At 72.9% G+C, this 115,343-nt stretch carries 87 protein-coding genes, 1 rRNA gene, 1 other RNA gene and 2 pseudogenes (1 of these 91 running past the window's edge); 34 read left to right on the top strand and 57 right to left on the bottom strand.

Features of this window, described 5'->3' with window-relative positions; all coding sequences use genetic code 11:
- Positions 1-319, top strand: partial view of a MarR family winged helix-turn-helix transcriptional regulator gene (locus DTL70_RS29115; RefSeq protein WP_114024988.1) — the 3' portion only. 179 nt of this gene lie to the left of the window's left edge; 319 of the gene's 498 nt are visible here — the last part of the coding sequence; the start codon falls outside the window, past its left edge; its stop codon occupies positions 317-319.
- 625 nt (positions 320-944) lie between these two features.
- On the opposite strand, the gene DTL70_RS29110 is transcribed toward DTL70_RS29115, so the two are convergent.
- The 3 genes and pseudogenes from DTL70_RS29110 to DTL70_RS34565 form a co-directional block, all read right to left on the bottom strand.
- Entirely contained in the window at positions 945-1,247 is a 303-nt protein-coding gene (locus DTL70_RS29110; protein ID WP_114024987.1) for a DUF3039 domain-containing protein, read from the bottom strand.
- Between the two features lie 128 nt (positions 1,248-1,375).
- Complete coding sequence (locus tag DTL70_RS35210) at positions 1,376-1,918, bottom strand: YqgE/AlgH family protein (RefSeq protein WP_425470423.1); 543 nt, start codon at positions 1,916-1,918, stop codon at positions 1,376-1,378.
- 162 nt (positions 1,919-2,080) lie between these two features.
- Positions 2,081-2,353, bottom strand: a pseudogene (locus DTL70_RS34565) (YqgE/AlgH family protein); the annotation flags it as partial.
- A 363-nt stretch (positions 2,354-2,716) separates the two neighbouring features.
- Between DTL70_RS34565 and murA the strand changes: the two are divergent.
- Positions 2,717-4,045, top strand: coding sequence for a UDP-N-acetylglucosamine 1-carboxyvinyltransferase (gene murA, locus DTL70_RS29095; RefSeq protein ID WP_114024986.1), 1,329 nt, complete (start codon positions 2,717-2,719; stop codon positions 4,043-4,045).
- A gap of 90 nt (positions 4,046-4,135) precedes the next feature.
- Here the strand turns inward: murA and sph are convergent, their stop codons facing one another.
- From sph to DTL70_RS29070, 5 genes are read right to left on the bottom strand one after another with little or no spacing between them, the layout of a single operon-like run.
- On the bottom strand, positions 4,136-5,119 hold the full coding sequence (gene sph / locus DTL70_RS29090) for a sphingomyelin phosphodiesterase (protein WP_114024985.1): 984 nt from the start codon (positions 5,117-5,119) through the stop codon (positions 4,136-4,138).
- 29 nt (positions 5,120-5,148) lie between these two features.
- The gene (locus DTL70_RS29085; RefSeq protein WP_114024984.1) at positions 5,149-6,294 is read right to left on the bottom strand and encodes an ABC transporter ATP-binding protein; all 1,146 of its coding nucleotides are present in this window, start codon (positions 6,292-6,294) and stop codon (positions 5,149-5,151) included.
- A complete protein-coding gene (locus tag DTL70_RS29080; RefSeq protein WP_114024983.1) occupies positions 6,291-7,154 on the bottom strand; it encodes an ABC transporter permease in 864 nt (287 codons plus the stop codon). The genes DTL70_RS29085 and DTL70_RS29080 overlap by 4 nt, the downstream gene beginning before the upstream one ends.
- Entirely contained in the window at positions 7,142-8,071 is a 930-nt protein-coding gene (locus DTL70_RS29075) for an ABC transporter permease (RefSeq protein WP_245979947.1), read from the bottom strand. Before DTL70_RS29075 ends, DTL70_RS29080 begins: the two co-directional genes overlap by 13 nt.
- Complete coding sequence (locus tag DTL70_RS29070; protein WP_425470419.1) at positions 8,071-9,234, bottom strand: ABC transporter substrate-binding protein; 1,164 nt, start codon at positions 9,232-9,234, stop codon at positions 8,071-8,073. The genes DTL70_RS29075 and DTL70_RS29070 overlap by 1 nt, the downstream gene beginning before the upstream one ends.
- A 337-nt stretch (positions 9,235-9,571) precedes the next feature.
- Between DTL70_RS29070 and DTL70_RS29065 the strand changes: the two genes are divergently transcribed.
- Both DTL70_RS29065 and DTL70_RS29060 read left to right on the top strand, forming a co-directional pair.
- A complete protein-coding gene (locus DTL70_RS29065) occupies positions 9,572-10,315 on the top strand; it encodes a GntR family transcriptional regulator (RefSeq protein ID WP_114024980.1) in 744 nt (247 codons plus the stop codon).
- A 140-nt stretch (positions 10,316-10,455) separates the two neighbouring features.
- Positions 10,456-11,130 (top strand): HAD family hydrolase, encoded by a 675-nt coding sequence (locus DTL70_RS29060; RefSeq protein WP_281278737.1) that lies wholly within the window; start codon positions 10,456-10,458, stop codon positions 11,128-11,130.
- Between the two features lie 273 nt (positions 11,131-11,403).
- Here the strand turns inward: DTL70_RS29060 and DTL70_RS29055 are convergent, their stop codons facing one another.
- Both DTL70_RS29055 and DTL70_RS29050 read right to left on the bottom strand, forming a co-directional pair.
- Positions 11,404-11,685, bottom strand: coding sequence for an HU family DNA-binding protein (locus DTL70_RS29055; protein WP_114013781.1), 282 nt, complete (start codon positions 11,683-11,685; stop codon positions 11,404-11,406).
- A 360-nt stretch (positions 11,686-12,045) separates the two neighbouring features.
- Positions 12,046-13,491, bottom strand: coding sequence for an NAD-dependent malic enzyme (locus tag DTL70_RS29050; protein WP_114024979.1), 1,446 nt, complete (start codon positions 13,489-13,491; stop codon positions 12,046-12,048).
- Between the two features lie 292 nt (positions 13,492-13,783).
- On the opposite strand from DTL70_RS29050, the gene DTL70_RS29045 reads away from it, so the two are divergent.
- Entirely contained in the window at positions 13,784-13,990 is a 207-nt protein-coding gene (locus tag DTL70_RS29045; protein WP_114013783.1) for a cold-shock protein, read from the top strand.
- Between the two features lie 278 nt (positions 13,991-14,268).
- Here DTL70_RS29045 and DTL70_RS29040 read toward each other — a convergent pair whose 3' ends face one another.
- The 3 genes from DTL70_RS29040 to DTL70_RS29030 form a co-directional block, all read right to left on the bottom strand.
- Positions 14,269-16,644 (bottom strand): HelD family protein, encoded by a 2,376-nt coding sequence (locus DTL70_RS29040; protein ID WP_114024978.1) that lies wholly within the window; start codon positions 16,642-16,644, stop codon positions 14,269-14,271.
- A gap of 74 nt (positions 16,645-16,718) precedes the next feature.
- Entirely contained in the window at positions 16,719-17,354 is a 636-nt protein-coding gene (locus DTL70_RS29035) for a hypothetical protein (RefSeq protein ID WP_114024977.1), read from the bottom strand.
- A 287-nt stretch (positions 17,355-17,641) separates the two neighbouring features.
- The gene (locus DTL70_RS29030; RefSeq protein WP_114024976.1) at positions 17,642-18,385 is read right to left on the bottom strand and encodes an SDR family oxidoreductase; all 744 of its coding nucleotides are present in this window, start codon (positions 18,383-18,385) and stop codon (positions 17,642-17,644) included.
- Between the two features lie 155 nt (positions 18,386-18,540).
- Here DTL70_RS29030 and DTL70_RS29025 point away from each other — a divergent pair, with 155 nt between their 5' ends.
- On the top strand, positions 18,541-19,467 hold the full coding sequence (locus tag DTL70_RS29025; RefSeq protein WP_114024975.1) for a LysR family transcriptional regulator: 927 nt from the start codon (positions 18,541-18,543) through the stop codon (positions 19,465-19,467).
- A 17-nt stretch (positions 19,468-19,484) separates the two neighbouring features.
- Here the strand turns inward: DTL70_RS29025 and DTL70_RS29020 are convergent, their stop codons facing one another.
- Entirely contained in the window at positions 19,485-19,904 is a 420-nt protein-coding gene (locus DTL70_RS29020) for an ATP-binding protein (RefSeq protein ID WP_114024974.1), read from the bottom strand.
- Positions 19,905-20,015: 111 nt separating this feature from the next.
- On the opposite strand from DTL70_RS29020, the gene DTL70_RS29015 reads away from it, so the two are divergent.
- The 3 genes from DTL70_RS29015 (at position 20,016) to DTL70_RS29005 (ending at position 22,846) form a co-directional block, all read left to right on the top strand.
- A complete protein-coding gene (locus DTL70_RS29015; protein WP_114025039.1) occupies positions 20,016-20,837 on the top strand; it encodes a helix-turn-helix domain-containing protein in 822 nt (273 codons plus the stop codon).
- Positions 20,834-21,109, top strand: a complete 276-nt coding sequence (locus DTL70_RS29010) for a DUF397 domain-containing protein (RefSeq protein ID WP_114024973.1) — start codon at positions 20,834-20,836, stop codon at positions 21,107-21,109. The genes DTL70_RS29015 and DTL70_RS29010 overlap by 4 nt, the downstream gene beginning before the upstream one ends.
- An 804-nt stretch (positions 21,110-21,913) precedes the next feature.
- Entirely contained in the window at positions 21,914-22,846 is a 933-nt protein-coding gene (locus DTL70_RS29005) for a D-alanyl-D-alanine carboxypeptidase family protein (RefSeq protein WP_114024972.1), read from the top strand.
- A gap of 33 nt (positions 22,847-22,879) precedes the next feature.
- On the opposite strand, the gene DTL70_RS29000 is transcribed toward DTL70_RS29005, so the two are convergent.
- Positions 22,880-23,464 (bottom strand): TetR/AcrR family transcriptional regulator, encoded by a 585-nt coding sequence (locus DTL70_RS29000; protein WP_114024971.1) that lies wholly within the window; start codon positions 23,462-23,464, stop codon positions 22,880-22,882.
- Between the two features lie 50 nt (positions 23,465-23,514).
- On the opposite strand from DTL70_RS29000, the gene DTL70_RS28995 reads away from it, so the two are divergent.
- On the top strand, positions 23,515-24,342 hold the full coding sequence (locus DTL70_RS28995) for a class I SAM-dependent methyltransferase (RefSeq protein WP_220183668.1): 828 nt from the start codon (positions 23,515-23,517) through the stop codon (positions 24,340-24,342).
- Between the two features lie 61 nt (positions 24,343-24,403).
- Here DTL70_RS28995 and DTL70_RS28990 read toward each other — a convergent pair whose 3' ends face one another.
- The gene (locus DTL70_RS28990) at positions 24,404-25,285 is read right to left on the bottom strand and encodes a LysR family transcriptional regulator (protein ID WP_114024969.1); all 882 of its coding nucleotides are present in this window, start codon (positions 25,283-25,285) and stop codon (positions 24,404-24,406) included.
- A gap of 69 nt (positions 25,286-25,354) precedes the next feature.
- Between DTL70_RS28990 and DTL70_RS28985 the strand changes: the two genes are divergently transcribed.
- Positions 25,355-26,443 carry an EamA family transporter gene (locus DTL70_RS28985; RefSeq protein WP_245979945.1) on the top strand — a complete coding sequence of 363 codons (1,089 nt, stop codon included), beginning with the start codon at positions 25,355-25,357 and terminating at the stop codon, positions 26,441-26,443.
- A 30-nt stretch (positions 26,444-26,473) separates the two neighbouring features.
- Here DTL70_RS28985 and DTL70_RS28980 read toward each other — a convergent pair whose 3' ends face one another.
- Positions 26,474-27,310 (bottom strand): TetR/AcrR family transcriptional regulator, encoded by an 837-nt coding sequence (locus DTL70_RS28980; RefSeq protein ID WP_245979943.1) that lies wholly within the window; start codon positions 27,308-27,310, stop codon positions 26,474-26,476.
- Between the two features lie 125 nt (positions 27,311-27,435).
- On the opposite strand from DTL70_RS28980, the gene DTL70_RS28975 reads away from it, so the two are divergent.
- Positions 27,436-28,371, top strand: coding sequence for an alpha/beta fold hydrolase (locus tag DTL70_RS28975; RefSeq protein WP_114024968.1), 936 nt, complete (start codon positions 27,436-27,438; stop codon positions 28,369-28,371).
- Positions 28,372-28,399: 28 nt separating this feature from the next.
- Here DTL70_RS28975 and DTL70_RS28970 read toward each other — a convergent pair whose 3' ends face one another.
- Positions 28,400-29,020 carry a TetR/AcrR family transcriptional regulator gene (locus DTL70_RS28970; protein WP_114024967.1) on the bottom strand — a complete coding sequence of 207 codons (621 nt, stop codon included), beginning with the start codon at positions 29,018-29,020 and terminating at the stop codon, positions 28,400-28,402.
- A gap of 128 nt (positions 29,021-29,148) precedes the next feature.
- Between DTL70_RS28970 and DTL70_RS28965 the strand changes: the two genes are divergently transcribed.
- The gene (locus tag DTL70_RS28965; RefSeq protein WP_114024966.1) at positions 29,149-29,922 is read left to right on the top strand and encodes an SDR family NAD(P)-dependent oxidoreductase; all 774 of its coding nucleotides are present in this window, start codon (positions 29,149-29,151) and stop codon (positions 29,920-29,922) included.
- A gap of 155 nt (positions 29,923-30,077) precedes the next feature.
- Here the strand turns inward: DTL70_RS28965 and DTL70_RS28960 are convergent, their stop codons facing one another.
- The 7 genes from DTL70_RS28960 to ftsE all read right to left on the bottom strand — a co-directional run bounded on the left by DTL70_RS28960 (position 30,078) and on the right by ftsE (position 36,032).
- Complete coding sequence (locus DTL70_RS28960) at positions 30,078-31,007, bottom strand: oxygenase MpaB family protein (protein WP_114024965.1); 930 nt, start codon at positions 31,005-31,007, stop codon at positions 30,078-30,080.
- Between the two features lie 64 nt (positions 31,008-31,071).
- Positions 31,072-31,716: a GOLPH3/VPS74 family protein gene (locus tag DTL70_RS28955; protein ID WP_114013798.1), complete on the bottom strand. Its 645-nt coding sequence runs from the start codon at positions 31,714-31,716 to the stop codon at positions 31,072-31,074.
- A 242-nt stretch (positions 31,717-31,958) separates the two neighbouring features.
- Positions 31,959-32,331, bottom strand: a transfer-messenger RNA (tmRNA) gene (gene ssrA, locus DTL70_RS28950).
- Between the two features lie 137 nt (positions 32,332-32,468).
- On the bottom strand, positions 32,469-32,996 hold the full coding sequence (smpB, locus tag DTL70_RS28945) for an SsrA-binding protein SmpB (RefSeq protein WP_114024964.1): 528 nt from the start codon (positions 32,994-32,996) through the stop codon (positions 32,469-32,471).
- Positions 32,997-33,014: 18 nt separating this feature from the next.
- A complete protein-coding gene (locus DTL70_RS28940; RefSeq protein WP_114024963.1) occupies positions 33,015-34,340 on the bottom strand; it encodes a S41 family peptidase in 1,326 nt (441 codons plus the stop codon).
- Between the two features lie 68 nt (positions 34,341-34,408).
- Positions 34,409-35,320, bottom strand: a complete 912-nt coding sequence (ftsX, locus tag DTL70_RS28935) for a permease-like cell division protein FtsX (protein WP_114024962.1) — start codon at positions 35,318-35,320, stop codon at positions 34,409-34,411.
- 22 nt (positions 35,321-35,342) lie between these two features.
- Positions 35,343-36,032, bottom strand: coding sequence for a cell division ATP-binding protein FtsE (ftsE, locus tag DTL70_RS28930; RefSeq protein WP_114024961.1), 690 nt, complete (start codon positions 36,030-36,032; stop codon positions 35,343-35,345).
- Positions 36,033-36,320: 288 nt separating this feature from the next.
- Between ftsE and DTL70_RS28925 the strand changes: the two genes are divergently transcribed.
- Positions 36,321-36,515 carry a hypothetical protein gene (locus DTL70_RS28925; protein ID WP_114024960.1) on the top strand — a complete coding sequence of 65 codons (195 nt, stop codon included), beginning with the start codon at positions 36,321-36,323 and terminating at the stop codon, positions 36,513-36,515.
- A gap of 149 nt (positions 36,516-36,664) precedes the next feature.
- Here DTL70_RS28925 and DTL70_RS28920 read toward each other — a convergent pair whose 3' ends face one another.
- From DTL70_RS28920 to DTL70_RS28895, 6 genes are all read right to left on the bottom strand, one after another.
- Positions 36,665-37,489, bottom strand: a complete 825-nt coding sequence (locus tag DTL70_RS28920) for an LPXTG cell wall anchor domain-containing protein (protein WP_114024959.1) — start codon at positions 37,487-37,489, stop codon at positions 36,665-36,667.
- A 241-nt stretch (positions 37,490-37,730) separates the two neighbouring features.
- Positions 37,731-38,846, bottom strand: a complete 1,116-nt coding sequence (gene prfB / locus DTL70_RS28915; RefSeq protein WP_114024958.1) for a peptide chain release factor 2 — start codon at positions 38,844-38,846, stop codon at positions 37,731-37,733.
- Positions 38,847-38,882: 36 nt separating this feature from the next.
- On the bottom strand, positions 38,883-39,656 hold the full coding sequence (locus DTL70_RS28910) for a 2OG-Fe dioxygenase family protein (protein ID WP_114024957.1): 774 nt from the start codon (positions 39,654-39,656) through the stop codon (positions 38,883-38,885).
- A 12-nt stretch (positions 39,657-39,668) separates the two neighbouring features.
- Positions 39,669-40,820 carry an iron-containing redox enzyme family protein gene (locus DTL70_RS28905; protein WP_114024956.1) on the bottom strand — a complete coding sequence of 384 codons (1,152 nt, stop codon included), beginning with the start codon at positions 40,818-40,820 and terminating at the stop codon, positions 39,669-39,671.
- A gap of 107 nt (positions 40,821-40,927) precedes the next feature.
- Positions 40,928-42,190, bottom strand: coding sequence for a serine/threonine-protein kinase (locus DTL70_RS28900; protein ID WP_114024955.1), 1,263 nt, complete (start codon positions 42,188-42,190; stop codon positions 40,928-40,930).
- 131 nt (positions 42,191-42,321) lie between these two features.
- Complete coding sequence (locus DTL70_RS28895; RefSeq protein WP_114024954.1) at positions 42,322-44,097, bottom strand: serine/threonine-protein kinase; 1,776 nt, start codon at positions 44,095-44,097, stop codon at positions 42,322-42,324.
- Positions 44,098-44,671: 574 nt separating this feature from the next.
- Between DTL70_RS28895 and DTL70_RS33935 the strand changes: the two genes are divergently transcribed.
- From DTL70_RS33935 to DTL70_RS28865, 4 genes are all read left to right on the top strand, one after another.
- Positions 44,672-49,069, top strand: coding sequence for an FtsK/SpoIIIE domain-containing protein (locus DTL70_RS33935; RefSeq protein WP_220183667.1), 4,398 nt, complete (start codon positions 44,672-44,674; stop codon positions 49,067-49,069).
- A gap of 566 nt (positions 49,070-49,635) precedes the next feature.
- A complete protein-coding gene (locus DTL70_RS28875; protein WP_114025036.1) occupies positions 49,636-50,985 on the top strand; it encodes an ABC transporter substrate-binding protein in 1,350 nt (449 codons plus the stop codon).
- A gap of 137 nt (positions 50,986-51,122) precedes the next feature.
- Positions 51,123-52,667 (top strand): carbohydrate ABC transporter permease, encoded by a 1,545-nt coding sequence (locus DTL70_RS28870; protein WP_114024952.1) that lies wholly within the window; start codon positions 51,123-51,125, stop codon positions 52,665-52,667.
- Positions 52,664-53,629: a carbohydrate ABC transporter permease gene (locus DTL70_RS28865; RefSeq protein ID WP_114024951.1), complete on the top strand. Its 966-nt coding sequence runs from the start codon at positions 52,664-52,666 to the stop codon at positions 53,627-53,629. Before DTL70_RS28870 ends, DTL70_RS28865 begins: the two co-directional genes overlap by 4 nt.
- Before the next feature lie 2 nt (positions 53,630-53,631).
- Here the strand turns inward: DTL70_RS28865 and DTL70_RS35205 are convergent, their stop codons facing one another.
- From DTL70_RS35205 to DTL70_RS28850, 3 genes are read right to left on the bottom strand one after another with little or no spacing between them, the layout of a single operon-like run.
- A complete protein-coding gene (locus DTL70_RS35205) occupies positions 53,632-54,471 on the bottom strand; it encodes a GtrA family protein (RefSeq protein ID WP_114024950.1) in 840 nt (279 codons plus the stop codon).
- Positions 54,472-54,512: 41 nt separating this feature from the next.
- The gene (locus tag DTL70_RS28855) at positions 54,513-55,571 is read right to left on the bottom strand and encodes a decaprenyl-phosphate phosphoribosyltransferase (protein ID WP_114024949.1); all 1,059 of its coding nucleotides are present in this window, start codon (positions 55,569-55,571) and stop codon (positions 54,513-54,515) included.
- The gene (locus DTL70_RS28850; RefSeq protein ID WP_425470418.1) at positions 55,564-56,091 is read right to left on the bottom strand and encodes a phosphatase PAP2 family protein; all 528 of its coding nucleotides are present in this window, start codon (positions 56,089-56,091) and stop codon (positions 55,564-55,566) included. The genes DTL70_RS28855 and DTL70_RS28850 overlap by 8 nt, the downstream gene beginning before the upstream one ends.
- Before the next feature lie 132 nt (positions 56,092-56,223).
- On the opposite strand from DTL70_RS28850, the gene dprE1 reads away from it, so the two are divergent.
- From dprE1 to DTL70_RS34555, 6 genes are all read left to right on the top strand, one after another.
- The gene (dprE1, locus tag DTL70_RS28845; protein WP_114024947.1) at positions 56,224-57,687 is read left to right on the top strand and encodes a decaprenylphosphoryl-beta-D-ribose oxidase; all 1,464 of its coding nucleotides are present in this window, start codon (positions 56,224-56,226) and stop codon (positions 57,685-57,687) included.
- A 64-nt stretch (positions 57,688-57,751) separates the two neighbouring features.
- Positions 57,752-58,525: a decaprenylphospho-beta-D-erythro-pentofuranosid-2-ulose 2-reductase gene (dprE2, locus tag DTL70_RS28840; protein WP_114024946.1), complete on the top strand. Its 774-nt coding sequence runs from the start codon at positions 57,752-57,754 to the stop codon at positions 58,523-58,525.
- A gap of 236 nt (positions 58,526-58,761) precedes the next feature.
- Entirely contained in the window at positions 58,762-61,236 is a 2,475-nt protein-coding gene (locus DTL70_RS28835; RefSeq protein WP_114024945.1) for a bifunctional glycosyltransferase/CDP-glycerol:glycerophosphate glycerophosphotransferase, read from the top strand.
- Positions 61,131-63,455, top strand: coding sequence for a bifunctional glycosyltransferase/CDP-glycerol:glycerophosphate glycerophosphotransferase (locus tag DTL70_RS28830; protein WP_114024944.1), 2,325 nt, complete (start codon positions 61,131-61,133; stop codon positions 63,453-63,455). Before DTL70_RS28835 ends, DTL70_RS28830 begins: the two co-directional genes overlap by 106 nt.
- A 113-nt stretch (positions 63,456-63,568) precedes the next feature.
- Entirely contained in the window at positions 63,569-63,781 is a 213-nt protein-coding gene (locus tag DTL70_RS28825; protein ID WP_114025035.1) for a type II toxin-antitoxin system CcdA family antitoxin, read from the top strand.
- A complete protein-coding gene (locus DTL70_RS34555) occupies positions 63,781-64,098 on the top strand; it encodes a type II toxin-antitoxin system PemK/MazF family toxin (protein WP_114024943.1) in 318 nt (105 codons plus the stop codon). Before DTL70_RS28825 ends, DTL70_RS34555 begins: the two co-directional genes overlap by 1 nt.
- A gap of 40 nt (positions 64,099-64,138) precedes the next feature.
- Here DTL70_RS34555 and DTL70_RS28815 read toward each other — a convergent pair whose 3' ends face one another.
- The 7 genes from DTL70_RS28815 to DTL70_RS28785 form a co-directional block, all read right to left on the bottom strand.
- Positions 64,139-65,239, bottom strand: a complete 1,101-nt coding sequence (locus DTL70_RS28815) for a glycosyltransferase family 2 protein (RefSeq protein ID WP_245979940.1) — start codon at positions 65,237-65,239, stop codon at positions 64,139-64,141.
- Positions 65,236-66,570: a nucleotide sugar dehydrogenase gene (locus DTL70_RS28810; RefSeq protein ID WP_114024942.1), complete on the bottom strand. Its 1,335-nt coding sequence runs from the start codon at positions 66,568-66,570 to the stop codon at positions 65,236-65,238. The genes DTL70_RS28815 and DTL70_RS28810 overlap by 4 nt, the downstream gene beginning before the upstream one ends.
- Positions 66,571-66,581: 11 nt before the next feature.
- Positions 66,582-68,300, bottom strand: coding sequence for a glycosyltransferase family 4 protein (locus DTL70_RS28805; protein ID WP_342776521.1), 1,719 nt, complete (start codon positions 68,298-68,300; stop codon positions 66,582-66,584).
- Positions 68,301-68,408: 108 nt separating this feature from the next.
- The gene (locus DTL70_RS28800) at positions 68,409-71,273 is read right to left on the bottom strand and encodes a glycosyltransferase (RefSeq protein WP_114024941.1); all 2,865 of its coding nucleotides are present in this window, start codon (positions 71,271-71,273) and stop codon (positions 68,409-68,411) included.
- Positions 71,270-72,421 (bottom strand): Gfo/Idh/MocA family protein, encoded by a 1,152-nt coding sequence (locus DTL70_RS28795; protein WP_245979988.1) that lies wholly within the window; start codon positions 72,419-72,421, stop codon positions 71,270-71,272. The genes DTL70_RS28800 and DTL70_RS28795 overlap by 4 nt, the downstream gene beginning before the upstream one ends.
- 197 nt (positions 72,422-72,618) lie before the next feature.
- Positions 72,619-73,728: a DegT/DnrJ/EryC1/StrS family aminotransferase gene (locus DTL70_RS28790; protein WP_114025032.1), complete on the bottom strand. Its 1,110-nt coding sequence runs from the start codon at positions 73,726-73,728 to the stop codon at positions 72,619-72,621.
- A 504-nt stretch (positions 73,729-74,232) separates the two neighbouring features.
- The gene (locus tag DTL70_RS28785; RefSeq protein WP_245979985.1) at positions 74,233-74,889 is read right to left on the bottom strand and encodes an acyltransferase; all 657 of its coding nucleotides are present in this window, start codon (positions 74,887-74,889) and stop codon (positions 74,233-74,235) included.
- A gap of 397 nt (positions 74,890-75,286) precedes the next feature.
- Here DTL70_RS28785 and DTL70_RS28780 point away from each other — a divergent pair, with 397 nt between their 5' ends.
- Positions 75,287-77,176 carry an arabinofuranosyltransferase AftB family protein gene (locus DTL70_RS28780; RefSeq protein ID WP_114025031.1) on the top strand — a complete coding sequence of 630 codons (1,890 nt, stop codon included), beginning with the start codon at positions 75,287-75,289 and terminating at the stop codon, positions 77,174-77,176.
- 21 nt (positions 77,177-77,197) lie between these two features.
- Here DTL70_RS28780 and DTL70_RS28775 read toward each other — a convergent pair whose 3' ends face one another.
- From DTL70_RS28775 to DTL70_RS28765, 3 genes are all read right to left on the bottom strand, one after another.
- A complete protein-coding gene (locus tag DTL70_RS28775; protein WP_114024938.1) occupies positions 77,198-78,142 on the bottom strand; it encodes a class I SAM-dependent methyltransferase in 945 nt (314 codons plus the stop codon).
- Between the two features lie 139 nt (positions 78,143-78,281).
- The gene (locus tag DTL70_RS28770; protein WP_147266832.1) at positions 78,282-79,448 is read right to left on the bottom strand and encodes an acyltransferase family protein; all 1,167 of its coding nucleotides are present in this window, start codon (positions 79,446-79,448) and stop codon (positions 78,282-78,284) included.
- Positions 79,449-80,407: 959 nt separating this feature from the next.
- Entirely contained in the window at positions 80,408-81,676 is a 1,269-nt protein-coding gene (locus DTL70_RS28765) for an acyltransferase family protein (RefSeq protein WP_245979937.1), read from the bottom strand.
- A gap of 588 nt (positions 81,677-82,264) precedes the next feature.
- Between DTL70_RS28765 and DTL70_RS34860 the strand changes: the two genes are divergently transcribed.
- On the top strand, positions 82,265-84,943 hold the full coding sequence (locus DTL70_RS34860) for a glycosyltransferase family 4 protein (protein ID WP_114024936.1): 2,679 nt from the start codon (positions 82,265-82,267) through the stop codon (positions 84,941-84,943).
- On the opposite strand, the gene DTL70_RS28755 is transcribed toward DTL70_RS34860, so the two are convergent.
- From DTL70_RS28755 to DTL70_RS28740, 4 genes and pseudogenes are all read right to left on the bottom strand, one after another.
- On the bottom strand, positions 84,901-87,000 hold the full coding sequence (locus DTL70_RS28755; RefSeq protein ID WP_425470422.1) for a hypothetical protein: 2,100 nt from the start codon (positions 86,998-87,000) through the stop codon (positions 84,901-84,903). The two genes, DTL70_RS34860 and DTL70_RS28755, sit on opposite strands and share 43 nt — an antisense overlap.
- 225 nt (positions 87,001-87,225) lie before the next feature.
- Complete coding sequence (locus tag DTL70_RS28750; protein WP_114024935.1) at positions 87,226-92,334, bottom strand: NAD-glutamate dehydrogenase; 5,109 nt, start codon at positions 92,332-92,334, stop codon at positions 87,226-87,228.
- Positions 92,335-92,870: 536 nt separating this feature from the next.
- Positions 92,871-93,503, bottom strand: a pseudogene (locus tag DTL70_RS28745) (HAD family hydrolase); the annotation flags it as partial.
- Positions 93,504-93,744: 241 nt separating this feature from the next.
- Positions 93,745-94,308 (bottom strand): DUF6912 family protein, encoded by a 564-nt coding sequence (locus tag DTL70_RS28740; protein WP_114024933.1) that lies wholly within the window; start codon positions 94,306-94,308, stop codon positions 93,745-93,747.
- A gap of 311 nt (positions 94,309-94,619) precedes the next feature.
- Between DTL70_RS28740 and DTL70_RS28735 the strand changes: the two genes are divergently transcribed.
- The gene (locus tag DTL70_RS28735; RefSeq protein ID WP_220183666.1) at positions 94,620-95,090 is read left to right on the top strand and encodes an Rv3235 family protein; all 471 of its coding nucleotides are present in this window, start codon (positions 94,620-94,622) and stop codon (positions 95,088-95,090) included.
- A gap of 259 nt (positions 95,091-95,349) precedes the next feature.
- Here the strand turns inward: DTL70_RS28735 and secA are convergent, their stop codons facing one another.
- Positions 95,350-98,199 carry a preprotein translocase subunit SecA gene (secA, locus tag DTL70_RS28730; protein WP_114024932.1) on the bottom strand — a complete coding sequence of 950 codons (2,850 nt, stop codon included), beginning with the start codon at positions 98,197-98,199 and terminating at the stop codon, positions 95,350-95,352.
- 197 nt (positions 98,200-98,396) lie between these two features.
- Here secA and DTL70_RS28725 point away from each other — a divergent pair, with 197 nt between their 5' ends.
- Together DTL70_RS28725 and DTL70_RS28720 are read left to right on the top strand one after the other, a co-directional pair.
- Positions 98,397-98,981: a GNAT family N-acetyltransferase gene (locus DTL70_RS28725; RefSeq protein WP_114024931.1), complete on the top strand. Its 585-nt coding sequence runs from the start codon at positions 98,397-98,399 to the stop codon at positions 98,979-98,981.
- 182 nt (positions 98,982-99,163) lie between these two features.
- Entirely contained in the window at positions 99,164-100,372 is a 1,209-nt protein-coding gene (locus DTL70_RS28720) for a winged helix-turn-helix domain-containing protein (RefSeq protein ID WP_114024930.1), read from the top strand.
- Between the two features lie 106 nt (positions 100,373-100,478).
- On the opposite strand, the gene DTL70_RS28715 is transcribed toward DTL70_RS28720, so the two are convergent.
- The 7 genes from DTL70_RS28715 to mtnA all read right to left on the bottom strand — a co-directional run bounded on the left by DTL70_RS28715 (position 100,479) and on the right by mtnA (position 109,077).
- Entirely contained in the window at positions 100,479-101,231 is a 753-nt protein-coding gene (locus DTL70_RS28715; protein ID WP_114013827.1) for a response regulator, read from the bottom strand.
- A 173-nt stretch (positions 101,232-101,404) separates the two neighbouring features.
- Positions 101,405-102,106 carry a ribosome hibernation-promoting factor, HPF/YfiA family gene (hpf, locus tag DTL70_RS28710; protein WP_114024929.1) on the bottom strand — a complete coding sequence of 234 codons (702 nt, stop codon included), beginning with the start codon at positions 102,104-102,106 and terminating at the stop codon, positions 101,405-101,407.
- A 311-nt stretch (positions 102,107-102,417) separates the two neighbouring features.
- Entirely contained in the window at positions 102,418-103,026 is a 609-nt protein-coding gene (locus DTL70_RS28705) for a ComF family protein (protein ID WP_245979933.1), read from the bottom strand.
- A 379-nt stretch (positions 103,027-103,405) separates the two neighbouring features.
- Complete coding sequence (locus DTL70_RS28700) at positions 103,406-105,292, bottom strand: LpqB family beta-propeller domain-containing protein (RefSeq protein WP_114024927.1); 1,887 nt, start codon at positions 105,290-105,292, stop codon at positions 103,406-103,408.
- On the bottom strand, positions 105,289-107,262 hold the full coding sequence (mtrB, locus tag DTL70_RS28695; RefSeq protein WP_281278736.1) for an MtrAB system histidine kinase MtrB: 1,974 nt from the start codon (positions 107,260-107,262) through the stop codon (positions 105,289-105,291). The genes DTL70_RS28700 and mtrB overlap by 4 nt, the downstream gene beginning before the upstream one ends.
- 1 nt (position 107,263) lies before the next feature.
- Entirely contained in the window at positions 107,264-107,941 is a 678-nt protein-coding gene (mtrA, locus tag DTL70_RS28690; RefSeq protein WP_114013830.1) for a two-component system response regulator MtrA, read from the bottom strand.
- Complete coding sequence (mtnA, locus tag DTL70_RS28685) at positions 107,938-109,077, bottom strand: S-methyl-5-thioribose-1-phosphate isomerase (RefSeq protein ID WP_114025030.1); 1,140 nt, start codon at positions 109,075-109,077, stop codon at positions 107,938-107,940. The genes mtrA and mtnA overlap by 4 nt, the downstream gene beginning before the upstream one ends.
- Positions 109,078-109,209: 132 nt before the next feature.
- On the opposite strand from mtnA, the gene DTL70_RS28680 reads away from it, so the two are divergent.
- The 5 genes from DTL70_RS28680 to DTL70_RS28660 are packed head-to-tail and all read left to right on the top strand — an operon-like array spanning position 109,210 to position 114,894.
- Positions 109,210-110,598 carry a DUF7847 domain-containing protein gene (locus tag DTL70_RS28680; RefSeq protein WP_114024926.1) on the top strand — a complete coding sequence of 463 codons (1,389 nt, stop codon included), beginning with the start codon at positions 109,210-109,212 and terminating at the stop codon, positions 110,596-110,598.
- 4 nt (positions 110,599-110,602) lie between these two features.
- Positions 110,603-111,343 carry a DUF4129 domain-containing protein gene (locus tag DTL70_RS28675; protein WP_114024925.1) on the top strand — a complete coding sequence of 247 codons (741 nt, stop codon included), beginning with the start codon at positions 110,603-110,605 and terminating at the stop codon, positions 111,341-111,343.
- Complete coding sequence (locus tag DTL70_RS28670; RefSeq protein WP_114024924.1) at positions 111,340-112,602, top strand: DUF4350 domain-containing protein; 1,263 nt, start codon at positions 111,340-111,342, stop codon at positions 112,600-112,602. The genes DTL70_RS28675 and DTL70_RS28670 overlap by 4 nt, the downstream gene beginning before the upstream one ends.
- On the top strand, positions 112,599-113,564 hold the full coding sequence (locus tag DTL70_RS28665) for an AAA family ATPase (protein WP_114024923.1): 966 nt from the start codon (positions 112,599-112,601) through the stop codon (positions 113,562-113,564). Before DTL70_RS28670 ends, DTL70_RS28665 begins: the two co-directional genes overlap by 4 nt.
- Before the next feature lie 19 nt (positions 113,565-113,583).
- On the top strand, positions 113,584-114,894 hold the full coding sequence (locus DTL70_RS28660; protein WP_114024922.1) for a DUF58 domain-containing protein: 1,311 nt from the start codon (positions 113,584-113,586) through the stop codon (positions 114,892-114,894).
- Positions 114,895-115,226: 332 nt separating this feature from the next.
- Here the strand turns inward: DTL70_RS28660 and rrf are convergent.
- Positions 115,227-115,343 (bottom strand): 5S ribosomal RNA (rrf, locus tag DTL70_RS28655).

The raw sequence follows: 115,343 nt of genomic DNA, 5'->3' as shown, positions 1-115,343 counted from the left end.
CCAGGTCAATGTCTCCACCATCAACCGCCAGGTCAGCCCCATGCTCAAAATGGGTTTGGTGGAGCGCATCCCCGACCCCGACGGCGGCATGGCGCGCAAGTACCGGCCCACCACCCTGGGCCTGGAGCGGCTCAGAGTCGACCGGGAGATCAGCCTCGAAGGCGCCGCACGCCTCATCAGGACCACGGAGTGGACGGACACGACGACTCAGCACTTCCTGACCCTGCTGAGTCAGCTCAACCAGAGCATCGAACGACTGGAAGGGCTGTCCTTGGACCGCTCACCCGAGACGAGCACCCCCACCGACCCGGCTCACTGACGCTTCGCGCCACAGGTCTCGGTGCTGTTCGGTCTTCCCGGGAAGAGAGCGCCGAGTCGAGGTGTCGGAACGATCGCTCAGCGGGGTGGAAACCGCTCAGCGGGTAGCCCGTGGAAGCCGACGCCCAACCCCTGGGCCGGCAGGGCACTGTGGCCCTGCCCCCGCCGCTCCCGAGGGGCGGCCTCTTTCTGGGCTGGTGCGGGTCGTGCGGCTCAGAAGACAGTGCGGCTCTGCCGGGCGGAGAAATTATCTGAGCTCGCCGTGAACTTTTCCGCGGGGACCGCCATCGAACTCCTCGGTACCGAAGATCGGTCCTCTCGTTCCGGGCAGCGACGTCCAGTCGCGTTCGTCCGGGGAGGGGGCGGGATTCGTGGTGGGGGGCGCTCTCAGGGACGGGGACGCCTCCCGCCGCTCCCCCATGCCCGGGCCGGGCAAGGCCGGGCCGGGCCGGGCCAAGAGCCCACCACGCACTCAGCGCGCGCCGCGCGGCAGGCAGCACACGCCGCGCCCCGACCCGCTCTCCCGGAAGAGGGCGGACGAGGCGCGGTTCGCATGCTGCGGCACTACGCGGGTGCGCGCGGGCGCGGGGCGCTCAGCGCTGAGCCGGCGCTGACAGGCCCGGGGGCTACTTCTTGCCGCCGCCCTTGCCGTCCTTACCGCCCTTGCCGTTGTCCCCGTTGGGGCCCATGGTCTCGTAGATCTCCTTGCACATGGGGCAGACCGGGTACTTCTTGGGGTCGCGCCCCGGGACCCACACCTTGCCGCAGAGCGCGACGACGGGCGTACCGTCCATCGCGCTCGCCATGATCTTGTCCTTCTGGACATAGTGGGCGAACCGCTCGTGGTCGCCGTCACCGTGCGATGTCTGCGGGGTCGGTTCGACGAGTGTGCCGGTGCCCGCCCCGCGCTCGGGCTCAAGAGTGCTCATGCGGTCCAAGGGTACTCATGCGCCCGTGACACGTCAGGCATGGGCGGTGACCCGCGTCACCCCTGCGGGGCCCTGCCGCGCCGGGCGTACCGCCTCGGGGGCCGGGGCCCCGGGCCATGGGGCTGCGGTCAGTTCAGGGAGGGGTCGTCGGGGTACGTCGCGACCAGCGCCAACTCGCTGCGCTGCCGCCGCAGTACCGACCGCCACAGCCGCTCGGGGTCGGGCGAGGAGACGTCGCCGGGCTCGGACTCGACCACGTACCACGCGCCTTCGGACAGCTCCTTCTCCAGTTGCCCGGGGCCCCAGCCCGCGTACCCGGCGAAGATCCGCAGGGAGCCCAGTTCGGCGGCGAGCAGTTCGGGCGGGGCCTCCAGGTCGACGAGGCCGATGGCGCCGTGCACCCGGCGCCATCCGAGGGGGCCGTCGGTGTCGAGCACGGCTTCCATGGCCTCCATGGCCTCCATGGAACCCGCCGCGTCCCCGGCCCCGCCGGTGTCCGGCTCGACGGTCCCGTCCCCGGCCCCGGACCCGGCATCGGCGCCGGCCTCAGTCCCGGGTCCTGACCCGGTTTCCGACCCCGCCTTGGAGCCGGATCCGGCACCCGTGCCGGCAACCGCTTCCGCACCGGCACCCGTGCCGGCAGCCGCACCCGAGCCCGTACCCCCGCTCACATCCCCACCGGGCTCGGAGCCGCCCTCCGCAACACCGGCCCCGGCATCGGCCGCGCCGCCGCGAGCGCCGCCGCCACGAGCAGTGCCGCCCCCGTCGCTCTCCTCTTCGCCATCGGCGCCCGCATCCGCATCCGTGCCGGTACCCACGTCACCGTCGCCCCGCCCCGTTCTTCGGGAGGGGACCACGGCGACGCCGAGGGCGGCGTCGAGGGAGACAGGGCCGCCCTGGAAGACGACGCCCGGCTCGCCGGCGAGGGGAGCCCACGGCTCCAAAATGTCGCCGACGTCCACCGGGGTGGGGCGGTTGAGGACGACGCCCAGTGAGCCCGCCTCGTCGTGGTCGAGGAGGAGCACCACCGCGCGGTCGAAGTTCGGGTCGGCCAGCACCGGTGTGGCGACGAGCAGCCGCCCGGTGAGCGAGGACACCTCGGTCATACCGCAATGATCCCGCACCCGGGCCTTTCGCGGGGACCCAACGGCCGGATCGAAGGGCGTTCGGGGCGTGATCGGGGGCGAAGAGGGGGTGGAAAAGGGGGTGGGAAGGGGGCCGGGGACGTGCCGGCCGTCCCGCCGTGGCACAGTGGCCGCCCCGTTGCAGACCCGTCGTGGCCCCGTCGCGACGGGGCCGCCTCCGCGGTGGACCCACCCGTCGCAACACGGTACGCAACGGACATCTAACCCAGCGTGTTATTGCTTACCTGTGACAGTCGCAGGCCCCCTTCGGGCTTGGGTTCGCCCCGGACGGGGCCATTACGCTTGCCTGTTGTCCCATCCCGTCTCGCGGAATCGCGGAGATCCATGACCGACAGCCCAGCCGACGTACTCCTCGTCCACGGTGGCGCCCCGCTCGAGGGTGAGCTCCGTGTGCGGGGTGCGAAGAACCTCGTTCCCAAGGCCATGGTCGCCGCGCTGCTGGGCGGCGAACCGAGTCGCCTGCGCAACGTGCCGGACATCCGCGATGTCCGGGTCGTACGTGGACTGCTCCAGCTGCACGGTGTCACGGTGCGTACGGGGGACGAGGACGGCGAGCTGGTGCTCGATCCGTCCCATGTGGAGAGCGCCAACGTCGCGGACATCGACGCGCACGCGGGCTCGTCCAGGATTCCGATCCTGTTCTGCGGTCCGCTGCTGCACCGGCTCGGTCACGCCTTCATCCCGGGTCTGGGCGGCTGCGACATCGGCGGGCGTCCGGTGGACTTCCACTTCGACGTGCTGCGCAAGTTCGGCGCGACGATCGAGAAGCGCGCGGACGGGCAGTACCTGGAGGCCCCGCAGCGGCTGCGCGGCACCAAGATCCGGCTGCCGTACCCGTCGGTCGGCTCGACGGAGCAGGTGCTGCTGACGGCGGTGCTGGCGGACGGCGTCACGGAGCTGTCGAACGCGGCGGTCGAGCCGGAGATCGAGGACCTGATCTGCGTCCTGCAGAAGATGGGCGCGATCATCTCGCTGGACACGGACCGTACGATCCGCATCACGGGCGTGGACAAGCTGGGCGGTTACACGCACCGCGCCCTGCCGGACCGGCTTGAGGCGGCCTCGTGGGCGAGCGCGGCGCTGGCGACCGAGGGCAGCGTGTTCGTGCGGGGCGCCGAGCAGCGCTCGATGATCACCTTCCTGAACACCTACCGCAAGGTCGGTGGCGCCTTCGAGATCGGTGACGAGGGCATCCGCTTCTGGCACCCGGGCGGCCCGCTGAACGCCATCGCGCTGGAGACGGACGTGCACCCCGGTTTCCAGACGGACTGGCAGCAGCCGCTGGTGGTCGCGTTGACGCAGGCCTCGGGGCTGTCGATCGTGCACGAGACGGTGTACGAGTCGCGTCTCGGCTTCACCTCCGCGCTCAACCAGATGGGCGCGCACATCCAGCTCTACCGCGAGTGCCTGGGCGGCATGCCGTGCCGTTTCGGGCAGCGCAACTTCCTGCACTCGGCGGTGGTGTCGGGGCCGACGAAGCTCCAGGGCACCGATCTGATCATCCCGGACCTGCGGGGCGGCTTCTCGTATCTGATCGCCGCGCTGGCCGCGCAGGGCACCTCGCGGGTGCACGGCATCGACCTGATCAACCGCGGTTACGAGAACTTCCAGCAGAAGCTGGTGGATCTGGGCGCCAAGTTCGAACATCCGTGACCGCACGCGTCACCGCCGCGGGCCCGCTCCCTTGCCGGAGCGGGCCCGCGTGCGTGCGCGCAGGCCACACGTGACGGCGGTCTGCCCGCGTCAGCCCGCCGTGAGCGGGTAGTGGTCGGAGAGGTTGCCGTAGGTGTACTCCTTGCCCCAGCTGGTCACCGTCCAGGGCTCCGTCCGCTCCTTGACCACGTGGTTCGTCCAGTTGTCCGGGCGGGCGTGGCCGCGGCGGTGCAGGACGTGGTCGAGGTCCTCGGACGGGTCGTCGGGGTAGCGGTCGGCGGCCACGGAGTTCTCCTTCGTGTCGAAGGAGTAGGGGTGTCCCGTGCGGGCGTCGGCGGGGACGAGACCGGCGTCGGAGAGCATCGAGGCGTACGCGTCGCCGTGGCGGTCGACGTTCAGGTCACCGGCGACGACGACCTGTTCGTCGGCCGGGATGTGCTGGGCGTCCAGGAAGGTGTCGATCTCCTTGAACTGGCCGGCGCGTACGGAGACGTCCTCGCCGCTGCCGCAGGAGGAGTCGGTGGCCTGCGTGTGGGTGCCGACGACGTGCACTCTGGTGCCGCGCACGTCCAGCACCGCGTAGAGGAAGCCCTTGTTGGAGAAGGCGTCGGAGCCGCAGCCGTCCGTGAAGATGTGCTGTTCCTTGTGCAGCACGGGCCACTTGCTGAGCAGGGTGACGCCGCCGTCCTCGGGGGTGACAGCGGAGTACGCGCCACTGGTGGCGTCCCAGCCGCTCGTGCTCCGGCCCACCACCGGGGTCTGGTACGGGTAGCGGTCGGCGGCGTTCTTCTTGAGCGCGTCGGAGGCGGAGTTGTCGAACATCTCCTCCAGCACGACCACGTCCTGGCCCTGGAAGAAGTCCGCCTTCGGGATGGCCTCGGCCCGGTGGTCCTGGCCCCAGTTGGGGTAGAGGTTCTTGCTGAACAGGAAGGTGTTGTAGTTGAGCACCTTCAGCCGCGGGGTGTCGGAGGAGGGTGCGGCGGCCGCTGCCGGGGTGGCGGCGCCGAGCGCGGCGGTGACGGCCAGGACGACGGTGCCCAGGGCGGCACGCGAGCGGCGACGGGAACTGTTCACGCGGTCTCCTCCTCCACCGGAACGGAATCTCACGCGGTCTCCTCGACGAGAACGGGGTGGTCGTGCGGGGTGAGCGTGCACCGGGATCCCGGGGTGAGGGAGCCGGCCTCCCAGCTGGGCAGGTCGGCCTTGGCCTCGGCGCCGGAGGCGGTGGTCAGGTGGAGGCGGGTGGTGCCGCCGAGGAACGTGGCGACGCGCACGGTCGCCGCCTCGCCGGGGCCCGCGCCGTCAGCGGTGACGGCCGCGCCGGGCTTCCCGCCCTCCCCGGCGCTGACCCGCAGGCTCTCGGGCCGCAGCAGGACCTCGACCGCGTGTCCGGCGTCCGGGCAGTCGCCGTGGACGGGCAGCCGCTGCCCCAGCACCTCAACGGTGCGCTCGTCGCCCATGACGCCGGGCAGCCGGTTCATGGTGCCGACGAACTCGGCGACGAACGGCGTGGCGGGCCGCTCGTACAGCTCGCTGGGGGGCGCGCACTGCTCCAGGCGGCCGTCCTTCATCACGGCGACGCGGTCGGCCATCGACAGCGCCTCCTCCTGGTCGTGGGTGACGAAGACGGTGGTGATGCCCAGCTCCAGCTGGAGGCGGCGGATCTCCTCGCGCAGTTGGAGGCGCACCTTGGCGTCGAGTGCGGACAGCGGCTCGTCCAAAAGCAGGACGCGGGGCCGGATGGCCAGCGCGCGGGCGAGGGCGACGCGCTGCTGCTGGCCGCCGGAGAGCTGGTGCGGGTAGTGCTTGTCGCGTCCCGGCAGCCCGACGAGTTCCAGCAGTTCGGCGGCGCGTTCGGCGCGCTCGGCCTTGGGGGCCTTGCGGACGCGCAGCCCGTAGGCGACGTTCTCGGCGGCCGTCATGTTGGGAAAGAGGCTGTAGGACTGGAAGACCATGCCGATGTCGCGCCGGTTGGCGGGGGTGGCGGTGACGTCCTCGCCGCCCATCAGGAGTTCGCCCGCGTCGGCGGTCTCGAAGCCGGCGATGATGCGCAGTGCGGTGGTCTTGCCGCATCCTGAGGGGCCGAGGAGGGCGACGAGTTCGCCGGGGGCGATGTCCAGGTCGAGTCCGTCGAGCGCCGTGGTGGTGCCGAAGGTGCGGCGCAGCCCGCCCAGCCGCAGGCCGACGCCGCCGGAGCGGGTCTCGGCGGCCGGCGGGCTCTGGTGCGCGGTCGTGGCGGTGGTGGTCATGCGGTGGTCTTCCTCCCCTTACGGGCCCGCCCGCCGGCGAGGTTGGTGAGCAGGAGCAGCAGGCCCCAGGTGATGAGCAGGCTGAGCATGGCGGCGGCGACGGAGAGCTGCGCCTCGTACTCGCCGACGTGGACCATCCACACGGAGAACGGCTCGAATCCGAGCACCGTGGCGACGGTGTACTCGCCCAGCACCATGGCCAGGCTGAGGACGGCGCCGCTGACGAGGGCGGGCCGCAGGTTGGGCACGACGACCCGCCACAGGGTGGCGAGGCGGGAGGCGCCGAGGCTGCGTGAGGCCTCCACGAGGGTGGCCAGGTCCACGGCGCGCAGACCCGCGTCCAGCGAGCGGTAGAGGAACGGCAGCGACATGACGGTGTAGACGAGGACGAGCACCAGCGGGAAGTTCTTGTTCACCAGCACCTGGAAGGTGCCCCACAGGGGCGTGTCGGCCAGGTCCTGCTGCCAGGACAGTACGGTGCTGACCCCGGCGACCAGGGCGACGGGCGGCACGATGAGCGGCACCATGCACAGCACTTCGACGACGCGCCGCAGCTTGGGCAGCCGCAGGGTGACGACGACCATGGTGGGCACCATCAGCAGCAGTCCGAGGGCGACGGTGGCCAGGCCCAGCCGCAGGGAGAGACCGAGGCTGGTGGCCATGCCGTCGTCGCCGAGGCCCTTGGCGTAGGCGTCGAGGGTGACGCCCTTGGCGGGGTCGTCGACGGTGAACCAGAGCGAGGCGGCGACGGGGACGAGGAAGTAGAGCCCGGCCAGCAGCAGCACGAGGGCGCTGCCGTACGAGCGCTTCCGGCGCGCGGGGCGTGCGCGGCGCGCGGGGGTCACGGTCAGCCCAGCCATCGGTTGCTCCGTCGTTGCAGCGGGATCTGTACGGCCATGACGAGCAGCGCGATGACCACCATGTTGAGGCTCATGGCGAGGGCGAGGTTCTCCTGGCCGACGAGGACGTTGCCCGAGAGGGCGTTGGCGATCTGAATGGTGATCAGCGGTACGGAGCTGCCGGTCATCACGGCGGCGGTGGCGTGCGAGGCGAAGGCGGTGCCGAACATCAGCACGGCGCCCCCCAGCAGCGAGGGCATCAGCACGGGCAGCCCCACATGGCGCCAGAACTGGGCGCGGGTGGCGCCGCAGGAGGCGGCGGCCTCCCGCCACTGTGCGCGCACGCCGTCCAGCGCGGGCAGGATGGTGACGATCATCAGCGGCACCATGAAGTACAGGTAGGCGAGCACCAGTCCGGCGAACGTGTAGAGGCTGAAGCCGGTCGCCTTCAGGTGCAGCAGCCGCGTCACGGTACCGGTGGTGCCGAGCGTGGCGATGAAGGCGAAGGCGAGCGGGGCGCCGCTGAAGTTGGCGAAGACACCGGAAGCGGAGACGACGGCCTTGCGCAGGGCGCTGCGGCGCGAGGCCAGTACGGCCTGGGCTATGACGGTGCCCAGCACGGTGGCCACCACCGCGCTGAGCAGGGAGAGTTTGACGCTGCCCGCCAGGCCGGTGGCGTACGCGCCGGACAGGGAGGTGCGCACGTTCTCCAGGCTGTGGTGGCTCGCGCCGGTGTCCGGGTCGATGACGGTGAACGCGTTGTAGGCCAGGGTGCAGGCCGGGAGGCCGAAGCAGACGGCCATGAAGGCGAAGAACGGCACGACGGCGGGCCAGCGCCACCGGCGCACGGCCGCGCCGCGCCGGCGAGCCGGGCGCGCGGGCGCCGGTGGTGCCGGCTCCTCGCTCGTACGGGCGGGGGCGGGGGTCGTCACAGCCATCAGCTGACCGCCGCGCCCCAGCCCTGGCTGATGGTCTTCTGCGCCTTGGCCTCCTGCTCGGCGCTGGGGAACTTCGGCGTGCCGTCGACCTCGGGCAGCTTGGCCGCGGCCTTCTCGTCGGCGGTGCCGTCCTTCTCCATCTCCTCCAGCAGCGCCGGCCGGGAGAAGCCCCGCAGCCAGATGTTCTGGCCCTCGGGGCTGTAGAGGAACTCCAGCCACAGCCGGGCCGCGGCCGGGTGGGGCGCGTACTTGTTGACGCCCTGGTTGTAGTACTGCGAGTACTGGCCGTCCTGGGGGACGTTCACCTTCCAGTCGACACCCTTGGACTTCAGCTCGGCCCCGTAGCCCAGGTTGAGGTAGTCCCAGTCGATGGAGATGGGCGTCTCGCCCTTCTGGATGGTCGCCTTGGTGGACTCCACGGGCACGTAGTTGCCCGCCTTCTTGAGCTTCTTGAAGAAGTCGAGGCCGGGCTGCACGTCGTCGAAGCCGCCGCCGTTGGCGAGGGCCGCGGCGATGATCGCGGAGAACGCCGAGGAGGACTCGTTCGGGTTGCCGTTGAGAGCGACCTTGTTCTTGTACTGCGGCTTGAGCAGGTCCTCGAACGTCTTGGGGCACTCCTTGACGGCCTTGGCGTCGCAGCCGATGGAGATGTAGCCGCCGTAGTTGTTCATGTAGGACGCGTCGGGCTGCTTCTGCGAGTCGGGTATGTCCGCCCAGCCCTTGACCTTGTAGGGCGTCAGCAGCTTCTTGGACTTGGCGGCCCGCATGAAGGAGGTGCCCAGGTCCAGGGCGTCGACGGCGCGGTCCTGGCCCTTGCGCTTGGCGGCGGCGTTCAACGCGCCCTGGCTGCTGCCGCCCGGATCCTCGTTGTGCACCTCGATGCCGTACTTCTTCTCGAAGGCCTTGATCATCTCGCCGTAGTTGGCCCAGGTCGGCGCGAGGGCGTAGACGTTGAGCTCGCCCTCCTTCTTCGCCGCCTCCACCAGCTTGTCCATGCCGCCCAGGTCCGCGGCCGAGCGGGCCTTCGCCGCCTCGCTGTCGCCACCCTGCGCCGGTGCCGAGCCGCAACCCGTGGCCACGGCGGAGAGGGTGACGGCCGCTGCCGCGGCAGCCAGCACTCGGCTGCCACGGAGGCCTCGGCGGCTGTGATGGTGTGCCTTCACGTCTCTACTCCCGGGGTTCGCGCCCGCCACCTGTATGGACAAGCTCGATTCATTGAGCTTGGGCAAGCTAACAGCACCCACCCGGCGGCGCAAAGCCTGGGGCATCCTCAAACCCCCAGCTCAAAGCGTTATTTGCGAACAGGTTTAGCACCGCTGAACTGGGGTTATACGCATCTGCCACACCCGTGGATGTGCACTTCGTTGCGCACAGGTGGCATGATCGGGCCAAGCCCGCGCACCAGCACAGGACCCCGCACCACCGACGAGACCGCGCGCACACACCGACGAGCGCGCGCACGCACCGACGAGACCGCGCAGCACCACGAGGAGCCGCCCCATGTCCGAGCCCCGGCGCCACGAGCGGATCGCCGACGAGTTGCGGCGCGCCATCGCCGACGGGCACTATCCGGTCGGGGCCGCACTCCCCTCCGAAGCCGAACTCGCCGCCGCGCACGACGCCTCACGCGGCACCGTGCGGCAAGCCGTCGCCGCGCTGCTCGCCGAAGGCCTCATCGGCTCCCGGCAAGGCGCGCGCCGCGTCGTCCTGTCCACCACACCCAGCCAGAGCTTCACCGAACTGCGCAGCTTCGCCCAGTGGGCGCGCGCCGGCGGACGCACCGCGGGCGGCCGGGTCCTGGCCTCCTCCTGGGACACCGCCCGCACCGACGAGGCCGGCCTGCTCCAGGTACGGCACAAGGACCCCGTCCTGCGCGTGCTGCGGCTGCGCACCCTCGACTCCGAACCGGTACTGCTGGAGCGCACCGTCTACGCCGAATGGATCGGCACGGCCGTCGCGGCACTGCCCGAGGACTGCGAATCGGTCACCCAACGGCTCTACGACGACACCGGACTCGTCCTCGCCCACGGCGAACACCACCTCGACGCCGTCGCCGCCGGCACCGCCGACGCCGACCACCTGCGGCTGCGCCGGGGCAGCCCGCTGCTGCGCGTACGCCGCACCACCACCACCGCCGAAGGACGGCCCGTGGAGACCTCGGACGACCGCTACCGTCCAGGATCCGTCGTCTTCACCGTCCGCAACTCCACCCAGACCAACCCGCTCGCGCGCACCCGCGCCTGAGCGGCCCGGGCCGGGCCCCCGGGCCCGCGCCGGCCCCCGCCTCCGCCCGCGCCCGCGCCCGGCCCCGACCCGGGGCCGGGGCCGGTGGTCGCCTGGGCCCGATCCCGTCCGCCCCCTTCTCGGAGAACTGCGAGCACGCATTGCCCACCACCCTCACGCCCGCCGCCCTGCCTGCCGCCCTCCTGTGCGACATGGACGGCACCCTCGTCGACACGGAACGCGACTGGCTCGCCACCCTGGCCGACCTGCTGGCCGCACACGGCGCCGACGCCGACGAGGCCGCGCTGAAGCCCTTCGCCGGGCTCCCGCTCGACGGAGCGGGAGCCCTCGTCGCCGAGCGCACCGAGATGGCGGCCGAGGCCGCCGAGGCCCAGCTCGGCGAGACCTTCACCGCACGGGTGCGAGCCGGAGTGACGGTGCAGCCGGGCGCCCTGCGCCTGCTCGACAGCGCCCGGGCCCTGGGCGTGCCTGTGGCACTTGTCACGGCGTCCGAACGCGTGATCGCCGACCTCGTGCTGGACACGCTCGGGCCGCACCGCTTCACCTGCTCGGTGGCGCACGGAGAGACCGAACGGGGCAAGCCCCACCCCGACCCCTACCTCGCCGCCGCGCGGCTCCTGCGGGTGGCTCCCAAGGCCTGTCTGGCCGTCGAGGACACGCCCACGGGGGCCGCGTCGGCGCGGGCCGCCGGGTGCCGGGTGGTGGCCGTCCCCACGGTCGACGGTATCCCCTCCGGAGCCGACACCCTCCTGGTCCGGTCCCTCGAAGAGGTGGACCTCACGCGGCTCCCCTTCCCCGCGCCCCTTTTGCCCTAGCCGGGCGGGCTCTGTTGAGAGGTGCCCTGGCCGGGTGGGCTCCGCCTAGGGAGTGCGCCTCGCCCTCGCGGGCGCCCCTGCGGGTGCGCCCCGCAGGGGCGCGGGGAACTGCGCGCTCAGCCACGACGCACCGGCAGTCGGCCCGCCAGGGCCAGGGGCACCCCGGTGGCCCCGGCCCCCGACCGGGGCTGTGGGAGGCGGGCGCCCCATGGGGGCGCGGGCGCATGCGAAAGGGCGGCCTCCCCGGAGGGAGGCCGCCCTGGGTGCTGAGGCTTACTTGCCCTTCGCAGCTTCCTTGAGCTTGGAGCCCGCCGACACCTTGACGCTGTACCCGGCCGGGATCTCGATCGGGTCACCGGTCTGCGGGTTGCGCGCGGTGCGCGCAGCCCGGTGGGTGCGCTCGAAGGTGAGGAAGCCGGGGATGGTGACCTTCTCGTCGCCCTTGGCGACGACCTCGCCGACGGTCTCGGCGAATGCCGACAGGATCGCGTCGGCGTCCTTACGGGTCACCTCGGCCCGCTCGGACAGAGCGGCCACCAGCTCACTGCGGTTCATAATTCGTACTCCCGTGTTCTTCTTGCCGATGAGGCGTGCCACGCGGCAGAGCCGCATTTCGGACCAAGCGAAGCCGATGCTGCCAGGGCCCTACGACAGTCTCCGGACCCGGGTCCGCCTTCGGGCCCGCGCGCCCCGTGGGGTATCCCCCCGGACGACGTCCTCGGCGGGGTTACCCCCTCGGACAAGTCCTTGGGAATGCATCCTGCCCCTACCTGCGGCGGGAAAGCCAATCCGATGTCTTCCGGACGTCTCCGGTTGCGGCCACCCTAGAGGGCCGCCCGGGTGAACCTTCCCACGACGCGCCGGGCCGGGGGCTCGGGTGAGCCCCCGGCGGAGCGGGGCGGGGCCCCGGCCGGGTCAGGCCTGGGTGGAGGTGGCCCTGGCCGGCTCGCTCAGGGCGCTCTTGCCGGTGGCCTGTACGGCCTCGCGGACCGCTCCCGCGACCGCGCCGGAGACCTTCTCGTTGAAGACGCTGGGGATGATGTAGTTCGGGTTCAGCTCGTCCTCGCCGACGACGTCGGCGAGTGCGCGGGCTGCCGCCAGCATCATGGTGTCGGTCACGGTGCGCGACTGCGCGTCCAGGAGGCCGCGGAAGACGCCGGGGAAGACCAGCACGTTGTTGATCTGGTTGGGGAAGTCGGAGCGGCCCGTCGCCACGACCGCGGCGGACTCGCGGGCCGCCGCGGGGTCGACCTCGGGGTCGGGGTTGGCGAGCGCGAAGACGATGGCGCCGTCGGCCATCTTGGCGACGTCGTCGCCGTCGAGCACGTTCGGGGCGGAGACGCCGATGAAGACGTCCGCGCCGACCACGACCTCCTTGAGGGTGCCGGTGTGGCCCTCGGGGTTGGTGTTGTCGGCGACCCACCGCATCGGCGAGTTCTGGTCGGCGTCGGCGACGTCCTTGCGGCCCGCGTGCACGACGCCGTGGATGTCGGCGACGACGGCGTGCTTGACGCCCGCCTCCAGCAGGAGTTTCAGGATGGCCGTGCCGGCGGCGCCCGCGCCCGACATCACCACGCGGATGTCCTCGATCCGCTTGCCGACCACGCGCAGCGCGTTGTAGAGCGAGGCGAGGACGACGATGGCGGTGCCGTGCTGGTCGTCGTGGAAGACGGGGATGTCGACGGCCTCCCGCAGCCGCGCCTCGATCTCGAAGCAGCGGGGCGCGGAGATGTCCTCCAGGTTGATGCCGGCGAAGCCAGGCGCCAGGGCTTTGACGATCTGCACGATGGCGTCGGTGTCCTGGGTGTCCAGGCAGATCGGCCAGGCGTCGATGCCGGCGAAGCGCTTGAAGAGGGCCGCCTTGCCCTCCATGACGGGCAGTGCGGCCTTGGGGCCGATGTTGCCCAGGCCCAGCACGGCGGAGCCGTCGGTGACGACGGCGACGCTGTTGCGCTTGATCGTCAGGCGCCGGGCGTCCTCGGGGTGCTCGGCGATCTGCGTGCAGACGCGTGCCACGCCGGGCGTGTAGATCATGGACAGGTCGTCACGGTTGCGAATCGGATGCTTGGACGACATCTCGATCTTGCCGCCGAGGTGCATCAGGAAGGTACGGTCGGAGACCTTGCCGAGTGTGACGCCCTCGATGGAGCGCAGCTCGGCCACGATCTCGTCGGCGTGCGCCGTCGAGCTCGCGGCGATCGTCACGTCGATCCGCAGCCGCTCGTGGCCCGAGGCGGTGACGTCGAGGCCGGTGACCGAGCCGCCGGACGACTCCACGACCGTGGTGAGCTGACTGACCGCCGTCCCGCCTGCGGGGACCTCCAGGCGGACCGTCATCGAGTAGGAGACGCTTGGCGCCATTGCCGACTTCCCTCTGCTTTCCCTTGTCACGTTGTGCACGTGCGCGCCCCACTCCGCCGCGTTTTTTACGGCCAGCGGCGCGGCACGTCAACAGATATTCCCACCTACCCCCCGGTACGCGGTAACGCGTCCCTGGTTTCGGAAATCGTATTCCACCATCCGAGAGGCTGTCACCCCCGCAGGACCCCCCACTCCTTCGCAGGAAAATCGCCATCAATCTCCCTGAAACAGACAGAATCCGGCCTAAGATCGGCCCGCACACTGCCTCTGCACTTCATGGGAGACCCGCAACATGGCTCAGGGCACGGTCAAGTGGTTCAACGCCGAGAAGGGATACGGCTTCATCGCTCAGGAGAGCGGCGGACCGGACGTCTTCGTGCACTACAGCTCGATCGACAGCGAGGGATACCGGAGTCTCGAGGACTCCCAGCGCGTCGAGTTCGAGATCACCCAGGGCCGCAAGGGGCCCCAGGCCGACGGGGTCCGCGTGGTCGGCTGACGCCGAGGCACCCCCGCACGACGAGAGGGCTCCCGCCGTGGTGACGGCGGGAGCCCTCTCGCTCCGCGAATGTTTCAGTGACACCGACCCGCCAGCTCGCCTCGCGGCAAGTGGGCGCTCGAAGCGCCTATGGTTGGGCCCGGGGGCATGGATCGGGCCGGTGCCACCTCCAGGCTAACAAACCACCCCGGGCTCGCACTTCCCCTCGACCGGTCCTCCTTGAACGGACGGCTCCACCCGCAGGTCGCCCCCCGTCAGCCCGCCGGTCGGCCCACCGGTCAGTCGGCCCGCAACAGGTCGGGGGCGCCCGTCTCGTCGGGGAGGTCCGCTGCCGTGCTGAGGACCTCGAGGCGCTGGGTGGCGCGGGTGAGGGCGACGTACAGGGTTCGCAGCCCGGCGGGCGACTCGTCGGCGATCTGGGCCGGTGAGACGACGAGCGAGGCGTCGTACTCGAGCCCCTTCGCCTCCAGGCTGCCGAGCGCGACGATCCGCTCCCCGAGCCCCGCGAGCCACCCGCGGGCCTCCTCGCGCCTGGCCATGGCGACGACGACGCCGACGGTGCCCTCCACCTCCTCCAGCAGTTGTGCGGCGGCCTCGCGGACGGAGGCGCCGAGGTCGTCGCCCGCCACGGTGAACCCGGGTTCGACGCCGGTGGAGCGCACGGCGCGCGGCGGCGCTGTGCCCGGCATGGCCAGGGCGAGCACCCGGTCGGCGAGGACAGCCAGCTCGGCCGGGTTGCGGTAGTTGACGGTGAGCTCGAAGCGGCGCCTGGGCCGCTTGCCGAGGGCTTCGTCGCGGGCGGCGGCGGCCTCGTCGGGGTCGGTCCAGGAGGACTGCGCGGGGTCGCCGACGATCGTCCAGGTGGCGTGGCGTCCGCGCCGCGCCACCATGCGCCACTGCATGGGGGTGAGGTCCTGGGCCTCGTCGACGATGACGTGCGCGTACTCGGTACGTTCCTGGGCGCCCCCGCCCGGGCCCTGGTACGCCCGCCGCGCACCGGCGTCGCGGTCGGCCGCGGTGGTCAGCTCCTCCAGGCCGGACAGCTGGTCGAGGGGGTCGGCCTCGCGTTTCCTGGGGCGGGCCGGGGTACCCAGGAGGGTGCGCAGTTCGTCGAGGAGCGCGATGTCGTGGACGGACAGTTCGCCCTCGCCGAGGGGGGTGAGCCGGGCGGCGAGCGCGCGGGCGAGGGTGCGGACCTCCGCGGGCCGCAGCACGCGCCGGGCCCAGCGGGCGAGCCGGCTCTCGTCTGCCATGGCGCCGAGGACCTGGCGCGGGGTCACCTCGGGCCACCAGGCCTCGAGGAAGGCGGTGAAGTCGTCCTCGCCCGCGATGTCCTCGTCGAAGCCCGCCCGTAGCTCCGCCGCCAGTTCGGGGTCGTCGTGCCGGCGGCGGGCACCGGACTTGTCCCACAGGGCGTCGAGCAGGAGTTTGCGCGCGCGGGGGCGCATCAGGTTGACGGGCGCCGTGCCGCCGAGGACCTGCTGGCGTACGGCGGCGAGCTCGGTGGCGTCGAGTTCGACGCGCGCCCCGAACGCGACCACGCGCAGCCGCTCGGGCACGGGGGCGCGCAGGCCCATATCGAGCGCCCCGCGTGCGGCTTTGCGCAGCACCTTCACCATGCGCGCCGAGCCCTTGACGCGGGCGACGCGCTGTGCGTCGTACGTGGTGGCCGTGGCGCCCGCCGTCTCCTGAGCGAGGGAGCCCAGCGCGCGGATGGCGACCTGCCCCTCCTCCCCGAGGGAGGGCAGGACACCTTCGGTGTAGGAGACCAGGAGCGGGGTGGGCGAGACGATGAGGATGCCCCCGGCGTAGCGGCGCCGGTCCTGGTAGAGCAGGTAGGCGGCGCGGTGCAGGGCGACGGCGGTCTTGCCGGTGCCGGGGCCCCCTTCGACCTCGGTGACGGAGGCGGCGGGCGCGCGGATCACCTCGTCCTGCTCGGCCTGGATGGAGGCGACGATGTCGCGCATGGTGTGGCCGCGCGCCTGGCCGAGGGCGGCCATGAGGGCGCCGTCGCCGACGACGGCCAGCGCCTCCCCGTCGAGCCGTGCCGTGGCCTCGGGGCGCAGCAGGTCGTCCTCGACGCTGTGCACACGGCGGCCCTTGCTGCGGATCACGCGGCGGCGCACCACGCGGCCCGGAGCGACGGGTGTCGCGCGGTAGAAGGGGGCGGCGGCGGGGGCGCGCCAGTCGATGACGAGGGGCGTGTAGTCGGCGTCGAGGACGCCGAGACGGCCGATGTGCAGGGTCTCCGCGATATCCGCGATCTTGACCGTGCCCGTGCCCCCGTTGCCGTTCGCGTCGGTGTCGGTGGCCTCGCGGAGGGCGCCGTCGGCGGGCTCCACCGAGATGTAGGCGCCGTCGGGACCGCGTTCGCCGGTCTTGCCTTCGAGCAGGTCGATACGGCCGAAGAGGAAGTCCTCGAACTCGCTGTTGAGGCGGTTGAGGTGGATGCCGGCGCGGAAGACCTGCGCGTCGCGTTCGGCCAGGGCGCCGGGCGTGCCGACCTGGCCCCGTTTGGAGGCGTCGTCCATGAGGAACTCGGCCTCGTGGATCTTCTCCTCCAGCCGCAGGTAGACCCGGTCGAGATGGCTCTGCTCCGCGCGGATCTCGCGGTCGCGGACGCTCTGTGGCTCCGCTGTGTGCTGCGCGTTCAACGCGGCGGCCCCCTTCTGCTCTCCCTAGGGCAGCCGTCAACCGTACGCGATTCCGCCCCGCCGGGCGGCCCCTGTCACCGAGCCCCGGGCGCCAGCGGGTGACTCCGCAGGCGCACGCCGTGGTGGCGGCGCAGCCTGCGGGTCTCCAGCAGGCCGAGAGCCGTCACGGTCACCGGCGCGCCGAGGATGAAGACGACGCCGAGTCGCAGGCCGAGCCCGTGGAGGTCCCCGGTGACCAGATCGGGCACGGCCGTCAGCCACGCGGTGACCGTCGCGAGCACCGGCGGCAGGGCGCGGTGCACGGCGGCCGTACCGAAGAAGTTGGCGTTCAGCCGTACGGCGGCGCAGCCCAGGAACGCCAGCAGCCACAGGCCCAGCGGGCCCAGGAGCAGCACGAAGAGCCCCGACGTGGGCGCCACGCGCAAAACGGTGAAGGTCAGCAGCGCGGTCCCCACGAACCGCAGCAGCAGGATCAGCGACCCCCACAGCGAGCCGCGCAGCGGCCGGATGGGGCCACCGGACCGCCACACCATGAGCAGCACCCCGACGGTCAGCGGCGTGACGACCAGCAGCACCAGCGAGGCCACCACCACGTTCTCCAGCGCCTCCTCCAGGGAGAAGCCACCCGCGACCACGGTGTAGACGCCCAGAGCGGTCACCAGCCCGGCGACGACACGGACGCGTTTGAGGCCTTCGACCAGGGGGTCCACCGGTTCCGGTATCCACGGCGGGTCGAAGACGCGGCGCGCCGCGTTCTGCGGCCGTGCGAGCCGGCGCCGTGGTGCGGCGCCCCGCCCGGGCCCGTGGCCGTACGCGCCCGGGCCGGGTCGGTGGCCGTAGGCGCCCGGCCCGGACCGGTGGCCGTACGTGCCCGGGCCGGACCGGTGGCCATGGGGGACCCTGCCGTTGCCGTAACCACCTTGGCCAGTCACGTAGTTCGCCCCCCGTTCGGCCGCTCCATGATCGGCAGGTGAGTCTAGGCCCCGACAGGGCGGGCCTACAGCTGGGAGCCGCCGCCGTCGACGACCAGCTCGGCGCCCGTGGTGTAGGTGGCGTCGAAGGCGAGGAACACCACCGCCCTGGCGATCTCGGCCGGTGTCCCCATGCGCCCCATGGGGTTGTCCGCGGCCATCCCCGCCTTGGTCTGCTCGGCGGCGTCCTTCGGCATCGACTTCTCCAGGATCCCGGAGTCGATGGGGCCGGGGCTGACCGCGTTGACCCGGATGCCGTGCGGCAGGAGTTCCCGGGCCATCGAGCGGGCCATCGAGCGCAGCGCCGCCTTGCCGGCCGCGTAGGCGCTGAGCATGGGCAGCCCCAGGGCGTTGGCGACCGAGGTGGTGAGCACCACGCCGCTGCCCGCGGGCAGCAACGGAACGAACTTCTGCACCGTGAAGTACGGGCCCTTGGCGTTGATGGTCATGAGCTGGTCGAAGAGTTCCTCGCTCGTCTCCCCGAACGGCGCGAACCCGTTGACGCCGGCGTTGGCGAACAGGGCGTCGACCGTGCCGAACTCGGTCTTCACCCGGTCCGCCAGCGCATCGGTGTCGGACAGCGACCCGGCGTCGCTGACCACCGTGATCGCCTGCGGGCCGAGCTGTTCGCCTGCGGCGTCGAGCCGGGCCCGGTCACGCCCGGTGACGAGCACCCGCGCCCCCTCGTCCACGAGCAACTGTGCCGTGGCCAGCCCGAACCCGCTGCTGCCGCCGGTGATCACGGCCTTCTTTCCCTCGAACCTGCCCATGACGGACACACTCCTTCGACGAAGACTGGTGGTTTCCCCTTCCGGCGGGCCGCCCCGACCGGACACCCACGAGTCAACAGCCGTCGGACCAGGGCGGTCCAAGACCTGTTCCGCACCCCGTCATGCGGCATCCGCATGACGGATAGGGTGTCGGTGTGCCAGACAAAGCCCCGCTTTCGTCAGCGCCAAGTCCCGGCCCTGACCTCGATCTGCGGCTCGTGCGGTACTTCACGGTCGTCGCCGAGCACCTCAACTTCGCCCGGGCGGCCGCGGCGCTGCACGTCGCCCAGCCCTCGCTGAGCCGCCAGATCCAGCGGCTGGAAGACGCCCTCGGGGTGCGCCTGCTGGAGCGCACCCCCCAGGGCAGCACGCTGACCGCGGCCGGAGCGGCCTTCCTTCCGCAGGCACAGGCGCTGCTGCACAACGCCCGGCATGCGGTGACCACCGCCCGCGACGCCGCGCCCCCGCGCACGATCACCGTCGGTTACGTCGAGGACCTCGTCATCACCCTCGCGGTGCGGGACCTGCGGCGCCGCTTCCCCACCGCGCACGTGCGCACCCGCCACCTGGACTGGGACGAGGCCCGCGCCCTGCCCGACGGCCGGGTGGACGCCCTCGTCCTGCGCACCCCCTTGCCGATCCCCGCCGACGGCCTCCAGGTGACGGTCCTCTACGACGAACCCCGCGCGCTCCTCGTGCCGACCGACCACCGGCTCGCCGGCGAGGAGTCCCTCACCTCGGCGGACTTCGCCGACGAGCCCCTGGTGGCCTGCGCCGGTATGGCCGCGGTGTGGACCGGCTTCTGGCGGCTCGACCCGCGCTCGGACGGCAGCCCGGCCCCCCTCGGTCCGCTGCTCGTCGACACCTTCGAGGACAAGCTGGAGGTCGTCGCCGACGGCCGGGCCGTCGCCCTGGTGCCGGTCGGGGACCGACGCTGCTTTCTCCGCGACGACCTGGTCACCGTGCCCGTCGAGGACATCGAACCCTGCCAGGTGGTCGTCGCCACCCGCCACGCGGACCCCCACCCGCTCCTCGGCCCCTTCCGCGCCTGTGCGAAGGAGAACCTCGTCCGCGGGGCCTGACGCGCGGAGTCCCGCCGTCACCTGTCACCGGGCGAGCAGCCGGCGAACTCCGCCCACACCACCTTTCCCGGGTTCCGCTCCCCCACCCCCCACTTGTCCGCCAGCGTCTCGACGAGGAGCAGGCCCCGGCCCGACTCGGCCTCGCCGTCCGGGCGCCCGACGCGGGGTGCGCCGTCACCGCTGTCGTGCACCTCCACGCGGAGCAGGCCGTCATGATCCAGCCAGATCATGACGCGGAACCCCCGTCCGGGCGGTACGCCGTGCAGCAGCGCGTTCGTCGCGATCTCGCTGACGCAGACGAGTACGTCGTCGCGCCGCTCGCCCACACCCCAGGCGGTGAGCGCCTCCCGTACAAATGCGCGAGAACGGGGAATGGAACGGCGCTCCCTGCGGTAGAAGTGCTCACGGAAATGGGGCAGATGAGTTTCCCGGTTCATGAGAGAACCGTCGCGATCTGTGGATACGCTCACCAGGGAGGGAGGTCGTACAGCTCGGCTGTACGGCCCCGGCAAAACTCAACCGGGCGTGGGTTGGGGAGAGACATGGCTATGCCACAGAAGAAGCGTCAGAAGAATGCGTCCGCCATGAAGATGGTCGGCCAGTTGCTGGCCAACTACCGCCGCGTGGCGGGCTTCACGCAGTGCGGGCTCGCCAAACAGGCGTGTGTCGACGAGGAGACCATCGCCTCCATCGAACAGGGCCGACGCCCCCTCAAGAGCGACCTCGCGGAACTGTTGGACGACATCCTCGGAACGAAGAACTCGCTGGCGATCGCCGTCGCCAACCTCCCCGAGATGGACAAGTATCCGCTGTGGGCGGAGGAGTTCATCGATCGGGAGCGGGAAGCTTTGGCCATCGACTGGTTCGAGAACCAGGTGTTGCCCGGACTGTTGCAGACGGAGGATTACGCCCGAGCGGTTTTTCGGAGCAAAGAGCCGCCGTTGAGCGCGGACGAGCTTGAGGTCCAGGTTGCCGGTCGTATGGATCGTCAGAGCGTGTTCCACCGGAAGACTCCGCCCTCAGCGAGCTTCGTCATCTCTGAAGCCGTGTTGATGGACCGGCTAGGTGGAGACGCGGCTCGTCGCCAGCAGATGTGTCGCCTCCGGCGAGACTCGGACCTCCCGGGTGTCTCGATCCAGATCATGCCGCTCGGTCGAGAGACTCATGCCGGACTCGATGGCCCTTTCATCGTGCTGGAAACCCCCGAGAACGAGCAGTTGGGATACATGGAGACCCAGCGTGGCAGCATGCTCGTCTCCGAACCGAACGAGGTCAGCATTCTTGCTCGGAAGTATGCGATGCTGCGAACGCAGGCTCTCAACATCGAAGACTCCCGAAGCCTGCTAGATCGGCTGCTAGGAGAGGCATGAGCAACGCACAGTCCACACCCGGCACCGGCAACCTGGCGTGGTTCAAGTCCAGCTACAGCGGCAGCGAGGGCGGCGCCTGCCTCGAAGTCGCCTACACCTGGCACAAGTCCAGCTACAGCGGGACAGAAGGCGGCAACTGCCTGGAGGTGGCGAGTTGTTCGCGCGGCGTCGTGCACGTGCGGGACTCGAAGAACCCGGGCGGGCCCGCCCTCGCCCTCTCCCCCGCCGCCTGGGCGCGGTTCACCACCCACGCCACCACCACCCAACCCTGACTCGTCACCCCCTCAGGGGGTGACGCTCCTACATCAGGTCCTGCGCACCTCTCGGCCGCCACCACACGAGAGGTATCGGCCAGTGGACCCGGCCGGAGATCCCCGCGACGGCGGACGACGGTGACGGTGACGGCGCCAAGAACGCGGGCTCGACCGGTTCGGGCTCCACGGGCGGCGGCTCCGAACAGGAAGAGACCGGCCGCCGTCGCGCATACTCGGGGCTCCTGGACCGCCCCCGGCACCCCGCCGTGCGGTCCGCACCGCGCCTCCTTACCGAACGCCTTCCCGAGCCGGTGAGGTTGGGCGAGGTGGCGCGCGCGGCGGGGCACGCCCCAGAGCGGAGGGGCAGCACACCCGGGCCCACGGGGGATGTTCCGTCTCGCCGTGCGCTGCCGCAACCGGGCAGCACGGGCCGCACGGGGGTCGGCCTGCACACCGTCCTGCGCCTGCCCGCCGACCTCTCCCGCGTCCTGGACGAGGCATCGGCGTCCGGACTCTGACTGCCCTCGGAGTCGGCACGCCCGGCCGGAGAGGTGGAGGGGGACCTTCCCGGTCGCAGCCCTCGATAAGTTTCCCGTTCCCGTGAACTTCCTCCCAGGGCTCGGCATCACAACTGATGCGCGCCCGGCGATCCCGTGGCGGCGCGCCGGATTGAACCGGTGATCCCGCGTTCCCGTGAAGCCAGTGCGAGCTTCGGCGGCGGCGTCCGGCTCCGTGCCCCACGGATGGCGGAGCGAGCGCACGCGTCGCCGCCGCGCGCAGCACCCCCACCGACGCCACACCGCAGATGCGGAGCACTCCCAGATGACTGTCAGAAAGCCGAGCCGTAAGGTCGTTGCCGCTGTCGCCGGCGGCGGGGCGCTGCTCGTGGCCACCCCACTGGTCGCCCACGCCGTCATCTCCCGCGACACCCCTCCGACCGTCGCCGCCAAGGGCGCCGCGCTGGTCGACGTGAGCGGCAAGAGCGGCAAGTCGGTCTTCACCAAGGAAGCCGACACCGTCCGCCCCATCGCGAGCACGACGAAGATCATGGTCGCCACTGTCGTCCTCGACACCGAGAACGTGGACCTGGGGCGCCGGGTTCCGGTCGAGCAGGCGTACCGCGACTACGTCACCGAGCACCACGCCAGCACGGCTGATCTTCAGACGGGCGACAAGCTCACCGTCCGCCAGCTGCTCTATGCCGCGCTGCTGCCGTCGGGCGCCGACGCCGCCTACGCGCTGGCCGACACCTTCGGTGAGGGCGACACCAAGACTCAGCGGGTGAAGTCGTTCGTCGGGAAGATGAACGCCAAGGCCGACTCGCTGCACCTGAACAAGACGAGGTTCTCCACCTTCGACGGGACGGGCGAGGACGCCAGCACCCCGAAGGAACTGGTGCAGCTGGCCCGGCACGCGATGCGGAACTCCGTCTTCCGCAAGGCCGTCAAGACGGAGAAGTTCAAGAGCGAGGCCCCGGCCGCCAACGGCCGTACCCGCTACTACACCTGGAACAACACCAACCATCTCCTCGACGCGTACGACGGCGTGATCGGCATCAAGACCGGGACCACCGCCAAGGCGGGCGAGTGCCTGGTGTTCGCCGCCACCCGTGGCGACAAGGAGTTCGTCGGCGCGGTCCTCAACAGCAAGGACAGGTTCCAGGACGCGGCCAAACTGCTGGACCACGGCTTCGGGTCCGACGACGCGAAGGACATGGAGATCGAGGAAGAACCGTCGGACGGCGCGCAGGACTGACGGCCCCCCTGCCCGCGCGGGTGGGCGGGGGCGTCACCCCGCCCCGGCAAGGACCGTGACCACGGACCGGTGCACGGCCGCCGTGTCGGGCGGGGTGCCCGTGCGGTCGGCGAAGAGCAGATGCGCGGCGCCGATCAGCGTCGGGGCCAGGACGTCGATGTCGGCGTCGGCCGCGACGCGGCCGAGGCCGCGTTCGGCGGCGAGGTAGGCGGCGATCATCGCCGTGGCCTCGGCGAGCAGCGGGACGCCCGTGGGGCGGGACGCGCGCAGCCGGGCCCGCAGTTCGTCGCGTGAGGTGACCAGTCCGACGATCGCGACGGCGACGGACTCGAACACCGTCGTCAGCGCCTCTGTGAGGTTGTCGGCGACGGTGCGGCTCCCGGCCGCGTCGCACAGTGCGCGGGTCTGCGCGTCGAGCCGGGCGATGCGGTCGAGGACGAGTGCGGCGAGGAAGCCGTCGAAGTCGGCGAAGTGCCGGTGCAGTACGCCTTTGGCGCAGTCGGCTTCCGTGGTGACGGCCCGGCTGGTGAGCGCGCTGGGCCCTTCCCGCAGCAGGACGCGTTCGGCGGCGTCGAAGAGCCTGCCGCGTACGTCGCTCAGGTGCACTCCGGTCGGCACTCGCATCCCTTTCCGTTGCCTAGTGGGCATGTGCCCACTACGGTGGGCGCATGCCCACTCTACCGCCGGACGGCGCACAGTCCGCCACGCCCGCATCCCATCAGGAACGCCGGATGGCCGAATCGTTCGGCGTGGACGCCGCACGCTACGACCGGGCGCGGCCCCGCTATCCGGAAGCGCTGGTACGGCGGATCGCCGCCGGCAGTCCGGGCCCCTCCGTGCTCGACGTCGGCTGCGGCACCGGAATCGCCGCCCGCCAGTTCGAGGCAGTCGGCTGCCACGTCCTCGGCCTCGACGTGGACGCACGCATGGCCGCCTTCGCGCGGCGCGGCGGCGTCGAGACCGAGGTGGCGGCGTTCGAGGACTGGGACGCGGCCGGGCGCGTGTTCGACGCCGTGGTCGCGGGCCAGACCTGGCACTGGGTCGACCCCGTCGCCGGGGCGGCCAAGGCGGCCCGGGTGCTGCGCCCGGACGGCAGGCTGGCCCTCTTCTGGAACGTCCCCGCGCCCTCGCCCGAGGTCGCGGCGGCCTTCCACGACGTGCACCAGCGGGTGCTGCCTCACGAGCCGCTCAACCAGTGGGCGAAGCCCGCCCTCGACGGGCACGTGGCACTGCTCGCGACGGCCGCCGACGGGATACGGCGGGCCGGTGCGTTCGACGAGCCGGAGGAGTGGCGGTTCACCTGGGAGCGGTCCTACACGCGCGACGCCTGGCTGGACCAGATCCCCACCAGCGGGGTGGCGGCCCGGATGCCGGCCGCCACGCTCCGGGAACTGATGGCGGCGACCGGTGCCGCCATCGACGCCATGGGCGGCGCGTTCACGATGCCGTACACCTCCGTGGTGGTCACCGCGCGGCGGACCGCCACCGGCAGTTGAGCCGACGCGGAGGCCGGTGCCGGTGCCGGTGGGGGGCGGGCCGGTGTAGCACGCCTGCCGGCTACGGCGTGCCGCCCTCGTCCTCCCCGCCGCCCGCGACGACCTCGCACGCCAGTGCCACGAGATCGGGGACGGCCGGGTGTCCTGGGCCCTCGCGCCAGGCGAGGACCACGGGTACGGCAGGCGCGTCCACCAGCGGACGGTAGACCAGCGAGGGGTGCGTGTGGTTGCGCGGCGTGGCCGTCGTGGACACCCCCACGGCACGGTCCGCGGCGATCGCGATGAGCCACTCGTCGGTGTTGGCCACCTCGATGGCCCCCACGGGCCGGGCGGTGGGCGGCCACAGGTCCATCGTGGTCGTGCCCGAGACGGTGTTGAGGGCGATCGGGCGGGTGGCGAGGTCCGCCAGCGTCACCTGCGGCAGCGCGGCCAGCGAGCTGTCCGCCGAGACGACCGCCACCCGCTCCTCCCGCAGCAGCAGGCGCGTGGCGATCCCCGAGACGGTGACGGTGCCGCGCAGCAGAGCCACGTCGACCGCGCCCCGCGTGAGCCCCGCCGTGGCGTCGTCGATCCGCCGCAGCTCCAGCGGCACGCCCGGATGCGCCTCGTCCCAGCGGCGCATCAGCGGCACGGTGTGGTCGCCGAGCGCCGCCCAGGTGTGGCCGAGCCGCAGCGGCCAGGCCGTCAGCCCGCGGGGGTCGAGCGCGACCTCGACCGCGGCGAGGGCGGCCGCCGCCTTGTCACGGAACGCGCGTCCGGCGGCCGTGAGTTCGAGATGGTGCGTGGAACGGTCCACGAGGCGGGTCCGCAGGTGGTCCTCGAGCTGGCGCAGCGTGCGCGAGAGCGCGGGCTGCCCCACGTGGAGGCGGGCGGCGGCACGGGTGACACTGCCCGCCTCGGCGATCGCGAGGAAGGCCCGCAGGTGGCGCAGCTCCATGGTCATGCCTCCCGAGCATAACCACTGCGGAATCGGCATTTCACCCGCGTAGGAAGAATCCCTAGCGTGAAGGCCATGACCTCCACCGCGCCCGATCCCGCCACCGCGGCGTCCGCGCCCGTGCCTGCCGCCACGCCCGTGCCTGCCGCCACGTCCGCGCCTGCCGCGGCGTCCGTCTCTGCCGCCGCCTCCATGTCCGCAGGGGACACCGGGAAGCCCGGGAACACCGCGGGCGCCGGGAACACCGCGGGTGCCGGGCACGCCGGGTCGGAAGCGGCCGCCGGGCCTGAGGTCTCGGCGGTCCGTGTGCACGTCGGCGGGTCCACCGGGCGCGGCAGTCTCACCGGTGTCGGCCTCGTGCTGGCCGGGACGGTGTCCGTCCAGTTCGGGTCGGCCTTCGCCGCGCTGCTGTTCCCGCGGGCCGGGGCGCTCGGCACGGTCGCCCTGCGGATCGCGCTCGCCGCCGTCCTGCTGCTGCTCGTCACCCGCCCCCGGCTGCGCGGCTACACGCGCGCCGACTGGACCGTCGTCGCCGGCTTCGGCCTGGCCCTCGGCGGCATGAACATGCTCTTCTACCAGGCGATCGACCGCATCCCCCTCGGACCGGCCGTCACCCTCGAAGTGCTCGGGCCGCTGCTGCTGTCCGCCGTCACCTCCCGCCGCGCCGCCGGCCTGCTGTGGGCCGGCCTCGCACTGGCCGGCGTCTACCTGCTGGGCAGTGGCGGCTTCGACCAGCTCACCCTCCCCGGCGTCGCCTTCGCCCTGGGCGCCGGGGCGATGTGGGCCGCGTACATCCTGCTCAACGCCCGCGCGGGCGCCCGCTTCCCCCGCCTGGACGGCCTCGCCATCGCGATGAGCGTCGCCGCACTCGTCAGCCTGCCGCTCGGCCTCACCTCCGCCGGAACGACCCTGCTCGAACCCGGCGTGCTCGTACTGGGCCTGGCCATCGCGGTGATGTCCTCCGGCGTGCCCTACACCCTCGAACTGCTCGCGCTGCGCCGCCTGCCCGCGGCCACCTTCGCGGTCCTCACGAGCCTGGCACCGGCCGTCGCCGCGCTGGCCGGATACCTGGTGCTCCACCAGGGGCTGTCGGCGCTCCAGTGCGCCGCGATCGCGATGGTGGTCGCCGCGAGCGCGGGAGCGGTACGGACCGGCAGGCGGTGACCACGCCCCGCCTGCCGGTCAAGCCCGTACTCAGTCCGACATCGCGGCAGGGCCGCCGTCCTCCGGAGCGAGGAGGCCCGCCAGTACGCGGGTGACGAGGCGGTCGAAGAGGGCTTCGGCGGACTCCTCCCCCACGCCGTCCACGCCGCCCACGCCGCCGGCCCGCTGACCGGCAGCCTGCTGCCCGGCGGCGGCTCCCTGCCCGGCGGCCAGTGCGGCGACCAGGTGGGGGTGGTCGCCGTCCGTCGCGAGCGCGGTCAGATACGCGTGCTGGGCCTGCTGCCACTGCGGGAGCGCCCCCCTCCCGGCGGCGGCCTGGTCGAGTTCGGCGCGGCTGAGGGAGGCGACCACGGCGTTCATGACACCGATGGCCTCCAGCTTGCTCCGCGCGCTGCCGGGGGTGTCGGCGAGTACGGCCAGCGCCTGTTCGAGGTAGGCGACCCCGTGCGGGCCCAGGGGGCGGCGCGTGGCCGTCGCGTCCAGCAGCCACGGATGGGCGAGGTGGAGGCGACGGCTCTCCCGGGCGAGAGCGAGCAGCCCGGTCACGGGGCGACGGCGGTCCGCGCCCGGCCCCGACCGCGCCGAGGGGACATCCATCTCCGCGTGCACCTTGTCCACCATCAGCTCCAGCAGCTCGTCGCGGGTGGTCACGTACCGGTACAGGGACGCGGGTGCCGAGGCGAGGGCCCGCGCCACCGCCCGCATGGTGACGGCCGCGAGCCCCTGTTCGTCGGCCAGCGCGACGCCCGCCGCCGCGAGGTCCTCGCGGGCGAACGTCGGCGCCGGCCCCTTCCCCGCGCGTACGGGGCGCAGCCAGATGCTGCTCGGCGGCTCCTCGCGCACGGCCACCTCCTGTTCTGCGAACAACGTATGCGGTAGATTACCGGACAGGTACCGCGAACAACGATCGCAGTAAGGTCCGCAGAGGCTCGCACAGCGTCGCCACAGGGTGCGGACACAGCGTGCGGTCACAGTCCGAGGAGGGCGCGACCATGCCGGAACAGGCACCACCCGCAACGCACTGGAGTACGACCCGTTTCGCCGACAACGACGAGGTACGCCTCGCCTACGACACGTTCGAGGACGCCACCGAAGGCGCACCGCTCCTCCTGATCATGGGGCTCGGAGTGGCGCGGCACTGGTGGCCGACAGGGCTGTGCCAGGCCTTCGCCGACGCCGGATTCGCCGTCGCCCGCTACGACCAGCGCGACGCCGGCGACTCCAGCCGCATACCGGACACCGCCCCGAGCAATCCCCTCCGCAGCCTGCTGCGCGCCCGGCCCGCGCCCTACACGGCCGAGGACATGACCGACGACGCCGTGGCCGTCCTGGACGCGCTTAGCTGGGACCGCGCCCACGTCTTCGGCCACTCGCTGGGCGGCCTGCTCGCGCAACGGCTCGCCCTGCGCCACCCCGGCCGGGTGGCGAGCGTGACCACCTCCGCAGCGCTGCCCAGCGACGTCGCCGGCCTCCGCGTCCTGCGCTACCTCCGCCCCGGCCTGCTCACCCGGCTCGCCCGCGCCCGCTTCCCCGAGGGCCGCGAAAGCGACATCGAGGCGAGCGTCGCCGTCTGGCGCGGCGTCTCCTCCCCCGGCTACCCGTTCGACGAAGCGGCCGCCCGCGCCTGGGCCGAGGCGCAGGCGGACACCGGCCCCCGCGACACCAAGGCCCAGAGCCGGCAGATCGGCGCCCCCTGGCACGGCCCGGCCCTGCGCACCCTCGGGCACCCCACCCTCATCCTGCACGGCCAGGAAGACCCGATCCTGCGGGTGGCCGCGGCCCGGGCCACCGCCCGTACGGTCCCGGACTCGCGCCTGGTCACCTACCCCGGCGTCGGCCACGACCTCCCCGCCGCGCTGTGGCCCGACGTCGCCCGCCGAGTCGCCACCCTGGCCACCTCGACCACCCTGCGCCCCACCCGCCCCTGACCGGGGGCGGGGCGGCGCCTGGCGGTCGTCAGCGCACGGACGGGTGGGGCACCAGCGTGTCCCAGGAGGCCATGGCGGCGTGCGCCACCGCCAGGAGGTCGTCGCGTGTGGCACCGTCCCGCGCCTGAACGGAGAGGCCGAAGAGGACCGTGGCGTAGAACGCGGCGAGGGAGCGGGTGTCCGTGTCCGCGGGCACGTCGCCCTCCGCGACGCCGCGGTCGATCCGGTCGCGGAGCGAACGCTCCATCGCGCGGCGGTCGTCGCACAGCAGGGTGCGGACGGTCTCGTGCTCGGGAGCGCAGGTGGTCGCGGACAGCACGACCATGCAGCCCCGGGGGCTGCCCGGCTCGGTGTAGGCGCAGGCGTTGCCGCGGAGCGCCGCACCGATGGCCTCGCGCGCGGTGCTCTCCTCGCGCAGGGCGCGCGCGGTGACGCCGCCCTCGGTACGCCCGTAGAGCTCCACCGCCTCGCGGAAGAGCTGCTCCTTGGAGCCGAAGGCGGCGTAGAGGCTGGGTGGCCTGATGCCCATGGCGCCGGTCAGCTCGGCCAGCGAGGCCGCCTCGTAGCCCCGTTCCCAGAAGACGCGCATCGCCCGTTCGAGCGCGGCGTCCCGATCGAAGGCGCGCGGCCGCCCGCGTCCCGCTCCCATCCGGACCCCTTTCTGTAGCGCTCGTTTCCGAAAACCCTTGACGCCTGAGGATACTCGGGGAGTTAATTACGAAGCGATCGATACAGAAGTAGGCCCTGCGACGGCCCCGACCCCGAGTGAGGACTGCCATGACCACCACTACCGAGGACCGACCCACCAGCCACCCCCCGCTCACCGGCACGAGCGCACTGGTCACCGGCGGCAGCAGAGGCATCGGCGCCGCCATCGCCAGGCGGCTGGCGGCCGACGGAGCGGACGTCGCACTGACCTACGTCAGCGCCGAAGAGCGCGCCAAGGAGGTCGCCGAAGACATCCGCGCCCTCGGCCGCCGCGCCCTGGCCATCCGGGCCGACAGCGCCTCACCCACCGAACCGGTGGAGGCCGTGCACCGTACGGCCCGCGAGTTCGGGCGCCTCGACATCCTGGTCAACAACGCGGGCATCTTCCCCGCAGGCCCGCTGGAGGAGCTCACGCCCGACACCATCGACCGCGCCCTCGCCGTCCACGTCCGCGCCGCCCTGCTCGCCGCGCAAGCAGCCGCCGGCCACATGCGCGCAGGCGGCCGCATCGTCACCATCGGCAGCAACCTCGCCGACCGCGTGCCCCGCAGCGGCATCACCCTCTACGCCGCCTCCAAGTCCGCGCTCAACGGCCTCACCAAGGGCCTCGCCCGGGACCTGGGGCCCCGCGGCATCACCGCCAACCTCGTCCATCCCGGCTCCACGGACACCGACATGAACCCCGCCGACAGCGACAGGGCCGACGGACAGCGCGCCCTCACCGCGCTCGGCCGCTACGGCACCCCGGAAGGCATCGCGGCGACGGTCGCCCACCTGGTGCACCCCGACGCGGGCGGCACCACCGGTGCGGCTTTCACGGTGGACGCGGGGGCGAACGCGTAACGCTCGCGCGTTTACGCGGCTATGGGGCTACGGGCCGTAGGGCTTGCCCTGCGGGCGGTGCGCCGCGACAGGGGGTGCCACTCGTCGTGGCGTGCGGTCTGCGGGTGGATCGTGGTTGGTGGGGGCAGTTCCCCGCGCCCCTTCGGGGCGCGCCCTCACACCGGGGGCGAGTAGTGCTGGGGCCAGTCCCGCTCCTCGGGCGGCGGCAGGTTGCGGGCCGGAGTCTCCACCCGCGGAGCGTGCTCGGCGCGCCCGCCCCGCACCCGCTCCCATCCGGCCCGCGCCCTGGGATGGAACCGGCGCGCCGGCGGCACCAGCTTCCAGCCCCAGTGGATGAGCCGCCCGATCCTGCGCAGCCTGCGCTCGTCCCGCACCGTCCACACGTAACCGAGGCGGCGCCGCACGGCGGGCGGGAAGAATCCGACCGTGAACCACACCGAGGCCCGCGCCTGCGGCCCGCGCACCAGCCGCCACACCCCCTCGGGCAGCCACCCCAGCGCGGGCGGCTTCGCCAGCGCCGTCAGATCGAGCACGTCCCTGGCCGGCGTGTTGTCCTCCAGCACCTCCGCCGCCATACGGTCCCAGTACTCGCAAAAGTCCTCCCAACTGGCCGGCACGGGGCGCATGCTCATCCCGTACAACCGCCACCACTGCACGTGCTCGTCGAACAACCGGCGCTTCTGCGCCTGCGTCAGACCGGGCCCGAGCCGGTCCGCGACCAGGAGAGTCAGCACGAAGAAGGTGGCGTGCGCCCAGTAGAACGTGTCCGGGTCGAGGGCGTGATACGGGCGCCCTTCGCGGTCGGTCCCCTTGATGGTGTGGTGGTAGCCGCGCACCTGCCGCGCCGTCTCGACCGCACGCGGCCCGTCGTAGACGACACCGCCGATCGGATACAGCGAACGGAACAGCCGCTCCCACCGCTCCTCGAAGAAGCGCGAGTGCTCCGCGACCCCCGCGCCCAGCTGTGGATGCATGTTCTGCATCGCCCCGGCCCAGGGCGCCAGCAGGACGCCGCGCCAGTCACCGAAGTACTTCCAGGTCAGCGAGTCGGGACCCAGCGGTTCCGGCATGTCGCCTCGCACCATCGGGCGCTCCTTCCGCTCCGGGCGCGGCTGCCCGCTCGCAGCGTAGAGGCCGCGCGTGTCGACGTCAGCCCCCCGCCGAGGCCCCGCTCGCCGCCGCCGTCCGCGCGTCGAGCGCCTTCTTCAACGCGGGCCCGGCGACCCCCGCGCGGGCCGTCAGCTCCTTGAGCCGCCGGCGGTTGCGGTGCCGCACCCCCCAGCTCAGCTCGGGGCACAGCCGAGCCAGCGCCGCGAACGAGGCGAGCGCGGCGCGCGACGGCTCGACCCGGTCGACGGGATCGCTGCCCGTCAGCGTCGCCACGGCCTCCGCCCGCAGCAGACCAGGAAGCCGCTTGTCACGCACCGTGATCTCCTTGCGGCGCAGCGTCCGGGAGGCGACGGAGATCAGCCCCGCCCCGACCAGGTCGCTCTCGACCGCCAGACACGTCTCCCGGCGCTCCTTCTGCACGAGCGTGTGCCAGCGGCGGGCACGGGAGTGGCCCTCGACGGAGCGCAGGGCGCCGTCCAACACGGGATCACCGGTACGGCGGCCTCCCCCGACGGGCCGGGCCTTACCCCGGTCGTCCTTCAGGCACGCCCGCGCCTCGAGCTCGGCCAACGTGGCCGCCCTGATCGCATACCCCAACTCGTCCCCCCACTTCAGCCGCTCCTTCTCGACGTCGCACGCCAGCAGGAAGAGCCGCCTCGGCAAGCTGCCCGGTATCTGTTCCATACCCCCATCACAGCACGCCACCGAAACCCCGGGAACCCCGAAAAAGCCCTGATCAGCACACCAGAGAGCACCAAGATCGCGCCTGCACTCCGCAGACCAGGAGAGGGCACCGACACCACGCCGCCCCACCCCTGTGAAGGGGGTGCGGGTGGCGAAGCCCCCGCTCACGCGCGGCGAAGCCGCGCAAAACAACGAAGGCGAGGCGGCCCACGCTGTCCGTGGGCACACCTCGCCTCTCGCCTTCGTGGAGATGGCGGGAATCGAACCCGCGTCCAACGAAGTGGAAACAGGGCTTCTCCGAGCGCAGTCCGCTGCGATTTTCTCGGCCCCGGAGATCACGCGGACAAGTCTCCGACGGGCCCAGTCACTGTGTGATGTCCCGGCAGGCCCCGTGACCGGGCCTACGCGGTGAGTCCCCTTAGCTGATGCCAGGAACCGGGGCGGGAACTACCCCGGGCTGACACTTCGCAGGTCGCTGCTCAGGCAGCGAGGGCGAAGGAATCGCGCTTGGTGTTGGCGATTATTTTTTTGCGGCACGTGGTTAACGAGATCATTGCCGCGTTCCTCGGCTCGCTTCCCCTGCTTCGACGTTCGCTGTCGAAACCGATCATCCCCATGTTGAGTTGAGAAACTCCGCCCCGCTGTGAGGGCTGACGCCCATGGTACGTGACCTGGGCGCACCTGTGCCAACCATTTCGGGCCCTCCCCTATTCCGCCGGGCTCCCGGACGGGGCCCGGGGCCGGCGGGACGGCTACCTGGCCATGCTCCGCTGCCGCCGCCGGGCCGCGGACATCGCGCGGTCGGCCTCGCGCCGGTCCTGCTTCTCGCGGAGCGTGTGCCGCTTGTCGTACTCCTTCTTGCCTCGCGCGAGGGCGATCTCGACCTTGGCGCGGCCCCGGTAGAAGTAGAGCTGGAGGGGGACGAGGGTCAGGCCCGTCTCCTGGAGCTTGCCGGTGAGCTTGTCGATCTCCACGCGGTGCAGCAGCAGCTTCCGCTTGCGGCGGGCGGCGTGGTTGGTCCACGTGCCCTGCGCGTACTCGGGGATGTGGACGTTGTGCAGCCACACCTCGCCGCCGTCGACCTGGGCGAAGCCGTCGACGAGGGAGGCGCGGCCCATGCGCAGCGACTTGACCTCGGTGCCCGTCAGCGCGATGCCGCACTCGTAGGTGTCCAGCACCAGGTAGTCGTGGCGCGCCTTCTTGTTCTGCGCGACGAGCTTCCTGGCGTCCTTGTCGTCCTTGGCCTTCGCCTTGGTCCGTTGCGTCTTCATCTTCGCCATAGCCCGGCCATTCTCCCACTACGACCGGGCTTCGAGGCCACTCAATACTGTCCTCGCCCGCTGCATGGCCGCGTCCGTGTCGTGGACGGCGAGGTCGGGGGTGAGGCCCCGCCCCTCCACGTCGCGACCTGACGGAGTCGTGTAGTGACCGACCGTCAGCTCGGCGACGGAGCCGTCACTCTGGTGCTCGGGCATCTGCACGGAGCCCTTGCCGAAGGTGCGGGAGCCGACGACGACGGCGCGCCCCCGGTCCTGGAGCGCGCCGGTCAGCAGTTCGGCGGCGCTCATGGTGCCGCTGTCGACGAGGACGACGACGGGGCGGCGCTCCACGTCGACGCCGCCCGCTCCGCTGCCGGCGTCGTCGCGTTCGGCGTACAGGGCCCGCTGCCTGCCGTTGTCGTCGTAGGTGGCGACGAGGCCGCCGTCGAGGAAGGCGGACGCCGCGGTGACGGCCTCGTCGACCAGGCCGCCGGAGTTGCCCCGCAGGTCGAGGACGATGGCCCCGTCCGCGGGGACCTGCTCGCGGACGGCCTCGCGCACCCGTTCGCCCGCGCCGCGGGTGAAGGCGGCGACCTTGATGCGGGTGACGCCGTCACCCAGCCGCCGGACGCGCACGGACTCGGTCGTCAGCTGTGCGCGCCGCAGGGTGCGGGTCAGCTCGCGCCCGTCGCGTACGAGGTGCAGCGTGACGTGGGTGCCGGGTGCGGCGGCGCCGCTCGGCGCGTCCGAGCCGCGCAGCAGGGCGACGACGGAGGTCACGGGCTTGCCGGTCACCGGCTGCCCGGCCACGGAGCGCAGCCGGTCGCCGGACCGGACTCCGGCGTCGTCGGCGGGGCTGCCCGGCCGCACGCGGTCCACCTCGATCGCCGTGCGGCGGCCGTGCACCGGCCCGTCCTGCCGCCCGTCCCCGCTGCCGCCGTGCGTCCGCCCGCCGTCCCCTCGGAACCCCCCGTCACCCGTGCGGGTCTGGCGTACGGAGATGCCGACGCCGACGTAGCCGCCCTCCAGGGCGTGCCGCAGCTGCGCGTACTCGCGCGCCGTGTAGGCCGCGGACCAGCGGTCGCCGCTGCGGCTGACGACGACGTCGGCGTCGTCCCCGGCCCGCTCCCGCGCCTCGCGCGCGTTGCCGGGCGCCTCGCCCTTGCCGTCACCTCCGGCGCCGGGCCCGCCGGCCGCGGTGCGGTGCGCCGCCGCGTCGGAGCCCGCGGGGGAGCCGAGGGCGGTCAGCTCACCGCCGAAGGAGCCGGTGGCGGCGCCGGTCGCCAGCACGCCGACGAACACCAATGTCAGGGCCCCGCGCCGCGACCGGCGCGGGCGCGTATCGAGGAACCACGAGCCTGGCATGGTCCGGAGTGTAGGGCAGCGCGGGGCGCTCTACGGGCGGTTGCGACAAGGGCACCCCGCGTCCTGTGTCACACCTTCAGGTACTTGCGCAACGTGATGAACGCTGCTGCCGCCGGCACCAGAACCCCCACCGCGAGGATCAACGGCAGCACCTTGATCACGGCGTCCCAGCCGATGAAGTTGATCAGCAGGATCTTCTCCTGGAGCCAGTTGTTGATCAGGAAGTACTTGCCGAACACGAGCAGCACGCAGGCGAAACCGGCGCCGATCAGGCCCGCGATGGCCGCCTCCAGGATGAACGGCATCTGGATGTAGAAGCTGGAGGCGCCGACCAGCCGCATGATGCCCGTCTCCCGGCGGCGGCTGAACGCCGAGACCCGCACCGTGTTGACGATCAACAGCAGCGCCACCACCAGCATCAGCGCCATCACGCACAGCGCCGCGATGTTCATGCCGTTGAGGAGGTTGAAGATGTTCTCCAGCAGACTGCGCTGGTCCTGCACCTCCTGCACGCCCTGTCTGCCGGAGAACGCCGTCTGGAGGACCTGGTACTTCGTGGGGTCCTTGAGCTTGACCCGATAGGACTCCTGCATCTGGTCCGCGGTCAGCGAGTCGGCCAGCGGGGAGTCCTTGAAGTCCTGCTTGTAGTGCTTGTACGCCTCGTCGGCGGACTCGAAGTAGATCTTCTCGACGACGTCGAGCTTCTCCAGGTCGGTCTTGATCTCCTGCTTCTGCTGCGAGGTGACGGCACCCTTGTCGCAGTTGGGGTCCGAGGAGGCGTCGTTCTTGTTGCACAGATAGATGGAGACCTGGACCTTGTCGTACCAGAATCCCTTCATCGTGCTGACCTGCTCACGGGCGAGCAGCGAGCCGCCCGCCAGCGCGAGCGACAGGGCGACGGAGACGATCACCGCGAAGGTCATCGTGAGATTGCGACGGAGACCGACGCTGATCTCCGACAGAACGAACTGGGCGCGCATGGCGTGCTTTCCTCGGCTTTCCTCAGTGCTGGTATCCGTAGACGCCGCGCGACTGGTCGCGCACGAGGCGGCCGGTCTCCAGCTCGACGACGCGCTTGCGCATCTGGTCGACGATCTGCTGATCGTGGGTGGCCATCACCACGGTGGTCCCCGTGCGGTTGATGCGGTCGAGCAGCTTCATGATGCCGACGGAGGTCTGCGGGTCCAGGTTGCCGGTCGGCTCGTCGGCGATCAGCAGCATGGGCCGGTTGGCGAACGCCCGGGCGATGGCCACGCGCTGCTGCTCACCGCCCGAGAGCTCACCCGGCATCCGCTCCTCCTTGCCGCCCAGTCCCACGAGGTCGAGGACTTCGGGCACCGTCTTGCGGATCTGGACCCGGGACTTGCCGATGACCTCCAGCGCGAACGCCACGTTCTCCCCGACCGTCTTGTTGCCCAGCAGCCGGAAGTCCTGGAAGACCGTGCCGAGCTGGCGCCGCATGTGCGGCACCTTCCAGTTCGACAGCCGTGCCAGGTCCTTGCCCAGCACGTGGACCTGGCCCGTGCTGGCGCGCTCCTCGCGCAGGATCAGCCGCAGGAAGGTGGACTTGCCGGAGCCGGAGGAGCCCACGAGGAAGACGAACTCACCGCGCTCGACCTCCAGCGAAACGTCGCGGAGCGCCGGGCGGTTCTGCTTGGGGTAGGACTTGGAGACGCTGTCGAATCGGATCACGGATACACCACGTCGGCCTGGGTAGGGGCAACGGAAGCCGCGGTGCGGCCCCTGGGGCACCTCCCGCGTTCAGCCGGGGGTGCGGTGTGGGCGACCATACGCGAAGCGTGGCGTGCCGTGCACGCGGCACCGGCGTACGCCACTCGCACCGGCGCCCCCTCACCGGTGCGTTCGCGCTCCACCTGCTTGTTTCTGCGGAAGCTGCCGTCACCTGGCAGAGTGGAGTAGAGCACCTATGGGGAACGAATCACGTACGGGTGGCGTTGGCGCGGCTGAGGAGGGATTCGCATGACATGCGACCGACTGGTGTGTGCCAACTGCGCGGGGCCCGTGAGCGAGGGCCGGTGCGCCGTGTGCCGCGCCCACCGCGAGCGCCTGCACCGCGAGTCCCCGCTCGCCAGCCTGTCCCCCGCCGCGCTGATCGCCTTGCTGGCGACGCTGATAGCCGTGGCGCTGGTGGCGCAGAAGGTCGCCACGGCCTGACGCGGCACGGGGCCGCCACCTGCTTCGAGCACCGCGCGGGCCCGAGCGGCACGCCGGTGCGGGTGCGACGACAGCGCGCCGGGCCCGGCGGCCCGAAGGCCCCCGAACCCGGCGCGATGCGTGTCTGCCGCTACGCGGCAGTCGTGCTGTTACGCAGCGGTACGACGGTTGACCATGCGCGGCATCAGGCGGAAGCCGATGCCACCGGCGATCATCGTCGCGGCGCCCACGAGGAGGAACGTCGTCTCGGTCGAACCGGTCTCGGCCAGCTCGTCCTTCGGCGCCTCGGGCTTGCTGTCCTGCACCGGCTGGCTGCCGGCGCTGTCCGGGTTGGCGCCGCCGCCCTGGCAGTTGACGTTGTCGCCGTCGAGCTCGCAGGTGTCGTCGTCGCCACCGCCGGAACCGCCGATGGTCGCGGGCTCCTCGCCGCCACCACCGTTGCCGCCGTTCCCGCCGTTGCCACCGTTCCCGCCGCCGTCGGCGTTGCCGCCGTTGCCGCCGTTCCCGTTGCCACCGTTGCCGTTGTCGCCGCCGCCGTTGTCGTCACCGCCGCCGGGGCCGCCGTTGCCGCCCGGGCCACCGTTGCCGCCGGGACCGCCGTCGTCACCGCCGCCGTCGTCGCCGCCGATGCCGCCGTCGTCGCCGCCACCGTTGTCACCGCCGCCGTTGTCGTCGCCGCCGATGACGGTGCCGCCGATGCCGCCGTCGTCACCACCGCCGTCGTCACCGCCGCCGTCGTCGCCACCGATGCCGCCGGAGTCGCCGCCGTCGTCACCACCGCTGTCCCCGCCGCCGATGAGGCCGCCGATGATGCCGCCGATGACACCGCCGTTGTCACCACCGCCGGAGCCGCCAGGGCCCTCGTCCGGCCCCGCCGCCTGAGCGGCGCCCGCCGCGGTCAGCGAGGCGCCGGCCGCGAACACGGTCGCCGCGGCTATGCGCGCGACCCGCAGCCGCGTCTTCGATTTGCTCATGTTCCAACTACCCCCAGTAGCTGTACTCGTCCATGGGGCAGCTGCGCGCGGAGCGCGTCCGCACCGGGCGTGCCGTCGAGGCGAACTGGTTCGTCCCCACCCCGGGCTCCCGCCGTTTGCTCACCGGGGCGCTTTCTTCACCCCGTACATGCGCCCCTGACACAGGCATGCCGAGCGAACAGCTTTCCCCAGCCTTCACACGCCCGTCAAGCGAAGACCGAATGAACCGGCTGACGGAACGTCAGTCCCGGGCCTGTTCCTGCTGCTTGCGCCAGCGGATTCCGGCCTCCAGGAAGCCGTCGAGGTCGCCGTCGAGAACGGACTGCGGGTTGCCGACCTCGTGTTCGGTGCGCAGGTCCTTGACCATCTGGTAGGGGTGCAGCACGTACGAACGCATCTGGCTGCCCCAGGAGTTGCCGCCGTCCCCCTTGAGGGCGTCCATCTTGGCCTGCTCCTCCTGGCGGCGGTGGGCCAGCAGACGGGCCTGCATGACGCGCATGGCGGCGGCGCGGTTTTGGATCTGCGACTTCTCGTTCTGGCAGGAGACGACGATGCCGGTGGGCAGGTGCGTCATCCGGACCGCCGAGTCGGTGGTGTTGACCGACTGGCCGCCCGGGCCCGAGGAGCGGAAGACGTCGATCCGCAGCTCGTTCTCGGGGATGTCGATGTGGTCGACCTGCTCGACCACCGGCAGCACCTCGACCCCGGCGAACGAGGTCTGACGGCGGCCCTGGTTGTCGAACGGGGAGATCCGCACCATGCGGTGCGTGCCCTGTTCGACGGAGAGCGTGCCGTAGGCGTAGGGGGCCTTCACCGTGAAGGTCGCGGACTTGATCCCGGCCTCCTCCGCGTAGGAGGTGTCGAAGACCTCGGTGGGGTAGCCGCGCCGCTCGGCCCAGCGCAGGTACATCCGCATCAGCTGCTCGGCGAAGTCGGCGGCGTCCACGCCGCCCGCCTCGGCCCGGACGCTGACGACCGCCTCACGCGGGTCGTACTCGCCCGACAGCAGGGTGCGGACCTCCAGCTCGTCCACCGTCTTGCGGACGGACTCCAGCTCGCCCTCGGCCTCGGCGCGCGCGTCGGCGTCGCCCTCGTCCTCGGCCAGCTCGAAGAGCACCCCCACGTCGTCGATGCGCCCGCGCAGCTCCTCGACCTTGCGCAGCTGCCCCTGGAGATAGGAGAGCCGACTGGTCACCTGCTGAGCGCGCTCGACGTCGTCCCACAGGTCGGGGGCCGCCGCCTGCTCCTCGAGCGCGGCGATGTCTGACCGCATCTTGCCCAGGTCAAGGACGGCCTCGATCGACTCCATGGTGGAGGAGAGGGACTTCAGCTCTTCGGATACATCGACGACTGCCACGCTCCCCACCCTAACGGCAAGCCGCCACCCCAGGCCTTAGCCCACTTGGGCGTCACGCTCCGCGTTCCGGTGTGCGGTCAGCGTGGTGACGAGGACGTCGCGGCGCGCCGGGTGGAGGCCGTCGGCGGGCCGCACCGGGTCGACCTCGTGCCAGGTGGCGCGGTCGTCGCCGAGCAGGAGGGTGCCGCGCTCGTGCAGCGTGGTGGCCAGCACGCGGGTGCCGTCCGGTGCGGTGACGGTGCTCTGGCCGCCGACCGCGTTCTCGCGGCCGATCATCAGCGACGTCACCAGCGTGACGCCGTCCCGGTGGCGGCCCTCGGGGGTGGGCTGCCCGTCGGCGTCGGCGGAGGCGACGACCCGGAACGGGTGCACCTTCACGCTCCACTCGTCGGCGTCGTGCAGGCAGGTCGCGAGCTGTCCGAGCATCCGGGTCAGCGACGTGAACAGGGGGTCGGTCACGAAGGCGTCGGTCAGCGGTGCGAAGTGGCGGTCCTCGCCGACGTGCAGCCGGTTGGTCTCCTCGGGCTGCGCGAAGGCCAGGTGCGGCATCGGGCGCAGCACTCCCGTGCGGTCGAGCAGGAAGTGCCCGTAGCGGCGCAGCCGTCGCGTGCCGTGCCGTGCGGCGTACCCGTCCGCCTCCAGGTCCTCCCAGTGGGAGGCGAAGCGGCGCCAGTCCGTCTCGTCCGCGCCCACGCACCGCGAGAGGGTGGCGGGCCGCATCACGTGGGCCCGCCGGGACAGCAGCGCCTGCCGGGCCTCGGCGACCTCGCCCGCGCTCTTCTCCGTCTGAGCACCCGCTATGTCCACCATGCGGCAATCCTCCTACGCGCCCGCCGGGTCCGCATCCGGGCTCTCGGCACCGGACCCCGCCAAAGCCGGGCCCGGCTCCGGCTGCAGCGGCGTCCGCAAACCCGAGGCGCCCGTACGCCACGCCTCCAGCAGCGCGGCACCCAGCCGCTCCTCCAGCAGGACGGTGGCGTCGGCGCCGAAGGCGATCTCCGGCTCCTGCGCGGGTTCGCTCGCCAGCAGGCCGCCGATCACCTCCCGGCGCACCACCTGCTCGTGCACGGCGTCGGCCTCCACGTGCTCGTCGTAGAACCGCTCCGCCGCCGCACCCGCCTCAAGCCTGCGCATCGCCGCCGCCAGCCGGCGGGAGCCCGGCGAAGAGGTGACCTCCACACAGGCGAAATGGCCCACCAGCGCGCCGCGCAGCGCCCTGTGCAGCCCGAACAGCGACATCAGGTTGACCAGGGCGAGGGCAGGGCCCGGCGCGGCGTCCAGGTAGCGCCCATAGGTGTCGTCCAGGTCCAGGTCGCGCATCAGGCCGGCGAACAGCCGGGCGTGCACGTCCTCGGCGCGGCCCGCGCCGAACTCGTCGTACTCGATGGCCACCATCGCGGCCTTCTCGGCGCCGGTCAGCCGCGGGATCACCCAGGCGTGCGGGTCGGCCTCCTTCAGGTGGTAGAGCGAGCGCAGCGCCGCGTACTCGCGCAGCTGCCACCGCTCGCCGTGGAACTGGAGGTGGTGGGCGACGCCGCCCTCATGACCGGCCGGCTCGACGGGCTCGACCAGGAGTTCACCGAAGGCCTCGTCCACGGTGCACCCCGCGGGCACGTCCCTGCGGAGGGCGGCCAGGAAGTGGTCCTCCAGCGCCCGGCGCACCCGCAGCAGCTCGGGATCCCACTCGCGGTCCTCGGCCACCTGGGCGAAGCCGCGGTAGTGCAGCTCGTAGAGCACGTAGAGGGCCAGGTGCAGATCCTCGCCGTACGGGTCGGCGGTCACCGCCCGGGCAGGGAGGTCGTCCAGGCGCCCGCTGCCGCCGCCCAGCGCCGCCAGGACGCCCGCTGACAGGGGACCGCGCGGCTCGGGCAGCGCGGGCCCGTGCGCGGGCGCGGTGGCGGGCGTGGCCGCCGCCGGGGGCGCGGCCGGTGCGGCGGCGGTGGGCCGCGCCGCCTGCCTGGTGGTCGCCGTCATGGGGGCGCTCCCGTCGTCTCGGCTTTCGGGCGTGCGCGGAACGGGCCGCGCGTGCCGCCGGACGGTGGTGCGGACGCGGTACGGCGTGCCCGGCCACCGGTCGGCGGTCAGTCGCCCGAGTACCCGGCCGCGGGTGCGGGCAACGACCCTGTTTCGTCCTGAGACGTGGCCAGCCAGCCGCCCACGGCGAGCGCCGCGGCCACCAGCGCGGCCACAACGCCTATCTTGAGCCGCCGCCGGCGTTCGGCAACCCGGTGGCGCTTCGCGGAGCCGGCCCGCGCCTCCCCCACCGGACGGGGCGCGCGAGCGGTGCCGTGCGCCCCGCCGGCCAGTTCGTCCGCCGCCGGCACGCGCATGCTCGTGTGGGTGTCCCGGTTGGCGTCAGGGCCCACCCGCGAGTGCACGAGCGGCACCGCGCCGCCGCTCGCCGCGGCCTGGGCCGCACCCGTGGCGGGCCCGGACGCCGCGCCCTCGCCGTCGGCCTCGGCCGCCTCGTCGTGCCCGTAGCCGTCCTCGACGTGCTCGTCGATGTCGAGCGGCGGCAGCCCCTCCAGCGAGGGCAGCAGCTCCCGCAGCCGGGTCGCCAGCTCCACGGCCCGCAGCCGGGAGGCCGGAGCCTTGGCCAGACACTGGTGGACGAGCTGCCACAGCTCGTCCGGGATGCCCGGCAGCGGCGCGACGGACTCCGTCACGTGGCGCCGCAGCACCGCGCCCGGGTGCCCGCCGCCGAACGGGGTGAAGCCCGCCATCAGCTCGTAGAGCACGGTGGCCAGCGCGTAGATGTCGACGGCGGCGCGCGGCGGCAGCCCCTCCACGATCTCGGGCGCCAGGTAGTCGGGCGTCCCGATGATGGAGGTGGCGCGGGTACGGCTGGGCGAGTCGATGAGCTTGGCCACACCGAAGTCGGTCAGCAGCGCGGGCGGCGCCCCGCCGGGCCCCTCCAGCGAGAGGGCGTCCAGCAGGACGTTCTCCGGCTTCACGTCCCGGTGCACAAGACCCGCGGCGTGCGCGGCCGCCAGCCCGTCCGCGACGTCCGCCGCGATGGCGGCGGCCGCCTCGGGTGCGAGGCGGCGGTCCCGCTCCAGGCGGGTCCGCAGGTCGGTGCCGCGCACCAGGTCCATGACCAGGGCCAGCTCGTTCCCGTCCACCACCAGATCGCGGACACCGACGACGCGGGGATGGTCGAGGTGGAGCAGGGCGCTGCGCTCCTGCACGAACCGCTCGACCAGGTCCTGGTCGGCGGCCAGGTCCTCGCGCAGCAACTTGATGGCGACAGGACCCTCGGGTCCGTCGCCGAGCCACACCGTTCCCGCGCTGCCGCGCCCGAGGATCTGGTGTGCCGTGTAGCGACTGCCGATCTTCCTTGCCATGGCGACAAAGCTACGCGGCACGGCGGGCCTTGGGAGCCCCGGATACCGGTAACTGTCACTTCTGCGGGGGAAATCCCCCTTTGGAAGTCGACAAATCCCCAAGGTCGGCGGACGGCTGACGGGCCGTCCCGTCAGCCGTTGAACTTCGAGAAGAAGTCCCCTATCTGGTCGAAGACGTCCCTGGCCGACTCCCAGAAGCTCTTGCCCTGCGCCCACCACTCCGGCACCGGCGTGAAGTTCCAGATCAGCACGCCCGCCACCACCAGTATGACGATCATGAACAGGCAGCCCTTGAGGCAGCCGAGCCCCGGAATCCGCATCGGGTTCGCGCTGCGCTGCCGCGGCTCCCGCTGCGGCCTGGGCTCACGCGGCGGACGCGGCTCCCGCTGCGGCCTCGGCTCGCGGCGCCGCGAGGGCTGCGGCTCGTACCGCTGCGGAGGCTGCTGCGGCTGCTGCCGGGGCCCGGGGTGCTGCTGCCCGCCGTACTGCTGCGGAGGCTGCTGCCCATACCCCTGCTGGCCATAGCCCTGCTGGCCATAGCCCTGCTGCCCGTACGGGGCCGGGGGCGGCTGCGGGGCCTGGCGCTGCGGGCGGCGGCGCAGCGGGTCCATGCTCGGATCCAGCGGCTGGAACTGCGTCTGCTCGTTGCGGTCCCGCGCGGCGCGCAGCTGGTTCTCCCACGGGTGCGGCCCGTCCTGCTGCGGCGATTGCCCCTGCGGGGGGTTGCCGGGAACGGGAGGCATCACCTGCGTCGGATCGGCGTGCGGACCCTGCCCTCCCGGACCGCCGGGGCCGCCCGTCTGCGGCAGCACGTTCGTCTCCGCCGACGGGTCGTACTGCCCGCCGGGCCCCGCACCGGACCCCGCACCGTGCGGAAGGACCTGCGTCGGGTCGGAGTCGCCCGCGCCCGGGGCGCCGCCGGCGAGCGAACCGGACTCCGGCACCGGCGCGGGCGTCGGATCGGGCACCAGCAGCGCGCCCACACCCAGCGCGGCACCGGCCGCCTGCGGAGTGGCCTGGGCACCGATGCCGTCGGCGACCGTCCGCAGCCCCCGCGCGAGATTGACGGCACTGGGCCGCTCGTCCGGGTTCTTGCGCAGACAGCGCTCGATGACCGTCCACAGCGGATTCGGAATGTTCGCGGGACGCTCGGGATCCTGCGCCAGATGCTGGTGCAGCACCGCGAGCGCGTTGTCGCCGCTGAACGGCGGACGCCCGGTGACCAGCTCGTACAGCACGATCCCCGCGCCGTAGATGTCCACAGCCGACGTCTGCGGCCGGCCCTCGGCCGACTCGGGCGCCACGTAGGCGGGGGTGCCCACGAACTCCTGGGTACGGGTCAGCCCCGGCGAGTCCGCCAGGCGCGCGATACCGAAGTCGGTCAGCATCGGACGCATGCCGTTCTCGTCCTCGGTGAGCAGCACGTTCGCGGGCTTGAGATCCCGGTGCACCACCCCGTCCGCATGGCTCGCCGCCAGCGCGTCGGCCACCTGCGCGGTGACCAGACACGCCGCGATGGGCGAGAACGGGCCGTTCTCGCGCAGATAGCGATGCAGGTCAGGGCCCTCGATGAGATCCATCACGAGCGCCAGGAGATCGCCCTCGACCACGAGATCGCGGGTTCTGACGATGTTGTGGTGCGTCAGCCGCAGGAGAACGGAGCGCTCCCGCAGGAACCGCATCACCACGTCCGGGTCGCCCGCCAGCTCCTCCTTGAGGACCTTGATCGCGACGGTCTCGCCGGGCTGCCCGGCCACCGCCGCCTCGGAGCCCGCCGTCTCATTCCCCCTAGCTCCTCCGACAAGCTCCGGAGCAGGGGGTGCCCCCACGCGGGCCCGCCAGACGGTGCCCGTGGCGCCGCGCCCCAGCGGCTCTTCGAGCAGGTACTTGCTGCCTACCGGCCGCACGTCATGCGCTCCCTGGTCTCGTACTGCTATCCCGCCCACAATAGTGCCGCCCCGCAAGGCGGGGCCGGGCCCGCGGACGTTCCCCCGCGCAGACCCGCGCCCCGCGGCTCCGGGGCGCTCGGCGGCTCCCTGCTGAGACGCACTGAGCGGGGGGATGGTTGCGGCGCCACGCACACCCGGACAAGATCGTTCCGCCCGGCCTGATCATGAAGTGGCCAGGACGGGCCCCGTTGTCGGCGGCGAGTGCGAGTATGCATGCGAGAACCGGCCGGACGCACCGCAGGCGGACGATGCGGAACGGCGCGGTGGACGGCACACGGCGGCGCGGCGGCCCGGGCGGTGGACGGCGCGCGGCGGTGCGGCGGACGGCGCGGCAGGACGGAGAACGGAAGAAACGGAAGAACGGCGGCGCGGCGGACCGCGGGCAGGACGCGGGACGGACGTTGCCGCGAAGGGTGTCGTGGACCGCGGGCAGACGCGGTGCGGGCTAGGGACAGAATGACGCGGGCCGACCGCGGGCAGGACGACGCGGACGGACCGCTCAGAAGGATGCGGACGGGACCTGGAGGGGCAGATGCAGATCCGGCTGACTGTCGCCCTGGCGCCACGCGGCGCACGCAGCGCGGGAGGCTCGGGCGGCACGGCGGGCGCCGGTGGTTCCGGCACGCCGCAGACCCACCCCGTCGGGTCTGCGAACGTGCTGGTCACCGCCCCGGCCGGCACGGTGCTCTCCGCGGTGACGGGGGCGCTGGCGACCTCGACAGCGGCGGCGCTGGCCGGCTCGGCGGCTCCGGGCGACACGGACACCTCGGGGTCCACGAGTGCTTCGAGGCCCCCGGGCACCCCACGCGCCACGGGGCACGAGCCGGCGCCCGTGGGCGGTAAGTCCGGGGGCGAGGACGGGCCGCAGGAACCCGTCGTCGTCTACGCCGGCACGCGGCGCCTCGACCCGCACCGTCAGATCATCGGCGAGCCGCCCCTGCTGGACGGCGCGCTCGTCTCGCTCCACGCACCGGTCGCGCCCGCCACCCTGCCCGCGCACGGCGCCGCTCTCACGGCCCTGCGGGCGTACGGCTCGGCCAAGGCCAGGCTGCACGTCGTGGCGGGCCCCGACGCGGGCGGCATCCACCTCCTCCAGGGCGGGAAGGTCCTGCTGGGGCGCTCGGCCGAGGCGGACGTCCCCCTGGACGACCCGGACGTCTCCCGGCTGCACTGCGCGGTGACGGTCACCGACGGCGGCGCGGTCACCGTCACCGACCTCGGCTCCACCAACGGCACCACCCTGGACGGCGCGCCGGTCGGCACCCAGCCGGCCCTCTTCCCTCCCGGCGCGACACTCCGCCTCGGTGAGACGTCCCTGCGGCTGGAGGCGGCGGGCTCCGGCGCCCCCGCCGAGCAGAGCAGCGCCGCGTCCCTGCCCCCGCTCGCGCTGCCCACCGTCCCCGACGGGGAGGGCAGGCTCCGCCTGGCGCGCCAGGACGACTCCGCCTCCGCCGAGGGCCCCGGCCCGCGGGCCGACCCCCGCCCGGCCACCGGCCCCTACACAAGCGCCACCGGTCCGTACGGGGACGCCACCGGTCCGTACGGGGACGCGCGTGGGCAGCGCGGCGGCGGTGGGTTCGGCCACGAGGCGGCCGAGCGGGGCCCCGAAGGGCACGCGTACACGCCGGGCGGTCCCTTCCCCGGCGGTGGTGCCGGTGCCGGTACGCGTGCCGGTACCGAGGAGACCCACGGTTTCGGCGTCGCCCCTCCGCCGGGGCTCGGCGCGCGGGACGCGAGCGCTCGGAAAGGCAAGGGGCTCGGCGCCTGGGCGCGCCGGTTCGCGGGCGGCCGCGCGGAACCGGCCCAGGGCCCCGACCCGAGCGAGGCCGGGGTCGCGGGCGGCCCCTCCCTGGTCAGCGAGCCGCCGCCCACGCCAGACCCCCGCGAAGGGCTGCCCAGCGGGCCCACCCGGTACGGCTCCGGCACCGCCGACGGTCTCGCCGCGCACCCGCAGGAGCCGGGCGCGTGGGGCGCGGCCGGGCCCAGGCTCACGCCGCACGAGTGGGAGGCACGCTGGCCGGACCCGGCGGCGGTGCTGCTGAACGCGCTGGGCCCGGGGCCCCGCCTGTGGGAGCGCGCCCCGGGCCACCCCGACGCCCTCACGGTGCGCCTCGGCGTCAGCCACCGCGGCGGCGGACACGGCGACCCGGTCACCGTGGACCTGCGGCAGGCACGATCCCTCGGGCTGGCAGGACCGCGGGCGCGGCTGGCGGGACTGGCCCGGGCGGTGCTCGCCCAGCTGGCCGCCCTGCACGGGCCGAGCGCCCTGGAGATCGTCGTGCTGTCCGCCGACCGTACGCGCGACGCCGAGACCCGGCGGCAGGAGTGGTCGTGGCTGGGCTGGCTGCCGCACCTGCGCCCGGCGCACGGCCAGGACTGCGGCCTGCTGACGGCGTACGACCGCGAACAGGCCGCGGCACGCACCGCCGAGCTCATCCGGCGCCTCGACGCCGCCGGCATCGCACCCGCTGTTCCCGTCAGCCCGGAAGCCGTCTCGCCGGAGGCCGCCGCCGGGGATGCCGCCCCCCAGGGCGGTGGCGGTCTGCCCGGCGGGCCGCGGGAAGGCCACGCGGCGTCGCCTCGCGACGCCCGGGTGGGCCCCGCCGTCGTCGTGGTGGTGGACGGGGACCCCGGCTCGGCGGCTCTGCGCGCGAGTGTGGAGCGGCTGGCGCGGGAGGGCGCGGCTGCGGGCATCCACCTGATCTGCCTCGCCGAGACACCGGCGGCCAGCCCCTCCTCGCCGGTGACGGCCACGGTCGAGGCGGCGAACGCGGTGTGCCCGGTCTTCCCCGAGTGCGGCACGGTCGCGCTGCTGAGCGGCGACGTCGCCACGGCCGTCCGCGTGCTGCACCGCGCGCCCGGCCACACCGGTCCGACGGGGCGCCCGGAGCACCAGGGCCGTCCCGCAGCGCCGGGCCACCCGGCGGCGCCCGGCGGCGCCGCGCCCGGACACACCTTCACGGCGGCGGACGGTGCGGGCGGTCCCGTCGCGACCGTCGACGCCGTCTCGCTCGCCTGGGCCGAACGGTTCGCACGGGCTCTGGCCCCCCTCAGGGAACCGGACGACGCGGCGGCCCGCGCGGGCCTCACCCGACCCACCGTGACCCTGCCCGAACAGTGCCGGCTGCTGGACGAGCTGGGCCTGGCCCGCGCCACCCCCGCCGCGCTCCTGGCCCGCTGGTCGGAACGGCTCAGCACCCCCGCGGGACGTGCCCCTCTCGTCTTCGGCGCGGGGCCCCACGGCCCCTTGGAGGCCGACCTCGCCCACCTCGGCGACCGGGCGGGACCGGCCGGGGAGCCGGCGGCAGGGATGCCGACGACAGCGGCGGCGCAGGCGGCGGAGGCCGGCGTCGAAGCCGCCCCCGCGGGGGGCCACGCCCTGATCAGCGGAGGCGCCGGGGCCGGGAAGACGGAGCTGCTGCGCTCGCTGTCGGCCTCGCTCGCCGCCGGGGAGCGGCCCGACAGGCTCGCTCTCGTCCTCGTGGACGGCGCGGGGGCCGGCTCCGGCGAGGGCCTGCGCGCCTGCACGGACCTGCCCCACGTCACCGAACACCTGGTGGCGGGCGATCCGGTGCGCATGCGGCAGTTCGCACAGGCGCTGAGCGCCGAGGTGAAGCGGCGCGCGGAGCTCATCGGGGACGACAGCAGCTACGACGCGTACGTGCGGCTGGCCGCCAGGCCCGGCGGCCGCGTGGTGGCCCCCCGCCAGGCGCCGGAACGGGCGGCGACACCCGCCGCCGGTGGGAGCTCCCGCGCCGGGACGGCATCAGCCCCCGTATCCGCCTCCTCGGGTGAGTCCTCGTCCGCCGGAGCCGAAGTGCAGGTGCCGGCCCCCGCTCAGGCGCCGGACGAGCGGACGGCGGTGGCCGCCGGGCAACCCGCCCGACAGGCCCAGGGCCTTGGGGGCCTTGGACCGCGCGGGTCAGGTGGCGGGCAGGACGGCGGCCCCGCCGAAGGCGCGGGCGGTTTCGGCGGCTCCGGTGGCGCGCCCGGCACGTACGCCGCGTCCCGCCCGTCCGCCGAGAGGTCCGGCACGTGGCGGGAGACGCTTCCGTCCCAGGCCACGCAGTCTCAGGACCCGGCCGACGGGGCCGGTGACGCCTCGCCCGGCGGCGCCCCCCGTGCGGGCGCCCCGGCCCCGGCCGGCGGCCACCCGGGCGCTCCGCCAGGCAGCCAGGCTCCCGGCAGCCAGGTGACCGGGGGCCAAGCCGCCGGCGGCCAGGACGAGCGCGCAGGTGGCGAGTCGGCCGGTGCGCTCGAGTCGGACCGGACACAGCGCACCCTGCGGCTGCGTCAGGTGAGCGGCGAGCGGGGAGGCGGCGAGCGGGCCGGGACGGCCGAGGCCGCGAGCGCGCTCGCCGCTCCCTCACCCCTGGGTCCCAACGGCGTGCCGCCCCGCCTCGTCGTGCTCGTCGACGACTTCGACACGCTGGTCGACCCGGCCCTGGGCAACCCCGGCCGTCCGGCGGCCGGTTCGGTCGTGCGCGCGCTGGAGGCCGTGGTCAGGTCGGGAGCGCGGTTGGGCGTGCACGTCGTCGCGGCGACCGGACGCCCCGACCGGACGGCGGCCACCCTCCTGGCACAACAGGCGGCGCTGCACGCGCGGTTGACCGGCGGCGAGTCCGGGCCGGCGGCCGCACCACCCGGGCGCGGCACTCTGGTCGTGCGACGGCCCCGAGGAGGCCGGGGGGCGGGGGACACCGAAACCGTCGAGGCCGCCGCCCCCGTCGCCTTCCAGGCGGGGCGGGTGACGGGACGCATCCCGCGGACGGCGACGGTACGGCCGACCGTGGTGCCGTTGGACTGGGCCCGGGCCGGTGATCCGCCCGCGCGGCGGCAGGTGCGCGAGCTCGGCAACGGGCCGACGGACCTGGCGCTCCTCGCCAGCGCCATGGAGCGCGCCGCCCAGCAGGCGGCCCGCGCGCGGTAGAGGCCACGGGGCCCGCCGGCGGGCGGGCCCCCGCAGCGACCGGCCGCGTGCGCGCCGTCCACCCACGGTGAGCGCCGGATGTGCGCGCGCCACGGGTGCTGGGGCGTGCCCTCATGACCGCGGCCTCACCGCAGTGCCACGGCAGCCATGAGTCCACAGCCGTGCTCGCGTCGGGCGACGGGAGGGGTCGGGACGGGCCTGCCGAGGGGCGCGCGCCCCGGTAGCGGCGGGGAGGCCGCGCGCCCGCCGAGAGGGCTCGGGCGCCGCCTGAGGGAGAGCGTCCGCGCACGGCCGCGAAGTGTGCGCGCCCTCCGTACGGGTGACTCAACTGCCCCGTGGCTCCCAGGAGTTCGCAGAGGGCGGCGCGTTGTTGCGGGGCGGCAGGTCACGGACTGATCAAGATACCGGCGGGGGTCCGCACAGTGTTGCCACGGGTACTCATCCGGGCGTACAAACTTCCGCACAGAAAGGTACGGCGCGGTACCCGCCACGGCTGGCCGCGCCCTGCTCGTTTCCCGTTCGGCCGACACGGGACGGGATACATGGGGGAAAGGGACGGCCTGAACATGCGTCACTCGCGTGCTCCACGCACGGCTCTCGCACTCGCCTCCGTCATCGCCCTCACACTCGCCGCCGCGGGCTGTGCCAAGGAGGACGAGGGAAGCGCGTGGGCGGCCTCGCACGAACCGACCGTCGACCTTCCCGATCTCCACGGCAAGAAGCTCCAAGTGGCGGCCGTGTGGACCGGTGCGGAACAGGAGAACTTCCGCAAGGTGCTGGACGAGTTCGAAAAGCGCACAGGCGCGACGGTGGAGTTCGTCCCCACCGGCGACAACGTGGCCACCTACATCGGCTCCAAGATCGAGGGTGGCGCCCCGCCGGACGTGGCGATGATGCCGCAGGTGGGCGTCTTGCGGCAGTTCGCCGAGAAGGGCTGGCTCAAACCGCTGGGCAAGGAGGCGCTGGCCGAGTCGGAGAAGAACTTCAGCAAGGGCTGGCGCGACCTCGGCAGCGTCGACGGCAAGCAGTACGGCATCTACTACAAGGCCGCCAACAAGTCCCTGATCTGGTACAACGCCCAGGCGTTCGCGGACGCGGGGGTGGGTGAGGCCGAGGACTGGGACGCCTTCGTCCAGGACGCGCAGACCCTCTCCGACTCCGGTGTCGACCCGGTGGCGATCGGCGGCGCCGACGGCTGGGTGCTCACCGACTGGTTCGAGAACATCTACCTCTCCCAGGCGGGCCCCGAGAAGTACGACAAGCTCGCCTCGCACGACATCGAGTGGACGGACCCCTCGGTCACCAAGGCGCTCAAGACGCTGGCCCAGCTGTGGGGCGAGAGCCACCTGCTGGCGGGCGGCAACAAGGGCGCGCTGCAAACGGCCTTCCCCGACTCGGTCTCCAAGCCGTACGGGAACCTGGCCTCGCCCCAGGCCGCGCTCGTCTTCGAGGCGGACTTCGTGGGCGTCAACATCGCGACCGACACGAAGGCCCGCATCGGCGAGGACGCACAGGTCTACCCCTTCCCGAAGGTCGGCGCCCAGCCTCCGGTGGTGACCGGAGGCGACGCGGCGGCCGTACTCAAGGACAGCAAGGGGGCGCAGGCGCTGGCCACGTTCCTGGCCTCCAAGGACGCTGCGGGCATCTGGGCGGCCGAGGGCGGTTTCATCTCCCCCAACAAGGAGCTGGACCTGTCGGCCTACCCGAACCAGCCGCAGCGGGAGATCGCCAAGGCGCTCATCGGCGCGGGCGACGACTTCCGCTTCGACATGTCCGACCAGGCCCCCGCCTCCTTCGGCGGGACCAAGGGCGAGGGCGAGTGGAAGGCCCTCCAGGACTTCCTGGCGAACCCGAAGGACATCAAGGGCACCCAGCGCGCACTGGAGAAGGCCGCCGCCAAGGCGTACGAGGAGTGAACCGCGCCGTGACCACACCCGCCGCGACCCGTACCGACTCCGCGCGCCGCACGCTCCGCACGTGCCGCGGCGCCCGCCGTACGGCTTCCGCGATCTCCACGCCTCACTGACGGACCAGGACAGGGGAGACCACCGTCATGCCGACCCCGAGCAATCCATCGAGTGGCGCGACCGGAGGCATACCGGAGGACACCGGTGCCCCCGACGCGCCGGTCACCGGCGCAGCGACCAGCACGTCCTCACACACCGACCCGGCGGCACCGCCCGGCACCGAAACCGACACCGAAGCCGGCACCGAAACCGGCTCAGCAGCCGGCACAGCAGCCGGCACCGGCAAGGGCGCGGGGTCCGGCCAGGGCGCGGGGCCACGGGCCGGAAAGGTCGCCGCGGGGGCCGCGGCGCTGCGCCGACGCCCCTTGACCGCCGCACTCTTCCTGCTGCCCGCGCTGGTGGTACTGGGCGCGCTGGTCGTCTACCCGATCGGCTACTCGGTCTACCGCAGCTTCATGGACGCCGACGGCTCGTCGTTCGTGGGCCTGGACAACTTCGCGGAGATCTTCACCGACGACGGCACGCTGATCGCGTTCCGCAACAACCTGGTCTGGGTCATCGTCGCCCCGGCCGTCTGCACCGCACTCGGCCTGATCTTCGCCGTACTCACCGAACGGGTGCGCTGGGGCACGGCGTTCAAGCTGCTGGTCTTCATGCCGATGGCCATCTCCATGCTCGCCTCGGGCATCATCTTCCGGCTCGTCTACGAGCAGGACCCCGACCGCGGCATCGCCAACGCCATGTGGACCACCGTGCACGACACGTTCGCCGACACCGCGCCCTGGCCCGAGGCCCGGCCCCGCACCGACGCCCCGCTGAAGGCCGCCGAGGGCGGCGCGTACCTCACCCGCGAGACCGTCGACGCGGCGAGCCCGGTCTCCCTGCCCCTGGTCGGCATCCCGCCGAAGGAGGCAAGCGGCGCGGCGCCCGCGAAGAAGGCGGCCAAGGCCGAGGGCGGGAAGGTCACCGGCACCGTGTGGCTGGACTTCGTCAAGGGCGGCCGCAGCGAACACGGCGTCATCGACCAGCAGGAGAAGGCACTCGCGGGCATCGAGGTCGAAGCCGTCAAGGACGGTCGGACAGTGGCGAAGGCCACCACCGCCGAGGACGGCACCTTCACCCTCCCGGCCTCCGCCGACGGCGCCACCCTGCGGCTGCCCGCCGGAAACTTCGCCCAGCCCTACAACGGCGTCGACTGGCTCGGCCCCACGCTGGTGACCCCCGCCATCATCGGCAGCTACGTGTGGATGTGGGCGGGCTTCGCGATGGTGCTCATCGCCGCGGGCCTGGCCGGGGTACCGCGCGAACTGCTGGAGCAGGCCAGGGTCGACGGCGCGAGCGAGTGGAAGGTCTTCCACAAGATCACCGTGCCGCTGCTGGCGCCGGTGCTCGGCGTCGTCACCGTCACCCTGATGATCAACGTGTTGAAGATCTTCGACCTCGTCTACATCATCTCGCCCGGCGCCACCCAGCGGGAGGCCAACGTCCTCGCGCTCCAGCTGTATCTCAAGTCCTTCGGCGGCAAGCCCGACCAGGGAGCGGGCAGCGCGATCGCGGTGATCCTGCTGCTGCTCGTCGTGCCCGTCATGATCCTCAACATCCGTCGTCTGCGCAGGGAGTCCCGCCGATGACCACGCTGACCACCGACGGCGCCGCGGGCGCCCCGGGCACCCCCTCGGGCCCCTCGGCTCCCGCGCAGGAGGCCGCACGCCCCCGGACCACGCCGGCCCAACGGGTGGCCGCGCTGACCGGCCACTGGGCGGTGCGCTTCGCCCTCGTCGTCATCGGACTGTTCTGGCTGCTGCCGACAGCCGGGCTGCTCAGCTCGTCGCTGCGCGACCCGGCGGACATCTCCATCTCCGGATGGTGGAACATCTTCGACCTGAACGGCAGCTTCCCCTGGATCCTCAACACCGACCAGCTGACGTGGTCCAACTACGACGCCCTGTTCGCCAACGAACAGGTGATGGAATCCCTGTGGACCACCGTGCTCATCACCGTCCCGGCGACCGTACTGGTCGTGGTGATCGGCGCCCTGGCCGGATACGCGTTCGCCTGGATGGACTTCCCCGGACGCGACTGGTGGTTCCTGCTCGTCGTGGGGCTGCTGGTGGTACCGGTGCAGGTGGCACTCGTGCCCGTCGCCAAGCTGTTCAACACGCTCGGCATCTTCGAGACCACGACCGGAGTCGTCCTCTTCCACACCGCCTTCGGCCTGCCCTTCGCCATCTTCCTGCTGCGCAACTTCTTCGCCGAGATCCCCCGCGAACTGCTGGAGGCCGCACGGCTGGACGGAGCCGGAGAACTGCGCCTGTTCACCCGGGTGGTCATGCCGCTGGGCGGACCCGCCATCGCCTCGCTCGGCATCTTCCAGTTCCTGTGGGTGTGGAACGACATGCTCGTCGCACTGATCTTCGCGGACTCCACGAATCCGCCGATCACCGTCGCCCTCCAGCAGCAGATGCGCCAGTTCGGCAACAACATCGACGTCCTGGCGCCCGGCGCCTTCATCTCCATGCTGATCCCGCTGGCCGTCTTCTTCGCCTTCCAGCGCCAGTTCGTCTCCGGCGTCATGGCCGGCGCCGTGAAGTAACGTCACCGCCCCCGCCCGCCCCTCCGGGAGGCGGGCTCGGGCCCGACCCCGGACGCCGATCCGGGAGCGGGACCGGCCGCCGGCCCGGAGGCGTCCCCCGACGCCGAGCCGGGAGCGGGCCCGGCCGTGGGCCCGGAGGCGGCACCGGGGGCGGGTTCGGTCGTGGGCCCGGAGGCGGCACCGGGGGCGGGTTCGGTCGTGGGCCCGGGGGCAGCCTCGGACGCCGGCCCGGAAGCGACCTCGGACGTGGGCCCGGACATCGCCCCTGGAGCAGCCTCGGACGTGGGATCGGAAGCGGGCCCGGACGCGGGCCCGGGAGCGGTCTCCGACTCGGGCAGCGGCGCTGAGCCGGCCGCCCGTGCGGGCCCCGCCGCCCGCGCGGGCCCCGTGGGTGCGGTGGAGAACACCAGGGTGCGTGTCCCCCAGAAACGCACCGCCGTGCCCAGCACGAGGCCGACGCCCGCGCCCGACACCACGTCCGCCAGTGTGGACGTCAGTCCGAGCCCGTACCTGGACACGCCGAGGCACCCCAACTGGACGGCGCCGCCCGCCGTGTTGACCAGCGCGAACACGCTGAACCTGCGCCAGCGGCCGGCCACCCGGCGCCCCCGCAGCCGGTAGGGGCCCAGCGCGTTGCCGGTGTACGCGACGGCGACGCCCGCGGCGAACGAGAGGGCCTTCGCGCCCATCGGGTCGAGCCCCGCGGGTCCGCGCAGCCACAGGAACGTACCGAGGTCGGCGGCGAACGCGAACACCCCGACGACGGCGAACCCCGCGACCTCCGCGCACAGCGCACGGGCGCGCGCGGGGACCCGGCCCCACACGGCGCGCGCCCCCTTCATGCCAGGACGCACGCCAGGACCCACGCCGGCACCCATGGGGGTCACAGGCCCGCGACGGACAGCCCGTACAGGAGGGCCCAGGTCAGTGCGGTGACGGCGAGGGGGCGGTCGCGCAGGAGGACGTCTTCGGGGGAGCCTGCGTGGCCGCGGTCGGCGAAGACGGCGTAGCGCAGGACGGCGAGGATCAGCGGCACCATGGACAGCTGCCGCCACAGTGAGCCCTCTTGGCCGCCGTCGGCCTCCAGGGCCCACAGGCAGTAGGCCAGGACGGCGACGCCGGCGGCGAGTTGCCACACGAAGCGCAGGTAGCCGACCGAGTAGACGCGCAGGAGGGCGCGGGTGTCGCCCTCGCCCTCGCCCATGAGGACGGCCTCGGAGTAGCGCTTGGCCGCGACCATGAACAGGGCGCCGAATCCGGCGGTGAGCAGGAACCAGCGGGAGAGCGGGATGTCGAGGGCGAGTCCGCCGGCCATGGCGCGCATGACGAACCCGGCGGTCACCACGGCGAGGTCGACCACCAGGATGCGTTTGAGCAGCAGGCAGTAGGCGATCTGCATGAGGACGTAGCCGGCGAGCAGCGCGGCGGTCGCGGCGTTGCACAGCAGGGCGGCCAGCGTGGTCGTGGTGAGGGCGAGGGCGGCGCCGAGGGTGTAGGCGAGCGGGGTGGGGACGGTGCCGGCGGCGACGGGGCGGCGGCACTTGTCGGGGTGGGCGCGGTCGGACTCGGCGTCGCGGGCGTCGTTGAGCAGGTAGACGGCCGAGGCGGCGGCGGTGAACAGGGCGAAGACGAGCGCCAGCCGCGCGACGGTGTGCAGGGAGGCGAGTTGTCCGGCGGCGGCGGGCGCGGCGACGACGAGGAGGTTCTTGACCCACTGCCGGGGCCGGGTGGTCAGCAGCAGCCCGCCGGCGAGGGTGCCGGCGAATCCGGTGGGGCGGGCGACGGCGGGCGGGGGCGGGGCGTGGGTGCCGACGGGCTCGGGCTCGGACTGGAGGCGTGCGGCGGCCGTGAGGGGTTCGGCGGGTTCCGCCACCGGCGCCGGCTCCCCCACCGGCGCCGGTTCCCCTGCGCGGCTGCCGGTCAGGGTGAAGCGTTCAGCCATGGCGGGGCTCCCTTCGGGTGCCCAGCCGTGCGGTCGCCGCGCCGAGGGCCGCACCGGCGAGCACGTCGGAGGGGTAGTGGACGCCGGCGACCAGCCGGGAGAGGCACATCAGCGCGGCGAGCGCGCCGAAGGCCCGCCGGTGGCGCAGCCCGCCGAGGGCGAGGGCCGCCGCGCCGGCGGAGGCGGCGTGGGAGCTGGGGAAGGAGTGGCGTCCCGCGGTCCGTACGAGCGGGGCGCGGCCCGCCAGTCGGGGCCGCGGGCGGCGCACGACCCGTTTGAGCCCCATGCTGGCCAGGTGGGCGGTGGCCACGAGCCCCGTGCCCCTGAGCCAGCGCTCCCGCCGCGTACGGTCGGTGGCGGCTCCGGCGAGTCCGGCGAGGAGCCAGACGGCGGCGTGTTCCCCGCACCAGGACAGGGTCCGGGCCGCACCCGCCACCCGGGCGTCGGCTGCGCAGTCACCCAGGGCGCACAGCAACCGCCGTTCCCATCGGCTCCATCGTCGTGCCGTTGTCGCTGCCACGCCCCGACTCTCGCGCGCGCGGCGCCGCCACGCGGTGACCATACGATCCGACACTCCGCCTTTCACCCTTTCAGCGACAGTGACGGCGCAGCCTCCCCTTCCGGGCTTTTCCGGGCGCTTACGGTCGCGTGCATGTCCGCTCAGCACTTGCGATCCCCCCGGCGCGACGCGACCACCGCACCCCCCGCGGACGGCGGCCACGGCCGCCCCACCGAGCGGGAGGCGGCCGCCGGCTCCGCACACCGGCTGTTGACGGGCTGGGGCGGGACCGCGCCCACCGGAGCGCGCGTGCTGCGGCCCGGTACTCGTGCGCAGGCCGCGGCGGCGGTGCGTGCGTGCGGGGCGCGCGGCAGTATCGCGCGGGGGCTGGGGCGGGCGTACGGGGACGCCGCGCAGAACGCGGGCGGCACCGTGGTGGACACCACGGCTTTGGACCGGGTGCTGGCGATCGACGCGGTGGGCGGGACGGTGACCTGCGAGGCGGGGGTCAGTCTGCACCGGCTGATGACGGTGCTGCTGCCGCTGGGCTGGTTCGTGCCGGTCACGCCCGGAACCCGGTACGTGACGGTCGGCGGGGCGATCGGCGCGGACATCCACGGCAAGAACCACCACGTCTCCGGCTCCTTCACCCGGCATGTGCGGGGACTGGAGCTGCTGACGGCGGACGGCGAGGTGCGCACGGTGCCGCGGGGCAGCGAGCTGTTCGACGCGACAGCGGGCGGCATGGGGCTGACGGGGCTGGTGCTGAGCGCCACGGTGGACCTGCTGCCGGTGGAGACCTCGCTGATGAGCGTGGACACCGAACGCCTGCCCGACCTGGATTCGCTGCTGGCGACGCTGACGGCGACCGACGACCGCTACCGCTACTCGGTGGCGTGGATCGACCTGCTGGCGCGCGGCACGGCGGCCGGGCGCGCCGTCCTCACCCGCGGGGACCACGCGCCGGCTGCGGCTCTGGAGGGCAAGGGGCGGACGGCGCGCGCGGCCCGGCGGGAGCCGCTGGCCTTCCGCCCCGGGCAGCTGCCGCCCGCGCCGCGCGCCGTACCGGGCGGGCTGCTGCGCGGGGCCACGGTCGGCGCGTTCAACCGGCTCTACTACCACAAGGCGCCCCGCCGCCGGACGGATGAACTCCAGCGGCTGTCCGCGTTCTTCCATCCGCTGGACGGGCTGCCGCACTGGAACCGGGTCTACGGCCGCGCGGGGTTCGTGCAGTGGCAGTGCGTGGTGCCCGAGGACGCCGACGACGCGCTGCGCCGGGTGGTGCGGCTGCTCTCCCGCCGCTCGTGCCCCTCGTTCCTCGCCGTGCTCAAACGGTTCGGCGCCGGGGACCCGGGCTGGCTGTCCTTTCCCGCCCGGGGGTGGACGCTGGCGCTGGACATCCCGGCCTCGCTGCCGGGGCTCGGGGACTTCCTCGACCTGCTGGACGAGGAGGTCGCCGTCGCGGGCGGCCGGCTCTACCTGGCCAAGGACGCGCGGATGCGGCCCGAACTGCTGCGGGCGATGTATCCGCGCCTCGACGACTTCCGCGCGCTGCGCGCCCGGCTGGATCCGCGCGGGGTCTTCACCTCGGACCTCGCACGGCGGCTGGCGCTGTGACCGCCCCCGGACGCCCGCCCGGCGTACCCGTTCCCCCCTCGTCGTACCTCTCCAGGAGCAGCTCATGAAGGACGCCTTCGGTTCCCCGCAGTCCGTGCTCGTTCTCGGCGGCACGTCCGAGATCGCGCTCGCCACCGTGCGCCGCTTCCTGGCCAGGCGCACCCGCACGGTGTGGCTCGCGGGGCGGCCAGGGCCGCGGCTGGACGCCGCGGCGGCCGGGCTGCGCGACGAGGCGGCGGCACACGGAGCCCAGGTGGGGGTCCGTACGGTGCCGTTCGACGCGCTGGCGCCCGAGACGCACGAGGAGGTGCTGGAGAAGGTCTTCGCCGAGGGCGACATCGACCTGGTGCTGGTGGCCTTCGGTGTGCTGGGCGACCAGACGGCAGACGAGCACGACCCGATGGCCGCCGTGCACGTCACCCGGACGAACTACACCGGTGCGGTCTCGGCCGGGCTGGTGTGCGCGAACGCGCTGCGGGCGCAGGGCCACGGCTCGCTGGTGGTGCTCTCCTCGGTGGCGGGCGAGCGGGCGCGCCGCGCCAACTTCATCTACGGCTCCAGCAAGGCGGGGCTGGACGCGTTCACGCAGGGGCTGGGGGACGCGCTGCACGGTTCGGGGGTGCACGTGCTGGTGGTGCGGCCGGGGTTCGTGCACACCCGGATGACGGAGGGCAGGCCGCCCGCGCCGCTGGCCACCACGCCGGGCGCCGTGGCCGACGCCATCGTGCACGGGGTGCGCCGCAGGTCGCGCACTGTGTGGGTGCCGGCCGCGCTGGGCCCTGTGATGAGCGTGCTGCGCCACCTGCCCCGACCGCTCTTCCGGCGGCTGCCGGGGTGAACTGAGAGCGGCCGCGCCGAGGGACGCGGGAGGGACAACGGCGAACGGCACAACCGGCGGCGCCCCGGCGGGATGTACGGCGGTCGTCTCCGGAACGGCTCCGGGTCGTCTCCGGAACGGCTCCGGGATGTGACGCGCGGCATCGTGTGGGATAAATCGGACTATTGGCCTGTCCGTCCGACACAGCCGCCCGCGACAGCCGTCCCAGCCGTCACGTCGATACCGGGGAACCAGCCGTGCCTCGATTCAGTGTGATCGTCCCCGTCCACCAGGTGCAGGCGTATCTGCACGAGTGCCTCGACTCCGTGCTCGGCCAGTGCTTCGGCGACTTCGAACTGATCGCCGTCGACGACCACTCGCCCGACGCCTGCGGGGAGATCCTCGACGCCTACGGCGCCGCTGACCCGCGCGTGCGCGTCATCCATCTGGCGCAGAACGCCGGCCTCGGCCCCGCCCGCAACAGCGGCACCGCGCGGGCCCGCGGCGACTACGTGCTCTACCTCGACAGCGACGACACGATGGTGGCGGGCACGCTGCGCGCCCTCGCGGAGCGGCTGTCGGCAACCGGCGAGCCGGACGTTCTGGTGTTCGACCACGCCCCCGTGTACTGGGACGGCAGGCCCACCCGCGCCGCCCACCCCGAACTGCTCTCGCCGCACGCGGGCCCCGCCGTCGGCAGCCTCGCGGACCGGCCCGAACTGCTGCGCCTCCCCGCGTTCGCCTGGAGCAAGGCCTACCGGCGGGACTTCCTCTGCCGCGAACAGCTCACCTTCCCGCCCGGCACGTACGAGGACACCCCCTGGTCGTTCCACGCGCTGCTGACCGCCCGCACCCTCGCGACGCTCGACCGGGTGTGCGTGCACTACCGGCAGCGGCGCGGCGGCAGCATCCTGACGACCACGACCCGCCGGCACTTCGACGTCTTCGCGCAGTACGACCGGCTCTTCGCCCTCCTGGACACGCGGCCCGAACTGGCGCGCTGGCGGCCCGCGCTGCACCGGCGGATGACCGACCACTTCGCCGTCATCCACCGGAGCCCCGGCAGGCTGCCCCGCACGGCCCGCGCCGAGTTCTTGAAGCGGGCGCGAGAGTACTGCCGCAGGTACAGGCCCGCTCCCGGATACCGCGAGGGCCGGCAGCCGGTGCGCGCACGGCTGCGCCGCCGGCTGGTGCGCGGCGGGTCGCACCGCCTCCTGCGGCTGCTCTGTCTCGCCGACCGGGCCCGCCGCGCCGCCCCCGCACTGCTCCGCCGGCTGCGCACGACAGCACGCAAGGCGCTCTTGCGCGCGTACTACGTCCTCCAGCGCCGCCGCCCGATCGAGGGCGATCTCGCGGTCTTCTCCGCGTACTGGAACCGCGGCTACGCGTGCAATCCGGCGGCCATCGAGGCCAAGGTCCGCGAGGTGGTGCCCGGCATCCGCACGGCGTGGATATGCGGCCCCGAGTACGCGCACACGCTTCCGCCCGGTGTGCGGCGCCTGACGCCGGGCTCTGCCGCGTACTGGAGGGCGCTGGCCCGCGCCCGCCACCTCGTCAGCAACGTCAACCTCCCGCACACCTTCGTCAAACGCGAGGGCCAGACCGTGCTGCAGACCCATCACGGCACCCCGCTCAAACACATGGGCCTGGACCTGATGCCGTATCCGGCCGCCGCCGCCGGGATGGACTTCGAGCGGCTGCTGGACCACACCGACCGCTGGGACTTCAGCCTCTCCGCCAACCCGCACTCCACCCGGGTGTGGGAGCGCGCCTACCCGTCGTCGTACACGACGCTGGAGTTCGGCTACCCGCGCAACGACCGCTTCCAGCGGACGACCGCCGCCGAGGTGGCACGCCTGCGCGCCGGCCTCGGGGTGCCGGAGGGCACGACGGCCGTGCTGTACGCGCCCACGCACCGCGACTACCGGCGCGGGCGGCAGCCGTGGCTGGACGTGGCGCGGCTGGCGGCCGCGCTCGGCCCCTCCTTCGTGGTGCTGGCGCGCGCCCACTACTTCCACGCCGGACAGCGGCTGCCGTGCGAGCCGCCCGGCGGGCTGATCGACGTGACCCGGCACCCGTCGGTCGAAGAGCTGTGCCTGGCCTCCGACGTGCTGGTCACCGACTACTCGTCCCTGATGTTCGACTACGCGGTACTCGACCGGCCCCTGGTCATCCACGCCCCCGACTGGGAGGCCTACCGCGACGCGCGCGGCACCTACTTCGACATCACAGCGCTGGCGCCGGGCCCCGTGGTCCGCGGCGACGACGAGCTGATCGACCTGCTGGCCACCGGCGCCCACGCCACCGAGCACGCCCGGCAGCTGCGCGCCGCCTTCCGGGCGCGCTTCTGCCCCTGGGATGACGGCCACGCCGCCGAACGCGTCGTCCGCCACGTCTTCCTGGGCGAGGACGGCCCGGAGCGATCCGGCGGTGCCGCATCCTCCCGCGCCGCCACCGTGCCCGCGGCGCATCCGCCCCTGGTGCCGCTCACCGAGCGCCGCCCCGCGCCCGCACCCGCCTCCCCGCCCGCCCCCGCACCCGCGTCCGGTGGTCCCCCTTCCGGCGCCCCCGTCCCCGAGAACCCGCACGGCTCTCCCGCCCCCCTCGCAGAGAAGGACTGGTGGTCATGGTCCGCTTCAGCGTCGTCGTACCGGTGTTCAAGGTCCAGGGATACCTGCGCGAGTGCCTCGACTCGGTGCTCGAACAGTCCTTCACCGACCTGGAGCTCATAGCCGTCGACGACCGCTCACCCGACCACAGCGGCAGCATCCTCGACGAGTACGAGGCGCGCGACCCGCGCGTACGCGTGCTGCACCTGCGCGAGAACGTCGGCCTCGGACGGGCCCGCAACGCCGGCGTCGCCCTTGCCGAGGGCGAGTACCTGCTCTTCCTCGACAGCGACGACAGCTACCTGCCCGGCGCGCTGGAGGCCATCGACGCGCAGCTCACCGCCTGCCGCGGCCCCGACGTGCTGGTCTTCGACCACCAGCGCTCCTACTGGTGGGGCCGCCAGGAACCCAGCTCGTTCGGCAGGCAGTTGGCCGCCACCGGCACCCAGACCTTCTCGGCGGCCGAGAACCCCGACCTGCTCACGCTCTTCCACGTCGCCTGGAACAAGGCCTACCGCCGCGCGTTCTACGAAGAGGAAGAGCTCAGCTTCGCACCCGGACTCTACGAGGACGCGCCCGTCTCGAACGAGGCGATGGTGTGCGCCCGCACCATCGGCTGCCTGCCGCGCATCTGCGTCGACTACCGGCAGCGGCACCGCGGCGCCATCACCCGCTCCCCCGGCCGCGGGCACTTCGACATATTCCCCCAGTACGCCTCGATGTTCGCCTTCCTGGACCGCAGGCCCCACCTGGACGCCCACCGACGGCTGCTGTTCGAGCGGATGGTCTCGCACCTGGTGTTCTGCCTGCGCCGCAGGGAGCGCGTGCGCCCCGCCGACCGGCGCGCCTACTTCCGCCACGCGGCCCGGCACTACCGCACCCACCAGCCGCCCGGCTTCACCCCGCCCCGCCGCGCCACCCGCGACTTCTGGCTGCTCGCCCACGGCGCCTACCCGCTCTTCGCGGCCCGCGAGACCGTGCGCCGCGCCAAGGGCCGCACATGGCGGGGCGCCCGCGCGGCACGCCGCCGGCTCGCCAGGCGCTACCACCGCCTCTACTACGCCCTCCAGCGCAGGCTCCCCCTCCAGGACGACCTGGCCGTCTACGCCGCCTACTGGTACCGCGGCGCCGCCTGCAACCCGGCGGCCGTCGAACAGCGGGCGAGGCAGCTGGCCCCGCATCTGAGGAACGTGTGGATCGTCAAACCCGACGCCGTCGCCACCCTGCCCCCGGCAGCCGACCACGTCGTGCCGGGATCCCCGCGCTACTGGCGGACGCTGGCGCGGGCGAAGTACTTCGTCAACAACGTCAACTTCCCCGACCACCTGGTCAAACGCCCCGGCCAGGTCCACGTGATGACCCACCACGGGACCCCGCTCAAAACCATGGGCCTCGACCAGCAGCCCTACCCGGCCGCGGCCCAGATGAGCTTCCGCAAGCTGCTGAGCCGCGCCGACCGCTGGGATGTGAGCGTCACCTCCAACCCGCACTCGGCCGAGGTGTGGGACCGCGTCTACCCCTGCGCACACGAGGACCTGCCCGCCGGCTACCCGCGCAACGACCGCTACGCCACCGCCACCGCCGAGGAGGTCGCCGGCATCCGCGCCCGCCTGGGCATCCCGCGCGGCCGCGTCGCCCTGCTGTACGCGCCCACCGCACGCGACTACCGCAAGGGCTTCGTGCCCCGCCTCGACCTGGAGCGGCTCAGCGCCGGGCTCGGCGAGGAGTACGTGCTGCTGGTGCGCACCCACTACTACTACGGGCGCAACAGCGTGCTGCGCGCACTGCACGCCCGCGGCCTGGTGCGGGACGTCTCCCGGCACCCCTCCACGGAGGACCTGTGCCTGGCGGCCGACGCACTGATCACCGACTACTCGTCCCTGATGTTCGACTACGCCAACCTCGACCGCCCCCTGGTGATCCACGCCCCCGACTGGGAGAGCTACCGCGACGCGCGCGGCGTCTACTTCGACCTGCTCTCCGGCCGCCCCGGCGAGACCCCGGGGCCCGTCACCCGCACCGAGGAGGAGCTGATCGCCGTCCTGCGCAGCGGCACCTGGCGCGGCCCCGAGGCCCGCGCCCTGCGGGCCGCGTTCCGCGAGCGTTTCTGTCCCTGGGACGACGGCCGCGCCGCCGAACGCGTGGTCAGGTCGGCCCTGCTGGGCGAGGACCCCGCGGCCCTCCCCGCGCTCCTTCCGCTGCCGGAACGCCCCGTCGCCCCCAGCCCCGAAGAGGCCGAAGCCGCCGTCGCCCCCGACCCCGACCTGACGACCTGGGGCCTGGGCACCACCCCCTGGCCCGCCTCCGACGACCTCGACCAGCCCCCGACCCCGGCTCCCTGAACCGACCGGGGCCCGGCGCCACCTCAGGCGGCTCGGCGCGGCGCCGGCCGCCCCGCCGACCGGCTGGGCGGAGCGCACGTCGCCCGGACGCATACAAGAGTATGCTCACGCGTATGAGCTCACGTATGCGGACCACGGTCAGCCTGCCGGCCGACCTGGTCGATCACGCCCGCGCCGCCTCCAGCGGCAATCTGTCCGCCTATGTCGAGCATGCGCTCAGGGCCCAGCAGCTGCGCGACGCGGCCCCCGCCGTGCGCGCCTGGCGCGAGCAGGCCCGCAGCGACACCGAGGAGCTCACCGACCTCTTCGGCGAGGACGTCGCGTGATGCCTCTCGCCCGCGGCCAGGTCTGGCGGATCCAGTTGGCCACCAGGCCCCGGGCGATGGTCATCGTCCAGTCCGACGCCGCACTCGAAGCGCTGCCGGGCACAGCCGTGTGCATGATGATCGACGAGACCGAGGGCGCCCCCGACACGGTCGTCACCATCCCCATGACCCGGCCGGTGCGCGGCGCCGCCGTCGCCGTCGACCTCACAGCCCTCACCGACGAGCGCCTGGGCAAGGGCGAGTTCCTCGGCAGCGTCGATACCGCGACCATGGACCGGATCTCGGCCGCCCTGCGCGTCACCCTGGATCTCACCTAGGTCCGCACGGCACGAAGGTTCTGCGCCCCCTCCCGGTTGCTCAGGGGCGGGTCACGGGGGGTTCCGTGCTCGGGGCTCTCAGCCACCGGCCCAGTGGCGTGCGGCTCAGGGGGGAGAGGCGCACCGCGGAGGTGGGGGCGGGGTCCCGGGGTGCGAGGTGGGCGCAGACCGCGTCGGTGTCGCCGCGCCACGCCAGCTCCAGGACGCGGCGGCGTCGGGCGTCGAGCCGCTCCACGACGCCGTCGCCGTAGGTGCCGATGAGCCGGGCGGCGCCGGTGCACACCGCTTCCCGTACGGCGGGGGGCAGTTCGGGGAAGTCGGGGCCGAACAGCTGGCAGACCTCGACGTGGAAGTGGCGTTTGTGGAAGGCGTCGCGCAGCGGTCCCGGGCCCAGGAAGCGGCAGGTCGCCTGGAAGAGGCGCTCGGCGCAGCGCAGGCGCGTCTCGGGGCCCGTGTGGTAGGTGATGTTGCCGGAGTCGGCGCGGCGTACGGCGAAGTAGTGGGCCTGGTCGGCCAGTACCGAGATGCGGGCCGCGCGGACGCACGCCTCCAGCACGAACGGCTGGTCGCTGAAGGCGGGCATCGTCTCGTCGTAGCGGATGCGGTGCTCGTCGATGAGGGCGCGCCGGAACAGTTTGGTGTTGGACAGCGCCCAGGGCAGCCCGTCGCCGACCAGCCGGATGACGGGGGCCGTGCGGGTGAACACGCCGCTGGGTACGGTGCGTTCACCGATCGGCACCATCTTGCACAGCAGTACGTCGGAGCGGCAGTTGTCGGCCATGGTGACCATGCGCTCCAGCGCCTCGGGCGCCAGGTGGTCGTCGGCGCCGAGGAAGAAGACGTAGCGCCCGGTGGCCAGCTCCAGGCCGCGGTTGCTGGGCGCGGCGGGCCCGCCGGAGTTGGGTTGCCGCACGGTGGTGAACAGCTGGGGGTGGAGGTCGGCGTAGCGCCGGATCTCCTCGCTGCTGCCGTCGGTGGACCCGTCGTCGACGGCGACGACCTGCATCCGCCGCTGCCCGATCGACTGCCCGACCAGCGAGTCGAGGCAGCGGGTGAGGTAGGGCATCGTGTTGTAGACGGCGACGACGACGCTGACGTCGGGTTGTCCGGCCGCGTGCGCCGCGCCCGGCGCGGTGTTCACGCGCGCACCGCCGAGCGCCCCGCGGAGCGTCTGCCCCCGCGTCCGGCTCCGTCGCCGATCACCACGCGCCGCACCCCGGCCCACAGCGCGGGGTCGGTGACGCGCCGCCCGTCCACCAGGACGCGGACCGACGGAAGGTGGTCGGCGGCCAGGGTGCGGTAGGCGGGGTGGTCGGCCTGGACGACGGCGGCGGTGACGGGCTGCCCCGTGTGCGGGCGCAGTCCCATGTCGGCCAGTTCGTGCGGCGCGAACATCGGGTCGGAGACGTAGGCGCGGGCCCCGCGTGCGCGCAGCGCGGTGACGGTGGGGAAGACGCCGGAGAACGCGGTCTCCTTCACCCCGCCGCGGTAGGCGGCCCCGAGGACGACGACCTCGGCCCCTTCCAGGTCGCCGTAGGCGTCGGCGAGCAGGTCGACGGCGTGGGCCGGCATGGCCTCGTTGGTCCTGCGGGCGGCGTCGACCACCTCGGCGCCCGGATCGTTCCACAGGTACATGCGCGGGTAGACGGGGATGCAGTGGCCGCCGACGGCGATGCCGGGGCGGTGGATGTGGCTGTAGGGCTGGGTGTTGCAGGCGTCGATGACGGCCTCGGCGTCGACACCGGCCCGGTCGGCGAACCTGGCGAACTGGTTGGCCAGCGCGATGTTGACGTCCCTGTAGGTGGTCTCGGCCAGCTTGGCCAGCTCGGCGGCCTCGGCACTGCCCAGGTCCCACACCCCGTTGGGGCGGGCGAGGTCGGTGCGCGGGTCGAAGTCGAGCACGGACTCGTAGAAGCGCACGCCGTCCTTGGCGGAGGCGGGCCCGATGCCGCCGACCAGTTTCGGGTAGCGGCGCAGGTCGGCGAAGACCCGCCCGGTGAGGACCCGTTCGGGCGAGAAGACGAGGGAGAAGTCCCGCTCGGGCAGCAGCCCTGAGCCCTCCTGGAGCAGCGGCGCCCAGCGGTCGCGGGTGGTGCCGACCGGGAGGGTGGTCTCGTAGCTGACGAGGGCGCCGGGGCGCAGCCCGGCGGCCACGGCACGGGTGGCGGCGTCCATGGCGCGGAAGTCGGGGGTGCCCCGGTCGTCGACGAACAGGGGGACGACCACGACGACGGCCTCCGCCTCGGCGACGGCTTCCGTGGTGTCCGTGGTGGCGCGCAGCGTGCCCGTGCCGACCGCCTCGGCCAGCCGTTCGGCCAGGCCCTCCTCGCCGGGGAAGGGCTCCTTGCCCGCGTTGACGTGCTCGACCACGCGCGCGTCGGTGTCCGCGCCGGTCACCCGGTGCCCCTTCGCCGCGAACTGCACGGCCAGGGGCAGCCCGATCTTGCCGAGCGCCACCACACAGATCCGCATTCCCGTCTCCTTCAGCGTTGTGTTGGGCTTGGTGCCCGCTCCGTGCCCGCCGGCTCGCGCCGGGCCGCCGGGCCGCGCCGGGCCGCGGGGCCGCCCCGTCGGGCCTCCCGTCCGCGCCGGGCGCGCCCACGCCGGGGCTCCGGCTGCGTGCGCGCGGTCTCGTGCGACAGCGCGGTCTGGCGCATCAGGCCGGTGTAGATCCCGTCGAGGGTGCGCGCCTGTGCCTCCCAGGTCCACGCGTCCAGCAGCCCGGGGCGCCCGTAGGGGGCGCGGTAGCGTTCCGGGTCGGCGAGGACGGCGCGCACCGCGCGGGCGTACCCGTCGGTGTCCTCGGCGGTGAAGACCTCGCCGACCCCGGCCGCCCGGGTGGTGGCGGCCATCGTCTCCACGTCGCTGACCACCAGCGGCAGCCGGGCGTGCGCGTACTCGAAGAACTTGGTGATCAGCGCGATCTCGTGGTTCGGCCAGTGGTGCAGCGGGATCGCCCCGGCGTCCGCCTCGGTGAGGAAGGCCACGACCTGGTCGCAGTCCACGTACGGCAGCACGTGCAGCCGCTCGGCCACCCCCAGCCGGGCTGCCCGTGCGCGCAGCTGGCCCAGGTATCCGGCGGCGGGCTTGGGTACGACCAGCGCGGTGTGCACGCCGGGCAGCCCCGGCAGCGCGTCGACCATGGTGTCCAGGCCGCGCTGCGGGGCGGCGGCGCCGCTGTAGACGACCAGCGGCGTGTCGGGGCCGATGCCGCACTGGGCGCGCAGCCCCGGTACCCCGCCGGTCTCGACGGGCCGGGTGGCGGGCGTCTCGGGCGCGTTGAGGACGACGTGCGGGTCCTCGGCCAGGCGGTGGGTGCGGCGCAGCAGCCCGGCGAGGGTGGCGGAGACGGTGACGGCGGCGTCCGCGTAGGGCGCGTACTCCCTCTCGTGCGCCACGTGGGCGGGCAGCCAGCGCACGTCGTCGGTCCAGGGCCGCACGCCCGGCAGGAACTCGTGGGCGTCCCACACCAGTCTCACCGTCTCGCCCCGGGCCGCCGCGCGGATCTTGGCGCGGGCGCCGACACCGAGCATCCGGAAGTCGTGAGCGTGGACGATCTCGGGCCGCAACTCGTCGACGGCCCTGCCGTACGCCAGCTCGAAGTCGTAGAGGCTCGGCCACAGTCTGCGCCAGCACCGTTCCTTCATGGTGCGCTGCCACAGCGCGACGGCGGCCCGTTCCGCGAGGGTGCCCGTGCCGCGCCTGGCCTGCCCGCGGTCGAGCTGACGCCGGCGGAGTCCGGTCCAATGCTGGGCCAGCCGGGCCGCGAGGCGCGGGAGGGCGAGCCGCGCGGTGCGGCGGCCCCGGGCGAGGGGCGTCGCGGGTCCGAGCGCCAGGGCGGCGCGGCGGGTGCGCAGTTCGTCGCGGCGTGCCTTGGCGCGCTGGACGCGGTAGCCGGCGGTGCCAGGACGGTAGGCCAGCGGTCCGGTCAGCAGCGGCCGGCGGCCGGCGCGCGGCGGGTGTGCCAGGGGGGTGGGGACGGGCAGCAGCCGCACCCGGGCCTCGCCGAGGCGCCAGGAGGCGGGGCGCCCGTCGGGTGAGCGGCCCAGCAGCGTGACGTCCCAGCCCGCCTCGGCGGCCGAGCGGGCCGCCTTCTGCACCCGCGAGTCCCCCTTCACCCCGTTGCACACCAGCATCACGACGCGGCCGCGCCGCCGTCCGGTGTGCTGCCCCGCGTGCGGGGTGCGGCTGTCGAACTCCACGGGCTCGCCTTTCGGTTGTCGTCCAGGACCGGCCGGGTGCTCAGCGGCTCAACGACTCAGCAGCTCGGCGGCTCAGCGGCTCAGCTGTCGAGTGGCTCGCTCGGCTGCTCAGCGCAGGAAGCCGTCCAGTACGTCGGCGGTGTAGCCGCCGTCGTGGTAGGTGCGCACGTACTCCACCGACTCCTGGGCCGTACGGCGGGCGGAGTCGCGGTCCTCGACCAGGGACTCGACCGCGGTGCGGAGCGTGGCCGGGGTGGCGTTGACGATGGGCGGGCGGATACCGACGGAGCGGTGCAGCCGCTCGTCCAGGAAGGCGATCACGGGCCGGCCCGCCGCCATGCCCTCGCAGGCGAAGGTGCCGTAGGTGCCGACCGCGAACTGGTCCACGACGATGTCCGCCTCCTTGACCAGCTCCTGCACCTGGAGCCACGGCACCCCCGTGGCCATGCGGAACTCGATCAGGCCGCGCCGGTCCAGCTCCTCCAGGACCGGGACCACCTGCTCGGTGCCCTTGGTCCAGCGCTTGGAGGGCGCGTGCACCACCACGGGCCTGGCGCGTTCCAGGGCGGGCCGCTCGCTCGCCCAGCCGTCTACGTCCACCACCAGGGGCGCCCAGCGGGACCCCGGCAGCTCGTCCAGCAGGTCGGGGGTGGTCACGAACTGGGGCAGCCCGCTGCGCGCCGCCAGCCGCCGGTTCCTGGCGCTCTTCTTCACCAGGGCCGCCAGGATCGCCTCGTCCGCCGCGTGGAAGAGGGAGTGCTCGTAGCGGCTCATGTGCCGTTCGGGGTCGCGGACGTCGCTGCCGTGCGCCAGCAGCGCCACCTTGATCCCGGCGGCGGACAGCGAGGGCAGGTCGTCGCAGATGTGGCCGCCGTTGAGCCTGCCCAGGGCCGGGGTGAAGGAGTCGGCGAGGTAGTGGGTGTAGGAGCCGAGCACGCGGCGGGCCCGGTCCAGTTGGAAGCCCAGGTCGCCGGTGCGCTCGCCGATCGCGTAGATGTCGGCCGGGTAGATGACGCTCTGGTCGTGGGTGTGCATCACGACCTCGGCTGACAGGTCCTGGCGCCGCTCGCACAGTGCCCGGGCGAAGCCGGCCAGCTGCCCGGCGGAGTTGGCGCAGCCCAGGCCGAGCCGTACGGGCGTGGTGCCCAGCGCCCGCCAGCCGGGCGGCGCCCCGTCGGGCCCGGTGGTCTCCAGCGGGCGCGGCCGACCGGGGGCGCCGAGGCCCGGCTGTTCGGACACCGACCACGACAGGCTGCGGGGGGCGAGCCTGGCGGCCGCCTCGGAGCCCGCCAGCCGCTCGTAGAGGGCGAGCAGCCCGGCCGACTGCTGCTCCCAGGACAGTTCCCGCAGCAGCGGTTCGGTGATCTTGCCGACCAGGGTGCTGCGCCGGGACAGGCCGCGCTGGACGGCGGTGGCGAAGGAGGGGACGTCCTCGGTGACGAACACCTCGCCGACGCCGGTGCGCTCCACGAAGTTGCGCAGCGTACGCACCCCGCTGGTGATCAGCGGCAGCCCGGCGTGCAGGTACTCGGCGGCCTTGGTGGGCAGGGAGATCTCGCAGTTGGGCACGTGCCGGAAACAGATCAGGCCCAGGTCGGCGGAGGAGAGGTAGTCGGGCACCTGTTCCTGCGGCACGTAGGGGACGACGTGCACCCGCTCGCGCACGCCCAGCTCCTCCGCGCGGGCCAGCAGCGCCTGGAGGGTCGCGTTCGGCTTGGGCCCCACGACGAGCGCGAGGTGCGCGTGCGGCAGCGCCGGCAGGCCCGCGACGGCGGTGTCCAGGCCGCGCTCGGGCCCGATCCACCCGGCGTAAACGAGCAGCGGCACGTCGGGCCCGAGCCCGCAGGCGTCGCGGACGGAGACGCACTCGTCGGTGTGGGCGCTGACGGCCTCGCGCACCGGCGCGTTGGCGACCACGTGCGGCGTCTGGCGCAGCCCGTACGCCTCGCGCAGAATGCCGGCCAGCTCGCCCGAGACGGTCACCACCGCGTCCGCGCGGGAGATGAACTCCTTCTCCACGCCGGGGAACGCGGAGGCGCGCACCGCGTCGGGCCACTCGACGCCGCGTACGTACTCGTGGGCGTCGTAGAGCCAGGCGGTGCGGTGCCCGCGGGCGCGGAGCCGGGCGACGCTGCGGGCGCCCACGGCGATCATGGTGATGTCGTTGGCGTGCACGACGTCGGGCGCGAGCTCCTCGATGACGGGGCCGAACGCCAGGTCGAGGTCGAGGAGTTCGGGCCAGTCCCGGCGCCAGTCACCGGTCGGCCGCGGCGGGCCCGCGGCCATCCTGCGCTCCCACTGGTAGACACGCCCTCGCCCCTTGTGCGCGTACCGGCGCAGCCGCACCCAGCCCTTGAGCGCCTCCCTGGCCACCGCGGCGCCCGGCCTCGACGCAAGCCTCGACGCGGGCTTCGGCGCGGATCCCGCCAGCCAGCCGACGCGGGCCGTCTGCTCGCGCACCCACGCCGCGTGCGCGGAGCGGGCCCGCACCCAGGCGCCGTCGTCCGGCAGCCCGAGCTGGGTGACGTGGGCGCGCAGGTGGGGGCGGCGCCGCTCGGCGCTGACCACGGCCCGCATGTGCGCGGACACCGGCACCTTGACGACCCGGACAGGACCGAGCACGGACTCCTCACGCCGCTTGGAGGGGCTGCGGCCCACCAGCGTCACGTCCCAGCCCGCGCGCGCCGCGGCGATCGCGGTCTTCTGCACCCGCGAGTCCCCGGCGATGGAGTTGCCGACGATGACGGCGAGCCGCGGCCTGCCCCGGGGACGGCCGCCCCCGGTACCGCCACCGGCTGCCGCCGGATCGACGGCCGCCTGGTCCTCGGGGCCCGCGCCCGCCGGTGCGGGCGCCGGTCCCGCGCCGGATCCCGGTGCCTCCTCGCCGAGGCGCGCCTCGGCCGCGCCGGGCGCCTCGGGGGTGGTGCCGGTGTGCGTGGCGCGGCGGCGGATCCTCCCGCGTGGCCGCCTCATGCCGTGTGCTCCGCGACGTGCGCGCTCCGGTGGGCGGACGCGCCGCGCCCTGCCGGGGACGGGTCCCCTTCCGGAGCGAGGAACGCCGGGGCCGCCGCCTCCCGACCGGCGCCGCCCGCGCCTGTTCCGGCGTCCGGGCCGCCCGCACCGCTCGGGTCCGCCGCACCGTGCGGTACGGCCAGGTCGCTGGTGCCGCGCGCCGACTCCAGCACGGCCGCCGACACCTCCACCGTCCGCAGGCCCTCCCGTATGGTGACGATGCCGCAGCCCTCCGCCGCCTGCCCCGCCCGCACCGCGTCGCGGAACCGCTCGTGCTCGACGGCCAGCGGCTCCCGCTTGGGGAACGCGAAGCGCACGGTGTCGCCCTCGGCCACACCGCGGAAGGCACGCAGCGCCTCCCACTCGGTGGCGACGGCGCCGTTGGCGTGGAACGTCAGATCGGCGGTCAGGGTGTCCGCGACGAAACACCCCCGCTCCCCCGTGACGGCCGTGAAGCGCTCCTTGAGCGGACTGAGCCAGTTCACCAGGTGGGAGACCATCGTCCCGTCCACCAGGGAGCCGACGACCGCGACCATGTCCTCGTGCTCCCGCCCGCTCTTGGAGACCGTACGGGCCGACAGCGACGCGTACGCCGCTCCCGTGATCCAGCTCGTGAGGTCGATGTCGTGGGTGGCCAGATCCTTGACCACACCGACATCCGCGATGCGGTGCGGGAAAGGGCCCTGGCGCCGGGTGACGACCTGGAAGACCTCCCCCAGCTCCCCGGCCTCCAGCCGGGAGCGCAGCTGCTGGAGCGCCGGGTTGAACCGCTCGACGTGACCGACACCCGCGACCAGCCCCCGCTCCTCGAACGCGCGCACGAGCCGGTGGGCCGCCTGCGCCGTGTGGGCCAGCGGCTTCTCGATGAGCGCACACACCCCGTGCGCCGCCAGTTGGAGGCCGACCTCCTCGTGCAGGCCGGTCGGGCAGGCGACCACCGCGTAGTCGACGCCCAACGCCAGCAGATCGGCCACCTCGGGCAGCACCGGTACCCCGTGCGCGCCGAGCAGCCCGCGCAGACTGCCGTGCGGATCGCCCGCGGGATCGACGGCGCCCACGAACTCGACGCCCTCCAGCGACGAGAGAATCCGCGCGTGGTTGCGGCCCATCGCCCCCAGCCCGATGAGGCCGGCACGCAGCGTGCCGGGGCGGCGGCGCCCGTCGGCGCCCCGCTCCGCCGCCACCGGAGCACCCGCGGGTGCGGGCGCCTCCACCGGCGGGCCCGCGTCGGCGGCCCGGGGCGCGTCGGCCGTCTTCGGGGCGTTCGCGCGCGGCGCCGTGGGCGCCGGCTTCGCTCTCGATCCGGTCATCGGATCCCTCCCGCCTCGGCGACCGCACGGTTGGCGGCCGCCACGATCTGGTCCAGGTCGCCCGGGGTGAGCGAGGGGTGCACGGGCAGGGACAGCACCTCGGCCGCCGCCCGGTCGGTGACCGGCAGCTCGGCGCCCAGGTGCGCGTACGGCTTCAGCCGGTGGATGGGCGTCGGATAGTAGACGGCGCAGCCGACGCCCTCCGCCCGCAACCGGGCCTGCACCGCGTCCCGCACGGCCGCGCCGCCGCGCACGCGCACCGTGTACTGGTGGTAGACGTGCCGCGCGCCGTCCGCGGCCCGCGGGGCGACCAGACCGGTCTCAAGCCCCAGATCCAGCACCCGGGCGTTGCGGCGCCGCTGCTGCGTCCACTCCGCCAGCCGTTCGAGCTGGACGCGGCCGATGGCGGCGGCCACGTCGGTCATCCGCATGTTGGCGCCGACGATCTCGTTCTCGTACCGCTGCTCCATGCCCTGGTTGCGCAGCAGCCGCAGCGTGCGGGCGCGCTCCTCGTCGGGGACGACGACCAGACCGCCCTCCAGGGTGTGCATGTTCTTCGTCGGGTAGAAGCTGAAGCACGCCGCGTCCCCGAACGTCCCCACGGGGCGGCCGTGCAGCTGCGCCGCGTGCGCCTGACAGGCGTCCTCGACCAGAGCGAGCCCGTGCCGCTGCGCCAGCTGGGTCAGTCTGCCCATCGGCGCCGGATGCCCGTACAGGTGTACGGGCATCAGCGCCGCCGTGCGCGGGCCCACGGCCTCGGCGGCCGCGTCCGGGTCCAGGCAGAAGGTGTCCGGGTCGACCTCCGCGAAGACCGGCTCGGCGCCGGCCAGCCGCACCGCGTTGGCGGTCGCCGCGAACGAGAACGAGGGCACGACCACCTCGTCGCCCGGCCCGATCCCCAGCGCCATCAACGCCAGCTGCAGCGCCGAGGTGCCCGAGTTCACGGCGATGCACGGACGGCCCTCGACCAGCGCCGCGAACTCCTGCTCGAACGCGGCGACCTCGGGGCCCTGCACCACCCGGCCGTCCCGCAGCACCCGCACGGCGGCGGCCACCTCCTCGTCCCCGATCACCGGCTTGGCCGCCGGGATCGGGGGCGCGGCCACGACGGGCGCCGCGGCAGCGGTCGGCGGCGCCAGGACCCCGCCGACCGCGCCGGAATCCCCGGATGAGGCGACGTGCGTGTCCGCCCCCGGAGCCCCGGCCACCGCGGGCTCGGCGAGCGCCTCACCCAGGACGGGCGCGTCATGCGCGAGGGGCGCCCCGTGGGTGGTGGGTCCACCGGCGCCGCTGGGAGTGTCGTGCGCGACGGACGCCTCATGGGTGGCGGGCGCCGGCCGGGCGTCGGTGGACGCGCCGGGGTCGCCGGCGGCCGTCGCGTGCGCCGACGCCGGCCCTGTCGTCGATGCCGTCGTCGGCGCCGACGCGGGCCCGGCAGCCGGATTCATGTCTTTTCGCAGCCCTTGCATGGCGGATGTGCCCCTCCGGTTCCCCGGCAGATTCGCCCTATGTGGACCCACATCCGGCCGCGCTCTTGCACTATAGGCTTACAAATCACCCGGACCGCCTAATCGCGGGCTCATCCCGGACCTCGGGCACAGGCCCACGGCTCACCCTGCGGAGCATCCCGCGGGGCCGGACTCACGCAGCGTCACGGCCGCGCCCACCGCGCCCACCGCGCCCACCGCGCCCTCCGCGCTGTCCGCCGCGCGCTCCTCGTACCGTTCGCCCGTCGTCGGGCACTCCCACACGCCGGGGCGGTCCGGCACGGCGCGCAGCCGCACGCCCGCCCTGCCCACCCAGCCGATCCGGCGCGCCGGCACGCCCACCACGAGTGCGAAGTCCGGTACATCGGAGGTCACCACGGCACCCGCCGCCACCATCGCCCAGCGGCCGATCCGCACCGGCGCCACGCACACCGCCCGCGCCCCCAGCGACGCGCCCTCGTCGACGGTGACGCCGACCGCGTGCCAGTCGCCCGCCCGCTTGAGCGTCCCGTCCGGGTCCACGGCGCGCGGCGCACGGTCGTTGGTGAGCACCACAGCGGGCCCGACGAAGACGCCGTCGGCCAGTTCGGCCGGCTCGTAGAGCAGCGCGTGGTTCTGCACCTTGCACCGGGCGCCGGTCCTGACGCCCGCACCGACGTAGGCCCCCCGCCCGATGACGCACTCCGTACCGACCACGGCGCCTTCCCGCACCTGCGCCAGCTCCCACACGGTCGTGCCCGCCCCCACGGCGGCGTCGTCGGAGACCTGCGCGCCCGGCATCGCCCGGAAGGAACCGCGCGAGCCCTCGCCCGAAGCGGTGCTCGCCACAGTGGTTGTCACAGTGCTCGTGTCGGTGATGTCCATACGGGCTCGCTCCCTGTGTCGGCGGGGTCTGTGCGGCGGGGTCTGGCTGGTCGGTGCCGCGTGATCGGCTCCACCTGGCGTGGAATGCCGTGGCGGGCCGCGGGCGCCCGCCGGACCGCCGGTGGCCGGGGGGCCGGCCGACGGCCCGCTGGGGCGAGGATGGCGGCGCCCGCGCAGACGCGGTGCCCGGCGCGCCGCGCCGCGCTGCTGCCGTCGACCGCGCGGGGCGGCCCGTCCGCCGACCGGGTGAGTGGGGCCCGTGCGGCGCGCCGTGCGCGAGGGGGCCCGCGGGCCCGGAGCGATGGTGGGCGTCATGGCCCGATCCGATGAGATTCCCGTCCCCCAACCGACCGGGGAGCCGCGGTCCTTCAGCCTGCCCGGCACCCTGGCCCAGCGGTGGAACGCGCTGGCCGTCGCCGCCTGCGGGGCCACGGTGCTGGTCATGGGGTACCGGCACCGCTGGACCAACGACGACGCGCTGATCTACACCCGCGCCGTGCGCCAGATCCTCGCGGGCAACGGCCCCGTCTTCAACGTCGCGGAGCGCGCCGAGACGTCGACCGGGACGCTGTGGCAGTGGCTGCTCGCCGCCGGCAGCGCCGTGCCGGGCGTGGACGATCCGCTGCGGCTGGCCGTGGCGCTGGGGCTGCTGCTGACCGTCGTCGGCTACCTCCTCGCACTCGACGGCACCCGCCGCATGATCCGTCTCAGCCGCCCTGCGGGGGCGCTGCTCCCCGTCGGTGTCGTGCTGCTGCTGCCGCTGGCCGCGACCTGGGACTACGCGACCTCGGGTCTCGAGACGGGCCTCTCGTTCGCCTACCTGGGCGGATGCTGGTGGCTGCTGGTCTACGCGCGGGTACTGCGGGCGCGGGCGGGGGGCGGCGGCCCGGCACTGCCCGCGACGGCGTTCGCGCTGGGGCTCGGCCCCCTGGTACGGCCCGACCTGGCGCTGGTGAGCGGCCTGTTCCTGGTGGCGCTGTGGCTGATGTGGCGTCCCGGGTGGCGCACGACCCTCGGCTGGGCGGGTGCGGCCGTGGCGCTCCCCGTCGCCTACGAGGTCTTCCGCGCGGGCTATTACGGCGTCCTCGTCCCCCTCCCCGCCATCGCCAAAGAGGCCTCGGGAACCGAGTGGCGGTTCGGCTGGGACTACCTGCTCAACACCCTGAACACCTACGCGCTGTGGGTGCCGCTGGGGCTGGTCACCGCGTACGCGCTCCACGCGGCGGCCCGCCGCGCCCTCGGACGGCTACCGGAAGACGCCCACGCACCGGACGGCGTCCAGGCACCGGACGGGCCCCACGAGCCGGACGGCACCCACGAGCCGGAGGGCACCCGGCGTCCCGGCGGAGTGCACGTGGCGGACGCGGCGCTGGTGGGGGCGCCGGTCGTCGCCGGGCTGCTGTCGGCGTTCTTCGTCGTCAAGATCGGCGGCGACTTCATGCACGGCCGCATGGTGCTGCCCGCGCTGTTCCTGGTGCTCCTGCCGGTCTTCCTGCTGCCGTACGGACGGATGACGGCGGCGCTGGCCGGGGCGGTCGGAGTGTGGGGGCTGGTGTGCGCGCTGGCGCTGCGGCCCCCCATCGAGAGCCCCGACGACCCGCGCATCGTCTTCGACTCCCACACCGTCTACCAGCACATCCTCGGCGACCGGCACCCGGTCGGCCAGCTCGCCCACACCACGACCCCGCGCGCCTTCACCACGGCCGCACGGCGCACCATCGAGAGCGGAAAGCACGGGCTGGTGCTGCGGCTGCCCTACGACAAGGGGTACCCCGTCGTCCCCCTCGCACCCCACGTGCGGGCACCGGTCGCCGCCGCCGAGGCCCGGCTGGGCCACGCCGGAGCGGTACTCCCGCTGGACGGCTTCGTCATCGACATCCTCGGACTGGCCAACCCGCTGGGCGCCCACACCGAACCCGTCAGCCACAAGAAGGCGGGGCACGAGAAGCCGATCGACCGTGCCTGGATCGTCGCGGACGTGACCGCGCCCGGCACCAGCGTCCCGGGCGTCGACTCAGGCGACGTACGCGCCGCACGCCACGCCCTGACCTGCGGACCGCTCCCCGAACTGCTGGCCTCGACCCGCGAGGCGATGAGCCCCGCGCGCTTCTGGGGCAACCTCACCGGCGCCTGGGACCGCACCCGCATGCGCATCCCCGCCGACCCGGTGGAGGCCGAACGCACCCTGTGCCGAAGGCCCTGAAGCCGCTGGAGTACGCCGTCGTCAGCGTGCCGTGCGGCGGGTGTCGCGGGCGCGGACGAGGGCGCGGGTCACCACAGGGGGCAGCAGATCGACGGCGAGGCGGCGGGCGGCGCGGGTGCGCGGCGCCCGCGCGGCGGCGGCGTCCGGCGCCGGCGCGTGCCGCGAGACGGGCACCGGCGGCGCGTCGGACTTCCGCGCACCGACCAGCAGCATCCGCCTGCCCGCCACCTCCTGCCACTGCAACCAGCACCTGCCCCGCTCGCGCAGCGCGGCGTGCAGCGCGTCCTGCCAGGGCTCGGCGTCGCCCCACGTGCCGTAGAACTTGTGACTGGAGACGCACACGGGCCGCAGCCCGCTCTCCAGTACGGCCTGCCAGGTGGCGCAGGCGACGCCCGGGGTGTGGTCGGAGCGGTAGTCGTCGAGGACGACGATGCCCTCGGGCCCGAGGGCGTCGCGGGCGGCCGCGATGTCGCCGTACACGTGCTCGTACAGGTGCGAGGCGTCCACGTGCACGAAGCGGCAGCTGCCGTCCTCCACCTCGCGCGGCACCACGGTGGTGGGCGCCTGGAGGATGTCCGGCAGGTCGTCCCAGAAGGAGCCGTAGTTGGCCTCGAACGCGCGCCGGGTGAGAGTCGCGTAGGAGCCGCACATCTCGCGCCCGTTGGCGGCGTCCGGCGCCTCGGAGTCGAACAGGTCGCAGACGGTGAACCGTTCGTGCGGGGCGTCGAGATAGGCCCGCAGGAGAACGGCGCTCTTGCCCATGTAGGCGCCCATCTCCAGCAGGTCGCCACGGTGCTGCAGTTCCCGCTGGCGGCGCAGGAACCAGTCGAAGAGGATGAGATCCGTGCGGTAGAACCAGCCGGGCACCTCCTCGAAGGAGCGCGGCGCGGGCAGTTCCCGCGCCTGGCCGCCCGGATCGGCGGCGGTCGGCGTCCGGCCGGACGTGGACGCGGCTGTGGTGGTCATGGGGGCGGGTCTCCTCTGCGGACGGAGGCGTTCGAGGGGGCCGAGGCCCTGTATAGGGGGCCGACACGCGCCGGCGCACGCCCCGAGGCCGCACATCGGCGAAGCTTCCGCGCGCCGCCGTCCGCGGGCCACCCGGAGTTCAGCGGCCGTTCCGCGCGGCTGAGGAACCACCCTGACGGGCACGGTTCACGCACGGCCCTGGACCGTGCGCGAACGCCCCACCAGCGACGCCGTTGACGCTCGCGACGCCGTTGACGCCGTTGACATCCGCGACGCCGTTGGCGCCCGCGACGCACTCGGGCCGGTGCGGGTCCGTTGGGTCGCCGCCGGTGCGGTCACGGGACCGCAGCCACCGGGGGAACGGCGGCTCGACGAACGGCCACAGACAGCTCCGCACCTGCGGCGTGCTCAGCAGCACGGCGAGCCCGACGGCCAGCACCGTCGTCCCCGCCACGGCCGGCAGGCCCCAGCCGAGGACGAGCCGGTAGCCGCCCGCCCCCTCGACGGCCTCGATCACCAGCCCGTGCAGCAGGAACGGGTAGAGCGCGCACGCCCCCAGCGCGGAGAACCTGGTCACCCGCGGCGAGACGAGGGCCAAGAAGGCGGCGACGAGAACGGCGCCCACACCGAAGAGCGCCAGTCGCACGCACACGTACCTCAGCGGGGACAGCCCCAACTCCTCGCTGGTCGCCTCCATCAGCAGCCAGTCGCGACTCACCCTGGGCGCCGCCCACCAGGCTCCCGCCACGGCAGCGGCCACCACGGGCAGCGCGCACAGCCGCGCCGCCCTGCTCCCCACCAAGCGCAGCTGCGCGGGGCGCAGCCGCAGACCGAGGACGAACCACGGCCAGTACATCAGCAGCCGCGGCAAAGCCGGTTCGCCGCCCAGGTGCAGGAATCCGGTGCTGACGGAGACGAGCGCGGCCAGCGCGACGGGCCAGCGCACCGCGTGCCACAACGGCGCGGTCAGCCGCCACACGAGCAGCGCCGCGAGGAACCAGCACACGAAGGACGGCCGCGTCAGCGTGACGGCGAAGGGCCGTCCCCACAAAAGCGTGTCCATCCCCGCGTACGCCGCCTCGAAGGCGAGATAGGGCACCAGGACGTGCGTCAGCAGCCTCCGCACCTGGTCCGGGCGCCCGGTGAAGCCGCGCGACAGGTAGCCGCTCAGCAGGGAGAGGGCAGGCAGATGGAAGGCGTACACCAGCAGCCAGGCCGCCTTCGCGCCGCGCATCCCGTCGGCGACGGGCGCCCAGTTGTGCGCCAGCACCACCAGAACGACCAGAAGAAACTTCGCGTTGTCCAAGAACGGGTCCCGCCCGCTGTACCGCCGCGCGGAGCCGCGGTCCCGGCGCCGCCGCGGCTGTGGTGCCCGGACCGCGCGCCGCAGCCGTGCCCCTCCCGTCGCCGCGCGCGTCGCCCCCGTGGGCGGAACGGGGGCCAGGGCCCGATACCTGGCCCCGGCCGCCGTGCCGGCTGCCGCCGTCGTGTCGGTTGCCGCGCCGGCGTGTGTGCGGGTCCGCGAGCGCAGACCTTCGCGCTCGCGCAGGCGGGCGCGGGGCCGCTGGCGCGGGGCGGACGAGGGGGAGGGCGCGGGGACCGGCGGGGCCGCCGGGGCGGTGCGGGCGCTCGGCGGGTAGGGCGCGGCGCCGGGGGTCCCGCCCCCGGCGGGGCGGGACCCGGTCGTGCGGGACCCGGTCGTTCCGGCCCCGGCCGCTCGGGTGCGGGACGTTCCGCCCCCGGCCGTCCGGGGATCGGTCGTTCCGACCCCCGCCGCTCCCGTCCCGACCATTCCAGCCCCTGCCGTTGCGGTATCGGTCCTGGCGGTCGCGGCCCCGGCGGTCGCGGCCCCGGCCGTTCGGAGCCCAGCGGTTACGGGCCCGGCACCGGGCCCGGTCGTCGCGGCGCCGCCCATCCCGGCGGCGGCCGTTCCGGCGCCGGGCGTCGCGGCCCCGCGTCCCGCCTCGGGCCAGTGCCCCGCCACGGGTGCGTGGCCGAGCACGACGCCGCGCCCCGTCACGGGCGAGTGCCTCGTCGCGGCCTCGCGTCCCCTCGCGGGTGCGTCCTCCGTCACGGCATCGCGTCCCGTCGCAGGTGGACGCCCCGTCACGGCATCGCGACCCGTCGCGGGTGGACGCTCCGTCGTCGGCGGAAGCCCGCCGCCCCGCGTGGGGTGCGGGGTTCCGGGTGGGGAGGTCCAGGGGTCGGCGCCGCCCACCGCGTAACCGTGGGTCGCATAGGTGTCGGTGAAAGGGTCCCAGGCCATCACGCCGTCCTCGGCTCGCTCGGCTCACTCGGCTCACTCGGCTCGCCCTGACCCCGCGCCTCACCGGCGGCGCCGAGACCGCTCGGCCCGTCCACCACGCCCGCCCCGAAGCCCTCGGGCTTCTCCGACTCGCCCGCCCCGGGGCCGCCGAGTACGGTCACCCCACCGGTCGCCGGGCCACTCTCCGGACCGGCGGCGAGGCCGCTCGCCGCGCCTGGGGTCCCCGCGGCGGCCTGCCCGCGCTCGGGCCGGACCCTCGCCCGGGGGCGGGTGACGCCCGGCAGTGGCGGTTCGACGAGGGGCCGCGTGAGCCACCGTACGGGCGCGGTCGACAGCAGGACGGCGACGGCGGCGCCCAGCACCGTCAGCAGGGCGGCGCCGAGGGGGCCCAGCGGGCGCAGCGGCGCGTCCCAGCCGTAGGCGTGCGCGGCGGTGGCCAGCAGCCCGTGCAGCAGGTACGGGTACAGGGTGACGGCGCCCAGCGCGGTCAGCCACAGCGCGCGCCGGGGTACCAGGGCGAGGAACGCGGCGGTCATCAGGGCGGTCACCGCGAACAGGGCCAGCCGCACGAGCAGGTAGGGCGTCGTGGCCACGCCGAGGTCGGCCTGGCCGTAACTCATCCACAGCCAGTGCACATCGGTGCCGGGGGCGAGCGCGTACGCCGCGGCGGCGCCGGCCGTCAGCACCGCGGGGGCGCACCAGCGCATCCAGCCGTCGGCGCGCAGTCGTGCGAGGTGTGCGGGTTGCAGGTTCAGTCCGAGCACGAACCAGGGCAGGAACATCAACACGCGGGGCAGCGCCAGGTCGTGGCCCAGAGTGGAGGTGCCCGCGGCCAGCGAGATCAGCGCGGCGACGGGTACGGGCCAGGGCACGACGCGCCACACGGGTGCGGTCAGCCGCCAGACGAAGAGCGCGGCCAGGAACCAGCACACGAAGGTGGGTTCGGTCAGCGTGAGCCGGTAGGGCTTGTGCCAGACGGCGGCCTCCACGGCGCTGTAGAGCACCTCGAAGACGAGGTAGGGCGCGAGTACTCCGGCGAGCAGTCTGCGCACCTGGTCGGGCCGTCCGGTGAAGCCGCGCGAGAGGTAGCCGCTGAGCAGGATGAAGGCGGGCATGTGGAACGAGGCGATCCACAGGTAGGCGGCCTTCACGGTGCGGGAGCCCTCGACGAGCCCCATGGGCCAGGTGTGGCCGATGACGACGAGCACGATCAGCAGGAACTTGGCGTTGTCGAGAAAGGGGTCGCGCTCGGCGGGGCCTTCCCCCACCCGTTCGCCGGGCGCCGACGCGCCGGATCCGCCCGGCTCCGGCCCGCCCTGCCCGCGCGCCGAGGACCGGTCTCCTCCCGCGCCCCCGAGCGACCGGTCACACCCCGCGCCCTCGGGGAGCCGGTCTCGTCCGGCGCCCTCGGGGCGGGTCGCCCCCGTACGCGCCGGCTCGCGCGGCCCGTCGCACACGAACCGCGGGGACCGCCTGGACCGCACAGTCCGCAGGGACCGGGCGGTCCGCAGAGACCGCACGGGCCGGACCAACCGCACGGTCGGTACGGACCGTGCGGCCCGCCCCGCCGCACGTCCGCCGCCGAGCACGGCGGACGTGCGCGTACCGGGGGCGGCGGGTCGGCTGCCGACGCCGCCTTCCGGTCCGGCTGGGTCGATGATCTGCGAGGCCATTGATCGGACAGTAGGTGCGGTCGGGCTTTCGGCCGTCGCGGCATGCCGCCGTCGGGGCCGAATGGGGGACATACGAGTGTTAAGAACGCATCTCCTCCCTTTTCCCACCTGAAATAGGTGAGGACGAAATGGAGAAATCCGGTCAATACGGTCAGAAGAGCACCGAGCGAAGGGGAGGCCGCGATGAAGATCGTGTTCCTGTTGGACAACGCCTACGGAATCGGCGGGACGATCAGATCAACGGTCAACCTCTCCGGCGCCCTGGCCGACCGGCACCAGGTGGAGGTCGTCAGTCTGCGCCGCTCCCGCCAGGAGCCCGCGCTCTGCTTCGACCCGCGCGTACGGCTGACCTCTCTCATCGACCTGCGCCACTCCTCGCCCGCCTACGACGGCGACGACCCCGCCTACCACCAGCGCAGCGAGCGCTTCACCGAAGGGCACGACCACTTCGAGAGGGGCATCTCCACCCGTCTCGGCGACCTGCGGGTCAAGGCACTGTTGGAGAACCTGGACGCCGACGTCGTCATCGGCACCCGGCCGAAGATCAACGACTATCTCGCCGCCTACGGCACCAGGCGCTACGTCCGCATCGGCCAGGAGCACCTCACCCACCGGATGCACAGCGACCACATCCGTACCCACCAGGACGCGGCCCTCGCCCACCTGGACGGGTTCGTGACCGTCTCCTACGCCGACGCCGACGCCTACCGCGCCGCTCTGCCCGACGTCCGCACCCGGATCGTCTGCGTCCCCAACGCCGTCCCGCCGACCGACGTCGAGCCCTCGGACGGGCAGGCCAAGCTCATCGTCGCCGCGGGGCGCCTGATCAAGGTCAAGCGCTACGACCGGCTGCTGCGCGCCTTCGCCCTCGTCGCCGACAAGCACCCCGACTGGTCGCTGCGCCTGTACGGACGCGGTCCCCAGCGCGACGCGCTGCGCCGTACCCTCGACGACCTCGGTCTGTCCGACCGCGCCTTCATGATGGGCGCCCACTCCCCCATCGAGACCGAGTGGGCCAAGGGCTCGATCGCCGCCGTCTCCTCCGACGGCGAGTCCTTCGGCATGACCCTCGTCGAGGCCATGCACTGCGGCGTCCCCGTCGTCAGCACCGACTGCCCCTACGGCCCCGGCGAGATCATCGCCAACGGCCGCGACGGGCTGCTCGCGCCGCTGGGCGGGAACGAGGACACCAACGTCCGCGCCTACGCCGACGCCCTCCTCCACCTCGTCGAGGACCCCGCCCTCCGCGCCCGCATGGGCCACACCGCCCGCGAGAAGGCCGCCCGCTACAGCCCCCGGCGTATCGCGGGAGAGTACGAGGAACTGATGGAGGGCCTCCTCGCCGAGCAGCGCGGCACACCGGACGGCGCCGGACGAGCGACGGACGTCACCGCACGGGAGGAAACCGGCGACGCCGCACGGGAGGCGACCGGCGACGCCGCACGGAAGGCGACCGGCGACGCCACACGGGAGGCGGCCCCCGGCACCGCACGCGAGACAGCCCCCGACACCGCGCAGGACGCGGCCGGCGCCCCCGGGACCGGGCCGGGAGGCGCCGGCCGCCCGGCGGGCGAGGGAGCGGGAGCGGCACCTCGCCCGGGGGCGCCCACGGCCCCCCGGGCGCCCGCGCCGCGCGGCTCGCGCTCCCGTACCGCGCCCCGTGGCGTGCGCGCCCGCGCGCTCCGAGCCGCACGGCGCGTCGTCCCCCGCGCGCTGGTACCTGCCCTGCGTCCCCTCGCGAGAGTTCTGCTGGGCGCCCCGCGTGCGGGCGCCGGCAGCCTGCCGCGCCCGCTCGCCCGCGTCCTGGCGCAGCACGACGGCGCGCTGCTGATCCGCCTGCGCGCCACCACCCTCCCCCGGAGCACCGCGACGCTCTCCCTCCGCCCCCGGGGCCGCGACGGCACCGCCCCCGTCCGCCTTGCGCTGCCGCCCCGCGAGCAGGCCGACGCGGACGGCTGGGTCGAGGTCCGGCTCAGCCGCCAGGACGGGCCTTCCCTCGCCGAGGCCCGGTGGGACGCCTACGTCGAGCGCGCCTCGGACGGCCGGAGCAAGCGGGTCAAGGCCGAGCGGGTCGAGACGGCGCGGCTGTTGAGCATGCCGGCGCCGGTGAACGCCGACGGCGTGCTGGAGCCCTGGGTGCCGTACGTGACGGAGGACGGCTTTCTCGCCGTCCGGGTCTGGTCCCGCGACCGGCACGCGGAGGTCACCGGAGTCGTACGCGGCGAGCACGGCTACGCCCTCACCGCACGGTTGTACGGCCAGGCCGTCGCGCCCGAGCTGTCCCGGCGCACCGTCGAACTCTCCGGCGGTCCCGTGCTGGTGGCGGTACCGCGCGGCGGCAACCCCCGGCAGGCGTTCGAGTTCCCCGGCCGCCAGGGCACCGAAGCCGACACCGTGGAACTGGAACTGCCCTACGAGCTGCCCGCGGCCTTCGCCGACGGCGCGGCAGCGGGGGTGTGGGACCTGTGGCTGCGACCGGGGCTCGGTCCGGAGCGGGTACGACTGGGGCGGCTGCTGGGCGACCTGGCGGACCGCAAGAAGACCGACGTCACCCCCCGCACCCGGCTGGGCGACAGCAACCTGGCCGTGCAGCTGTACTTCTCGCTCAACAACAACCTCGTCCTCACCCTCAAGACGCTGGCCGCGCCCAAGGCCGAGGGCCACACCGCACCGGCGGCCACACGGCCCACGGCTCCGGCAGCCGCGCAGCACTCCGGCGAGGAGGCGCGACAGCGACGGGAGACGGCCGAGTCACACCAGGGCACTGCGGCGCACACGAGTGCTCGTCGGCAGGGGCCGGATCAGACGGCGCGGAGCGCTCAGGGCCGCTCGTCCTCACCGAGCGCCTCCGCCAGCGCCTGACCCCGCTCCCTCTCCTCCTCGGCCTCCACCTCGCCCTCCGCATCGCCCTCCGCGTCGAGCGGCTGCCCGACCACCGCGCGCACCCGCTCCTCGCGCGCCTCGGCCTCCCTCACCAGCGCCCGCACGGCCCGGTTGAAGCGGACGAGGGACGGCGGTTCGGCCGGCCCGAGCAGCCGGACCTTCAAGGCGGCGCGGGCCGGGGCGAGGGTGTCCTCCTGCGGGTGCCGCACGGTGTGCAGCAGCCGGTCGATGCCCGTACCGTCCGGGCCGAGGAGGGTCGCGGCACGCACCGTGGGGCAGGCCGCCCGGAAGTCGTCGTCGTCCAGGCCGCTGGTGTTGGCGACGGCGTACGGCTTCTCGCTGCTGAGGTAGTCGGAGACGACGGACGAGACGTCCGAGACCAGCACGTCGGCCTCGTTGAAGCAGCAGAAGAGGCCGGGGCCGCCGGCGGTGACGATCTGGTGGAGCCAGGGGGGCTGCGCCGCCCAGTACGCCTCCTCCCACGCCCGCGCCGCCTCCTCCACCTCCCGGGCGCGGCCGGGCTCGGGTGCCGGCTGGCGCAGCATCCGCTCCACCTCGTCGGCGCGCCGGCCGAAGTCCACGCGGGTGAGCCTGCGCAGCTCGGCGGCCGCCTCCCGAAGCGCCGCCTGCGCCCCGGGTCCTGGCTCCTCGCCGCCCTGCCCGGCGTTCGCCCGCTGGATCAGCGCACGGATGCGCCGGTCGGCCTCCCCCGCGCGCGGGTCGACGGTGCCGGTCATCGGGTGCGGCTTGTACAGCAGCCGTACCCCGGGGTCGGCCACCAGCGCGGAGACGATCGCCTCGCCCGCCACCAGCACCGAGGTGTTGCCCGGATCGTCGGTGAACCCCTCCCACGTCGGCGCGTACAGCACGGTGAGACGGCCGTCGCGGCCCCCGGGCCCGGCTGCCGTCCCGCGGGTGCCCGCCGCCTCGATGGGCGCGAGCTGCGGACGGCCGACCTCCACCACGTCCTTGTCCTCCACCCCGATGTGCGCCAGCGCGTAGCGCTCGCGGGCGGCCTCGCCGGCGACCCACACCTGGTCGTAGGCCTTGGCGTAGGGGTTGCAGGAGGAGAGCTTGTCGGACTCGCCGTGGTTGATGAAGGCGTGCTTGAGGGTGGGGATGCGCAGCACCTGCGAGGTCTTGCCGGAGTTCGCCGGGTGCAGCAGCACCTTCAGCGTGGAGTGTTCCAGCCGCATCAGGTGCGACACCTTCGGCACGCACAGGACGGGCACGTCCGTGGCGTCGATCTTCTGCACCATGAACCGCTCGCGCAGCACGATCACGGGCCGCCCCTCCAGCTCGGCCAGCGTGCTCAGCCACATGTTCGCCTGGTACGCGGAGGCGTTGCCGCCGGAGAAGTACATGCCCACCGTCGGCCGGTACTCCGCCAGCCACGCGTCCAGCCAGGCCAGCGCCTCCTCCTCGCCGACCACCCGCTTGCCCGGCAGCAGCCAGGTGGCCAGCCACGCGATCCCGGCGAGCATCCCGGCGCAGCAGCACAGGGCCGCCGCCAGCGCCCACAGCGGGTCCCCCGTCGCGGCCGACGCGCTCATCCCCGCCGTCAGCACGGCCGCGACGCCCAGCAGGCGCACCGTCGCCCGCTGCGCGAACAGCGCCGGCGGTGAGGGAGTCAGCCCGAGCGCCGAGGCGTCGATGTTGCGGGTGACCACGGGCAGCCGTCTGCGGGCGCGCACCGACCCGGCGACCGCCTGGCACAGGAAGTGCAGGGCCCAGCACGCCAGCACGGCCCCCAGCAGCGGCGCGGTGCTGCCCGAGTCGAGAACCCCCAGCCGCCCCAGGCCGCCCAGCAGCAGCGCGTCCCGCAGCATCTGCCGGACGGCGGGGGTGAACTGCGCCCGGGCCAGCCGCCTCTCCGTACTGCGTGCGTGGTGCGGCAGCAGCACGTCCGTCAGCAGGCCCAGCGCCGCACCGAGGACGACGAGGGCGACGCCGGCCCCGGCGATGCCCGCCACCTGGAACAGGTAGCCGGCGGCCAGCAGACCGAGCGCGCATCCCGACCGGGTACGGTCCCGCATCCGGCGGACGCGCTGCTGCCGCTCCCGCGCGGCCTCGGCGCTTAGAGCCGCGCCCGCGCCCGCGTCGTCCACCTCAGCCACGCCCTCCACCAGCCCACCCATTCCTGCACGGTAAGCAGCGCGGCAGGCGGCCCGCGCGCGGTGGAGGGCCGAACGCGTGACCGCCGTGCCGGGAAGGTGTCCCTTCCCGGCACGGCGGTCAGCGGCGCCTCGCCCCGCCGGTCCTCAGCGGTTGCTGCGCAGCAGCGTACGCATCGTCCGCATGGCCACCGACAGGTTCGCCAGGTCGAACGTCTCCGAGGCCTGGATCTCGTCCAGGGTGCCCCGTGCGCGCACGAGGATGGCGCGGTTCTTCTCCTCCCACGCCTCGTACCGCTGCCCCGGCGTGTCGGCGCCGTTGCCCGCGGCCAGCACATCGGCCACCAGCAGCTGGTGCGCCGCGTACAGGTCCTCGCGGATGGAGGAGCGGGCCATCGACTGCCAGCGGTCGGCCCGCGGCAGCTCGCTGACGCGGCCCTGGAGCTGGGTGATGCCCAGCCGGTCGGCGAGGTCGAAGTAGACCTCGGCGACGTCCATCAGCTCCTTGCCCATGCGGTCCGCGACGGCGACCACATCCAGCGTGGAGAACGCCGCGGCCGAGCCCGCGATCCGCTGCGCCAGCTCCGCCGGGACGCCGGCGCCCGACAGCTTGTCGTACACCCGCTGGTGCCACTTGAGGTCGTCGCCCTTGAGCAGCTTGGGCAGCTCCGCCCAGACCGTCTCCACCCGCTCGGAGAACAGCTCGATGGTGTCGGCCAGCAGCAGCGGCTGCGGACGGTTGTTCAGCAGCCAGCGGGTACCGCGCTCGACGAGCTGCCGCGAGCGCAGCCGGATGTCGGTGAGCACATTGGCCGCGACCTGGTTGTCCAGCGACTCGACCTCGTCCCAGATGTCACCGAGCCGGAAGATGGCGCGCGCGGCCGTGTGCGCGCGCACGATCTCCTCCGTCGAGGCCCCCGACTCCTCCTTCATACGGTGCACGAAGGTGGAGCCCGCCACGTTCACGGTGTCGTTGACCAGGACCGTCGTGACGATCTCGCGGCGCAGCGCGTGCGCCTCGATCTGCTGTCCGAAGCGCTCGCGCAGCGCCTCGGGGAAGTAGCAGTACAGCAGCCGCTTCAGGTAGGCGTCGTCCGGCAGCGACGTCGCGATCAACTCGTCCGTCACGTTGATCTTCGTGTAGGCGAGCAGCACGGCGATCTCCGGCTGAGTCAGCCCGTCCCCGTTGTTCAGCCGCTCACGGATCTGCCGGTCCGTGGGCAGGAACTCCAGCTGCCGGTCCAGCTTGCCCTCCTTGGCCAGCCTGCGCATCTGCCGCTGGCTGGCCAGCAGCAGGCTGGGGGCCTGCGCCAGTGAGTTGGACAGCGCCGCGTTCTGCGCGTAGTTGTTGCGCAGCACCAGCTCGCCGACCTCGTCCGTCATCTGGGCGAGCAGCTTGTTGCGCTGCTTGACGGTCATGTCGCCGTCGGCCACCACGGAGTTGAGCAGGATCTTGATGTTCACCTCGTGGTCGGAGGTGTCCACGCCCGCGCTGTTGTCGATCGCGTCGGTGTTGATCCGCCCGCCGTCCGAGGCGACCTCGATCCGGCCCAGCTGGGTGCAGCCCAGGTTGCCGCCCTCGCCGACGACCTTGACCCGCAGGTCCTGGCCGTCCACCCGGATCGCGTCGTTGGCCTTGTCACCGACGTCCGCGTCGCTCTCCGTCGACGCCTTGACGTAGGTGCCGATGCCGCCGTTCCACAGCAGGTCGACGGGGGCCGTCAGAATGGCGCGCATCAGCTCGGCCGGGGTCAGCTTGGTGACGCCCTGCTCGATGCCCAGCGCCTCGCGCACCTGCGGGGTGATCGGCACCGACTTCGCGCTGCGCGGGTGGACGCCGCCGCCGGCCGAGATCAGCGTCGTGTCGTAGTCCGCCCACGAAGAGCGCGGCAGCTCGAACAGGCGGCGGCGCTCCGCGTAGGAGGGGGCCGCCTCCGGGTCGGGGTCGAGGAAGATGTGCCGGTGGTCGAAGGCCGCCACCAGCCGGATGTGCTCCGAGAGCAGCATGCCGTTGCCGAACACGTCGCCCGACATGTCGCCGACGCCGACGACGGTGAAGTCCTCCGTCTGGGTGTCGTGGCCCAGCTCGCGGAAGTGCCGCTTGACCGACTCCCAGGCGCCGCGCGCCGTGATGCCCATGCCCTTGTGGTCGTACCCGGCCGAACCGCCCGAGGCGAACGCGTCACCCAGCCAGTAGCCGTAGGAGTTCGCGACCTCGTTGGCGATGTCGGAGAAGGTGGCCGTGCCCTTGTCGGCGGCCACGACGAGGTAGGTGTCGTCCTCGTCGTGCCGCACCACGTCCTGGGGGTACTCCACCTCGCCGGAGACCAGGTTGTCGGTGACGTCCAGCAGGCCCGAGATGAACGTCTTGTAGCAGGCGATGCCCTCGGCCTGCCACGCGTCGCGGTCCACGGACGGGTCGGGCAGCTGCTTGCCGACGAAGCCGCCCTTGGCGCCGACCGGCACGATGACGGTGTTCTTGACCTCCTGCGCCTTGACCAGGCCGAGGATCTCGGTGCGGAAGTCCTCACGCCGGTCCGACCAGCGCAGACCACCGCGCGCCACCTTGCCGAACCGCAGGTGGACGCCCTCGACCCGCGGCGAGTACACCCAGATCTCGTAGGCGGGACGCGGCGCGGGCAGGTCCGGGATCGCCTGCGGATCCAGCTTCATCGACACGTAGGTGTGCGGCTTGCCGTCGCCGGCCAGCTGGAAGTAGTTGGTGCGCAGGGTGGCGGTGATGACGGTGAGGAAGGAGCGCAGGATGCGGTCCTCGTCCAGGCTGGCGACCTGGTCCAGCGCCCCGGTCAGCTCCTCCAGGATGCCGTCGATCAGCTCGTGGCCCGCACGCCTGCGCGTCGGGTCCAGCCGCGCCTCGAACAGGCTGACGAGCAACCGCGTCGTGTGCACGTTCCCGCGCAGCGTGTCCTCGATGTAGGCCTGACTGAACGTCGAACCCGCCTGCCGCAGATACTTCGCGTACGCACGCAGCACCATCGCCTGCCGCCAGGTCAACCCGGCCGAGAGCACCAGCGCGTTGAGACCGTCGTTCTCCGCGTGGCCCGTCCACACCGCCGTGAACGCCTCCTGGAAACGCTCCCGCGTCTCCTCCTCCAGACCGCGCTGCCCGTCCGGCATCCGCAGCCCGAAGTCGTAGATCCACGCGTGCGACCTGTCCGCGCACCGCAGCTCGTAGGGGCGCTCGTCCACCACCTCGACGCCCATCGCCTGCAACCCGGGCAGCACGGCGGAGAGCGAGACGGGACTGCCCGTGCGGTAGATCTTGAAGCGGCGCTCCCCCGGAGCAGCGCCCACCGGCTCGTACAGGCTCAGCGCGAAGTCGTCCTCCGCACCGCCACGCACCAACTGCTCGATGTGCTGCAGGTCCGCCACGGCCGCACGCGGCGGGAAGTCCGCCTTGTAGCCCTCGGGGAAGGCGTGCGCGTACTTCTGCGCCATCTCGGCGGCCTGCTCCTCGCCGCACTCGGCGACCAGCGCCTCGCTGAAGCCGTCCGCCCACGAACGCGCCGCCTCCGCCAGCCGCGTCTCGATGCGGTCGACCTCCGCGTCCGTCAGCTCCCGCAGCTCGGCGCCCGTACGCACCCGGATCACGAAGTGCAGCCTGGAGAGCACCGACTCCGTGTTCCAGGCCGTGAAGTCGACGCTGGTGCCGCCCAGCTCCTCGGTCAGGATGTCCGTCAGCCGCAGCCGCACCCCGGTCGTGTACCGGTCGCGCGGCAGGTAGACCAGCGCCGAGTAGTACCGCCCGTACTCGTCCTGGCGCAGGTACAGCCGCAGCTTGCGGCGCTCCTGGAGGTAGAGGACCGAGGTGACGATGGAACGCAGCTCGTCGGCCGGCGTCTGGAACAGCTCGTCGCGCGGGTAGGTCTCCAGGATCTGCAGCAGATCGCGGCCCGCGTGGCTGTCCGGGGTGAACCCGGCGCCGTCCAGCACCTCCGCGACCTTCCGCCGGATGACCGGCACCCGCCGCACCGACTCCGTGTAGGCCGCGGACGAGAACAGGCCCAGGAAGCGCCGCTCCCCCACCACATTGCCCTCGGCGTCGAACTTCTTGACGCCCACGTAGTCCAGGTACGAGGCGCGATGCACCGTCGAGCGGCTGTTCGCCTTCGTCAGCACCAGCATCCGGTGCTCACGCGCCTTCGCCCGCGCGTCCGCGGGCAGCCGGTTGAACGACGGCGAGACCGGATGCCCCTCGTCACCCGACTGGTGCGGATCGGACCGCAGGATGCCCAGACCCGTGCCGGGCAGCGGCGTGAGCGTCAGCTCCTCGCCCTCCACGGCTTCCCTGCCGTCCTTCGCCGCCTTGCCGGCCTTGGCACCCTTGGCGGCCTTACCGCTCTTGGTGCCCCTGCCGCCCTTGCCGCCCTCGGCGTCGAGTTCGTACTCGCGGTAGCCGAGGAAGGTGAAGTGATCATCCGCCAGCCAGCGCAGCAGCTCACGCGCCTCGTCGACCTCCTCGCCCGGCAGGTCGTCGGTCGGCTCCCCCGTCAGCTCGTCCGCGATGCGCAGCGCCGCGCCCCGCATCTTCTGCCAGTCCTCGACCGCCTCCCGCACATCCGAGAGAACCCGGCGCAGATCCGCGCTGATCTGCTTGAGGTCCTCCCGGTCGGTCTCCCGGTCGATCTCCACGTGAATCCATGATTCGACCAGCGCGTCGTGCGGCAGCTTCTCCCGCTTCTCCTTCGCCTGGCGCTTCCCCGGCCCCTGCGAAGCCGTCCCCGCCTGCTGCGCGGCGTCGGCCTGCTGGGCCGCCACGTCGTCACGGCCGCCGGACAGGACCTCCAGCAGCTTCCCGGCCAGATCCCGGCGCACCACCATCTGCGGGTGGATCACGACGTGGATGCCGCGGCCCTGCCGCGAGAGCTCGTTGGTGACCGAGTCGACCAGGAACGGCATGTCGTCCGTCACGACCTCGATCACCGAGTGCGTGCACGAGAAGCCGTTCTCATCGATCGACGGCGAGTACACCCGCACATTCGCCGTGCCCTGCGGACGCTCCTGCGCGAGACGGTAGTGGGCGAGTGCACCGCCGAGGATGTCGACCGGGTCACGGTCGGTGAGGTCCTCCGGCGCCGTGTGCAGGTAGTACCGCTGGAGATACGCGCCAAGGGCGTCGTCCTGGGGGCCGTTGAGGCCCTGCACCGGGTGGCGTCCCTGCGCCGGGCTCTGTTCAGCCACCCTAGCGGCTTCCGCCAGCCGCTCGGCTTTTGCTTCTTCCAGCTTGCTCTGCATGTCCTCTGGCTCCTGTCGCGCGCCGTTGCGTGACGTCGGGATCGAAGGGGCACGGCGCCGGAACACGGGGTGTCCGCACGGGTCCGCCACTGTGCCGGGAGAGACGACCAGCGGCGCCCCACGCGCTGTCGCGCGGGGGGCGCTGAACGGAGCGGCGCCCGCGGGCAGACCCTCCGGTGGATATCGCGCTGATCACGTAGGCCAGGCTATCTCTCTCCGGCACTCTCGCGTCATGGCCCTTATGTGTACAAAGAGGGGGACAGAAAAGATCGTCTTGGCCCTTTCGGACACCTTCCGGACGCGGGGCGCGGCGTACCACCGCGCAGCGCGCCACCGCGTGGCGCCAGCCGCGTGCCGCCATGCGGCGGCCGCCGGGCGCCGTTCCGCCGACGGCGCTGCTGAGGCTACTCCCATGCCGCTGCTTCCCCCTCCGTGGCGGGGCGGGGGCTCACCGTGCGCCGCGTGCTCCCTGTGTCCCCTACGCCCTCTACGCCCTCTACGCCCTCTACGGGAGGGGAGTCCTCGGCGGCCTCGCGGGCCAGGCGCTCCGCCGTTTCGACCGCCTCACGCAAGGTGTCGACAACCGGCACCCCCGCCTCCTCCAGGCTGGCCCGGCTCTGCGAGCCCCCGGTGAAGAGCACGGCGCGCGCCCCCGCGTGGGCCGCCGCCAACGCGTCGTCGACCGCGTCCCCGATCACCACGGCCCGGCTCGGCTCCACCCCACGCAGCGCGGCGAGATGCCGCACCATCTGGGCGGCCTTGCCGCCACCGGTCGGGCCGACCGCCCCGTCGACCCGCAGGAAATGCCCGTCGATGCCGTACGTACGCAGCAGCGGCAGCAGCCGGTCGTGCGGCGCCAGCGAGCACAGCGACTGAGTGTGGCCGGCCGCCTGCCGCGTCGCCAGGAGTTCCGCGGCGCCCTCGGCCAGACCCGCACCGGCGACACGGGCCCAGTAGTGGCGGTGGAACGTCTCGTCCATGACCTCCCACTCGCTGCCCGTGGGCATCCTGCCGAACAGCCGCTCGTAGAAGCGCGGCACCGGAACGCAGTACAGCTCCCGATACCGCTCCAGCGTGATCGCCGGGAAGCCGAGCTCGTCGAACGCGGCGTTAGTCGCCTCGAGCACGGTGTGGATGTCGTGCAGCAGCGTGCCGTTCCAGTCCCACACGAGGTGCGCGGACCCCAGGGCGCGCCGACCCTGCTGCGGTGCCGGATCCGATTGCTGCGACTGCTGCGGTTGCTGCCCCAAGACCATGCTTTCGACGGTACGGGGAGGCACTGACAACGCGACAGAGCAGCGACCGGTCAGGCCACGGCCTGCGGCCCTGTCCGGTCACGCCATCAGTGACCGGCCTGGCCACCGATGACAGCTCTGGCCACCGGCGACGGGTCAGGCGCCCGGCGACGGGTCAGGCGATCAGGGCGGGGATCTCCTGGGTGGCGAACCACAGCAGCTCGTGCTCCTCGGCACCGTCGACGACCGCCTGCGCCCGCTGGTCGCCGCCCGCGGCCGCGGGCAGGGCGTCGATCGCGGCCGTCACCGCCTCGACCGCCTCCTCGGCGTCCAGATGGACGGCCGCGATCCTGGACATCGGCACAGCAGCCGTGAGGCGCACCCGGCCGACGGAGGCCGCCTCCTCGTCCTGCACGGAGGCCACGTCCTCGTCCTGCACGGAACGGCCGCCCGCCACGTCACGCTCCTCGCCGTGTACGAGAGCGTCGGGGACCTCGGCCACCACGACGACGCGGCGCCGCACGGCTTCGGCGTCCCTCGCCAGCGAGCGCAGAGAGGAGGCGGCCGCCAGACCCAGAGCGGCGTACTCCAGCTCCTCCTCATCCTCGGGGTTCTCGGAACCCCACCACGCGCGCAGCCCCGCCGTGACCGCGTACGCCTCGAAGGGGGCCGGTCCCAGCTCGCCCGCACCGTGCGCCTGACTCAGTGCGGGCAGGGTCAGAGGGACATAGACACGCATGGCTGCCGCTTTCGTGTATCGCCGGGAACCGTCTGCCCGTCAGCATACGGGCAGCCGACGCGGCTCGCGCCGCCGAGCACCCACGCAAACCCGCAGGTAGACGCGTGGCGACGTCAACCTCGCTCCGCGGCCTGATCCTGATAGGGGAATTTCCCCAGCCCCCTCCCGGGCCCCACCGCCTCGTTGCCGTACGGCTCCTCCCACGGCTACAACCGTTGCCAGCCGCCGGTTACTGGCCGGTATCGAGGTCGGCCCTCACCGGCGGATCCTGCAGGCCGCCCTTCACACACGCCACGCCCACGGGGGAGCCCATGACCACGTCCGTCTCCGAGTCCGCGTCCGGACGCCAGCCCCGCCGGCGCACCCCGCGCTCGGCACCGTCCCGGCCACCGACACGGCGCGACAGCCGCAGGCCCGCCGAATCGGCGCTCCGCGCGGCCGCCCACCGCGCACGGGAACGGCAGCCCCCGTACTGGTTCGCCCGCCGCCTGCTGCTGGTCCTCAGCGGACAGTGCCCGGTCCACACCCTCCTCGGCTACGCCACGGACGAGACCTACGAACGGCTCGGCGCGCTCGCCCCCGCGGCACCGCTCCGCCCCCGCGGCACCGACCGCACGGCCCCCGCCGTCCTGGAGGCCCGCGGCACCCAGATCCGGCCCGGCGTCATCGAAGCCTTCGCCCGCATCGCCACCGGCCACCGCCAGCGCGCCATGGCCTTCCGCCTGGAACACGGCCACAACCGCTGGCGCTGCACAGCCCTCGAACTCGACCTCGCCCCTTGAACTCCGCCGAGGGCCACCGCTTCCGGGGCCTTCGAAGCCGCGGGCGCCCCGGGGACCGGAGCCCCTGGGGCCGGGCCCGGAAGGACAGAGCGCCTGGGCCGAGTCAGTCCAGCCACCAGGCAGGCCAGCGTCCGACAGCACCGGGGGCAGCAGGTGGTGTCGGGCGCGGCTGAGGGGCCGGGCAGCAGGTGCTCGGCCCCTCAGCGGGGGTGCGCTCCGCGAGGGCGCACCAGGTGTCGTCGGCGTGGCCGCCGCGCGGTCACTTGCGCTTCTTGCGGCCCTTCTGGGCCTTCCTCCGCTCCGCGCGGGTGAGGCCGTCGGCCTGGGAGCGGACGGGTCCGGTCTCGTCCCCGTCCGTGCCGGCGCCGGTGTCGAGGTCGCCCTCGACGACGCCGCCCTCGGCGGTGGGCGCGGAGAAGTGCAGGCGGTCGGGGCGCTGCGGCTGGTCCAAGCCCTTGGCGTGGATCGCCGGGGCGGGGCCGGCGCCCGCGCCGGCCGGAACGGCGTCCCGGGGCTCGCTGTCCTTCTCCAGGGAGGGCGCGGGAACGGTGTCCTCGACGGGCACCTCCTCGACCTGCTGCTCGACCTGGACCTCCAGGTTGAACAGGTAGCCGACGGACTCCTCCTTGATGCCCTCCATCATGGCCTGGAACATGTCGTAACCCTCCCGCTGGTACTCGACCAGCGGGTCCTTCTGGGCCATCGCGCGCAGGCCGATGCCTTCCTGGAGGTAGTCCATCTCGTACAGGTGCTCGCGCCACTTGCGGTCGAGCACCGACAGCACCACGCGCCGCTCCAGCTCGCGCATGATCTCGGAGCCGAGCTCCTTCTCGCGCGTTTCGTACTGCTCGTGGATGTCGTCCTTGACGGAGTCGATGATGAAGTCGGCCGTGATGCCCTCGCGGTCGCCCGCGGCCTCCTCCAGCTCCTCGATCGTCACCTTGACGGGGTACAGCTGCTTGAAGGCGCTCCACAGCCGGTCGAGGTCCCACTCCTCGGCGAAGCCCTCGACGGTCTCGGCCTGGACGTAGGCCTCGATCGTGTCGTCCATGAAGTGCCCCACCTGCTCCTGCAGGTCCTCGCCCTCCAGGACGCGGCGGCGCTCGCCGTAGATGACCTCGCGCTGCCGGTTGAGCACCTCGTCGTACTTGAGGACGTTCTTGCGGATCTCGAAGTTCTGCTGCTCCACCTGGGACTGCGCGGAGGCGATCGCGCGGGTGACCATCTTGTTCTCGATCGGCACGTCGTCCGGCACGTTCGCCATCGACATCACGCGCTCGACCATCTGCGCCTTGAACAGCCGCATCAGGTCGTCACCCAGGGAGAGGTAGAAGCGGGACTCGCCCGGGTCGCCCTGGCGGCCCGAGCGGCCGCGCAGCTGGTTGTCGATCCGGCGGGACTCGTGCCGCTCGGTGCCCAGGACGTAGAGGCCGCCGAGTTCCTTGACCTCGTCGACGGCCGCCTTGACCGACTTCTCCGCCTTCTCCAGGGCGGTGGGCAGCGCGGCCGCCCACTCCTCGACGTGCTCGTTCGGGTCGAGCCCGCGCTCGCGCAGTGCGTTCTCCGCCATGCCCTCGGCGTTGCCGCCGAGCTTGATGTCGGTGCCGCGGCCCGCCATGTTGGTGGCCACGGTGACGGCGCCCTTGCGGCCCGCCTCGGCGACGATCAGGGCCTCGCGCTCGTGGTTCTTCGCGTTCAGCACCTGGTGGGTGACGCCGCGCTTGGTGAGCTGCTTGGACAGGTACTCGGACTTCTCGACCGAGGTGGTGCCCACGAGGATCGGCTGGCCGCTCTCGTGCTTCTCGACGATGTCGTCGACCACCGCGTCGAACTTGGAGACCTCGGTGCGGTAGATCAGGTCGGCCTGGTCCTTGCGGGCCAGCGGCCGGTTGGTCGGGATCGGGACCACGCCGAGCTTGTAGATCTGGTGGAACTCGGCCGCCTCGGTCATGGCCGTACCGGTCATGCCGGAGAGGGTCTTGTAGAGGCGGAAGAAGTTCTGGAGGGTGATCGTGGCGAGCGTCTGGTTCTCGTCCTTGATCTCCACCCCCTCCTTGGCCTCGATCGCCTGGTGCATGCCCTCGTTGTAGCGGCGGCCCGCCAGGATGCGGCCGGTGTGCTCGTCGACGATCATGACTTCGCCGTCCATGACGACGTAGTCCTTGTCGTTCTTGTAGAGCTCCTTGGCCTTGATCGCGTTGTTGAGATACCCCACCAGCGGCGTGTTGACCGACTCGTAGAGGTTGTCGATGCCCAGCCAGTCCTCGACCTTGCCGACGCCCGACTCGTGGATGGCGACCGTGCGCTTCTTCTCGTCCACCTCGTAGTCGCCCGTCTCGGGCTTCTGGGTGCGCGGATCGCCAGGCTCGCCCTTGTCCAGGCGCTTGACCAGCTTCGCGAAGTCGCTGTACCACTTCGTGGCCTGGTCGGCGGGGCCGGAGATGATCAGCGGCGTACGGGCCTCGTCGACGAGGATGGAGTCGACCTCGTCGACGATGGCGAAGTTGTGACCCCGCTGGACCAGTTCGTCCTTGGACCACGCCATGTTGTCGCGCAGGTAGTCGAAGCCGAACTCGTTGTTCGTGCCATAGGTGATGTCGCACGCGTACTGCTCGCGGCGCTCGGCCGGGCTCATGTTGGCCACGATGCAGCCGACCGTCAGACCGAGGAACCTGTGCACCCGGCCCATCCACTCGGAGTCGCGCTGCGCCAGGTAGTCGTTGACCGTGATGATGTGCACACCGTCACCGGAGATTCCGTTCAGGTACGCCGGCAGCGTGCCGACCAGCGTCTTGCCCTCGCCGGTCTTCATCTCGGCGACGTAGCCGAGGTGCAGCGCGGCGCCGCCCATCAGCTGCACGTCGTAGTGCCGCTCGCCCAGGACGCGCTTGGCGGCCTCGCGGACGGTGGCGAACGCCTCCGGCATCAGGTCGTCCAGGGACTCGCCCTCCGCGTACCGCTCCTTGTACTCATCCGTGAGCGCGCGCAGCTCCGCGTCCGACAGGTCGACGAAGTCCTCTTCGATGGAATTCACCTGCCGCGCGACGCGGTCCAGCTTGCGCAGGATCTTCCCTTCACCTGCGCGCATGAGCTTGCCGAAGACGGACACTTAGGGTGGCTCCTTGCCGGTCGGGCCTGGCACGGTCTGCACGGGTCAGTGCGGATGTCGGTGCCGATCCGCGAGGTCCTCTCCTTGCCGAGGGCCTGAACCGCACCGGCCATCGTATGCGAGGGAGGACTGACCCTGTACCCCCAACGTGCCGGAGGCCCGGAAGGTGCCGGGGAGCGGGGCCGCACAATCTGACTATGGAACCCATCACACTGCGCACCGAGCGGCTCCTCCTCCGCCCCTTCGAGCGGGGAGACGCCGAGGCCGTGGCCGCCGCGTGTGACGACCCCGACATCCAGCGTTACGTTCCCGTACCCGAACCGTACACACGCGCCGACGCCGAAGAGTTCGTCACCGTCACCAGCCCGGCCGGCTGGCGGGACGACACGATGTACAACTTCGGCGTCTTCACCCACGACGGTCAACTCGTCGGCTCCATGGGCCTGGTCGGGCTGACGATCCTGCGCACCGCGGAACACCGCGCCGAACTCGGCTTCTGGACCGCACGCGAGCACCGGCGCAGAGGGTGCACGGCCGAGGCCGGGCGCGCCGTCGCCGAGTGGGCCTTCACCTCGCTGGGCGTGGAGCGGCTGGAGTGGGTCGCCCAGGCGGACAACGAGGGCTCCCGTGCCGTGGCGCGGCGCATCGGTTTCGTCGAGGAAGGCGTCCAACGGGCACGCATCGTGCACAGGGGAACACGGCGCGACGCCCGCATCGCGGCCCTGCTCCCCTCCGACCGGGGACTCCCCTTCGACACCCCGTACCTGCCCTCTCCCCTCTGAACGGGACAGCCGCGACGCGGGCTCCGAACGGGGCGGCTCGGCGGCCCGCCTGGCGGGGGGCGCCGCGCGGGCTCTGAGCGGGGCGCCGCGCGGAAACACGTGGCGGGCAGGCCCACTTGAAGCGCGGTGTCGGTGGGTCCATTTCGAGTGCGTTGTCAGTGGGTCCTCTTAGGGTGGCGCCTATGACCACAGGCCTCCCCGGCGCCGCGCCCGCGGCCACTCCCCGCTCCACGGTTTCCCTCTCCGCCGACGAGGCCCGACAGATCGCGCTGCGGGCGCAGGGCCTGCTGGGCGCGCCCGACCGACGGGCGGGGGTACGCGGCGTGCTGCGGGCCCTGGGAGCGGTGCAGCTGGACACCATCTCGGTGTTGGCACGGTCGCACGAACTGGTGCCCTACGCCCGCCTGGGCGCGGTGGGACGCCAGACGGTGGACGCGGCCTACTGGACGGGCGCGCACAGTTTCGAGTACTGGTCGCACGCCGCCTGCGTCCTGCCCATCGAGGAGTGGCCCCACTTCGCCTTCCGCCGCCGGGCCTTCCGGGAGCGGGGCCACCGCTGGCACGTGATGAAGGACCGCGAGGGCTCCTGCGCCGCCGTCCGCGCACAGCTCGCGGCCGAGGGCCCGCTGACGACGGCCGAACTGGGCGGCGGCCGCAAGGGCGGCGAGTGGTGGGACTGGTCGGAGCGCAAGATCGCCGTGGAGTGGCTGCTGGACATCGGCGAGGTCGTCGTCAGCGAGCGCCGCGGCTGGAAACGCGTCTACGACCTGGCCGAACGCGCCGTCCCCGCCTCCCTCCTCCACGACGACCTGGACGAGGGCGAGTGCCTGCGCCGCCTGGTGGCCCAAGCGGGCGCCGCGCTGGGGGTCGCCACCCGCGCCGACCTGGCCGACTACCACCGCCTCAAGGCCGAGCAGGTGGAGTCCGTAGTAGCCGACACCGGCCTGGTACCAGTCGAGGTGCAGGGCTGGCCGCGGCGCGCCTGGGCCGACCCGGCGGCGCTGGCCGGCACCCCGCGTGGCAGGCACCGCACCACCCTGCTCTCCCCGTTCGACTCCCTCATCTGGGACCGGCCCCGCACCGAACGGATCTTCGACTTCACCCATCGGCTGGAGGCCTACGTGCCCAAGCCGAAGCGGGTCCACGGCTACTTCGCCATGCCCCTGCTGGCCGGGGGCAGGCTCTGCGGGCGGGTCGACCCGGCCCGCGAGGGAACCACGCTGGTCGCCCGCCAGCTGTCGTTGGACGGCGCCAAGGCCGTCGAGCCGATGGCGCGGGCGCTGGGGGAGGCCGCGTCCTGGGTGGGCTGCGACGCGGTACGGGTGGAGCGCTGCGCCCCCGAACCGCTGCGCCCCCACCTGCGCTCGGCCCTCGACGCACTGGGACTGTGAGCCAGCGCGGCCTCCGGGATCCGAGCGAACAACGCACCGACTTCGAGCGGAACGCCGACAGACCGAGCGCGCGGTCGGAAGGCCTGGGGGTTCTTTCGGCGTCGGCTCAGCGGATCTCCAGGATCTTCTCCCGCATCGCGTAGACGACGGCTTCCATCCGGGAGTGCAGCTGGAGCTTCTCCAGGATGTTGCGCACGTGGTTCTTGACGGTGTTCTCGCTGATGAACAGCTCTTTGGCGATGTCGCGGTTGTTCATCCCGGTCGCCACCAGCTTGAGGACTTCCAGCTCGCGGTCGGTGAGCTTCGGCGCGGGCACGAGCTTGCTCTCGTCGGTCCGCTGGATCATCGACTTGAACTCGGTGAGCAGCTTGGCCGCCATCGAGGGACTGATCTGCGACTGGCCGTCGGCCACGGCCCGGATCGCGGCGGAGACCTCGTCCGTGGAGATCTCCTTGAGGAGGTAGCCCGTGGCCCCCGCCTTGATCGCGTCGTAGAGGTCGGCCTCCTCGTCACTGATCGTCAGCATGATGATGCGGGCGCTGGGCGCCACCTCCTTGATGGCGGTACAGGCCTCGATACCGCCTCGTTTGGGCATGCGCACGTCCATCAGCACGATGTCGGGCAGCAGGTCGGCCGCCTTGTCCACCGCCTCGGCCCCGTCCCCGGCCTCCCCGACGACCTCGATGTCCTCCTCCTGCGCCAGGACGATCTCCAGCCCCCGGCGGAAAAGCTCGTGGTCATCGACGACCAGCACTCTGATCGGCTCCTGGCACCGTTCCCGTGCGGGCGGGTCCGCCTCGGCCACCGGACCCGGGTGTGCATCGGGCATGGGCATCACGGGCCCGAAGCTGTCCACCATCGTTCCTCCCCCTGCACCCTGTCTCGCCACCAACCCCGCTACGGAGAAGGGAGGTTGGTGCGGGTCTTGATGTTACTCACGTCGGCGCCCCCGGCCGGGTTCCGATGACCTGCCGGGGGCGCGAACATCAAGCCGGTGACTCGCAGGGCTGTGCCGACCGTCCTGCGCCGTCGTCAGCCGCTGAGCGCTCCGCCCGCGCCGGGCGGCGGCTCCTCGACGAACGGATCCGGCTCCAGATGAATCACGCCGTAGTCGTAACCGTGCCGACGGTAGACGACGCTCGGCTGCTTGGTCTCGGAGTCGATGAACAGGTAGAAGTCGTGACCCACCAACTCCATCTCGTAGAGCGCTTGGTCAAGCGTCATGGGTGCCGCCGCGTGCGTCTTCTCCCGCACGATGAGCGGCCCTTCCCCCTGGACTTCCAGGGACCCCACCCTGGTGACCGAGGGCTGGCCGTCGGCCTCAGGGGGAGCGGCCACCGAGCCGGCGGCCCCTTCGAGTTCTCCGTTGAGTTCCGACGCGAGGTGGGCGGTTGCCGCCGCCACACTCATCGGTGCGCGGCTTCCGCCACGGTGCACACGGCGCTTGTCGGCCTGCTTGCGCATCCGGGCCTCCAGCTTGCTGGAAGCCAGGTCCAACGCCGCGTACGGGTCGGAGGCGGCTGCCTCCGCTCGGATGACCGGTCCACGGGTACGCAGGGTGATCTCCACCCTGTCGGAACGGTCGGCCTGCCGGGGGTTGTGCTCCTTGGCCACCTCGACCTCAAGGTTGATCACCTTGCCGTCGAGCTTCCTGACCTTTTCCAGCTTCTCGGCCACGTGCTTGCGGAACCGGTCGGGCACCTCTGTCTTACGGCCCTTGACGACGATGTCCACGCAGAACTCCGTTCCCGGACGGTCCGCGACACTCGGTGCGGAGCGTCCTTGGTGCACTGACGCCGGAGGTCGGCCCTCTTGCCGATGGCTCTCCGGCTCGAGGTCGGCTTGCGGGTTTCACCTCCTTCTCCCCCGGAGGGAAGATCGCCACCCAATCCGAACGTACCTCCACCGGGGGAGGCGCGGCACCCCCTACTGGCACGTACCTCCGATCAGGCGAGTCATCCCTCGTATCACCTGCAACGACGATCTCAATCTGGTAGTTCCAGCAATTGCCCTCTCGCTCACCGTGTGCGACGACTCGTGTCCGCTCACGTGTCGGCGCGCACGGCCAGCACCGCGGCCGAGTCCACTCCTCCCAGGGCTCTCGCCGCTTCCGCCAGCGAGGCGCCCGTTGTCATCACATCGTCCACCAGCACCACCCGCGCCGCACCCAACAGCCGGGTCCCGGCTGGCGCCGGCTCCAGTGCTCCCGCAAGATTCGCGGTCCGCTGCGCCGCCGTCAGCCCCGCCTGGTCGGCGACCCTGCGTCGCTGGCGCAGCACAGGCAGCACCCGGACAGCCATGCCCTCCCTCCTGAGCGTCCGCGCGGCCTCCCGCGCCAGGCGCCGTACCGGGTCGTGCCCCCGCCCCGCGACGGCCCGGCGCGCTGAGGGCACCGGGACGAGCGTGACCGGCGCCCCGCGCCCGGAGGACGGGCCGCCACCCCGGGAGGGCGGCCCGCGCCGTGCACAGGCGGCGGAAGCGGGTGCGGCGAGCCCCACGGGGGCGGCCGGGGTGGCCTGCGGTGCGTTCGCGGCCAGGCGGACGGCGCGGGCCAGCACCGTCCCCAGTGGCGCGGCCAGCCCGAGGGCACCGCGCTCCTTGTGAGCGAGCAGCGCGGCCCGCACCCCGCCGGTGTACGTGAGCGCTCCGTACACCCGAGGCAGCCCGGACGGTACGCGCGAGGGCCACACCCGCCGCGGCACCGCGCCCTTCAGCACGCTGCTGCACTCTTCGCACAAACGGTCCCGCTCACGCGGACGACCGCACCCGGCGCACCCCATGGGAAGCACCAGACCTGCGATTTCCCGCGGGAGGCTCTGCCATGACTCCCGCATGGCCTCTACTGTGGCAGCGCGGGTGCGGCGCCACCAGCCCTGTGGATAACTCCCGGATCCGGCCTCCGATGGCTGCCCGCGTACTCGAACACCCGGGGGAACGACGGGCACGTCGCAGCAGGTCAGGCCACGGGTCAGGCCGCAAGTCATGCCGACTCCGGGCGAGACGGTGGGGCCGGTCAGGTCGTACGGGCGGCGCTCACCCCGGGTAGGCCGGGGCGGATCCGGTCTCCGTGAGCATCTTCCAGGTCGCGTCCGGCGGCAGCCGCACGATGCCGTCCTCGGAGTCGGCGAGCAGCGGTTTGCTCTCGTCCTCCGAAGCGGCCACGCCCATCACGTCGTTGATGCCGGGCAGGGCCGGCTGATCCGAGATCGAGCCGTCCGTCTCCATGTACTGCACCTGCTGCACACTGCCCGACTCGCGCCCCACCACCACGAGCCGGCTGCCGCCCGCCCACGAGGCCGCGGAGACGTCCTCCAGGTGCGGTGCGACAGGCCGCAGTTGTTCGACGGTCAGCTTCGGCTCTGCCGCGGTCCCTTCGCGCACCACCCGCCCCAGTTGCAGCGAGGTGTGTCCGTCCTGCTCCCGTACACGCAGCGCGATCCGCACCCCGTCCGAGGCGATCCGCAGCGACTCGATCCGCTCGTCGTCGGCCAGGTCCGGTACCCGCACCTCGTCCGGCTCGTCCTTGCCGCCGCGCAACCGCAGCAGTCGCCGGTTGTCCGGATCCCGGTCCGCGACCCACAGATCGCCCAGCCCGTCCCAACTCGGCGCCGTCAAACGGTCCTTCTCGTGCGCGGCCTTGCTGGTGAGTACCGGGTCGCCGAGCACGGTGGAGGCGCTGCCGTCCAGCGAAGCCACGTACAGCGCGCGCCGGCCGCGCGAGACGCCCGCCGCCTCGCTCTCGATCCGGTTGACCGCGACGGCCCCCATCTCCACGTGGCCGCTGCCCAGCGGCCCCGGCACGGGACGCGGCGACTCCTTGCTCTGGAAGGCGGCGACCCGGTGGTCCTCGTCGATGAAGTACGCCCTCTTCGCACTCCCGTTGAGGCGTCCCGGCTGGTACGGGGCGACCTGCTCCCGGGTGCGGGTGCACAGCTCGCGATCGGTGGGGCCGGCCAGCTCGACCTTGCTGACCTTCGCGGAGGCCTGATCCTGTACGGCGTAGAGGACCTGTGCCGCCATGCGCCCGCACCGGGCCTGCCCCGCGGACGCGCCCCGTGCGTTCATCCGCACTCTGAGCACCCCCGAGTCGTTCAGCGACAGGTGCTGGTCCGGCGCCAGGCGCGTACCGCTCGGGAAGGAGGAGGTGACGACCGGATCGAGCCAGCCGGACGGCCCCTGGAGCAGCGCGGAGACCGTTTCGGTCACCGGATTGATGCGGCGACGCAGATAGACGGGATCAGCGACGAGCACATTCTGTCCGTCCGTGATCGAATCTCCGTCCGGGCCCAACTGCGCGTAGTAATAGGTGTTGACGGGACGGTAGATGCGCTGGAAGTCGGACTCGCCCAACAGGAGACCGTCAGGCATCTGGTCGATGCGCCACTGCTTGTCCACCTTCGTCAGGTGGAAGACCTCGCTGTAGTCGCCCTTGGAGGGCGAATAGGCGTGCTTGCTGTCGACCTCCGCCATGCGCGTCCCGGATATCTCGACGGAGTAGCCGTTTCCGGCGATCGCTCTGCTGCGGGGCGCCTTGCGGGCGCTCGGACCGTCTGACAGCACCGTCGTCGACGCGAACGGGTCCCAGTCGCGTGCCATCCTCGGCGTCAGGTACTCCCGCGCGGTGGGAAAGGTCGCCTCGTCACTGGTGGTGGCCTCCAGGAAGCCCCGCACGATCTGGGTCGGCGTCTCGCCCTTCTGCGGACTGACGCTGTAGACCCTCACCTGGGAGTCCGCCTCGGCGCGCCTGGAGGAGTCGACCTGGTCGACACTTCCGTCGTCCGGCATGGACGCGCACCCGGCCAGCAGTACGGCGCACACCGCCGGCACCAGCAGCGCACGCGCACGGCGTGCCAGGCCCCATGAACGGCGCGGAGCGCGTGAGGCGGCGCCCACTCGCTGCGAATGGCGCTCGCCCCTCATCCGCGCTCCCCTCCGGAACGTGCCCCTCCCGATCGGGCCTCGCCCGGTCTCGTCTCTCCCTGCCGCGCCTCTCCCGTCTGCCTGCCGTTCGCAGCGCCTCCGCCCGCCGGCAGCGCCGCGGACGACACCCGGGACGGCGCCGCTCCGGCAACCGCCGGCTCTTTCCTGCGCCGGGAGTCCTCTGGCTCCAGCCGCAACGGTGATCCCCGCAGCGGCTCCCCCGCGGTACAGGGCACCACGAGCAGGAACTGCGACCCGTTCCCCTGCTCGCCCCACGCGCGCAGCCATCCACCGTGCAGCCGCGCGTCCTCCAGCGCGATGGACAGACCGAGGCCCGTGCCGCCCGTGGTCCTGGCCCGGGCCGGGTCGGCCCGCCAGAAGCGGTTGAAGACGCGCTCCGCTTCGCCTTCCTTGAGGCCGACCCCGTAGTCACGCACCGCCACCGCCACAGCGCCGCCCCCGGTCGCGAGCCGCACCACGACATCGCGGCCCTCGCCGTGCTCGACGGCGTTGCCCACGAGATTGCGCAGCACCCGCTCGATCCTGCGGCTGTCCACCTCGGCGATCACGGGCTGCTCGTCACCGCGCACGAGGATTCGACCGCCCTTCCGCTCGGCGAGCGGCTCGCACCCCTCGACGACCCGGTGGACGACATCCCGCAGGTCGACAGGGCCCGGCTCCAGGTTGGCCGCGCCGGCGTCGAACCTGCTGATCTCCAGCAGATCGCCCAGCAGCGACTCGAACCTGTCCAGCTGCCCGAGCAGCAGTTCGGCCGACCGGGCCGTCGCCGGGTCGAAGTCCTCGCGCGCCTCATGGATCACGTCGGCCGCCATCCGCACCGTCGTCAGCGGCGTCCGCAACTCGTGCGAGACGTCCGAGACGAACCGCCGCTGCATCCGGGAAAGCTCCTCCAACTGCTGGATCTTGTTCTGGAGGTTCTGCGCCATCTTGTTGAACGACTCACCCAGACGTGCGATGTCGTCCTCACCCGTGACCTTCATCCGCTCCTGGAGCCGCCCGGCCGCCAGCCGCTCGGAGATCCCCGCGGCCATCCGCACCGGCGTCACCACCTGCCGCACCACCAGCCACGCGATCGCGCCCAGCAGGACGACCACGAACACCCCCGCCGTGGCCAGCGTCCCCTTGACCAGGCTCAGCGACTCCTCCTCCTGGGTGAAGGGGAAGACGTAGTAGAGCTGGTAGGGATTGCCCCGCGCGTCGTTCAGGCGCTTGCCGACGATCAGCGCCGGATCGCTGGTGCGGTCCTGGTGGTAGACCCGGGCGTAGCGGCGGTGGGGACCGGGCTCGTCGTCCAGGGCCTTGCGCAGATCAGCGGGGACGCTGTCCTCGGGGCGGATGTCACCGGTGGAGCGCGGGCCCCTGGTCGTGGTCGCACTGTTGCCCAGGAACGGCGACTCGTCGTTCTCCGAGCCCAGCGCCACCACGGAATAGACGCCCTGGCCGCCGCTGGCCAGCTGCTCGACCAGGTTGTTCAGCCACGTGCTCGAATTCTGGGTGCCCCGGCCGCCGCGGATGCCGTTGTCGATCACGGTGCCACCGGGTCCGGCGCCCGCGCTGTCGGCCATGTGTTCGGCCGCGGCGAAGCCGCCGGAGGCCTGACTCTGCGCCGTCTTCTCCTTGGCCTCCAGCAGGCCGTTGCGCACCTGGCCTATGACGACCAGGCCCAGCAGGAGCACCACCCCAAGAGAGAGCAGCAGGGTGGCCACGACCACCCGCAGCTGGATGTTGCGCCGCCACAGCCGCATGACGGGCAGCAACGGTCTGCGCACCCACCGCACGAAGAAGCGCACCATGGGGCGCGCGCCGGGGCCCGTCGCGCCCTCCGGCAGCAGCCCGTCGGAAAACAGGACGCCACTTCTCCACAAACGCCCGAATTTGGAAATATCGGACTCCCGCCCCGTGCTCCGTCTCCCACCGGTGCGAGGCGGAGCCGAGGATGTGCGGGTCATCTCAGCTGGGCCCGGCCTTGTATCCGACGCCGCGCACGGTCACCACGATCTCCGGCCGCTCCGGGTCCCTCTCGACCTTGGAACGCAGCCGCTGCACATGCACGTTCACCAGACGGGTGTCCGCCGCGTGCCGGTAGCCCCAGACCTGCTCCAGCAGCACCTCGCGCGTGAAGACCTGCCACGGCTTGCGCGCCAGCGCCACCAGAAGATCGAACTCGAGCGGGGTCAGGGCTATGGACCGCCCGTCCCGCTTGACCGAATGCCCCGCCACGTCGATCACCAGATCGCCGATGGCCAGCTGCTCAGGCGCGGGCTCCTCGGACCGGCGCAGCCGGGCCCTGATCCGCGCCACCAGCTCCTTCGGCTTGAACGGCTTGACGATGTAGTCATCCGCACCGGACTCCAGCCCGACCACCACATCGACCGTGTCCGTCTTCGCGGTGAGCATGACCACCGGCACCCCGGACTCCGCCCGGATCAGCCGGCACACCTCGATACCATCCCGCCCGGGCAGCATCAGATCGAGCAGCACCAGATCCGGCTTGGTCTCCCGAAAGGCGGCAAGCGCCTTGTCACCATCCGCGACGAACGACGGTTCGAAGCCTTCTCCGCGCAGCACAATGCCGAGCATCTCTGCCAGTGCGGTGTCGTCGTCGACGACAAGGACGCGTCCCTTCATGACCTCATCATCCCATCAGCCGATCGCGACGCCTGCCTTCGTGACGCGGAACACAGCTCCGTGAGGCGCTCCGCCGTCACTGGAGAAGCCACCCCTTCGTCCGTCACCACAGCGGTGACCAGTTCGGACGGCGTCACATCGAACGCCGGATTGTATGCCTGCGCCCCCACAGGGACCAGAGCCCGCCCCTCCTTCCCCTCTGCCCCAGAAAGGCCACTCCCGCCCCACGGCCCCACGGTCACCTCGTGCGCCGCCCGCTGCTCGACCTCGATGTCACACCCCGAAGCCGTAGCCGGATCGATCGTCGTCACCGGAGCCACCGCCACGAACGGCACCCGGTGATGCCTCGCCAGCACCGCCAGCGGATACGTCCCCACCTTGTTCGCCACCGAGCCGTCCGCCGCGATCCGGTCGGCCCCCACCAGCACCGCGTCCACCTCGCCAGAGGCGAACAAGGAACCGGCCGCACCGTCTGTCAGCACGCTGTAGGCCATCCCGGCCTTCGCCGCCTCGTACGCCGTCAACCGCGCCCCCTGCAACAACGGCCGTGTCTCCCCCACCCACAGCCGCCGCAGTGCGCCTGCCCGGTGCACCGCCTTGACGACGGCCAGCGCCGTACCTTCCCCGCCGGAAACCAGCCTCCCGGTGTTGCAGTGCGTCAGGATCCGCAGCCCGCCACCGGGCACCAGCTCCTCCAGCAGTGCACTCCCGTACTCGGCCAGCCGGGCGCTGCCCTCGGCATCCTCCCGGTGCAGCGCCCGTGCCTGCGCCAACGCACGCACGGCCGCGGCCTCCGCCCCCTCTCCCGCGCGCTCCGCCTCCCGGTAGGCCGCCTCCACCCGGCGGGCACCGTAGGCGAGGTTCACCGCCGTCGGCCGCGCGTTCGCCAACTGCTCCGCCGCGTCCGCCACGTCCACCCTCAGCGCCGCGGCGAGTGCGACCCCGTAGCCGCCGGTGATCCCGAGCACCGGCGCACCCCGCACCGCCAGCGACTGGATGGCATCCACCAGAGCCGGCACATCCGTGCACACCACCTCGGTCTCCTCACCCGGGAGCCGCCTCTGGTCGAGGAGCACCACGGCGGGCCCCTCCGGCAACTCCTCGTAACGGATCACGGGCACACCCTCTTCAGCCATCCGCCCAGTCTGCCCTCTCCTCGCAGGCCACTCGAAGTGCATGGGCCGCTCCCGCCTGGCCTCGGGCGCACCGGCCCGTGGCACGATGGTCAGCCAACCAGGCACGGGACTACCCACACGAGGTGACCTCACGTGAACGACTCCCCGGGCTGGGCTGCGCCCGGATCCTCCTCGCCCGAACCCGATCCCGCCGACCCGGCCCCCGCCGAGAACGGCAGCGGAGCGGAGGCCGAGAAGGCCCATGGCACCCCGGGCGACGACACGGAGCACGCCACCTCCCCCATTCCGCCGCAGTCCCCGCCCAATGAGCCCGCGGACCAGCGCCCTCCCAACTGGGCCCCCGAGCAGCCTCCCGCCGCCCCGCGCAGCTGGACCTGGGGCAGCCAGAGCGGAACGCCCACCGCGGGCCAAGGAGCGCAGTCCGGATACGGACCCTCGCGAGGCCGCGGATGGGGCCCCACCCCGCCGCCACCCGGCGGCCCAGGGCCGCGTCAGTCCGGCTGGCACTCCGGCTGGGCGCAGCAGCCCCAGGCGCCCAAGCCCGGTGTCGTCCCCCTGCGCCCCCTCGGCGTGGGCGAAGTCCTCGACGGCTCAGTCAGCACCATGCGGGCACACTGGCGCACCGTACTGGGCATCTCCCTCGCCGTCGCAGTCATCACCGAAGTGATTGCCGCCCTGGTCATGGGCCTCTGGCTCGACGACACCAGCGAACTCGACGCCCTCGCCAACAACGACAACCCCAGCCTGGACGAACTGAACAACGCCCTCAGCGGCATGCTCAGCAGCCTCGCCGTCGTGGCCGTCGTCGGCATGCTGGGCAGCGTGATCGCCACGGCAATGCTGACCGTCGTCGTCAGCCGCGCGGTCCTCGGCCGCTCCGTCACCCTGGGGGAAGCCTGGCGCGACTCCCGTCCTCAGCTCCTGCGCCTGCTCGGCCTGCTGGTCCTCATCCCCCTCCTGGTCTCCGTGGCCATGGCGATCTGCTTGCTCCCGGGCCTTCTCGTCTCGTTCACCGGCATCAGCAGCCTGGCGGTCGTCCTCCTCTTCTTCGGTTTCCTCGGCGGCGTCGTCGCCGCCGTCTGGATGTGGGTGCGCTTCTGCCTCGCACCGCCGGCACTGATGCTGGAGAAACAGGGACTGATCGCCGCGATGCGCCGCTCGGGCAAACTCGTCAGCGGCAGTTGGTGGCGCATCCTGGGCATTCAGCTCCTGGCATTCGTCCTGGTCACCGCCATCTCCTTCGTCATCTCGATCCCGACCACCGCGCTCACCGCGCTCGTCAGCGGAGGAGCGGCGTTCACCGACACCGCCGCCGCAACCGGCTGGACTTCGCTGATCATCAACGGCATCGGCTCCGTCGTGGCCTCGACGATCTCTCTCCCCCTCAACGCCGGCATCACCGCACTCCTCTACCTCGACCAGCGCGTCCGCCGCGAGGCACTCGACCTCGAACTGGCCCGCGCCGCAGGGGTCCCCGGCTACGAGTTCCGCGACACCGAGCCACCCGCGCCGGGAAGCTGAGGGCATGCCGGGGGGTATCACAAGTGGCCCGTCTCTCCGTACAGCCGCGCTCCGCCAGGCGGTGAGCGCGGCCGTGCCCGGTGATCACGACGTCCCGGTCACCACCCCCCGGCTGCCCGCCCGGGAGGACGCCGAGCGCGAACTGTCCAGACCCGAATACCACCAGCACGACCCTCCTCTCTACCAACGCGCCCTCGACTGGCTGTGGCACCACCTCACCGACCTGCTGAGCACCGCCGCGGCAGCGACCCCGGGTGGCTGGGTCGGCCTGCTCGCCGTCTGCCTCCTCATCGCCCTCCTGCTCCTCTCTCTCCGCCTACGCCTCGGCAGGCTCCGTCCCCCGCCGTCCACGGGCCCCGGCACCCTCTTCACCGACCGCCCGCGCAGCGCCGCAGAACACCGGACAGCTGCAGAGAACCACGCCCAGGCCGGCAACTGGAACGCCGCCGTCCAAGAGCGCATGCGCGGCCTCGTCCGCTCCCTCGAAGAACGCGCCCTGCTCGACCCCCGCCCCGGCCGCACCGCCGACGAGGCCGCGGCCGAAGCGGGCCAGGCACTGCCACACCACTCCGCACGACTTCACGCAGCCGCCCGCACCTTCGACGAAGTGACCTACGCCGACCGTCCGGCCGACCGCACCTCCTACCAGGACCTGCGCGACCTGGACGCCGCGCTCCTCCGCACACCCCCTCCGAACCCCCAGCCCGCCTCCCCGACTCCGAGCCGCCAGGGGGACACCCTGTGACGGCCCCGGCCCCTACCTCGGCCTCTCCGACAGCCCGCCACCTGTGGCGCCGGGCCCGCGGACTGCTCCTGGCCGCCGCCATCATCGCGGTGACCGCTGTCGCTCTTGCCGCCCTGCGCTCCGGCGACGAGAACGGCGCTCTCGACCCCCGCTCAGCGGCCCCCTACGGCAGCAAGGCCGTCTTCCGCCTCCTGTCCGAGCACGGCGTGCGGACGAAGGTACTCACCGACCCCGAGCAGCTGCACACCTCGGTAGGACCCGACACCACTGTGATCGTGCCGTTCCCCGACTCACTCGGTGACGACCCGCGCACCGCTCTTCGAACAGCCACGCGCAGAAGCGGCCGCACCGTTCTTCTCGCCCCGAACCCCCAAACCACCGCCGCCCTTACCCAGGGCATCCGCACCGCCGATCCTGCCCAGGTACGCACGACGGCCCCGGCCTGCGGCCTCCCCGCCGCTCACCGTGCCGGTGACGCCGACCTCGGTGGCTTCCGCTACAGCACCGTCGCGAAAGACGCCGACTCCTGCTACCTCCGCGACGGCAAAGCCACCCTCCTGCGCGTACCCCACGCCGACCCAGCAGGTCCCAGCACGGCCGGAGACACAGTGCTCCTGGGATCGCCCGACCCCCTCTACAACAAGCACCTGGACGAACACGGCAACGCCTCCCTCAGCCTGCAACTCCTCGGAGCCCACTCCCAGCTTCTGTGGTACCTCCCCTCAACGACCGACGCCGGCCCCGCTCCAACCGAGGAGCGCGGCTTCCTCGACCTCCTCCCCAGCGGCTGGTCGTGGGCAGCACTCCAGCTCGCCATCGCCGCCGCCTTCGCCGCGCTCTGGAGGGCGCGGCGACTCGGACCGCTCGTCACCGAGCAGCTCCCCGTCCAGGTGCCGGCCGCCGAGGCCACCGAAGGCAGAGCGCGCCTCTATCGTCGTGCCAACGCCCGCGGCCACGCGGCCGATGCCCTTCGCGCTGCCACCCGGACCCGGCTCGCTCCGCGGATCGGAGTGCCTCTCGCAGAGGCGCACCGCTCCGAGAGCATGATTCCGGCCTTGGCCGACCAGGCAGCCGATGCCTCCGACGCGGACGGCACCCGGACCGAGCCCGCTGCCCTTCGCTCCCTCCTCTTCGGTCCCCCTCCCCGAGACGACACCGCTCTGATTGCCCTCGCCGACGATCTCGATCGCCTGGAGCGGCGCGTTCTCGGCCGCACCGGCCCCTACACACCACCGACAGACAAGGACGTCCGCTCGTGAGCGCCCTCTCCGCAGACAGCGCCCGCACCGCCCTCGAGGCACTCCGCCAGGAAATCTCCAAGGCCGTCGTGGGTCAGGACGCGGCGGTCACCGGCCTCGTCGTCGCGCTGCTGTGCCGAGGCCACGTGCTGCTGGAGGGCGTGCCAGGTGTCGCCAAGACGCTACTCGTCCGCACCCTGGCCAGCGCTCTCGAACTCGGCACCAAGCGTGTCCAGTTCACCCCCGATCTGATGCCAAGCGACGTCACCGGCTCGCTGGTCTACGACGCGCGGGCCGCCGAGTTCTCCTTCCAACCCGGACCGGTCTTCACCCATCTCCTTCTCGCCGACGAGATCAACCGCACCCCGCCCAAGACCCAGGCCGCCCTCCTGGAAGCCATGGAAGAACACCAGGTCACCATCGACGGAACACCCCGCGCCCTGCCGGACCCGTTCCTCGTCGCAGCCACCCAGAACCCCGTCGAGTACGAGGGCACCTATCCTCTTCCCGAAGCGCAGCTCGACCGCTTCTTGCTGAAGCTGCACGTTCCCCTGCCCTCACGCGACGCCGAGATCGACGTCCTGACACGGCACGCCTCGGGTTTCGACCCGAAGAATCTGCCTGCCGTGGGCGTGCGCCCTGTGGCCGGACCCGCCGAGATCGAGGCGGCCCGCGCGGCTGTGGGCGCCGTCTCCCTGGCCCCGGAAATCACCGGCTACATCGTCGATATCTGCCGTGCCACTCGCGATTCCCCCTCACTCGCGCTCGGAGTCTCACCCCGAGGCGCCACCGCCCTGCTCTCCACCGCCCGTGCCTGGGCCTGGCTCGCCGGCCGGGACTACGTCATCCCCGACGACGTCAAAGCCTTCGCGCCACCCACGCTCCGACACCGCGTCCAGCTCAGGCCCGAGGCCGAGATGGAAGGCATCACCGCGGACAGCGTGATCACTTCGATCCTTTCCCACGTCCCGGTCCCCCGCTGAGAGAGTCGGCTCCCCTCCCATGGCTCTCACCGGACGCACAGCACTCATCGCCGCCCTCGGAGCGCTCCTCGTAGGACTCGTACAACCCAGTTGGGCCGGTCTGCTCGCCGTCGAACTTCCTTTGCTGCTCGCCATCGTCACCGACCTCGCCTGGGCAGCGCCAGTGAATCGGCTGGTGTTCACTCGAAGCGGTGATACCTCAGTTCGACTAGGCGAACGTTTGTCCGTCTCTCTTGTTGTCAGCAACCCCAGCCGTCGCACCCTGCACGCCCATCTCCGCGATGCCTGGCCGCCAAGTTGCCGCGCGGGCGACTCATCATCCGAGACCGACCGACATCACCTGCGCATCCCCTCCCAAGAGCGCCGACGCCTCACCACAAGCCTGCAGCCCACCCGGCGGGGCGACCGGGAAGCCGAGCGCGTCACCGTGCGCTCGTACGGCCCGCTCGGTCTCGCCGCCCGGCAAGGCCACCACGACGTCCCCTGGACGATTCGCGTGCTGCCGGCCTTCAACAGCCGCAAACACCTCCCGGCCAAACTCGCCCGTCTCCGCGAGCTCGACGGCCGGACAAGTGTTCTGACACGTGGCGAAGGGACCGAGTTCGACAGCCTCCGTGACTACGTCCCCGGTGACGACACCCGCTCCATCGACTGGCGCGCCACCGCCCGCCAGACGACCGTGGCGGTGCGAACATGGCGACCCGAACGCGACCGCAGAGTACTCATGGTCCTCGACACGGGCCGGACCTCCGCGGGACGACTCGGTGACCTGCCTCGGCTCGACATCTCCATGGATGCCGCACTCCTCCTCGCCGCGTTGGCCTCCCGGGCCGGCGACAGGGTCGATCTCCTCGCACACGATCGAGCGACCAGGTCGCGGGTCGTCGGACGTTCCGGGCCTCACCTGCTGCCCACGCTGGTGGACGGAATGGCCCGGCTGGAACCGGCGCTCATCGAAACCGACCTTCAGGGTCTCGCATCAGCCGCCCTGCGTGTGGCACCACAACGGTCGCTTCTGGTCCTCTTCACCGGTCTCGACCGGACCCCGGTCGAGGAAGGGCTGCTGCCGGTCCTACCGCTCCTGACCCAACGGCACACCGTTGTCGTCGCCTCGGTCGCAGATCCCCGGATCCAGGAGATGGCAGGTGCCCGCGGCACTCTCGACGCCGTCTACGAGGCGGCAGCCGCAGCGCAAGCACAAGAGGAACGTCATGAAACCGCGGCGCTCCTACGCCGGTACGGCGTCACTGTCGTGGACGCCCCACCCGCTCGGCTCGCTCCCGCGCTGGCCGACACGTACCTGGCGCTCAAAGCAGCGGGACGGCTGTAGACAACGGTGGGGCGGTTGTAGAGAGTCGGAGCGGTCACGAGCAGGGAGTTGTCGTCGCGCGAACGAGATAGGAGGCGTAGGGGGTGTGGGCCCGGGGGTCCTCCGGCCAATGCTTGCGGAGGGTCTGCACGGGCATTGTGACGTCGCTCGGGGCCACAGTGCCGTACTGCGGGTCGACGTCCGGACAAGGGTCGGCCAATTGTGACGTCCGGACGCGGGTGGGCCGATTGTTCAGCGCCTGGACGTCCAGCCTCCTCAAAACCCGTAGAAGAACGTCCCGCAATGCAGGAAAGCCCCGTTGGCGTGTGCCAACGGGGCTTTCCTCACGAATAGTTCGGCGGCGTCCTACTCTCCCACACGCTCCCGCATGCAGTACCATCGGCGCTGAAAGGCTTAGCTTCCGGGTTCGAAATGTAACCGGGCGTTTCCCTCACGCTATGACCACCGAA

It is taken from the genome of Streptomyces diacarni (genome assembly GCF_003323715.1).
In the GTDB taxonomy this organism is placed as follows: Bacteria; Actinomycetota; Actinomycetes; order Streptomycetales; family Streptomycetaceae; genus Streptomyces; species Streptomyces diacarni.
Note: the sequence above shows the minus strand (reverse complement) of the source record. Positions and strands in the feature narration are given on the sequence as shown.

Bases quoted from the DNA above. Each gene is read 5' to 3' on its own strand.
- mtrA (WP_114013830.1), bottom strand. From the start codon at position 107,941: ATGAAGGGACGCGTCCTTGTCGTCGACGACGACACCGCACTGGCAGAG.
- DTL70_RS28900 (WP_114024955.1), bottom strand. From the start codon at position 42,190: ATGGCAAGGAAGATCGGCAGTCGCTACACGGCACACCAGATCCTCGGG.
- DTL70_RS28810 (WP_114024942.1), bottom strand. From the start codon at position 66,570: ATGCGGATCTGTGTGGTGGCGCTCGGCAAGATCGGGCTGCCCCTGGCC.
- DTL70_RS28920 (WP_114024959.1), bottom strand. From the start codon at position 37,489: ATGAGCAAATCGAAGACGCGGCTGCGGGTCGCGCGCATAGCCGCGGCG.
- mtrB (WP_281278736.1), bottom strand. From the start codon at position 107,262: ATGACCCGCACATCCTCGGCTCCGCCTCGCACCGGTGGGAGACGGAGC.
- DTL70_RS29020 (WP_114024974.1), bottom strand. From the start codon at position 19,904: ATGAACCGGGAAACTCATCTGCCCCATTTCCGTGAGCACTTCTACCGC.
- smpB (WP_114024964.1), bottom strand. From the start codon at position 32,996: ATGGCGAAGATGAAGACGCAACGGACCAAGGCGAAGGCCAAGGACGAC.
- DTL70_RS28800 (WP_114024941.1), bottom strand. From the start codon at position 71,273: ATGAGGCGGCCACGCGGGAGGATCCGCCGCCGCGCCACGCACACCGGC.
- DTL70_RS28740 (WP_114024933.1), bottom strand. From the start codon at position 94,308: ATGCGTGTCTATGTCCCTCTGACCCTGCCCGCACTGAGTCAGGCGCAC.
- DTL70_RS28660 (WP_114024922.1), top strand. From the start codon at position 113,584: ATGGCTCTCACCGGACGCACAGCACTCATCGCCGCCCTCGGAGCGCTC.
- DTL70_RS28870 (WP_114024952.1), top strand. From the start codon at position 51,123: ATGCCGACCCCGAGCAATCCATCGAGTGGCGCGACCGGAGGCATACCG.
- DTL70_RS28785 (WP_245979985.1), bottom strand. From the start codon at position 74,889: ATGCCGGGCGCGCAGGTCTCCGACGACGCCGCCGTGGGGGCGGGCACG.
- murA (WP_114024986.1), top strand. From the start codon at position 2,717: ATGACCGACAGCCCAGCCGACGTACTCCTCGTCCACGGTGGCGCCCCG.
- DTL70_RS28775 (WP_114024938.1), bottom strand. From the start codon at position 78,142: ATGACCACCACAGCCGCGTCCACGTCCGGCCGGACGCCGACCGCCGCC.
- DTL70_RS29080 (WP_114024983.1), bottom strand. From the start codon at position 7,154: ATGGCTGGGCTGACCGTGACCCCCGCGCGCCGCGCACGCCCCGCGCGC.
- DTL70_RS29030 (WP_114024976.1), bottom strand. From the start codon at position 18,385: ATGGGCAGGTTCGAGGGAAAGAAGGCCGTGATCACCGGCGGCAGCAGC.
- DTL70_RS28995 (WP_220183668.1), top strand. From the start codon at position 23,515: ATGCCCACTCTACCGCCGGACGGCGCACAGTCCGCCACGCCCGCATCC.
- DTL70_RS29015 (WP_114025039.1), top strand. From the start codon at position 20,016: ATGCCACAGAAGAAGCGTCAGAAGAATGCGTCCGCCATGAAGATGGTC.
- DTL70_RS28755 (WP_425470422.1), bottom strand. From the start codon at position 87,000: ATGCGGGACCGTACCCGGTCGGGATGCGCGCTCGGTCTGCTGGCCGCC.
- DTL70_RS28830 (WP_114024944.1), top strand. From the start codon at position 61,131: ATGGTCCGCTTCAGCGTCGTCGTACCGGTGTTCAAGGTCCAGGGATAC.
- DTL70_RS28965 (WP_114024966.1), top strand. From the start codon at position 29,149: ATGACCACCACTACCGAGGACCGACCCACCAGCCACCCCCCGCTCACC.
- DTL70_RS29110 (WP_114024987.1), bottom strand. From the start codon at position 1,247: ATGAGCACTCTTGAGCCCGAGCGCGGGGCGGGCACCGGCACACTCGTC.
- DTL70_RS29075 (WP_245979947.1), bottom strand. From the start codon at position 8,071: ATGGCTGTGACGACCCCCGCCCCCGCCCGTACGAGCGAGGAGCCGGCA.
- DTL70_RS28750 (WP_114024935.1), bottom strand. From the start codon at position 92,334: ATGCAGAGCAAGCTGGAAGAAGCAAAAGCCGAGCGGCTGGCGGAAGCC.
- DTL70_RS28855 (WP_114024949.1), bottom strand. From the start codon at position 55,571: ATGGCTGAACGCTTCACCCTGACCGGCAGCCGCGCAGGGGAACCGGCG.
- DTL70_RS28970 (WP_114024967.1), bottom strand. From the start codon at position 29,020: ATGGGAGCGGGACGCGGGCGGCCGCGCGCCTTCGATCGGGACGCCGCG.
- DTL70_RS28795 (WP_245979988.1), bottom strand. From the start codon at position 72,421: ATGGGCCGCAACCACGCGCGGATTCTCTCGTCGCTGGAGGGCGTCGAG.
- DTL70_RS28940 (WP_114024963.1), bottom strand. From the start codon at position 34,340: ATGCCAGGCTCGTGGTTCCTCGATACGCGCCCGCGCCGGTCGCGGCGC.
- DTL70_RS28955 (WP_114013798.1), bottom strand. From the start codon at position 31,716: ATGGAACAGATACCGGGCAGCTTGCCGAGGCGGCTCTTCCTGCTGGCG.
- DTL70_RS29065 (WP_114024980.1), top strand. From the start codon at position 9,572: ATGTCCGAGCCCCGGCGCCACGAGCGGATCGCCGACGAGTTGCGGCGC.
- DTL70_RS28735 (WP_220183666.1), top strand. From the start codon at position 94,620: ATGACCACGTCCGTCTCCGAGTCCGCGTCCGGACGCCAGCCCCGCCGG.
- DTL70_RS28700 (WP_114024927.1), bottom strand. From the start codon at position 105,292: ATGAGGGGCGAGCGCCATTCGCAGCGAGTGGGCGCCGCCTCACGCGCT.
- DTL70_RS28825 (WP_114025035.1), top strand. From the start codon at position 63,569: ATGAGCTCACGTATGCGGACCACGGTCAGCCTGCCGGCCGACCTGGTC.
- DTL70_RS28720 (WP_114024930.1), top strand. From the start codon at position 99,164: ATGACCACAGGCCTCCCCGGCGCCGCGCCCGCGGCCACTCCCCGCTCC.
- DTL70_RS28715 (WP_114013827.1), bottom strand. From the start codon at position 101,231: ATGGTGGACAGCTTCGGGCCCGTGATGCCCATGCCCGATGCACACCCG.
- DTL70_RS29050 (WP_114024979.1), bottom strand. From the start codon at position 13,491: ATGGCGCCAAGCGTCTCCTACTCGATGACGGTCCGCCTGGAGGTCCCC.
- DTL70_RS29055 (WP_114013781.1), bottom strand. From the start codon at position 11,685: ATGAACCGCAGTGAGCTGGTGGCCGCTCTGTCCGAGCGGGCCGAGGTG.
- dprE2 (WP_114024946.1), top strand. From the start codon at position 57,752: ATGAAGGACGCCTTCGGTTCCCCGCAGTCCGTGCTCGTTCTCGGCGGC.
- DTL70_RS28985 (WP_245979945.1), top strand. From the start codon at position 25,355: ATGACCTCCACCGCGCCCGATCCCGCCACCGCGGCGTCCGCGCCCGTG.
- DTL70_RS35205 (WP_114024950.1), bottom strand. From the start codon at position 54,471: ATGAAGGGGGCGCGCGCCGTGTGGGGCCGGGTCCCCGCGCGCGCCCGT.
- DTL70_RS29085 (WP_114024984.1), bottom strand. From the start codon at position 6,294: ATGACCACCACCGCCACGACCGCGCACCAGAGCCCGCCGGCCGCCGAG.
- ftsX (WP_114024962.1), bottom strand. From the start codon at position 35,320: ATGCGCGCCCAGTTCGTTCTGTCGGAGATCAGCGTCGGTCTCCGTCGC.
- DTL70_RS29045 (WP_114013783.1), top strand. From the start codon at position 13,784: ATGGCTCAGGGCACGGTCAAGTGGTTCAACGCCGAGAAGGGATACGGC.
- dprE1 (WP_114024947.1), top strand. From the start codon at position 56,224: ATGTCCGCTCAGCACTTGCGATCCCCCCGGCGCGACGCGACCACCGCA.
- DTL70_RS34860 (WP_114024936.1), top strand. From the start codon at position 82,265: ATGAAGATCGTGTTCCTGTTGGACAACGCCTACGGAATCGGCGGGACG.
- mtnA (WP_114025030.1), bottom strand. From the start codon at position 109,077: ATGGCTGAAGAGGGTGTGCCCGTGATCCGTTACGAGGAGTTGCCGGAG.
- DTL70_RS28875 (WP_114025036.1), top strand. From the start codon at position 49,636: ATGCGTCACTCGCGTGCTCCACGCACGGCTCTCGCACTCGCCTCCGTC.
- DTL70_RS34555 (WP_114024943.1), top strand. From the start codon at position 63,781: ATGCCTCTCGCCCGCGGCCAGGTCTGGCGGATCCAGTTGGCCACCAGG.
- DTL70_RS28975 (WP_114024968.1), top strand. From the start codon at position 27,436: ATGCCGGAACAGGCACCACCCGCAACGCACTGGAGTACGACCCGTTTC.
- DTL70_RS29005 (WP_114024972.1), top strand. From the start codon at position 21,914: ATGACTGTCAGAAAGCCGAGCCGTAAGGTCGTTGCCGCTGTCGCCGGC.
- DTL70_RS28905 (WP_114024956.1), bottom strand. From the start codon at position 40,820: ATGACGGCGACCACCAGGCAGGCGGCGCGGCCCACCGCCGCCGCACCG.
- DTL70_RS33935 (WP_220183667.1), top strand. From the start codon at position 44,672: ATGCAGATCCGGCTGACTGTCGCCCTGGCGCCACGCGGCGCACGCAGC.
- DTL70_RS28990 (WP_114024969.1), bottom strand. From the start codon at position 25,285: ATGACCATGGAGCTGCGCCACCTGCGGGCCTTCCTCGCGATCGCCGAG.
- DTL70_RS28960 (WP_114024965.1), bottom strand. From the start codon at position 31,007: ATGGTGCGAGGCGACATGCCGGAACCGCTGGGTCCCGACTCGCTGACC.
- DTL70_RS28925 (WP_114024960.1), top strand. From the start codon at position 36,321: ATGACATGCGACCGACTGGTGTGTGCCAACTGCGCGGGGCCCGTGAGC.
- DTL70_RS28910 (WP_114024957.1), bottom strand. From the start codon at position 39,656: ATGGTGGACATAGCGGGTGCTCAGACGGAGAAGAGCGCGGGCGAGGTC.
- DTL70_RS29010 (WP_114024973.1), top strand. From the start codon at position 20,834: ATGAGCAACGCACAGTCCACACCCGGCACCGGCAACCTGGCGTGGTTC.
- DTL70_RS28865 (WP_114024951.1), top strand. From the start codon at position 52,664: ATGACCACGCTGACCACCGACGGCGCCGCGGGCGCCCCGGGCACCCCC.
- DTL70_RS28780 (WP_114025031.1), top strand. From the start codon at position 75,287: ATGGCCCGATCCGATGAGATTCCCGTCCCCCAACCGACCGGGGAGCCG.
- DTL70_RS28675 (WP_114024925.1), top strand. From the start codon at position 110,603: ATGCCGGGGGGTATCACAAGTGGCCCGTCTCTCCGTACAGCCGCGCTC.
- DTL70_RS28725 (WP_114024931.1), top strand. From the start codon at position 98,397: ATGGAACCCATCACACTGCGCACCGAGCGGCTCCTCCTCCGCCCCTTC.